General features: G+C 40.2%; 122 protein-coding genes, 1 tRNA gene and 1 other annotated feature (1 of these 124 cut by a window edge). Of the genes, 43 read left to right on the top strand and 80 right to left on the bottom strand.

The annotated features are described in order from the left end of the window. Positions 1-390: the end of a pyridoxal-phosphate-dependent aminotransferase family protein gene (locus V5M37_RS08130; RefSeq protein ID WP_423801527.1), read on the top strand. The gene continues 780 nt to the left of window position 1, outside the view; 390 of the gene's 1,170 nt are visible here — the last part of the coding sequence; the start codon falls outside the window, past its left edge; it ends in the stop codon at positions 388-390. A 111-nt stretch (positions 391-501) separates the two neighbouring features. Here V5M37_RS08130 and V5M37_RS08125 read toward each other — a convergent pair whose 3' ends face one another. Both V5M37_RS08125 and V5M37_RS08120 read right to left on the bottom strand, forming a co-directional pair. After that, a complete protein-coding gene (locus V5M37_RS08125; RefSeq protein ID WP_423801526.1) occupies positions 502-1,428 on the bottom strand; it encodes an aldo/keto reductase in 927 nt (308 codons plus the stop codon). Positions 1,429-1,510: 82 nt separating this feature from the next. After that, a complete protein-coding gene (locus V5M37_RS08120; RefSeq protein WP_423801525.1) occupies positions 1,511-2,704 on the bottom strand; it encodes an iron-containing alcohol dehydrogenase in 1,194 nt (397 codons plus the stop codon). A gap of 254 nt (positions 2,705-2,958) precedes the next feature. On the opposite strand from V5M37_RS08120, the gene V5M37_RS08115 reads away from it, so the two are divergent. Next, a complete protein-coding gene (locus V5M37_RS08115) occupies positions 2,959-3,435 on the top strand; it encodes a hypothetical protein (protein ID WP_423801524.1) in 477 nt (158 codons plus the stop codon). 197 nt (positions 3,436-3,632) lie between these two features. Here V5M37_RS08115 and V5M37_RS08110 read toward each other — a convergent pair. Beyond that, positions 3,633-3,705, bottom strand: a tRNA-Val gene (locus tag V5M37_RS08110). A 162-nt stretch (positions 3,706-3,867) separates the two neighbouring features. Here V5M37_RS08110 and V5M37_RS08105 point away from each other — a divergent pair. The 5 genes from V5M37_RS08105 to V5M37_RS08085 all read left to right on the top strand — a co-directional run bounded on the left by V5M37_RS08105 (position 3,868) and on the right by V5M37_RS08085 (position 8,433). After that, entirely contained in the window at positions 3,868-4,092 is a 225-nt protein-coding gene (locus tag V5M37_RS08105; protein ID WP_423801523.1) for a hypothetical protein, read from the top strand. Positions 4,093-4,196: 104 nt separating this feature from the next. Next, a complete protein-coding gene (locus V5M37_RS08100) occupies positions 4,197-4,922 on the top strand; it encodes an alpha/beta hydrolase (protein WP_423801522.1) in 726 nt (241 codons plus the stop codon). Positions 4,923-5,048: 126 nt separating this feature from the next. Beyond that, on the top strand, positions 5,049-5,561 hold the full coding sequence (locus V5M37_RS08095; protein ID WP_423801521.1) for a YjcG family protein: 513 nt from the start codon (positions 5,049-5,051) through the stop codon (positions 5,559-5,561). A 6-nt stretch (positions 5,562-5,567) separates the two neighbouring features. Further along, the gene (locus tag V5M37_RS08090; RefSeq protein ID WP_423801520.1) at positions 5,568-5,990 is read left to right on the top strand and encodes a GNAT family N-acetyltransferase; all 423 of its coding nucleotides are present in this window, start codon (positions 5,568-5,570) and stop codon (positions 5,988-5,990) included. Between the two features lie 127 nt (positions 5,991-6,117). Beyond that, complete coding sequence (locus tag V5M37_RS08085; protein ID WP_423801519.1) at positions 6,118-8,433, top strand: UvrD-helicase domain-containing protein; 2,316 nt, start codon at positions 6,118-6,120, stop codon at positions 8,431-8,433. Positions 8,434-8,451: 18 nt separating this feature from the next. Here V5M37_RS08085 and V5M37_RS08080 read toward each other — a convergent pair whose 3' ends face one another. From V5M37_RS08080 to V5M37_RS08050, 7 genes are all read right to left on the bottom strand, one after another. Next, positions 8,452-8,706, bottom strand: a complete 255-nt coding sequence (locus tag V5M37_RS08080; protein WP_213140981.1) for a stage VI sporulation protein F — start codon at positions 8,704-8,706, stop codon at positions 8,452-8,454. 116 nt (positions 8,707-8,822) lie between these two features. Further along, positions 8,823-8,942 (bottom strand): YjcZ family sporulation protein, encoded by a 120-nt coding sequence (locus V5M37_RS08075; protein ID WP_213140982.1) that lies wholly within the window; start codon positions 8,940-8,942, stop codon positions 8,823-8,825. 108 nt (positions 8,943-9,050) lie between these two features. Beyond that, on the bottom strand, positions 9,051-9,407 hold the full coding sequence (spoVAE, locus tag V5M37_RS08070; RefSeq protein WP_213116586.1) for a stage V sporulation protein AE: 357 nt from the start codon (positions 9,405-9,407) through the stop codon (positions 9,051-9,053). Positions 9,408-9,420: 13 nt separating this feature from the next. After that, positions 9,421-10,437, bottom strand: coding sequence for a stage V sporulation protein AD (gene spoVAD / locus V5M37_RS08065; protein ID WP_213140983.1), 1,017 nt, complete (start codon positions 10,435-10,437; stop codon positions 9,421-9,423). Then, positions 10,438-10,917, bottom strand: a complete 480-nt coding sequence (gene spoVAC, locus V5M37_RS08060; protein ID WP_213140984.1) for a stage V sporulation protein AC — start codon at positions 10,915-10,917, stop codon at positions 10,438-10,440. It abuts the gene before it with no gap. 13 nt (positions 10,918-10,930) lie between these two features. Continuing rightward, positions 10,931-11,401, bottom strand: coding sequence for a YhcN/YlaJ family sporulation lipoprotein (locus V5M37_RS08055; protein ID WP_423801518.1), 471 nt, complete (start codon positions 11,399-11,401; stop codon positions 10,931-10,933). Positions 11,402-11,715: 314 nt separating this feature from the next. Continuing rightward, positions 11,716-12,072, bottom strand: a complete 357-nt coding sequence (locus V5M37_RS08050; RefSeq protein ID WP_423801517.1) for a DUF1360 domain-containing protein — start codon at positions 12,070-12,072, stop codon at positions 11,716-11,718. A gap of 148 nt (positions 12,073-12,220) precedes the next feature. Between V5M37_RS08050 and V5M37_RS08045 the strand changes: the two genes are divergently transcribed. Continuing rightward, positions 12,221-12,733, top strand: coding sequence for a CotY/CotZ family spore coat protein (locus V5M37_RS08045; RefSeq protein ID WP_423801516.1), 513 nt, complete (start codon positions 12,221-12,223; stop codon positions 12,731-12,733). Between the two features lie 48 nt (positions 12,734-12,781). Here the strand turns inward: V5M37_RS08045 and V5M37_RS08040 are convergent, their stop codons facing one another. From V5M37_RS08040 to V5M37_RS08030, 3 genes are all read right to left on the bottom strand, one after another. Next, the gene (locus V5M37_RS08040; RefSeq protein WP_423801515.1) at positions 12,782-13,273 is read right to left on the bottom strand and encodes a CotO family spore coat protein; all 492 of its coding nucleotides are present in this window, start codon (positions 13,271-13,273) and stop codon (positions 12,782-12,784) included. Between the two features lie 115 nt (positions 13,274-13,388). Beyond that, complete coding sequence (gene fabI / locus V5M37_RS08035; protein WP_423801514.1) at positions 13,389-14,159, bottom strand: enoyl-ACP reductase FabI; 771 nt, start codon at positions 14,157-14,159, stop codon at positions 13,389-13,391. Positions 14,160-14,249: 90 nt separating this feature from the next. Then, positions 14,250-16,121: a monovalent cation:proton antiporter family protein gene (locus V5M37_RS08030; RefSeq protein WP_423801513.1), complete on the bottom strand. Its 1,872-nt coding sequence runs from the start codon at positions 16,119-16,121 to the stop codon at positions 14,250-14,252. A gap of 75 nt (positions 16,122-16,196) precedes the next feature. On the opposite strand from V5M37_RS08030, the gene prpE reads away from it, so the two are divergent. After that, complete coding sequence (gene prpE / locus V5M37_RS08025; RefSeq protein WP_213140989.1) at positions 16,197-16,937, top strand: bis(5'-nucleosyl)-tetraphosphatase PrpE; 741 nt, start codon at positions 16,197-16,199, stop codon at positions 16,935-16,937. Between the two features lie 27 nt (positions 16,938-16,964). Here prpE and V5M37_RS08020 read toward each other — a convergent pair whose 3' ends face one another. The 4 genes from V5M37_RS08020 to V5M37_RS08005 are packed head-to-tail and all read right to left on the bottom strand — an operon-like array spanning position 16,965 to position 19,738. Beyond that, entirely contained in the window at positions 16,965-17,861 is an 897-nt protein-coding gene (locus V5M37_RS08020) for an RluA family pseudouridine synthase (RefSeq protein WP_423801512.1), read from the bottom strand. A gap of 17 nt (positions 17,862-17,878) precedes the next feature. After that, positions 17,879-18,673: an NAD kinase gene (locus V5M37_RS08015; protein WP_213116596.1), complete on the bottom strand. Its 795-nt coding sequence runs from the start codon at positions 18,671-18,673 to the stop codon at positions 17,879-17,881. 43 nt (positions 18,674-18,716) lie between these two features. Next, positions 18,717-19,355, bottom strand: coding sequence for a GTP pyrophosphokinase (locus V5M37_RS08010; RefSeq protein WP_213140991.1), 639 nt, complete (start codon positions 19,353-19,355; stop codon positions 18,717-18,719). Between the two features lie 23 nt (positions 19,356-19,378). Continuing rightward, positions 19,379-19,738 carry a hypothetical protein gene (locus V5M37_RS08005; RefSeq protein ID WP_423801511.1) on the bottom strand — a complete coding sequence of 120 codons (360 nt, stop codon included), beginning with the start codon at positions 19,736-19,738 and terminating at the stop codon, positions 19,379-19,381. Positions 19,739-19,858: 120 nt separating this feature from the next. On the opposite strand from V5M37_RS08005, the gene V5M37_RS08000 reads away from it, so the two are divergent. From V5M37_RS08000 to V5M37_RS07990, 3 genes are all read left to right on the top strand, one after another. After that, positions 19,859-20,437: a CYTH domain-containing protein gene (locus V5M37_RS08000; RefSeq protein ID WP_423801510.1), complete on the top strand. Its 579-nt coding sequence runs from the start codon at positions 19,859-19,861 to the stop codon at positions 20,435-20,437. A 137-nt stretch (positions 20,438-20,574) separates the two neighbouring features. After that, positions 20,575-20,979, top strand: a complete 405-nt coding sequence (locus V5M37_RS07995) for a globin (protein WP_213141321.1) — start codon at positions 20,575-20,577, stop codon at positions 20,977-20,979. Further along, complete coding sequence (locus V5M37_RS07990; protein WP_213140994.1) at positions 20,976-21,842, top strand: ClpXP adapter SpxH family protein; 867 nt, start codon at positions 20,976-20,978, stop codon at positions 21,840-21,842. The genes V5M37_RS07995 and V5M37_RS07990 overlap by 4 nt, the downstream gene beginning before the upstream one ends. A 475-nt stretch (positions 21,843-22,317) precedes the next feature. Here V5M37_RS07990 and pepF read toward each other — a convergent pair whose 3' ends face one another. From pepF to spxA, 5 genes are all read right to left on the bottom strand, one after another. Next, complete coding sequence (gene pepF, locus V5M37_RS07985) at positions 22,318-24,141, bottom strand: oligoendopeptidase F (protein WP_423801509.1); 1,824 nt, start codon at positions 24,139-24,141, stop codon at positions 22,318-22,320. Between the two features lie 126 nt (positions 24,142-24,267). After that, entirely contained in the window at positions 24,268-25,449 is a 1,182-nt protein-coding gene (locus V5M37_RS07980; RefSeq protein WP_423801508.1) for a competence protein CoiA, read from the bottom strand. Between the two features lie 105 nt (positions 25,450-25,554). After that, positions 25,555-27,066, bottom strand: a complete 1,512-nt coding sequence (gene cls, locus V5M37_RS07975) for a cardiolipin synthase (RefSeq protein ID WP_423802589.1) — start codon at positions 27,064-27,066, stop codon at positions 25,555-25,557. 191 nt (positions 27,067-27,257) lie between these two features. Then, positions 27,258-27,929, bottom strand: coding sequence for an adaptor protein MecA (gene mecA / locus V5M37_RS07970; RefSeq protein WP_423801507.1), 672 nt, complete (start codon positions 27,927-27,929; stop codon positions 27,258-27,260). Positions 27,930-28,278: 349 nt separating this feature from the next. After that, positions 28,279-28,674 carry a transcriptional regulator SpxA gene (spxA, locus tag V5M37_RS07965; protein WP_042455300.1) on the bottom strand — a complete coding sequence of 132 codons (396 nt, stop codon included), beginning with the start codon at positions 28,672-28,674 and terminating at the stop codon, positions 28,279-28,281. 566 nt (positions 28,675-29,240) lie between these two features. Here spxA and V5M37_RS07960 point away from each other — a divergent pair. Then, a complete protein-coding gene (locus V5M37_RS07960) occupies positions 29,241-29,426 on the top strand; it encodes a hypothetical protein (protein ID WP_213140998.1) in 186 nt (61 codons plus the stop codon). Positions 29,427-29,470: 44 nt separating this feature from the next. On the opposite strand, the gene V5M37_RS07955 is transcribed toward V5M37_RS07960, so the two are convergent. From V5M37_RS07955 to V5M37_RS07935, 5 genes are all read right to left on the bottom strand, one after another. Continuing rightward, the gene (locus tag V5M37_RS07955) at positions 29,471-30,412 is read right to left on the bottom strand and encodes an ABC transporter ATP-binding protein (protein ID WP_423801506.1); all 942 of its coding nucleotides are present in this window, start codon (positions 30,410-30,412) and stop codon (positions 29,471-29,473) included. Next, positions 30,413-31,456, bottom strand: coding sequence for an ABC transporter ATP-binding protein (locus V5M37_RS07950; RefSeq protein WP_423801505.1), 1,044 nt, complete (start codon positions 31,454-31,456; stop codon positions 30,413-30,415). It abuts the gene before it with no gap. 15 nt (positions 31,457-31,471) lie between these two features. Continuing rightward, a complete protein-coding gene (gene opp3C / locus V5M37_RS07945) occupies positions 31,472-32,494 on the bottom strand; it encodes an oligopeptide ABC transporter permease (RefSeq protein WP_213141001.1) in 1,023 nt (340 codons plus the stop codon). Beyond that, complete coding sequence (opp3b, locus tag V5M37_RS07940; RefSeq protein ID WP_423801504.1) at positions 32,491-33,423, bottom strand: oligopeptide ABC transporter permease; 933 nt, start codon at positions 33,421-33,423, stop codon at positions 32,491-32,493. The genes opp3C and opp3b overlap by 4 nt, the downstream gene beginning before the upstream one ends. A 110-nt stretch (positions 33,424-33,533) precedes the next feature. Beyond that, positions 33,534-35,240 carry a peptide ABC transporter substrate-binding protein gene (locus V5M37_RS07935; protein ID WP_423801503.1) on the bottom strand — a complete coding sequence of 569 codons (1,707 nt, stop codon included), beginning with the start codon at positions 35,238-35,240 and terminating at the stop codon, positions 33,534-33,536. 625 nt (positions 35,241-35,865) lie between these two features. Then, positions 35,866-36,084: a binding site (T-box leader), on the top strand. A gap of 48 nt (positions 36,085-36,132) precedes the next feature. Between V5M37_RS07935 and trpS the strand changes: the two genes are divergently transcribed. Further along, positions 36,133-37,122 (top strand): tryptophan--tRNA ligase, encoded by a 990-nt coding sequence (gene trpS / locus V5M37_RS07930; RefSeq protein WP_423801502.1) that lies wholly within the window; start codon positions 36,133-36,135, stop codon positions 37,120-37,122. Positions 37,123-37,176: 54 nt separating this feature from the next. Here the strand turns inward: trpS and V5M37_RS07925 are convergent, their stop codons facing one another. From V5M37_RS07925 to V5M37_RS07885, 9 genes are all read right to left on the bottom strand, one after another. Beyond that, a complete protein-coding gene (locus tag V5M37_RS07925; protein ID WP_213141006.1) occupies positions 37,177-37,923 on the bottom strand; it encodes a YjbA family protein in 747 nt (248 codons plus the stop codon). Between the two features lie 157 nt (positions 37,924-38,080). After that, positions 38,081-38,992, bottom strand: coding sequence for an oligopeptide ABC transporter permease (opp4C, locus tag V5M37_RS07920; protein WP_213141007.1), 912 nt, complete (start codon positions 38,990-38,992; stop codon positions 38,081-38,083). 13 nt (positions 38,993-39,005) lie between these two features. Further along, the gene (gene opp4B / locus V5M37_RS07915) at positions 39,006-39,971 is read right to left on the bottom strand and encodes an oligopeptide ABC transporter permease (protein WP_378580880.1); all 966 of its coding nucleotides are present in this window, start codon (positions 39,969-39,971) and stop codon (positions 39,006-39,008) included. A 183-nt stretch (positions 39,972-40,154) separates the two neighbouring features. Continuing rightward, the gene (opp4A, locus tag V5M37_RS07910) at positions 40,155-41,870 is read right to left on the bottom strand and encodes an oligopeptide ABC transporter substrate-binding protein (protein WP_423801501.1); all 1,716 of its coding nucleotides are present in this window, start codon (positions 41,868-41,870) and stop codon (positions 40,155-40,157) included. Positions 41,871-41,907: 37 nt separating this feature from the next. After that, positions 41,908-42,918, bottom strand: a complete 1,011-nt coding sequence (locus V5M37_RS07905; RefSeq protein WP_423801500.1) for an ABC transporter ATP-binding protein — start codon at positions 42,916-42,918, stop codon at positions 41,908-41,910. Then, a complete protein-coding gene (locus V5M37_RS07900; protein WP_423801499.1) occupies positions 42,918-43,940 on the bottom strand; it encodes an ABC transporter ATP-binding protein in 1,023 nt (340 codons plus the stop codon). The genes V5M37_RS07905 and V5M37_RS07900 overlap by 1 nt, the downstream gene beginning before the upstream one ends. A gap of 149 nt (positions 43,941-44,089) precedes the next feature. Continuing rightward, positions 44,090-44,884, bottom strand: coding sequence for a DUF2268 domain-containing protein (locus V5M37_RS07895; protein WP_423801498.1), 795 nt, complete (start codon positions 44,882-44,884; stop codon positions 44,090-44,092). A gap of 132 nt (positions 44,885-45,016) precedes the next feature. Then, entirely contained in the window at positions 45,017-46,255 is a 1,239-nt protein-coding gene (gene fabF, locus V5M37_RS07890; RefSeq protein WP_213141013.1) for a beta-ketoacyl-ACP synthase II, read from the bottom strand. Positions 46,256-46,328: 73 nt separating this feature from the next. Next, positions 46,329-47,261, bottom strand: coding sequence for a beta-ketoacyl-ACP synthase III (locus V5M37_RS07885; protein ID WP_213141014.1), 933 nt, complete (start codon positions 47,259-47,261; stop codon positions 46,329-46,331). A 191-nt stretch (positions 47,262-47,452) separates the two neighbouring features. Here V5M37_RS07885 and V5M37_RS07880 point away from each other — a divergent pair, with 191 nt between their 5' ends. Further along, positions 47,453-47,779: a hypothetical protein gene (locus tag V5M37_RS07880; RefSeq protein WP_423801497.1), complete on the top strand. Its 327-nt coding sequence runs from the start codon at positions 47,453-47,455 to the stop codon at positions 47,777-47,779. Positions 47,780-47,812: 33 nt separating this feature from the next. Here the strand turns inward: V5M37_RS07880 and V5M37_RS07875 are convergent, their stop codons facing one another. From V5M37_RS07875 to V5M37_RS07865, 3 genes are all read right to left on the bottom strand, one after another. Then, the gene (locus V5M37_RS07875) at positions 47,813-48,757 is read right to left on the bottom strand and encodes a BMP family ABC transporter substrate-binding protein (protein WP_423801496.1); all 945 of its coding nucleotides are present in this window, start codon (positions 48,755-48,757) and stop codon (positions 47,813-47,815) included. A gap of 141 nt (positions 48,758-48,898) precedes the next feature. Then, positions 48,899-49,756, bottom strand: coding sequence for a hypothetical protein (locus V5M37_RS07870; RefSeq protein ID WP_423801495.1), 858 nt, complete (start codon positions 49,754-49,756; stop codon positions 48,899-48,901). Between the two features lie 77 nt (positions 49,757-49,833). Then, positions 49,834-50,556, bottom strand: coding sequence for an alpha/beta fold hydrolase (locus V5M37_RS07865; protein WP_213141323.1), 723 nt, complete (start codon positions 50,554-50,556; stop codon positions 49,834-49,836). A gap of 161 nt (positions 50,557-50,717) precedes the next feature. On the opposite strand from V5M37_RS07865, the gene V5M37_RS07860 reads away from it, so the two are divergent. Next, a complete protein-coding gene (locus V5M37_RS07860) occupies positions 50,718-50,900 on the top strand; it encodes a YjzD family protein (protein WP_213141324.1) in 183 nt (60 codons plus the stop codon). A gap of 56 nt (positions 50,901-50,956) precedes the next feature. Here the strand turns inward: V5M37_RS07860 and clpB are convergent, their stop codons facing one another. Both clpB and V5M37_RS07850 read right to left on the bottom strand, forming a co-directional pair. Then, positions 50,957-53,554: an ATP-dependent chaperone ClpB gene (gene clpB, locus V5M37_RS07855; protein WP_423801494.1), complete on the bottom strand. Its 2,598-nt coding sequence runs from the start codon at positions 53,552-53,554 to the stop codon at positions 50,957-50,959. 123 nt (positions 53,555-53,677) lie between these two features. Further along, positions 53,678-53,857 carry a YjzC family protein gene (locus V5M37_RS07850; RefSeq protein ID WP_213116628.1) on the bottom strand — a complete coding sequence of 60 codons (180 nt, stop codon included), beginning with the start codon at positions 53,855-53,857 and terminating at the stop codon, positions 53,678-53,680. A 258-nt stretch (positions 53,858-54,115) separates the two neighbouring features. Between V5M37_RS07850 and V5M37_RS07845 the strand changes: the two genes are divergently transcribed. Then, positions 54,116-54,808, top strand: coding sequence for a Crp/Fnr family transcriptional regulator (locus tag V5M37_RS07845; RefSeq protein WP_423801493.1), 693 nt, complete (start codon positions 54,116-54,118; stop codon positions 54,806-54,808). A gap of 19 nt (positions 54,809-54,827) precedes the next feature. Here V5M37_RS07845 and mobB read toward each other — a convergent pair whose 3' ends face one another. Together mobB and glp are read right to left on the bottom strand one after the other, a co-directional pair. Further along, on the bottom strand, positions 54,828-55,382 hold the full coding sequence (mobB, locus tag V5M37_RS07840; protein WP_423801492.1) for a molybdopterin-guanine dinucleotide biosynthesis protein B: 555 nt from the start codon (positions 55,380-55,382) through the stop codon (positions 54,828-54,830). Then, complete coding sequence (glp, locus tag V5M37_RS07835; protein WP_423801491.1) at positions 55,370-56,635, bottom strand: gephyrin-like molybdotransferase Glp; 1,266 nt, start codon at positions 56,633-56,635, stop codon at positions 55,370-55,372. The genes mobB and glp overlap by 13 nt, the downstream gene beginning before the upstream one ends. Positions 56,636-56,859: 224 nt before the next feature. Here glp and ric point away from each other — a divergent pair, with 224 nt between their 5' ends. Next, positions 56,860-57,555, top strand: a complete 696-nt coding sequence (gene ric / locus V5M37_RS07830; RefSeq protein ID WP_423802588.1) for an iron-sulfur cluster repair di-iron protein — start codon at positions 56,860-56,862, stop codon at positions 57,553-57,555. A gap of 53 nt (positions 57,556-57,608) precedes the next feature. Here the strand turns inward: ric and moaA are convergent, their stop codons facing one another. Next, entirely contained in the window at positions 57,609-58,625 is a 1,017-nt protein-coding gene (moaA, locus tag V5M37_RS07825) for a GTP 3',8-cyclase MoaA (RefSeq protein WP_423801490.1), read from the bottom strand. A gap of 223 nt (positions 58,626-58,848) precedes the next feature. Between moaA and V5M37_RS07820 the strand changes: the two genes are divergently transcribed. After that, entirely contained in the window at positions 58,849-59,547 is a 699-nt protein-coding gene (locus tag V5M37_RS07820; protein ID WP_213141023.1) for a Crp/Fnr family transcriptional regulator, read from the top strand. Between the two features lie 41 nt (positions 59,548-59,588). On the opposite strand, the gene V5M37_RS07815 is transcribed toward V5M37_RS07820, so the two are convergent. The 3 genes from V5M37_RS07815 to V5M37_RS07805 all read right to left on the bottom strand — a co-directional run bounded on the left by V5M37_RS07815 (position 59,589) and on the right by V5M37_RS07805 (position 61,540). Then, entirely contained in the window at positions 59,589-60,713 is a 1,125-nt protein-coding gene (locus V5M37_RS07815) for a TIGR04053 family radical SAM/SPASM domain-containing protein (RefSeq protein WP_423801489.1), read from the bottom strand. Positions 60,714-60,877: 164 nt separating this feature from the next. Beyond that, complete coding sequence (locus V5M37_RS07810; protein WP_213141025.1) at positions 60,878-61,216, bottom strand: DsrE family protein; 339 nt, start codon at positions 61,214-61,216, stop codon at positions 60,878-60,880. 15 nt (positions 61,217-61,231) lie between these two features. Beyond that, positions 61,232-61,540 carry a metal-sulfur cluster assembly factor gene (locus V5M37_RS07805; RefSeq protein ID WP_213141026.1) on the bottom strand — a complete coding sequence of 103 codons (309 nt, stop codon included), beginning with the start codon at positions 61,538-61,540 and terminating at the stop codon, positions 61,232-61,234. 167 nt (positions 61,541-61,707) lie between these two features. On the opposite strand from V5M37_RS07805, the gene V5M37_RS07800 reads away from it, so the two are divergent. The 3 genes from V5M37_RS07800 to V5M37_RS07790 all read left to right on the top strand — a co-directional run bounded on the left by V5M37_RS07800 (position 61,708) and on the right by V5M37_RS07790 (position 62,974). After that, positions 61,708-62,520 (top strand): Cof-type HAD-IIB family hydrolase, encoded by an 813-nt coding sequence (locus V5M37_RS07800; RefSeq protein ID WP_423801488.1) that lies wholly within the window; start codon positions 61,708-61,710, stop codon positions 62,518-62,520. 113 nt (positions 62,521-62,633) lie between these two features. Then, positions 62,634-62,786: a hypothetical protein gene (locus tag V5M37_RS07795; protein WP_213116639.1), complete on the top strand. Its 153-nt coding sequence runs from the start codon at positions 62,634-62,636 to the stop codon at positions 62,784-62,786. Between the two features lie 2 nt (positions 62,787-62,788). Next, positions 62,789-62,974 carry a DUF3813 domain-containing protein gene (locus V5M37_RS07790; RefSeq protein ID WP_423801487.1) on the top strand — a complete coding sequence of 62 codons (186 nt, stop codon included), beginning with the start codon at positions 62,789-62,791 and terminating at the stop codon, positions 62,972-62,974. A 173-nt stretch (positions 62,975-63,147) separates the two neighbouring features. Here the strand turns inward: V5M37_RS07790 and V5M37_RS07785 are convergent, their stop codons facing one another. Together V5M37_RS07785 and V5M37_RS07780 are read right to left on the bottom strand one after the other, a co-directional pair. Continuing rightward, positions 63,148-63,837, bottom strand: a complete 690-nt coding sequence (locus V5M37_RS07785; protein ID WP_423801486.1) for a BsuPI-related putative proteinase inhibitor — start codon at positions 63,835-63,837, stop codon at positions 63,148-63,150. 93 nt (positions 63,838-63,930) lie between these two features. Further along, the gene (locus V5M37_RS07780) at positions 63,931-64,773 is read right to left on the bottom strand and encodes a YitT family protein (RefSeq protein WP_423801485.1); all 843 of its coding nucleotides are present in this window, start codon (positions 64,771-64,773) and stop codon (positions 63,931-63,933) included. A 111-nt stretch (positions 64,774-64,884) separates the two neighbouring features. Between V5M37_RS07780 and V5M37_RS07775 the strand changes: the two genes are divergently transcribed. Further along, positions 64,885-65,745: a DegV family protein gene (locus V5M37_RS07775; RefSeq protein ID WP_423801484.1), complete on the top strand. Its 861-nt coding sequence runs from the start codon at positions 64,885-64,887 to the stop codon at positions 65,743-65,745. A gap of 87 nt (positions 65,746-65,832) precedes the next feature. Here V5M37_RS07775 and V5M37_RS07770 read toward each other — a convergent pair whose 3' ends face one another. Further along, entirely contained in the window at positions 65,833-65,964 is a 132-nt protein-coding gene (locus tag V5M37_RS07770; RefSeq protein ID WP_213116644.1) for a DUF3941 domain-containing protein, read from the bottom strand. A 71-nt stretch (positions 65,965-66,035) separates the two neighbouring features. Next, positions 66,036-66,899 carry a CvfB family protein gene (locus tag V5M37_RS07765; protein ID WP_423801483.1) on the bottom strand — a complete coding sequence of 288 codons (864 nt, stop codon included), beginning with the start codon at positions 66,897-66,899 and terminating at the stop codon, positions 66,036-66,038. A gap of 113 nt (positions 66,900-67,012) precedes the next feature. Between V5M37_RS07765 and V5M37_RS07760 the strand changes: the two genes are divergently transcribed. Next, on the top strand, positions 67,013-67,504 hold the full coding sequence (locus V5M37_RS07760; RefSeq protein ID WP_423801482.1) for a YajQ family cyclic di-GMP-binding protein: 492 nt from the start codon (positions 67,013-67,015) through the stop codon (positions 67,502-67,504). A gap of 39 nt (positions 67,505-67,543) precedes the next feature. Here V5M37_RS07760 and V5M37_RS07755 read toward each other — a convergent pair whose 3' ends face one another. Then, positions 67,544-68,917: an alpha-amylase family glycosyl hydrolase gene (locus tag V5M37_RS07755; RefSeq protein WP_423801481.1), complete on the bottom strand. Its 1,374-nt coding sequence runs from the start codon at positions 68,915-68,917 to the stop codon at positions 67,544-67,546. Between the two features lie 81 nt (positions 68,918-68,998). Next, complete coding sequence (gene asnB / locus V5M37_RS07750) at positions 68,999-70,846, bottom strand: asparagine synthase (glutamine-hydrolyzing) (protein WP_423801480.1); 1,848 nt, start codon at positions 70,844-70,846, stop codon at positions 68,999-69,001. A 223-nt stretch (positions 70,847-71,069) separates the two neighbouring features. Here asnB and V5M37_RS07745 point away from each other — a divergent pair, with 223 nt between their 5' ends. Further along, entirely contained in the window at positions 71,070-71,633 is a 564-nt protein-coding gene (locus tag V5M37_RS07745) for a DUF2777 domain-containing protein (protein ID WP_423801479.1), read from the top strand. Between the two features lie 31 nt (positions 71,634-71,664). Here V5M37_RS07745 and V5M37_RS07740 read toward each other — a convergent pair whose 3' ends face one another. After that, positions 71,665-72,693 carry a ThiF family adenylyltransferase gene (locus tag V5M37_RS07740; protein ID WP_423801478.1) on the bottom strand — a complete coding sequence of 343 codons (1,029 nt, stop codon included), beginning with the start codon at positions 72,691-72,693 and terminating at the stop codon, positions 71,665-71,667. Positions 72,694-72,913: 220 nt separating this feature from the next. On the opposite strand from V5M37_RS07740, the gene V5M37_RS07735 reads away from it, so the two are divergent. Then, positions 72,914-74,743, top strand: coding sequence for an aldehyde ferredoxin oxidoreductase family protein (locus V5M37_RS07735; RefSeq protein ID WP_423801477.1), 1,830 nt, complete (start codon positions 72,914-72,916; stop codon positions 74,741-74,743). A gap of 47 nt (positions 74,744-74,790) precedes the next feature. On the opposite strand, the gene V5M37_RS07730 is transcribed toward V5M37_RS07735, so the two are convergent. From V5M37_RS07730 to V5M37_RS07720, 3 genes are all read right to left on the bottom strand, one after another. Continuing rightward, a complete protein-coding gene (locus V5M37_RS07730; protein ID WP_423801476.1) occupies positions 74,791-75,063 on the bottom strand; it encodes a hypothetical protein in 273 nt (90 codons plus the stop codon). A 1-nt stretch (position 75,064) separates the two neighbouring features. Continuing rightward, complete coding sequence (locus tag V5M37_RS07725; protein ID WP_213141040.1) at positions 75,065-75,337, bottom strand: ubiquitin-like small modifier protein 1; 273 nt, start codon at positions 75,335-75,337, stop codon at positions 75,065-75,067. Positions 75,338-75,440: 103 nt separating this feature from the next. Continuing rightward, positions 75,441-75,800 carry a YisL family protein gene (locus V5M37_RS07720; RefSeq protein WP_423801475.1) on the bottom strand — a complete coding sequence of 120 codons (360 nt, stop codon included), beginning with the start codon at positions 75,798-75,800 and terminating at the stop codon, positions 75,441-75,443. Positions 75,801-75,993: 193 nt separating this feature from the next. Between V5M37_RS07720 and V5M37_RS07715 the strand changes: the two genes are divergently transcribed. The 7 genes from V5M37_RS07715 to V5M37_RS07685 all read left to right on the top strand — a co-directional run bounded on the left by V5M37_RS07715 (position 75,994) and on the right by V5M37_RS07685 (position 78,329). Further along, positions 75,994-76,215: a spore germination protein gene (locus V5M37_RS07715; RefSeq protein WP_213116655.1), complete on the top strand. Its 222-nt coding sequence runs from the start codon at positions 75,994-75,996 to the stop codon at positions 76,213-76,215. Positions 76,216-76,232: 17 nt separating this feature from the next. Continuing rightward, on the top strand, positions 76,233-76,472 hold the full coding sequence (locus V5M37_RS07710; RefSeq protein WP_423801474.1) for a spore germination protein GerPB: 240 nt from the start codon (positions 76,233-76,235) through the stop codon (positions 76,470-76,472). Between the two features lie 119 nt (positions 76,473-76,591). Further along, positions 76,592-77,203, top strand: coding sequence for a spore germination protein GerPC (gerPC, locus tag V5M37_RS07705; protein WP_423801473.1), 612 nt, complete (start codon positions 76,592-76,594; stop codon positions 77,201-77,203). After that, positions 77,200-77,394, top strand: a complete 195-nt coding sequence (locus V5M37_RS07700) for a spore gernimation protein GerPD (protein ID WP_213116658.1) — start codon at positions 77,200-77,202, stop codon at positions 77,392-77,394. Before gerPC ends, V5M37_RS07700 begins: the two co-directional genes overlap by 4 nt. After that, the gene (locus tag V5M37_RS07695; protein WP_423801472.1) at positions 77,387-77,776 is read left to right on the top strand and encodes a spore germination protein GerPE; all 390 of its coding nucleotides are present in this window, start codon (positions 77,387-77,389) and stop codon (positions 77,774-77,776) included. Before V5M37_RS07700 ends, V5M37_RS07695 begins: the two co-directional genes overlap by 8 nt. Positions 77,777-77,818: 42 nt before the next feature. Continuing rightward, a complete protein-coding gene (locus V5M37_RS07690; protein WP_213141046.1) occupies positions 77,819-78,037 on the top strand; it encodes a spore germination protein in 219 nt (72 codons plus the stop codon). A 73-nt stretch (positions 78,038-78,110) separates the two neighbouring features. Then, positions 78,111-78,329 (top strand): spore germination protein, encoded by a 219-nt coding sequence (locus V5M37_RS07685; protein WP_213141047.1) that lies wholly within the window; start codon positions 78,111-78,113, stop codon positions 78,327-78,329. A gap of 47 nt (positions 78,330-78,376) precedes the next feature. Here V5M37_RS07685 and addA read toward each other — a convergent pair whose 3' ends face one another. From addA to V5M37_RS07660, 5 genes are all read right to left on the bottom strand, one after another. Next, positions 78,377-82,153, bottom strand: a complete 3,777-nt coding sequence (gene addA / locus V5M37_RS07680) for a helicase-exonuclease AddAB subunit AddA (RefSeq protein WP_423801471.1) — start codon at positions 82,151-82,153, stop codon at positions 78,377-78,379. Beyond that, complete coding sequence (gene addB, locus V5M37_RS07675) at positions 82,146-85,643, bottom strand: helicase-exonuclease AddAB subunit AddB (RefSeq protein WP_423801470.1); 3,498 nt, start codon at positions 85,641-85,643, stop codon at positions 82,146-82,148. Before addB ends, addA begins: the two co-directional genes overlap by 8 nt. A gap of 164 nt (positions 85,644-85,807) precedes the next feature. Next, positions 85,808-86,362, bottom strand: coding sequence for a signal peptidase I (gene lepB / locus V5M37_RS07670; protein ID WP_378580852.1), 555 nt, complete (start codon positions 86,360-86,362; stop codon positions 85,808-85,810). 1 nt (position 86,363) lies between these two features. Beyond that, positions 86,364-87,017 (bottom strand): TVP38/TMEM64 family protein, encoded by a 654-nt coding sequence (locus tag V5M37_RS07665; RefSeq protein WP_423801469.1) that lies wholly within the window; start codon positions 87,015-87,017, stop codon positions 86,364-86,366. Between the two features lie 49 nt (positions 87,018-87,066). Beyond that, positions 87,067-88,008 carry an LCP family protein gene (locus tag V5M37_RS07660; RefSeq protein WP_213141051.1) on the bottom strand — a complete coding sequence of 314 codons (942 nt, stop codon included), beginning with the start codon at positions 88,006-88,008 and terminating at the stop codon, positions 87,067-87,069. 268 nt (positions 88,009-88,276) lie between these two features. Here V5M37_RS07660 and V5M37_RS07655 point away from each other — a divergent pair, with 268 nt between their 5' ends. Next, positions 88,277-88,642: a hypothetical protein gene (locus tag V5M37_RS07655; RefSeq protein WP_213141052.1), complete on the top strand. Its 366-nt coding sequence runs from the start codon at positions 88,277-88,279 to the stop codon at positions 88,640-88,642. Between the two features lie 18 nt (positions 88,643-88,660). Here V5M37_RS07655 and V5M37_RS07650 read toward each other — a convergent pair whose 3' ends face one another. Further along, entirely contained in the window at positions 88,661-89,203 is a 543-nt protein-coding gene (locus V5M37_RS07650) for a competence protein ComK (RefSeq protein WP_423801468.1), read from the bottom strand. Between the two features lie 192 nt (positions 89,204-89,395). On the opposite strand from V5M37_RS07650, the gene V5M37_RS07645 reads away from it, so the two are divergent. Next, positions 89,396-89,632, top strand: coding sequence for an IDEAL domain-containing protein (locus V5M37_RS07645; protein ID WP_378580850.1), 237 nt, complete (start codon positions 89,396-89,398; stop codon positions 89,630-89,632). Positions 89,633-89,725: 93 nt separating this feature from the next. On the opposite strand, the gene V5M37_RS07640 is transcribed toward V5M37_RS07645, so the two are convergent. The 9 genes from V5M37_RS07640 to hemE form a co-directional block, all read right to left on the bottom strand. Next, on the bottom strand, positions 89,726-90,997 hold the full coding sequence (locus V5M37_RS07640) for a M48 family metallopeptidase (RefSeq protein WP_423801467.1): 1,272 nt from the start codon (positions 90,995-90,997) through the stop codon (positions 89,726-89,728). Positions 90,998-91,134: 137 nt separating this feature from the next. After that, entirely contained in the window at positions 91,135-91,911 is a 777-nt protein-coding gene (locus tag V5M37_RS07635) for an enoyl-CoA hydratase-related protein (RefSeq protein ID WP_423801466.1), read from the bottom strand. Between the two features lie 74 nt (positions 91,912-91,985). Beyond that, on the bottom strand, positions 91,986-93,548 hold the full coding sequence (locus tag V5M37_RS07630; protein ID WP_423801465.1) for a fatty acid--CoA ligase family protein: 1,563 nt from the start codon (positions 93,546-93,548) through the stop codon (positions 91,986-91,988). A gap of 166 nt (positions 93,549-93,714) precedes the next feature. Further along, positions 93,715-94,704, bottom strand: a complete 990-nt coding sequence (locus tag V5M37_RS07625) for a lipoate--protein ligase (RefSeq protein ID WP_423802587.1) — start codon at positions 94,702-94,704, stop codon at positions 93,715-93,717. 17 nt (positions 94,705-94,721) lie between these two features. Further along, positions 94,722-95,456 carry an MBL fold metallo-hydrolase gene (locus V5M37_RS07620; RefSeq protein ID WP_423801464.1) on the bottom strand — a complete coding sequence of 245 codons (735 nt, stop codon included), beginning with the start codon at positions 95,454-95,456 and terminating at the stop codon, positions 94,722-94,724. 116 nt (positions 95,457-95,572) lie between these two features. Further along, entirely contained in the window at positions 95,573-97,807 is a 2,235-nt protein-coding gene (locus tag V5M37_RS07615) for a YhgE/Pip family protein (protein WP_423801463.1), read from the bottom strand. A 277-nt stretch (positions 97,808-98,084) separates the two neighbouring features. Further along, a complete protein-coding gene (hemY, locus tag V5M37_RS07610; RefSeq protein ID WP_423801462.1) occupies positions 98,085-99,512 on the bottom strand; it encodes a protoporphyrinogen oxidase in 1,428 nt (475 codons plus the stop codon). Between the two features lie 36 nt (positions 99,513-99,548). Then, positions 99,549-100,481 carry a ferrochelatase gene (gene hemH / locus V5M37_RS07605; RefSeq protein WP_423801461.1) on the bottom strand — a complete coding sequence of 311 codons (933 nt, stop codon included), beginning with the start codon at positions 100,479-100,481 and terminating at the stop codon, positions 99,549-99,551. A gap of 161 nt (positions 100,482-100,642) precedes the next feature. Further along, on the bottom strand, positions 100,643-101,689 hold the full coding sequence (gene hemE, locus V5M37_RS07600; RefSeq protein WP_423801460.1) for a uroporphyrinogen decarboxylase: 1,047 nt from the start codon (positions 101,687-101,689) through the stop codon (positions 100,643-100,645). Between the two features lie 237 nt (positions 101,690-101,926). Between hemE and V5M37_RS07595 the strand changes: the two genes are divergently transcribed. The 3 genes from V5M37_RS07595 to V5M37_RS07585 all read left to right on the top strand — a co-directional run bounded on the left by V5M37_RS07595 (position 101,927) and on the right by V5M37_RS07585 (position 105,362). Next, positions 101,927-102,421 carry an antibiotic biosynthesis monooxygenase family protein gene (locus V5M37_RS07595; RefSeq protein WP_423801459.1) on the top strand — a complete coding sequence of 165 codons (495 nt, stop codon included), beginning with the start codon at positions 101,927-101,929 and terminating at the stop codon, positions 102,419-102,421. Between the two features lie 170 nt (positions 102,422-102,591). Then, on the top strand, positions 102,592-103,986 hold the full coding sequence (locus V5M37_RS07590) for a hypothetical protein (protein ID WP_423801458.1): 1,395 nt from the start codon (positions 102,592-102,594) through the stop codon (positions 103,984-103,986). A 197-nt stretch (positions 103,987-104,183) separates the two neighbouring features. Continuing rightward, positions 104,184-105,362 carry an amidohydrolase gene (locus V5M37_RS07585; protein ID WP_423801457.1) on the top strand — a complete coding sequence of 393 codons (1,179 nt, stop codon included), beginning with the start codon at positions 104,184-104,186 and terminating at the stop codon, positions 105,360-105,362. 18 nt (positions 105,363-105,380) lie between these two features. On the opposite strand, the gene V5M37_RS07580 is transcribed toward V5M37_RS07585, so the two are convergent. The 3 genes from V5M37_RS07580 to V5M37_RS07570 form a co-directional block, all read right to left on the bottom strand. Further along, entirely contained in the window at positions 105,381-106,103 is a 723-nt protein-coding gene (locus V5M37_RS07580; RefSeq protein WP_423801456.1) for an EcsC family protein, read from the bottom strand. A 722-nt stretch (positions 106,104-106,825) separates the two neighbouring features. Continuing rightward, the gene (locus V5M37_RS07575) at positions 106,826-108,052 is read right to left on the bottom strand and encodes an ABC transporter permease (RefSeq protein ID WP_423801455.1); all 1,227 of its coding nucleotides are present in this window, start codon (positions 108,050-108,052) and stop codon (positions 106,826-106,828) included. Then, positions 108,045-108,785, bottom strand: a complete 741-nt coding sequence (locus V5M37_RS07570; protein ID WP_423801454.1) for an ABC transporter ATP-binding protein — start codon at positions 108,783-108,785, stop codon at positions 108,045-108,047. The genes V5M37_RS07575 and V5M37_RS07570 overlap by 8 nt, the downstream gene beginning before the upstream one ends. Before the next feature lie 575 nt (positions 108,786-109,360). Between V5M37_RS07570 and V5M37_RS07565 the strand changes: the two genes are divergently transcribed. After that, a complete protein-coding gene (locus V5M37_RS07565; RefSeq protein ID WP_423802586.1) occupies positions 109,361-109,780 on the top strand; it encodes an HIT family protein in 420 nt (139 codons plus the stop codon). 141 nt (positions 109,781-109,921) lie between these two features. Next, entirely contained in the window at positions 109,922-110,449 is a 528-nt protein-coding gene (locus V5M37_RS07560) for a tryptophan transporter (protein WP_213141069.1), read from the top strand. A gap of 52 nt (positions 110,450-110,501) precedes the next feature. Here the strand turns inward: V5M37_RS07560 and V5M37_RS07555 are convergent, their stop codons facing one another. Beyond that, positions 110,502-110,693, bottom strand: a complete 192-nt coding sequence (locus V5M37_RS07555; protein ID WP_423801453.1) for a hypothetical protein — start codon at positions 110,691-110,693, stop codon at positions 110,502-110,504. A gap of 304 nt (positions 110,694-110,997) precedes the next feature. On the opposite strand from V5M37_RS07555, the gene V5M37_RS07550 reads away from it, so the two are divergent. Then, positions 110,998-111,573: an HTH-type transcriptional regulator Hpr gene (locus tag V5M37_RS07550; RefSeq protein ID WP_423801452.1), complete on the top strand. Its 576-nt coding sequence runs from the start codon at positions 110,998-111,000 to the stop codon at positions 111,571-111,573. 5 nt (positions 111,574-111,578) lie between these two features. Here the strand turns inward: V5M37_RS07550 and V5M37_RS07545 are convergent, their stop codons facing one another. Next, positions 111,579-111,917, bottom strand: coding sequence for a DUF1878 family protein (locus V5M37_RS07545; RefSeq protein ID WP_423801451.1), 339 nt, complete (start codon positions 111,915-111,917; stop codon positions 111,579-111,581). A 171-nt stretch (positions 111,918-112,088) separates the two neighbouring features. On the opposite strand from V5M37_RS07545, the gene V5M37_RS07540 reads away from it, so the two are divergent. Next, on the top strand, positions 112,089-112,268 hold the full coding sequence (locus V5M37_RS07540; protein ID WP_213116688.1) for a hypothetical protein: 180 nt from the start codon (positions 112,089-112,091) through the stop codon (positions 112,266-112,268). Positions 112,269-112,326: 58 nt separating this feature from the next. Here the strand turns inward: V5M37_RS07540 and V5M37_RS07535 are convergent, their stop codons facing one another. Next, positions 112,327-112,419 carry a YjcZ family sporulation protein gene (locus V5M37_RS07535; RefSeq protein WP_423801450.1) on the bottom strand — a complete coding sequence of 31 codons (93 nt, stop codon included), beginning with the start codon at positions 112,417-112,419 and terminating at the stop codon, positions 112,327-112,329. A gap of 213 nt (positions 112,420-112,632) precedes the next feature. On the opposite strand from V5M37_RS07535, the gene V5M37_RS07530 reads away from it, so the two are divergent. Next, positions 112,633-113,493, top strand: a complete 861-nt coding sequence (locus V5M37_RS07530) for a peptidylprolyl isomerase (RefSeq protein WP_213141072.1) — start codon at positions 112,633-112,635, stop codon at positions 113,491-113,493. Positions 113,494-113,536: 43 nt separating this feature from the next. Here V5M37_RS07530 and V5M37_RS07525 read toward each other — a convergent pair whose 3' ends face one another. Continuing rightward, the gene (locus V5M37_RS07525; RefSeq protein WP_378580821.1) at positions 113,537-113,731 is read right to left on the bottom strand and encodes a sporulation YhaL family protein; all 195 of its coding nucleotides are present in this window, start codon (positions 113,729-113,731) and stop codon (positions 113,537-113,539) included. A gap of 102 nt (positions 113,732-113,833) precedes the next feature. Next, positions 113,834-114,778 carry a 3'-5' exoribonuclease YhaM gene (gene yhaM / locus V5M37_RS07520; RefSeq protein ID WP_213141073.1) on the bottom strand — a complete coding sequence of 315 codons (945 nt, stop codon included), beginning with the start codon at positions 114,776-114,778 and terminating at the stop codon, positions 113,834-113,836. Positions 114,779-114,803: the final 25 nt, after the last annotated feature.

Genomic DNA, 114,803 nt, shown 5'->3' with positions numbered 1-114,803 from the left:
TTGGTGCTTGCCGAAGGGATGGAAAATCGCTATAAACGTCACAAAGCTTACGGACGAGCAGTCCGGTCCGCTCTCGCCGAATATGGGATGAAGGCAATAGCCGATGAGGATGTCGCTGCCGCTACTCTTAGCTGTATTCTGTACCCAGAAGGCTTGAACGATGCCGCCTTCCGCGCTGCCCTTGCCGAAAAAGGTGTCATTGTCGCCGGTGCGCTTGCGCATTTAGCAGGAAAGGCGTTCCGAATCGGCCATATGGGCAACACCACAAATGAAATGCTTGAAAAAGCAGTTGTTTTAATCGGGGAAACGATGAAGGAAATGGGCTTTCCAGTAAATCCGGAAAAGGCAGCTGTAGTTTTCCAGCAGTGCCTAACGCCATTGAAAATGTAATGCAGAAAGACCTGTCCCAAAGTAAGGGCAGGTCTTTTTAGCTTAGCTTATTTCCGCTTAATGATATAGCTTTTAAAGGCATTTAAGAAGTTGGATTTATTCTAATATAAATTAAGGCACAATATTCCCTGCTGCTTTATAAATTTGATACCATTCTTCTCTAGTTAATTTGATTTCAGATCCCATGCAGGCATCGTGCATTCGACCTGGATTGGTTGTTCCGAGTACGACCTGGATGTTGGCCGGATGGCGGGTAATCCAAGCAACCGCAATCGCAGTGTTGGTGACACCGTATTTTTCAGCAATTCCGTCAATAGTTTTGTTCAATTCAGGAAAACGTTCCAAATCCCCAAGGAATGAACCTTCAAAAAAGCCGTGCTGAAATGGAGACCATGCTTGAATGGTTAAATCGTTCAAACGGCAGTATTCTAAAATGCTGCTATCACGATTAATAGCCTGATCAATTTTCATATTTAAGGAAATTCCCGAGTCAATCATCGGAGTATGGGCGATGCTAAACTGAAGCTGGTTGATCACCAGTTTAAATGGTATGTATTTTTGCAGCAGTTCAATTTGGGACGGATTGTGGTTCGACACACCAAAATATTTTACCTTTCCGCTTGTATGAAGCTGTTGAAAAGCTTCAGCAACTTCCTCAGGCTCCATTAGCGGGTCAGGGCGGTGCAGAAGGAGAATATCAAGATAGTCCGTTTTTAAACGTGTTAAGATACCTTCAACAGAATTCAGGATATGATCCTTTGAAAAATCAAAAAAGCCTTCCGGCAAACGGATCCCGCATTTGCTCTGCAAAATCATGTTTTCACGAATTTGCGAATTTATTTGAATGGCGTCAGAAAATATTTCTTCGCATTTACCTCTTCCGTAAATATCGGCATGGTCAAAGAAATTGATCCCTTCTTCCAAAGCCGTACGGATTAACTTTTCTGCCTCTGGCACCGATAACGAGGTTAACCGCATATTGCCCATAATCAGGTTAGAAGCTTTTAAATCGGTATTGGCAATGTTTATATATTTCACTCTTAATTCCTTCTTTCTTTGTCATTTCCTTATTACATATTAAAAAAGCCATTGTAAAAATACAATGGCTTTAATGAAGCATTCATACTATTTCTTTAACCGAGAAATCATATTCATAACATATACGGTATAATTGTTCAATTTCCCACTGTGTGGGGACTTTTGGGTTATTGGCTGGACTGCCGCTATCTAATGCATCCTTGGCCATTTTACTGATGGCGCCGGTAAATTTATGTCTGTCGATTCCCCACTCCATTAAATTCGGTATTTTTAAAGCAGAACATAGCTGCTTGACCGATTCTACTGCAAATTTCGCCCTTTCTTCTTTTGAACGATTGGAATGGTTGGGGGCAAAGATATCCCCTAAATCGGATAGCCTGTCAATGCAGGAATCCTTACTAAATTCAAGTACAGCCGGAAGCAGCATGGCATTGGAATACCCATGTGGAACATGAAACAGCGCCCCAATCGGCCTCGACATTCCATGTACCAGACATACAGACGCATTGGAAAACGCCATTCCTGCCTGAAGGGCGCCAAGCGACATGGCTTCCCTTGCTTCAAGGTTTTCTCCATTCGTATAAGCTTGATAAAGATTTTGGACAATGAGTTTCATGGCTGATAATGCCAGCGAATCTGTCATAGGATGCCCTTTTTTGGAAAGATATGCTTCAATGGCATGGCTTAATGCATCCACGCCTGTTGCGGCAGTTACATGCTGCGGTGAGGAAATGGTTAAGAGCGGGTCGACTATAGCTATTGAAGGCATGAACGCCGGTTGTTTGACCATGATTTTTACATTCGTGGAAGGGTCGGTAATGACCGTGACATCAGTTGCTTCTGAACCCGTTCCGGCTGTGGTAGGAATCGCGATATGCGGGATTGGCATCGCTTCAGCAATCTTTCTGCCGCCTGCATAGTCACCAATATCCCCTCCGTTTGTTACTAATACAGCAACTGCTTTGGCGGTATCGATACAACTACCGCCGCCAATGGATATAAGTAAATTACACTTTTCCAAACTGAACTGCTCAAGTGCTTCAGAAACATAGTTGACTGTCGGTTCAGAGTCTACGCCTAGAAATACACGGCTTTGAACACCATGAGCTGCTAATAACTGTTTGCATTTTTCAACAACCCCAAGGTGATTCATGACTTTGTCTGAAATAATTAACGCTCTATCCCCTAATCCTGCGGTTTCCACTCCTACTCGGTTAAATGCCTGTTTTCCATAAACGATACTTTGCGGAGTCCTAAAATAAGCAATATCCCTCATCAAAAAAATCCCCCTTCCTATGTAAACGATTACATAATAACAAAAGGAGAAAAAGAATTGTGTTGAAACTTGTTATATTCATTCAATTTTTTTAAAACCTTTTGAGCCTAAGCACCAATAAAAAATTATTGAACCATACCTAATTGTCTGTCATATTCCATGATAATCCGGGACAAACTGATTAGTACGATATATGTTTACTTTAAAAATGAGCATTTAGTCCTAAAGGTAAATCCTTGGAAGGGGAAGTTGGCTTGTCAAATCCAATTGAAAAGTTATTTTGGAGCATTGCCCTTCCGGGGTTTGGGCAATTATTAAATAAAAAATATCTTAAAGGTTTCTTGTTTGTTTTTTTAGAAATTCTGGTGAATACACAAGCAAATTTCAATACCATCATCATGCTAAGCTTTCATGGAGAGATTGAAAAGGCAATTGCTTTAACTGATTATCAGTGGCTTATGTTTTATCCTTGCTTATATTTCTTTGCGATGTGGGATGCGTTTAAGGATGGAGGCGGAGGCAGTGAAAGATATTCCTTCCTTCCGTTCGTATTTGCCGCTTATTTTGTCACGGTCGGCTGTATTTATTCCCCGAAATTAAAAATCTTTGGTGTCTTGTTTGGACCAGTCTGGCTGCCAATGTTGTTTGTCATACCCGGGGTTGTGGCAGGGTTTATTATAAAAGCAATAATAAAAAAATTCACTGAACAAAAAAAGCAAGCTTTAGATTAAAGTTTGCTTTTTTAAGCTAATAAGAATGTATAAACTTTCTGTCGAAAGCTTTATACTTTCTTAACGCATAAGTTCAACTACGCCTCTGTCTTCGCCCTTAGGGGCTTGCCAATCGGCGAGTTTTCTTTATATTTATTTTCACCATCATTTCCAAGACAAATAAAAATCCTAACATCTGTAGATGTTAGGATTAATGATGACCTGTGAGGGGTTCGAACCCCCGACCTCAACCCTGTCAAGGTTGCGCTCTCCCAGCTGAGCTAACAGATCAATATTTAAGCTACAAATATTATTATAGTAAAAAAAACAAAAAAGTCAATAACAATTTTTCATTAAATACCCCTTTAAAAAATAAGAACACACATTCCTCTTTTTATTGATTAAAGAACTAATGTTCGGTTATAATAATTTATAGAAAGGAGGAGATCTAAAATGGATGGCCTGTTTATTCGTTCCATCGAAGAAAATATTCCTTTGGAGATGATTTATCTTGCCGAAAACCAAGAAATTACCCAGCGAAGATTAATAATTAAAGAGGTAACTGACGAATACATTCTCGCCTACTGCCTGCTGCGGAAACAAATCCGTACCTTTAAACGGGACAATATTCTTTCCATCATGCCTGACCAGCATCATAAAAGCCGTTACCTGCATTAATCCTCAACCTAACCCCCTTATCCTTACACACATTTCTGCATTTCCACTTTCATTATGGTAAAATTCTTTTTGTAAAACAGTTGAACTCGGGGGGATTTTTCAAAATGGATTATCCAAGAGGTACCATTACAGAACAAACATTTTACAGCAATGAACTTGGAGAAGAAATGCAGCTGCTCATTTACCTTCCAGCCAATTTCTCACCGCTATATAAATACTCGCTGCTGATTGCTCAGGATGGCCGTGATTATTTTCAGCTTGGCCGAATTGGTCGAGTGGCAGACGAGTATCTTTCTATAAAAGAAATGGAAAATTTAATTATTGTTGGGGTACCCTATAAGAATGTAAAGGACCGCCGCAGAAAATATCATCCTGCAGGAGACCAAAACCGGCAATACATACGCTTCCTTGCTCATGAATTAGTCCCCTTTTTGGACAGTGAATACCCAACGTACCAAGTTGGGACAACCAGAGCACTTATAGGGGACTCGCTTGGTGCAGCGGTTTCCCTAATGACCGCATTGCAATACCCGCATACATTTGGGAAAGTGCTGCTTCAATCTCCCTATGTGGACGAGATTGTGTTAGAAGCTGCCACGCATTATACAGAGCCGTTATCACTGGAAATTTATCATGTCATAGGAAAACTCGAAACCGAAGTGAAAACAACAGATGGAAAAACCAGCGATTTTCTGACACCCAATCGGGAGCTTTCAAAAGTCCTTTCCAAAAAGCCTTTTAGTTATTTTTATGAAGAATTTAATGGAAATCACACTTGGACCTATTGGCAGCCAGACTTACGACGGGCACTTAAAATGATGTTCTCGTAAGCCATTTGAATTATTTATTATATTTAGAAAATTTGTTATAATAATAAATACCCATTTTTACTCGCTATTTTCCTTGTCATTCCTTGACTTATGATAAAACCTACTACTTAAAACGGAGGGACCGCCATGAAATTTGGAGTTGTTATTTTTCCATCGAAAAAGCTTCAAGACCTTGCAAATTCTTATCGCAAGCGCTATGATTCGCATTATGCTTTAATCACACCGCATTTGACATTAAAAAATGCCTTTGAAGCAACTGAGGAAGATGTGAAAGAATTTGCCGATAAACTGCGGAAAATTGCCGGCAACACACAGCCTTTCACCTTAAAAACTACTAAAGTGAGTTCTTTTCATCCGGTTAACAATGTTATTTACTTTAAAGTTGAGCCGACAGAAGAACTAACTTCCTTACATGCAGAAGTTAATAAAGAATTTAGCGAACAAAATCCGGAATACGCATTTGTTCCCCATATTACGATCGGCCAGAATCTATCTAATGATGAACACTCCGATGTTTACGGGTCGCTGCGTATGAAAAGAATTGACCACGAAGAAACGATTGACCGTTTCCATCTCCTCTACCAACTGGATAACGGCTCTTGGACAGTTTCTGAAACATTTCGGTTTGGAAAGGAATAGTTCTAAGTGACAGTAAAAGTTGTTGAAAACCCAAAAGAACTCGAGGACGCCTACACAGTTCGGAAATTAGTTTTTGTAGATGAACAAAACGTCCCCTTTGAAGAGGAAATTGATCAATTTGAAAATGATGCCACTCATTTTGTGTTGTATCATGAAGGCAGTCCAGTAGGGGCCGGACGATTCCGCAATGTTGAGGGCTATGGAAAGGTTGAACGAATTTGTGTCCTCAAAGAGGCTAGAAACATTGGTGCTGGTAAAGCCATTATGGAGACAATCGAATCCCATGCCCGGGAAAAAGATTTCCGTAAGCTAAAACTTAACGCCCAGACGCATGCCATCCCCTTTTACGAAAAATTGGGCTACGAGGTAGTCTCAGAGGAATTCATGGATGCCGGAATTCCACACAAAACAATGGTAAAGAATTTATAGAAATATGCACTTGCCAATATTAAAGTTGGCAGGTGCTTTTTATTGGTTTTCTTCAAAACTTCTTTCCCGCCATTCGAGGTTTTGATATGATAGAACATGTCTTATTTCAAAATAGAGGGTTATAAAAATGAAAACAGCAGTTTATCGAAATCAGAAGATTGTGATTGACGAGCTCAATCGTGAGGAATTCCAGTCTATTTACATCGCCGGCAAAAGAGGCGAATTATCTTGTCCTACTTGTAAAGAAAAGGTGCAGCTGTATCTGGGAATCCTAAGTGACCCCCATTTTTTCCACCATTCTTTACCGGAAAAGAGATGTCCGCTACCAGGAAGACTTGACACAGGGCTTCAGCCACAAACAGAAAATCACTATATTGAACGAAACGGGTTTAGAATTCCCCAGGGCAGAACCATTACAGAAGAAAATTCTGCTCCTGTAAAATTCAAAACAGCAAAACCTATCGAATATAAAGTTCCGTTTAAGCAAACACAGACAAATTCTCCAGGAAGCCTTCCCCCTTATTTGCAGCAGCTATCAGCAAATGGAGTTATTTTAGATGATAGTCAGACGAAAGCAGTAATAGATACGGAAGGCCCCTTATTAGTGCTTGCCGGGGCCGGAAGCGGCAAAACAAGAGTGCTGACTTGCCGGACCGCGTTCATGCTCGAGGATAGACAAATCGATCCTCGAACCATCATGTTGGTTACATTCACCACCAAAGCAGCAGCTGAAATGAAAAATCGTCTTCTTTCCTATCCAAATATGAAGCGTGAAAAAATCCAGCAGCTCATAACCGGCACCTTCCACAGTATCTTTTACCGGATTCTCATGTTCCATGATGCCGCCAGTTGGTCCTCTGACAAGCTGTTAAAAAAAGAGTGGCAGCGGGATAGAATTTTGAAAGAGGCCGGTAAAGAACTCGATTTGTCCGAAAAGGAATTTGCTTATGATCTAGCACTGCAGCAAATTGGACTATGGAAAAATACGATGCTCCTCCCTGCAGAGGTCAGACCGGTATCAGAATGGGAAGAAAAAACTGCCATTTTATATAAAAAATATGAGGATTACAAAAGCCGTGAAGGTTTGTTTGATTTTGATGACATGCTGATTGGCTGCTATCAGTTGTTGAAAACCACTCCTGCCATATTGGAGTATTATCAAGACCGATTTCAATATTTTTTAATCGATGAGTTCCAGGACATCAACAAAGTTCAATATGAATTGATTAAACTACTATCGAAAAAGCACAAAAATGTTTGTGCTGTTGGTGATGATGACCAGGCCATTTACTCCTTCAGAGGAAGCGACCCAAATTTTCTGCTTGAATTTGAAATGGACTTCCATTCATCAAAGACTGTAACGCTTGAACAAAATTACCGTTCATCTCATGAGATTGTTTCGGCCGCCAATCAAGTAATTTCAGCTAATAAATTGAGAAAAGCAAAAAAAATGCAGGCACAATTTTCTAGCGTTGAAATGCCACTTACTTTTTTCCCTTTTGACGAAGAGGAAGAAGCCACTATGATTGTCACTGATATTTCTGAGCGGATTGCAAACGGAGCAAATCCCGCTGATTTTGCGATTTTGTATCGGACCAATGCTGCTTCAAGGGCCGTGTTTGAACGGCTGGCGGGTTCGAATCTCCCTTTTAAAATCGACATGGACGCTGAAGCCTTTTATGACCGTTATATCATTAGATGCGCCCTAGCCTTTTTAAAGGTCAGCTTAAATGAAGAAGATTCAAACAGCATGACAGAAATTTTGCCATTATTATTTTTAAAACAATCGGCCCTGAAGGACATGAAAGCACTTAGTATCCTTCAGGACTGCAGTCTCCTTGAGGCACTGATGCATTTAAAAACATCCCATGCCTTTCAGGAAAAAAAATTAAAAAAGGCAGTTCCGCTGATTCGCGCCCTTAAAACCTTGACACCGGCAAAAGCGATTGAAAAGATTGAAAAGGAAATAGGCTTTCTGGATTTTCTTAAAAAACGCGGCAACGAGGCAAATCAAATCGAAAAAGGATCAGATGATTTGAAGGATTTAAAAGTGGCGGCAAAAAGCTTTGACACGATCGACGTTTTTTTAGAGCATGCTGAACATATGGCAGCGATGAATAAGGAAATAAAAAATTTAAGCAAACATTTTCGCGATGCTATCACCTTAAGCACCATTCACAGGGCTAAGGGACTTGAGTATAAATATGTATATTTGCTTGGCGCAGTCGACGGCAGCCTCCCGCACGACTACGCATTGGAAACAAGTCGAAACGGGGACTTTTCCGGACTTGAAGAAGAACGAAGGCTGTTTTATGTTGCTATGACCCGGGCTCAAGAAGGTCTATATTTATCTATTCCGGACAATCGAAGAGGAAAAAAAGCCAACCGTTCCAGATTTCTCGGACCACTTTTAAAAATAAGCAAAAAGGCCAAATTCCAATAAGGAAAGCGGCCTTTTTGCTTATTTCTTATTCATCATGTTTGAAATGGTATTGAAATCAAGACTTTTTCCATCTTTAATGATGGTATTGCAAATCTGATCTTCTAATTCCTTACTAATCGGCTTGTTTGCAAGCTGAGATACTTTGCGAATGACTCCACGGACTGTCTTTTCGTCTTTAAAGTTGGCATTCTGAAGAGAATTAGCCAAATCAAAAATATCTTTCATATTTACGCCAGTTTTTTTCTCTATATTTTTAAAGAAACCATTATCCATGATCAAAATTCACACTCCTTCATAAACTACTTTATTGTATGAAGGAATGAAAAAATGGTGAAAAAAGAAAAGGATAGCCAAAAAATGGCCATCCTTTCCTATAGTCCATTCACCTATTAATACCAGCTAGCACCTACAATGATTAATAGAATGAATAGTACGACGATTAGTACGAAGCTGCCGCCGTAGCCAAAACCACCACCGTAGCCGTAGCCGTAACCTCCACAACCCCACATAGATAGATTCACCTCTCTTTAGTAATCTCATTAATACAATATGAAATCACTAAAAAAAGTGTATAGGCACGAATAAGCTATTCATCCATTTAAGCAAAAAATCAGCATTTACCCTTTTGGCTTAAATACGAGTGCTCCAATAAATCCAAAAATAATCGCGGCTGATACTCCAGAACTGGTCACCTGAAACATCCCGGTTAACACGCCTATTAGCCCATGGTTGTTGGCATCATCAAGCGCCCCGTGAACCAATGCATTTCCAAAGCTGGTTATCGGAATGGTCGCACCTGCCCCGGCAAAATTAATAAGTGGCTCATACAACCCAAATCCCGCCAAAATCGCCCCGGCTACAACCAATAGGCTTAATGTATGGCCTGGTGTAAGCTTGGCAACATCAAATAATAGCTGGCCAATGACACAAATCAATCCGCCTATGACAAAGGCCCAAAAAAACATCGCTAACATAATCGTCACCCCTTTAATTGTTCATTTCTATGCCAACTGCATGGGCAATACATGGAATCGATTCATTTTGTTGAAAGGTGAGCGGGGATAACAATGCACCGGTAGCAACAAGCAAAATCCGTCTGTATGTACCCTTCCTCATTTCATTCAGTAAATGTCCATACAATACTGTTGCTGAACATCCTGCTCCGCTTGCTCCGGATTGAACGGGCTGGTCATCCTTATAAATGAGGATCCCGCAATCCTGAAATTGCTTTCTTTCAAGCTTAAGGCCGCTTTTGTTAATTAATTCAAAAGCAGCGTCATGGCCGACTCTCCCCAAGTCTCCAGTAATAATTAGGTCATAATAAGATGGATCAAGGTCAAGATCCCGAAAATGGGCCATAATCGTATCTGCTGCTGCAGGAGCCATTGCACCTCCCATATTGAACGGGTCTGTCAAACCCATATCAATTACCTTTCCAATTGTTGCAGATATTGTGACAGGGTTTTTCTTCCCCGGTTCGTTTGGCTGAATGATTCCAACACCAGCTCCTGTAACCGTCCATTGAGCCGTCGGAGGCTTTTGGCTGCCGTATTCTGTTGGATAGCGAAACTGTTTTTCAACCGCAGCATTGTGGCTAGATGCTCCCGTCACCACATTTTGTGCTCCCTGATAATTGACAATAAATGAGGCTAGCGCTAAGCCTTCCATGGAAGTGGAACAAGCCCCAAATAACCCGAAATAGGGGATCTGCATAGTCCTTGCAGTAAAACTGGTCGGCGTTATTTGATTAATTAAATCACCGGCAATTAAAAATTGAATTTTTTCTTTCTCAATATTTGCTTTATCCAGTGCAATTTTTATCGCTTCTTCAAGCAAGATTCGATGGGCTTTTTCATAGGACTCCTGGCCCATCCATAGGTCTTCATACAATAAATCGAAGTCATTTGCCAAATTTCCGTTAGCCTCAAAGGGGCCTCCTGTTACTCCAGTCGCCGATATCATCGGTTTATTTTGAAAGACCCACGATTGATGTCCTTTTAGCAATTACAAAACCCCCCAAATGCTTAAAACCGTTCTAATCAGCGCTACCACAAAGGCTGCAAATACACCAAACAGAAGAACTGAGCCTGCAAGCTTAAACATATTGCCGCCAACCCCTAACACAAACCCCTCTGTGCGATGTTCAATGGCTGCGGAGATAACGGCGTTGCCAAAGCCAGTGACTGGAACTGCGCTCCCCGCCCCGGCAAACTGTCCCAGCCGGTCATAAACACCGAAGCCGGTCAAGAGCATGGAGAGAAACACCATTGTGGCCACCGTTGGATTCCCGACACTTTGTTCCGTAAAATTAAAAAAGTAAATGTAAAAATAACTGATGGCCTGGCCGATTGCGCATATCAGTCCGCCAACAAAAAAAGCCCTGATACAATTTTTTAAAACTGGCCGTTTCTTTTCGTGCTTTTGTTGAAGCTGCTGGTATTTTTGCTGCTCGGGTGTCATATTTTTCTGTTTGCTTGCCATCATTGCATCCCCTTTCCTACTTGATATCCTCTGTCATTTTAACGATTTCATTAAAACGTTTTTCTGCATCCCGATGGTTAAACTTAGACGAGGACCTCATCTTTTCATCAAGCCGCACGACTTCCAGAAAGATTTTATAATCACTTGAGACGGTAAATTTCTCTTTTGGGTATTTTTTCTCAAGCATTTTGGTAACATTTTTTTCAATCTTTTTCATGTTAAACCGATGCAAATGCTTTACCTTGTAGGCAACTAGGATTGCATCTTTTCCTTTGACGACAGCGACATCATACAATTCTGGAAGAGAACTTACATCTTGTTTAATTTTCTCTACCTGGTCATTTCCTTTATGCCCATCAGTGACAACTGGTGGTGGATTTGTGGTTTTCACGAGCGCGAGCTGGCTGTCTTTTGCTTTTTGATCCTGATTGCAAGAAACCAGTAAGATCACGCTCATCAATATAATGAATCGATATGTATTACGCATAACGGTATTCATCCCTTTTTTATAAATATGACTGTCATTAGTTTTTTCGACATTGACTAAAAATATGACTAAGTTAATGCCGTTTAGAGAAAAAATAAAACTGCCAGGTAAACCCAGCAGTTTTTCACTTCTACTTATATGTCTTCTTCCCACAGCCACAGCCTTGTTTTTTTATAGCATTTGATGGCTGGTAAACCTTTGTTGTTTCAGTTTGTTTCTTTTTCTTTGTCACGTTTTTCCCTCCAATCAAATACAATTCATTAGTTACTAATCATCATATGAAAAAGCGTAAGTCTTGTCTCAGGCAAAAATCCTTATTTCCCAATAAAATATTGAATAATTGTTTCAATGATGGCCGCCATACCAGCAACAGCCAGGATAAGTATAATTGGCTCCGCCCAAACAGGGAAAAGGAAGGATATTCCTACCAAAATGGCAGAAGACCATATACCTGTACACCAATAACAACTTAGCAATTCACCCATAAATCGCCTTATTCCAAACTTTTTTGGAATATAATAAATTTCCACTTCACCTTCTGCATTTACTTCCTCTACCTCATCAAAAAAGGGATTGCGTAAAAATTCGGTAATTTTATCAAAAACAATTAACCTCGTAAACCGAAAGCTGGCCAATGCTAAAAGGAGCAGTTGCATAAAACTTATCTTCATGTTAAAAAACCCTTTCATTTTTGGACTAATGACTGTGTATGAAAATAGCCTAATTTTGGTAAATAAGGCAATTGTCCGTAACCCATAAGGCTCTCGTTAAATATGTTAGTAATGTAAGATATATTACGGATTAAGGAGGAAAAAATAAATGGGTTGTGGGAGCTTTAGAAATAATCACGACAACGGCAATTGCGTATGTCAAGTAGTTCGCGCGATTAAAGATATCCAAGATAATGCTGTTGAAGCAGCGGAATGCCAATCCTGTACCAGCTGCTTTAATGAGCCGCTTGGTTCATTAGTCTCACCGGTTAAAGAAATGGTTGATACGCGCGTATTCGTTTTAAAAACAGCTGATGGTACACCATTCCACGCATTCTTCAATGACGATTACAATGCATGCGTCTCCATCTATTTCCGCGTAGAGGATGTGTTCGATAACTGCTGTGCAACACTTCGCGTATTAGTTCCTGGCAAAAAAGACGGCGGAAACTTTGTTCCAGTCAATTTCGTAAAGGGCGATGACAAATGCTGCATTAACCTTTCTAAACATTGCCAAGTTACTTGCTTCAAGGCGAGCAACGATTGTGTAACGGTTGACTTAAGCTGCTTCTGTGCCATTCAATGTATTGCAGACGTAAACCTTGGAATTTGCAACAGTTAAATAAATTAGCCAGTCGGTGAATCGGCTGGCCTTTTTTTTATTTATTCATTATCGCTTTATTCCGATCATGATGACATTTGTGATATCATCAACTGGGAATGTTCTTTGAGTTTTATTATGGTATTCAATGGTTATTTGATTGTCCTCATAACTAATCAGGTAGCCCAAATGTTTCTCATCATCGATATTAAAGACACATGGAACAGGCGGAAGCACTTTTGGAAAGTTAATTAAATATTCCAGTCTTTCCTTTACCGTCATTTCCTTAAATGGTTTTACTCGATTAAAGGAAGATCGGTTATTCTCCACAGGTATTGAAGATGCTGCTTCTTTTATTTCCGTTCCCATCCCATTTGAATCTTTCTCCATCTTCGCATGAGGGACATTCTTTTTACTTTCATCTGTCCTTATATTCTCTTCCATTGCCGGCTCAGCTTCAAGCTTACTTCTGAAGATTTCCTGCATATGATAGTTTGCGGGATTCCTTGAAAATGGCTGTTTAATAAAGAAAAGTGGTCCCTGATCTTTTGTATTTGACATATAAGCACCTCCCTTACGGCATCCTACACTTTTATATATATGTGAATGGACTATAGGCGTTAACTGTTTTTTTCCATATAAAAAAGCCCGCAGTTCATTTTGCGGGCTTTCTATATTACATAATATGATATCCTGAGTCTACGTGAATATTTTCCCCTGTAATTCCACGGGAAAGATGGCTGAATAGGAAAACGGCAGTATCGCCTACTTCCTCCGGCGTTGTTGTTCTCCGTAATGGTGCTTTTTCTTCAATTTCCTTTAAAATCAAGTTAAATTCACCGATTCCTTTTGCGGATAGTGTTCGGATTGGACCAGCAGAAATGGAATTTACGCGAATATTATCTTTACCTAGGTCCGCAGCTAAATAGCGAACGCTTGCATCAAGGGAAGCTTTTGCAACACCCATAACATTGTAATTTTTGATGGCTCTTTCTCCCCCAAGGTATGTGAGAGTAACGATGCTGCCGCCTTCTGTCATGAGGCCGCGTGCTTCCTTCGCTACTGCCGTTAAGGAATAGGAGCTGATATTATGTGCCAGCAGGAAGCCGTCCCTAGTTGTATTCAAATATTCGCCAGATAATTCTTCCTTATTTGCGAAGGCAATACAATGGGCCACTCCATGAATAGTTCCAACCGCATCTTTTATTTCAGCAAAACACGCAGCAATTGCTTCGTCACTAGTCACATCACATGGCAGCACTAAAGTTCCCTCTGCATTTAAGGACTCCGCTAATTCCCGTACACTGCTCTCCAGTCTTTCCCCGGCAAACGTAAATACTAACCGTGCCCCAGCGTCATGAAGTGAGCGGGCAATCCCCCAAGCGATACTCCGCTTATTAGCAACTCCCATTACGACAAATGTTTTTCCAGTTAAAGATAAATTCATTTTAAAAAAATCCTCCTACATGATAACTGATATTAGTACTTGGTACTAATTCTACACTAATTCTGAATAAATGAAAAGTACTTGCCTTTTCTAATAATAGCTTTTGCCTGTTTCTGAAAATTCAAGCTCTCTTTTCAGTTCATCCACATATTCCTTTGAACCTGTGACAATCAGTCGGTCATGCATTTGCAGCTCCGTGTCACCATGAGGGACGATGGAATCCTTTCCTCTGAAAATCCTGACAAAAATAACATCCCCTGTAAACGGAAATCTTCTTAATGACATACCATCAAATAATTCATTATTCATGACAATTTCATATAACCCAGTTTCCTGATTCGTCAATAGATTTATGACCGCAGGAGACTCAATCATCGCCCGAAGCAGCGCTTTTGTAGACATAAAGGAGGAGAATACCTCTACCCCATGCTCACGAAGCCTCTGCTCCAATTCAGGACTTTCAATTCTGGCAATGACCCTTGGAACTCCTTTTTCTTTCGCAGCTATAGCAAGGTCTGCATTCACATCCTGGTTTCCTGTTAAGATTACTACTATTTCAGACTCGAACACTTTTGTATTTTCAATGGCCTCCTGCGAATAATCCTGGATTTCCTTTATTTCAAATACCGAGTCAGCAAATGTTTTTTCGGCCTTTTCAATTTTTTGATGATACAAAACCGGATTATAGAGTCCGGACTTTAATTCCAGGGAAACAGGCAAAGTAATCTGGTTAGCACCTAAAAAGGCAATGGACACCTTCCTGCCCTCCGCTGCTTCTCGAGGGAACAGCTTTTTAAAAACAATTGGCGTAAAAATTGAGGTAATTACAGCGACAAGAATTAGTGTTCCTTTCATTTGCTCTGATATAACCCCAATCCGTTCTCCGATTGTCGCTGCAGCAATAACAAGTGACAATGTGGAGGTAAGCAGAAATCCCGAGGCAATTACGGTTTTCATATCGTACCAAATTTTCAAAAGGTACACAGGAATTAGCTTCGAAAATAATAGCCCAATCAGTAAAAGTGGTATTAATAACAAAAGCTTCTTTTCACTTAATAACGACCAAATGTCCAGTTCTACACCTACCATTACAAAGAAGATAGGAATTAAAAAACCGTAGCCAAAGGAATCAAGCTTATGAACAAGCTCTTGGTTTGGTGCCAACAAAGAAACAAGGACACCTGCCAAAAATGCTCCCAGAATATTTTCAGCACCGACTGTTTCGGATAATCCTACCAGCACAATAATCAGCATAAATACAGCCCTCGTGCCGATTTGGACTGTCCCTGTTGAGAGTGTTTCAATAAAGCTGCGATTTTTAAATCTTTTACCAATGAAATAAAGGATAATTCCTGCTCCAAACAAAATCAGCAGAAGCCATGTATCCCCCTCTCCCCCTTCATTCAGGGAAACAAAGAGGGCCAGCAGAATCATGGTAGCCAAATCAGCAATAACTGCTACCAGTAAGATAATCTGCCCAATCACCGTTTTCATTAAGTGAGCTTCTTTTAAGGTGGGCACGACTACTCCCAATGAAATCGTCGAAATAATCAATGTCATCAGGAAAGCATTATCGATAAATCCTGCCAGAACAAAGAGATACGATAAACCGAGTGAAAGAATGAAGACACCGGCAAAGATAATGGATGAGACCAGAAAGGAGTTTGGTTCTTTTTTCCCGTTTGGAAGGGTCTCACGTTTTTTCCCACCTGAAAATGCTGTAAAGTCAATCTCAAGTCCGCTTAGGAACATAAGAAAAATAAAGCCAAGTGTAGACAAGGTAGACAGCCACATATCTTCATGAACGATATTGAATCCACTCTTCCCTATAATGAGGCCCATGATAATTTCCGCAACAACAACTGGAATGAAATTTAATTTAAATCGATGCAAAAGAATTGGAGTTAAAAATGCTGTTGTCACAACAATCAATAATGAAATAATGGAGACGTGTTGTTCCATAATACTCCTCCCTTATGTATAGTTATAAATGCTCACAATCCGACAAAAAATAAGAATTGGAAAGGGGCAACTATCATGAAAATAGATATTATCGGAGATATCCATGGATGTTTCACAGAATTCTCGGAGTTAACTGCAAAATTAGGTTACGATTGGAAAAGTGGGATTCCCCTCCATCCGGAAAACAGAATACTCGGGTTTGTCGGTGATTTAACCGACAGAGGTCCAAATTCTCTCAAAGTGATTGAAATCGTTTGGAAGCTGGTCATCGAGCAGGAAAAAGCTTTCTATACACCTGGAAACCATTGCAATAAGTTGTATCGCTTTTTCCTTGGCAACAAAGTCCAAATTTCCCACGGACTTGAAACAACCGTGGCGGAGTATGAAACATTATATAAAAAAGACCAAGATTCCATTCGAAAAAAATTTATGGACCTATATGAAAATGCTCCATTGTACTTAGTATTAGACCAGAAAAAGTTAATAATCGCCCATGCAGGAATTAAACAAGAATTGATTGGAAAGAAAAATAATCAAGTAAAGACATTTGTTCTCTACGGAGATATTACTGGTGAAAAGCACCCGGACGGATCCCCTGTCAGAAGAGACTGGGCTAAACAGTATCACGGGGAAGCTTATATTGTTTATGGACATACGCCTGTGAAAGAGCCAAGAATTATTAATAAAACGTATAATATTGACACAGGGGCTGTTTTTGGCGGCAAACTTACTGCCTTAAGATATCCAGAAATGGAACTGGTCTCTATTCCCTCTACAATGCCATATATCAAAGAAAAATTTAAACAATTTGAATAAAATAAAAATAAAAGAAGGCTGGCCTTGTTAGTCATGACCAGCCTCTATTAATTTCTTCATATCATCCGGCAAAGGTGCCGTAAAGGTCATTTCCTCCCGGGTAAGGGGATGAATAAAGTGGACTTCTTTACAATGTAACGCCTGCCTATCTATTAACGAGGTGTCTCCCCCATACAAGTCATCACCGAGAAGAGGATGACCCAAGTAAGACATATGGACCCTGATTTGATGGGTCCGTCCGGTTTCCAGGTTCAGCTCAACCTGGGTAAATTCCCTATGCCTTGATATGACTCGGTAATGGGTACAGGCATATTGTCCATCCTCACGGACCTCCCTTTCGATTATGCTTTCCGCTTTACGTCCGATTGGGGCGTTTACCGTGCCTCTGTCCGCCGACAACAAACCGCCTGCAAATGCTTCATAGGTTCGTTTCACTTGAGATTTCCGCTGCATTAAACTAAACAAATGATGAATATGACGATGTTTAGCCACTAAAACAATCCCTGAAGTATCCCGATCCAGCCGAGTTACAATGTGGGCTGTAGCAGTTAGTCCTGTTTTCTGATAATATCCTACAAGGGCATTTGCCAGGCTCCCGGCAGGATGCTCCCGTGACGGAATTGTACTCATACCGGCAGGTTTAACGACAACCAGCAAAAATTCATCCTCAAACAGAATCGTCATTGGAAGCTCCTCTCCCGGAAAACTAGGGCTCTCGGAAGGGAATATCAATGTCAGTACATCCCCTTCAACGAGCTTATACCTTACATTTACATCTTCACTGTTGACAAGGATTCTCCCGCCCTTGAATTTAATATCCGTCAAAGCAGTCCGAGAGATTTCTTCCCTCTTTAAAAACTCTTTAATGAGCAATCCGGCACTATTATCATGAATACTCCACTGAAGTTGAAATTTTTTTGTCATTCCATGTTTTCCTTCATTTAGTCTGAAATAAATGAATCATGTACTCTTTTCCAGAAAGGAAACGGGCGGAACCTAGCAAAGCGGATTTTTTCCTCTGGAACCCGGAATTGGATTGACTTTACATCCTTATGAAGCAGGGTTAAATGATCAATTGTAATCTGGAAATCCGTCCGATTTACTGGCTTTAACATACATGTGTGGTGTGCTGGCAGAATAAGCGGAGAACCCACTGTTCTGAAAACCCTGTTGTTAATGGATGCCATTTCCGCCACTTGAAGGGCTTGGATGGACGGGTGAATAATGGCTCCGCCTAGTGCTTTATTATAGGCTGTACTTCCGGAAGGGGTAGAGATACAAAGACCATCACCACGAAATCTTTCAAAATGCTGGCCGCGTATTTCTACATCCATGACCAGCGTTCCCTCCACACCCTTTACGGTAGATTCATTCAATGCTAGGTACCTGGATTCCTTACCCGCATGGGAATAACGAATAATGACCTCCAAAAGTGGATATTCAACAACCTGAAACGGTGTCTTTGCAATGGCAATGACCAGCTTTTCGATTTCCTCAGGGGTCCAATCTGCATAAAAACCGAGGTGCCCAGTATGGATCCCAACAAATGCTGTTTTATCCAAACGGCTGCTGTAACGGTGGAAAGCATACAGGAGCGTCCCGTCTCCTCCTACAGAGATGACGATATCCGGCTGGTCTTCATCGTACTTTAACTCAAAATCCAGCAAATAGGTCCTCATTTTATGCATAAGAATATTTGATTTTTGATCCCCTTTAGATGTTATCGCAAATTTCATCTTTTTTACCCCTTGTATTGGAATAATCTATATAAACAGCGGCTCATTTCTTTTCTTCTTGGGCTGTTTCCTTCTTTCTCGTAAAAAAAGCCTGTGCTTCTTTAATTTCACCCCGGATAAGTGACATTTCCTCATCTAAACGGAAAGCCGCCTCTGCCGCACGCTGGAGTCGCATTTTTATATCAGTGGGAAAGGCACCTTTATACTTATAGTTTAAGGAATGTTCAATTGTTGCCCAAAAATTCATGGCCAATGTCCGAATTTGTATTTCGGCTAGAATTTTCTTTTCACCGTGGATAGTTTGCACCGGGTATTGAATGACAACGTGATAGGAACGGTATCCACTGATTTTTTCATGAGAAATATAATCCCTTTCCTCCACTATTTCAAAATCATTGCGGTTTCGGAGCAGCGAAACGACCCGATAAATATCCTCCACAAACTGGCACATAATCCGAAGGCCGGCAATATCCTGCATTTCTTCTTCAAGTTTATCTAACGGTATTCCTTTTTGGTTTGCTTTATCTAAAATACTGGCAATTGGCTTTACCCTACCGGTAACAAATTCAATCGGTGAATGTGTCGAATCGAGTTCAAATTGACCTCTCATTCCCTTTAATTTTATCTTGAGCTCATTAATTGCCTGCTTATAAGGGGTTAAAAATTGGTCCCAATGCTTCATGACTCCACCTCGACAAGAACAAATTATGGATGAAAAACTGTTTCTGCTTTTTCAACCATTTCTTTACCGTAATTGCTATTTCCTTTTATGTTGTTAATAATAAAATCAAACTCTTCATTAAAACGCTGAAGTTCTATTTTTTCATTTCCGTCGGAAATCCAAACCGGAAGTTCTGCAGCCATTTTCATGTCGGGCCAGATTGGTTCTGGGAGCACGATGTATGTATAGTCATCTGAATCTTCCATTAGATAAATAAAGGAATAATGTTCAGAATCCACAAGGATTTGTTCGGCCGGAACTAAACCAGTTATTGCTTCGGATACTTCTAAAACAAGTGCATTTTCCATTACATTTGCCGCTTGGACTATTAGTTTTTTCCTCATATTTTACCTCCATCTTCCATACCCACTATTTTAACATAATTCCTCATTTCTCCCAAGGATTGCAGTTTCCACTGAAGATGAGATAATGTAAATAATTTTTATCGGAAAGGAAGACAAACGATGCCGCAAAATATTGAAATAGAATTTAAAAACATACTGACAAAAGAAGAATATTTAAGATTATTAAACGATTTTCAAATTGATGAAATAAGCATTTTTTCTCAGGAGAACCATTACTTCGATACGGAGGATTTTGCCTTAAAGGATAGGCATTCAGCTTTAAGAATTCGTTTAAAAAAGAATAGCTGGGAAATGACGTTAAAGCAGCCTGCAGAAATCGGACTTCTTGAAACAAATCAAATACTTAGCGAAATGGAAGCTCTAGAAGCAATTCAATTTGGGAGACTTCCTTCGGGCCAAATAAAGGTAATCATAGAGGAAATGGGTATCCCCTTTGGTAAATTGGTTTATTTCGGATCTTTGGCAACAAGACGCGCTGAAGCAGCGTTTAAGAAAGGCGTGCTCGTTTTCGACCATAGTATTTACCTAAATCAAGAGGATTTTGAACTAGAATATGAGGCTGAAAATTTTCAGGAGGGACAGGAAGTCTTTTTGCAGCTGTTAAAAAATTATCAAATTCCTGTTAGAAAAACCGAAAACAAAATTCGCCGCTTTTACAGGCAGAAATACAACTTATAAATTAGTTTCGTAAGAAAATCCATATTGGACACATTAATAATATCCTTTTTTCTGGAGCAATTCATTTGAGATAAAAATTAGGCATTGTTAAAATGAATGTAAACTTGATAATGACGAGAGGAGGAGTTGTCAACATGATGAATAATCAGCAAACACCATTTGAGGTTATTGGAGAAGAAACGCTCCATCGTCTTGTGGACACTTTTTATGGCCTTGTTGCACAACATCCTGACCTTGCTCCTATATTCCCAAATGATTTTTCTGAAATTGCCCGTAAACAAAAGCAATTTTTAACCCAATATTTAGGCGGTCCTCCACTCTATACTGAGGAACATGGACACCCGATGATGCGCGCCCGCCATCTGCCTTTTCCGGTTACGCCAATACGTGCCAAAGCCTGGCTTTCATGCATGACCAAAGCAATGGATAAAACCGGCTTAGAAGGACCGATTAGGGATGAATTTTATTCCAGGCTTTTTCTAACTGCCCAGCACATGATAAATACACCTGACGATCAAGAAAATTCCGGTGAGCCATCGTGAATAATTTTGATTACTCAAATTCTTTGCAGCCAATCAATAGCAGCGATAAAAAACCGATAGAAATTTATTTATTTATTGATCCGCTTTGTCCCGAATGCTGGTCACTTGAACCTATCATGAAAAAGCTTCAGATTGAGTATGGACGTTACTTTTCTATCAAGCATGTGTTAAGTGGAAAATTAACGGATTTAAATGTAAGCCGTAAAAAAAATGTTGAAAACCTTGCGCAGGTTTGGGAGAAAACAACGAGCAGGTCAGTAATATCTTGTGAAGGAAATCATGGGTTTGAAGACCCTGTTGATGCTCCCTATAATGTATCGATTGCGTTAAAAGCAGCAGAACTTCAAGGGAGACGTGCAGGAATCCGCTTCCTCCGCTCAATCCAAGAGGTATTATTTTTGGAAAAAAGGAATATTTCAGATTTAGGAGTATTAAGAGAGTGTGCGGATAAAGCAGGACTTGAAATTCAAGAATTTCTTCAAGACATGCATTCAGAAAGTGCTGCAAAAGCTTTTCAGTGCGACCTGCAAATTACTTCCGAAATGGAAGTTCGCGAAATTCCTACTCTTGTCTTCTTTAATGAGAACGTTGAAGAAGAAGGAATAAAAATAACAGGAACATATCCATATGAGGTTTATGTTCAAATTCTGGAGGAAATGCTCGCAGAAAAGCCGATTAAATCTCCACTGCCTCCACTAGAAACATTTTTAAAGAATTTTAAGTTTGTCGCCTCAAAGGAAATTGCACTTGTATATAATATGACCATTTCACAAATTGAACGGGAAATGAAAAAATTGCTCCTTAAGCAGGTGGTGCAGCAAATCCCTGCAAAGTTCGGGACCTTTTGGAAGTATATTGAGTAGCTTATGATCATGTATAACAGAAATGCCCTGCAGCCATCAACTGCAGGGCATTTCTCTTAATACGAACAAAGGGGATGGGAGAAATTTTTCACGGTCAAACAAAGGGGTATATGTTTGTTGTGATCAACTTCACGTATTAAATATAGCATGGGCTGAAAGGGGTGACAATAAGTTTGTGCTTTATTTCACATTATTGTCAAAAATCATAAATTCATAGAGTAGACCATAAATATTAAGGAAAGATATTTACTAAAAAAGGATGATTAAGAAATTGAAAAAATTCTCCATTACACTGATGATTCTTTTCTTTATTTTTGCATTTTTTTTACAAGTACTGGCACTCTTAAAAATTTTCCCGATTATCATTAGCATCCCCGTATTGTTTCTTTCCATCTTAATCCCCAGCATCTCCATCAATGACAGAAAAAAATTTAAGGGATTTTAAGGGCTGGTGACTACCACCAGCCCTTTTAACTTACTTTTTAAGCAATAGTTGTTCTAATTCACCTAGTTTTTCTTCAAACACCTTGCAGGCATCCTTGATTGGCTCAGAGCTTGTCATATCCACTCCGGCTTTCTTTAATACTTCAATTGGATAATCGGAGCTTCCCGCACTGAGGAATTCAATATACCGTTTTACGGCTGGCTCGCCTTCCTCTAAAATCTGCTTGCTTAAGGCAGTTGCCGCGCTGAAGCCTGTCGCATATTGGTAAACATAATAGTTGTAATAGAAATGCGGAATGCGGGTCCATTCAAGGCCGATTTCCTCATCGATGACAATATCCTCTTCACCGAAGTACTTTTTATTTAATTCATAGTACGTTTTTGTTAATGATTCTGCCGTTAATGCCTCATTATTCTGCGCCATCTGATGGATTAAATGCTCGAATTCAGCAAACATCGTCTGACGGAATACCGTGCCTCTAAAGCCTTCCAAATAATGATTCAACAGATAAATCCGCTTTTGTTCATCATCAATTGTTTTTAACAAATAGTTGTTCAGCAGCGCCTCATTGCAGGTAGAAGCAACCTCAGCGACAAAAATCGAATAGTCCCCATATGGGAACGGCTGATTCTTCCTTGTGTAGTAGCTGTGAACAGAGTGACCAAATTCATGAGCCAAGGTAAATAAGTTGTTTACGTTATCCTGCCAGTTCATCAGGATATATGGATGCGTTCCGTATGCCCCTGATGAGTAAGCCCCGCTGCGCTTGCCCTTATTCTCATGGACATCGACCCAGCGGTTTTCAAAGCCCTCTTTTAGAATCTGGGCATACTCATCACCTAACGGGGCTAGTCCTTTTATAACAAGATCTTTTGCTTCTTCATACTTAATTTCCATTTTCACATCTTTAACTAGTGGTGTGTACAAATCATACATATGAAGCTCCTGAACCCCTAATACTTGTTTGCGGAGCTTTACATAACGATGCAGCAGATGCAGATTCTCATTAACGGTATTCACTAAGTTATCATAGACCGTTTCAGGAATATTATTAGCAGCAAGGGCAGAGTGTCTTGCTGAGTCATAGTTGCGGACCCGCGCATTAAAATTATCCTTTTTCACATTCCCGCTTAAAGTACTTGCGAATGTATTTTTAAACTGTCCATAGGTTTGATATACAGCTTTAAAAGCGTCATGCCTTACCCTCTGGTCTTCGCTTTCAAGAAAACGGATATAACGGCCATGTGTAATTTCAACCTCGTTGCCATTTTCATCCTTAATGGATGGGAACTCCAAATCGGCATTATTCAGCATACCAAATGTATTACTAGACGCATTCATTACTTCACTCGCTTCAGCAAGCAGAGCTTCCTCTTCCGCACTCAATACATGCGGCCGTTGCAAATTAATTTCTTCAAGAGCATGTTCATATAGCTTTAATTCCGTTTTTTCATTTAAAAAGCCAGTTACTTTACTTTCGTCAATTGCAAGAATTTCTGGAACAATAAAGGCAAATTGGCTCGCCGCTTGAGAATAAAGATTTTTCATTCGATCATCCAAGCCCTGATAAAAAGAGTTTGTCGTATCTTGGTCGTATCTCATATGTGAATATGTATAGAGCTTGCCGATTCTTTCAAAAAGCTGGTCCTGAAATTGAAGGGCTTTATAAAGCGTCTCTGCACTTTCTCCCAATTTTCCTTCGAACTGCTTAATTCCCGGAATTTGTGCCTTCACCTCTTGGAATTCTTTTTCCCATTCCTCATCGCTTGCAAAAATATCCTCCAGCTTCCAAGTATCTTCAACTGGAATTTCACTTCTTGCCGGAAGTGCCTTTACAGCCGTTTCATTTGTCATGATTGATCCTCCATTTCCATTCGATAATCCAATATCACTTTATTATATTCCATTTTTTCTTTATTTTTCCTCCTTTACGCTTATAAGCAGTAAAGCCTCTCCTATATTATGCCCTGTCATCTATTTTCATTTATTATTTTGATAAAATATTGACTTTGCCTCATCCTTTTCTCGGTTTGATTGAGGAATCTTGATTTTTCTGTTTATTTCGCATATCCAATCCCCTTTTCGAATTAAAACGCCCAATTCAATCAGCCTCCGGAAATATTCTATGACCGGTATCATCGGATTAATAGTTTCTAGTAACGGAAAAGTTCGGATCGTAATATCTTTTTTGGAGATTCTTTTCTGCACCTGGTAATGTATATCCTGATACGAGATCAATGCACCGGGATTTTTATCAGCTAGACAATCAAGGAATAAGTAGGTTTGCCATACAACTGGAGGGGTTTGAATGTAAACTGCATGAGGAACTGGCAGGCCTATTTCTGCTGGCAATAAAAAGAGATTTAAATTTCGCTGATAAATTTCATGTAGAAAGGGATTTTTCACGGCACCTGCATGAAGAACCCAACTAATTTGATAATTTTCTGCGGCTTCCTTCCACTTTAATAGGTTAATCTTCCATTTATCGGGCTTAGGATTGAGCAAATCCTCAAGTCGCAAACGGTCAAGGTAATTGAATGATTGCTCCGCAAAAGCATTTTTAATGGAATACGGAGTAATAGAACTAATTAATTGGAAGGCTTTCTTTTCGGGAGAATAGCAGGGTATATACAACTGACCACTGATGCCCGTTCGTAAAAATAAGTAATGAAAATTTGAAAAAGGAATGATGTGGCGGCTTTTTTGATGAATGTGATGGCTGGAGATGATCCATAGAGGTGTATAGTGATGTTCAAGGTAGTTTTTTGTTCTCTTCCAAAATATTTCTTCTGATAGTGTGGAGCACTGAAACTCTAGGGCAAATCTCTGACCATTATGTTCAAACATGATATCAGGACGCTGTTGCATTTTCCGATCATAAAATTCGAGGATACAAGGAATTTTTTGCATGCTTAGCCAATGATATAACTGAAGCTTTCCTTCAATATGATTGACGGACTCTGCTTCGTATAGTTCGCAGCAGGTGCTTCCTTTTTTATGGGCAAAATGGAATATTCGCTGCTCACCAAGCTTTAATGAAACATTTTCCCCACAGACAGGACATTTGAACTCCTCGGTTTTTCTAAGGCTTAAAAGTGCTTCTTTCGAGTAACCATTTCCAAGCGAAATTTGTTTACCTGTTTTCGTCTGGGCTGTTAACAATCGGAATCCTCCCCCTTCTTTTCTTCTCCAATTCGACTAAACGTGCCAAAATCCCTTTACAAAAAAATAAAAACCCGCCGGTATCGACGAGTTTTAACAAAATTTTCACAATAACGGTGAGAGCAGTCTTGCAGTAGATTCTAGCAACCGATACCCCAAATGCCGCTGTTGGAATGTTTTTAAATCTAATTGTATTGCAAATTCCAAATCGTTTAGGTATTCTGCAACAAGCTTTTGGGTACTTTTCGTTCGGAAAAGGAACGCATTTACCTCAAAATTCAAATGAAAGCTTCGCATATCCATGTTAGAGGTTCCTATTGAGGCCAATTCCCCATCAACAATGACGATTTTGCTGTGCATAAACCCTCTTTCGTATTCAAACACCTTTACTCCTGCCTCTAAAAGCTCAGGAAAATAGGATCTTGAAGCATGAAAGACAATCCGCTTATCCGGGCGGTTTGGAACTAGAAGCCGTACATCAATTCCACTTAAGGCGGCTACTTTAATGGCGGAGAAAATATCCTCATCTGGTATAAAGTATGGAGAAGCAATCCAGACTGATTTTCTTGCCGATCCAATCATGGAGAAAAATATATTCTTGATAACACTCCATTCGTTATCCGGACCTCCTGCGATTAACTGAACACCACCGTGGCTTTTGTGGTCAATTTGTGGAGATAAGTATTCTGCCGTCAGAAAACTATGATTCGTCATATAATACCAATCCTGGAGAAAAATCAGCTGCAGCGTCCGCACTGCTTCGCCCCGAAGCATCAAATGGGTATCCCGCCAGAATCCGATATCCTTATTTCGTCCCAGATATTCATCGCCAATATTTAATCCGCCAACAAACCCAATATTCCCGTCTATGACAATTATTTTTCGGTGGTTGCGGAAATTAAACTTATTATTTAAAAAAGGCAATTTTACCGGCCCAAATGGAACAGTTTCTATTCCGGCATTCTTTAAATCATTGATATAAGTTTTTGAAAGCTTCCAGGACCCAACGGCATCAAACATAAAACGAACCTTTACACCTTGATTCGCTTTTTCAATTAAAATATTCTTTATTTCTTGGCCAATCTGATCATGCCTAATAATATAATATTCTAGATGAATATGGTGCCTCGCCCTTTTTAGCTCTTTCATTATGTGACAAAAGGTTTCCTCACCGTTTGTTAAAACCTTGGTTGCTGTATCAAAGGATATTGGACTATTCCCCAGTTTTTGAGCAAGCATAAATAATTTGCCTTGATGCTCCCCCATTAACTGCAGCTTTTCTTCACTCCTTGGGTCATTTTCGCCCTCAACGGTTAAGAATGCCTGTTTATCAAGAAAATACTTTTTTCTAAACATCCGTTCCTTTCGATAATTCCTGCCAAATAGAAGATAAAAAATAAACCCCACTAGCGGAAAGCTTCCAAGAACAACCAACCATGTTATGGTTTGTGTAGGATGTCGGTTTTCCAAAAATATTACAAACCCGATAAAAATGACGGAAAGCGAAATCATTACACTTAGGAACCCTAAAATGCCACTCTCCAACTGATTTTTGAAAGCAAAAAGAAGAATTGAAAGTACCAACAAAAATATGACAACCCGAACCGTATTCTTCAGTGTCCTCACCTGCTTTGAAACACCCATATTTAAAGTTAGATAAATGAAAACTCGCCGATTGGCGAGTCCGATAGGACGATGACAGAGGCGTAGTTGAATTTATGCGTTAGGAAATTATAAATTTTGAAAAAATTTATAATTTCCTATTAGCTAAAATAATACCGATTTCAAATGTGAAATCGGTACTTTTTTTAGCTAAAATGGTTTCGAATAACTTCAAAAACATTCTCAGCAATTATTTCTTTACCGTACTCCTGAATTCGGTGAATCGTTAACTGTGTTTCATATCCATATTCCAGCAATACGCTTAAAACATCATCAATCTCATCTTCCCCGAAAACATCTTCAGGAAATTCAGTATATAAGTAATACTTACCTTCAAAGTGATATAGCGTTGTGACTAAGTTATCAAGACCAGGTCTTTTTGCCAAACTGATCACATCTTCAAAATCTTTAAAAGCAAGAATAAACTCCAAACTATCTTCTTCAAGAAGGACTTCTTCTTCATCTGAATAATTTGGATTAAAATGCTGATCTAAAAGTTCTTCAATCTTATCATCAACAGGCAAATCCTTAATTTTATCATTAGGAATAGGAAGTTCAAATTTCTGGCCATCTTTGGAAAGCTGCGCTTTGGTCACAAGTACCTCTAACCCTTTATCCAAGGCTTGAACCTGAATCCATAACGGACCTTCAACCACAAACTCTTCCTCTCCATGGACTTCATCCATCATTTCCCAAAAGAGTTCTTCACTTCGTTCACGATTGTACCATATCTCTTCCCGATCAAAGCCTCTTTCTTCTATATCACCATAGGAAATATAAAATTTAACCGTATTTTCGTTAATACGTTCAATCTCCATTTTAACCTCTCCCTTCCATTGTTCATATTGAAGGGACTAAATACCCCCAAGCAGATAACTCCCTTAGCATTAACTCTTAAAAAAAGTTTATTCAATGAAACTTTAAATAAAAAAGCAAATACTCTTGTACTTTCATTTTATGATAAAAGAACAAATAAGGGAAATAAAAAAGCGCAATTTCACAAAATCCATAAATCCGCCTAATATCCAATACGAACAGTAGTCCAATCAACATTCAGAGGGAAAATTTCCAATATAGATATTCCTTTAATAATAACAAAATTCAATAAAAATTTCAAACAATAAAAACGAAAAAAAAGACCTTCATAAAAAAGGTCTTTACTCTCATTTAATTTACCATCCGCTGTGCTTCTCGCAATTGATACGTTCTGACCTTTCTAGGCAGAAATCTGCGGATTTCATCTTCATTATATCCAACTTGCAAACGTTTTTCATCAATGATGATTGGGCGGCGAAGCAACCCAGGGTTTTCTTTAATTAATTTGAATAAATCCTGAAGAGGCATTGTATCCAAATTCACATCTAACTTTTGAAAGGTTTTAGATCTCGTTGAAATAATTTCATCCGTTCCATCTTCAGTCATACGTAGAATTTCTTTGATTTCTTCCATAGATAAAGGTTCTGAGAAAATATTTCTTTCCTTATATGGAATCTCATGCTCTTCTAACCATGACTTTGCTTTCCGACATGATGTACAGCTCGGTGAGGTGTATAGTGTTACCATCTGTGTTTCACACTCCTCTAATTATTTGCAAATCTATCATATATCAATCCGGAATTAGGGAAATTAACACAATTCCAATGTATTAACAGTTTATAAAATTAAAATTATTATAAATAAGGAATTTATATCACTCATTATACACTACAATTTTGAAAAAAGGTATCCCTTTTTCAAAAATAATCACTATCAGAATACCCCCTAAATTTAAGATTCCTTATTATATTAGACGAATGATTTCTGAAAAAGTTTCAAAAATTTTTTTATTTTTTTATTTTTTATTACGTTTCATTGTTAATCATACTAGAATGTTCGCATCTTTATTTATGCTTTATGAGGGTAATGCATTGCGAATTAAATCTAGTTTTTAATAACAAATAACCTGCTAGGTTTTTTTCTAAAAAATCCATTCTCAATTAAAATCACAAAATGAAAACGATATCAGTATTTAAATATAGCTTTTCATTAGTTTTTTATTTTTCTCTTTTCTTAAAGGCAAAGTTCACTTACAATAAGTGTAGTGAATAAAATAAAATCAATTCTTTGATTCATCAAATGGAGGGACAATCATGGCTGGATACATAACTGATTTAACAGTTGTTGCACTGTTAGTGATCGGGATTACAGCTTTTATGGGAGTCATCACAAACGGTATTGGTGAAAAGGTATTTGGCGGAAAACGCCGCAGCGAATTTGTCGACCAAAGTGCCAGATTTCAAACTGGCTGGAAAACCGTTGGCGGAAAAAGAAAGTAAAATAATAAAAAAAACGATCTCGATATCTGAGATCGTTTTTTTTATTATTGTTTGGATTGTGCTTGATATTGTTTAAATTCTTTTTCCGAACAAAGGACAAAGTGTCCCGGCGTAACTTCACGGAACTCAACCTGCTCATTGTCCTGATAATTATGGCTTGCTGGATCATATGTTTTACGTTTGCGAGCCCGCTCACTAATCGGATCTGGAGCAGGAATAGCTGATAATAGTGATTGCGTATATGGATGAAGTGGATTTCGGTAAAGTTCATCTGACGGTGCAAGCTCAACCATTTTACCAAAATACATAACACCAATACGGTCACTGATGTATTTAACCATTGACAAGTCATGTGCAATGAACAGATATGTTAACCCTTTTTCATGCTGAAGCTTTTTCATTAGATTTACGACCTGCGCTTGAATCGATACGTCTAATGCTGAAATAGGCTCATCCGCAATAATGAACTCCGGTTGAACTGCCAGTGCACGGGCAATCCCAATTCGTTGCCGCTGACCGCCGGAAAATTCATGAGGATAACGATTGGCATGTTCCTTGTTCAATCCAACAGTTTCGAGCAATTCATATACCTTTTCCATTCGCTCCTGTTTTGATTTTGCCAACCCATGAATATCGATTCCCTCGGCAATAACGTCTGCTATTTTTAAGCGGGGATTTAATGATGCATATGGATCTTGGAAAATCATTTGCATCTTACGGTTGAATTGTTTAAGTTCTTTCTTGGATTTTTTTCCATGAACATTAACACCATCATAAAGGACTTCTCCACCTGTGGCATCGTATAGACGGATAATTGTCCGGCCTGTTGTAGATTTACCGCAGCCTGATTCACCCACAAGCCCCATTACTTCTCCTTGATAAATACTAAAGGAGACATTATCAACTGCTTTTACCTCATTAGGTTTGCCTTCATTAAAATATTGTTTTAAATTCTTTATTTCTAATAATTTTTTTCTTTCACTCATTTATTTTCCCACCTTTATACCAGGGAATTGACCTTGACGCCTTTTTACAGCCTCAGGCGGTTCCACCTTAGGAGCATCCGGATGCAATAGCCAAGTGGCTGCATAATGAGTATCAGACACCTTGAAAAATGGCGGCTCCTGTTCTAGGTCGATTTTCATCACATAAGGGTTACGGGGTGCAAATGCATCACCCTTTGGCGGATCTAATAAATCAGGTGGTGTTCCCGGGATTGAGTATAATTCCTCATCATCTGTTTCCATATCCGGCATGGAGCTGATCAATCCCCATGTATATGGGTGTTTCGGATTATAGAATATCTCATCAGCAGTCCCAATTTCTACGATTTTACCGCCATACATAACAGCGACTCGGTCAGCAACATTGGCTACAACGCCAAGGTCATGGGTAATAAAGATGATTGATGTATCAATCTTTTTTTGCAAATCCTTCATTAATTCCAGAATTTGAGCCTGGATTGTAACATCTAAAGCCGTTGTCGGTTCATCAGCAATTAAAACTTTAGGATTACAAGCCAACGCAATTGCTATAACAACCCTTTGTCTCATCCCGCCCGAAAACTGATGCGGATATTGATCAATACGAATTTCCGGCTTAGGAATTCCAACTAGTCTTAAAAGCTCAACTGCTCTTTCCCTAGCAGCACCTCTAGACATGTTTTGATGCTTAATCAGGGGTTCCATAATTTGATTTCCGATTTTCATTGTAGGATTCAATGATGTCATCGGATCCTGGAAGATCATCGAAATGTCCTTACCACGGATTTTTTGCATTTGCTTATCCGTTAATTTGGTTAAATCTTTGCCTTCAAAAAGAATTTCGCCGCTTTTTATCTCGGAATTATGTTCTGGGAGCAGGCGCATAATCGACTTTGTCGTGACGGATTTTCCCGAGCCCGATTCACCAACAATCGCTAATGTTTCCCCTTTGATTAAATCAAAATTAACGCCGCGAATGGCTTTGACTTCCCCGGAAAATGTATGGAACGATATATTTAAATCTTTAACTTGTAAAATCTTCTCCAATTCGATTCACCTGCCTTAATCACGCATTTTTGGATCTAATGCATCTCGTAATCCATCTGCTACCAAGTTGAAGCAAACCATGATTAAAGCAATCATGATGGATGGAATAATCATTTGATATGGAAATGCAATCATCGATTTAAAGCCATCTTCAACTAATGTACCTAATGATGCATTAGGTTCCTGTAATCCTAATCCGATAAAGCTCAAGAATGCTTCGAAGAAAATGGCATTTGGGATAGAAAACATTGTGTTAATAATAATTACTCCGAACATGTTTGGAATCATATGTTTGAAAACAATTGAAGTATCGGATGCTCCCAATGTTTTGGCAGCTAAGACAAATTCTTGATTTTTAAATTTTAGTACTTGAGCACGTACCACGCGGGCCATACTAGTCCAACCGGTAATCGTTAAAGCTACAATAATCGGAACAATACCCGGTTTTAATACAAGAATCATCAAAACAACAATGATTAGGTTCGGAATACCGACGATAACCTCTATAATCCTCTGCAAAACACTGTCTACTCGTCCGCCTAAATAACCTGATACCGCACCATAAGTTACACCAATCAGCATATCGATTAATGCTGCCATAAAAGCGATAAATAATGAAACTTGCGTCCCTGTCCAAACACGGGCAAACAAATCCCGGCCAAGAGCATCTGTACCAAACCAATAATAATTGTCAACCTTCCGCACCTCGTAGGCGTTATATTCTGTCCCGTTTCTACGAGTCAAGGTTCCATCGAAAGGAAGCCAGTGGACATTTTCAAGCCCTTGAATTCTTGGAGGCAGATTATTGTGTTTTGTATTCTGGGCATCGTATTCATACGGTGTAATCATCGGACCAACAAAAGCCATGATGATTAAAATACCAAGAATAACAATACTAACCACGGCGCCCTTATTTTTTCGTACGCGAAGCCAGGAATCCTGCCAAAAATTCAAGCTAGGTTTAGCAATTTTTTCACTTTTTGATGGGTCAATATGGGCGGGCGCAAACATATCTTTAGAAATTTCTTGATTTATCATTTTGCTTTCCCCCCAGAAATACGAATACGTGGATCAATGACTCCGTAAAGAATATCAACCACAAGTATTACGACAACAAATAATGCCGCAAATAAAAGATTTGTCCCCATAATGACAGGATAATCGTTGGTGGCAATCGATTTGACAAACTGCTCCCCTAGTCCAGGAATCGCAAAAATCTTTTCAATAACCAATGAACCTGTCATCAAGCTAACAGCTAAAGGCCCTAAAACTGTGACAACAGGAATTAAGGCATTTCTTATCGCATGCTTTATACTGATTTGCCAGTAGCTAGCCCCTTTTGCTTTTGCTAAAGTAATATAATCCGATCCTAATACCTCGATCATTTCTGTCCGCATAAACCGAGCTGCAATCGAAATTGGGAACATGGCTAAGGCGATAGTAGGAAGAACCGTATATTCTGGCCCCCGCCACAGCATGACTGGAAACCAGCCCAATTTTACAGCCACGTAATATTGCAGCAAACCCGCAAAAATAAAGGATGGGATTGATTTACCAACTACAGCAATAAATGTTGAACCATAGTCAACCCAAGTATTTTGTTTTAATGCAGCAATGGCACCCAATAGAATGCCCAAAATGGACCCAACAATCATCGCTTGAAAACCTAGTACCGCAGATGGGCCAATACGGTTTGCAAGAAGTTCTGACACAGGGGTATTATTGAATTGGAAGGAGACTCCAAGGTCACCCTCAGCCAAGTTCTTTATATATTGAAAATATTGAACAGGCACGGGGTCATTTAAGTTGTATTTTTCTAACAAGATTTCCTGTTGGACCTGCGAAAGCTTTTGGAAATTGTTAAATGGAGTTCCAGGAATTAATTTCATGAGGAAAAACGTGACCGATGCAACAATGAATAGTGTGATAATCATATAAACGAAACGTTGCACTAAATATTTCGCCATGCCTACACCTCCTAATTGGTGGAATTTTCGTCTTTTTTCGACAATTCTGATACAGGTAAAAAGAGAGTATATTTGAAAATATACTCTCTTTTCTATTTGATTAGTGTTACTTATTTTGTAATTTTAATCCACTGATAGCTATAGTCAGGGCCAAAGGCATGGTGTGCAAAGCCTTTAACTTTTGGATTAATTAATAAGTTAACGGAACGTTGGTACATAGGAGCAAGTGCTGCATCCTTTTCAAGTAATAGCTCTTCAGCTTTTTGAAGTGTTTTCCAGCGTTCTTCAGGCTTAGCAGATAGATCTTCGTTAGCAGCCTTGATTAACTTATCGTATTCTGGGTTGCTATAATCCATTCTGTTGTGTTCGCCGCCAGTTAACCATAGATCCATGAATGTCATTGGGTCAGCATAGTCTGGTCCCCAACCGCCGAATAATAAATCATAGTCTTGTTTGTTTTCACGGTCGATACGAATCTTAAATGGTACAGCATTCATTTCAAGCTTTAATCCAGGAAGGTTTTTCTCTAACTCCCCTTTTACGAACGCGTCAGTTAACTTTGAAGTCTCAGTGTCACCGCCAACGTATACAAAGCTGATTTCTTTAACTCCAAGTTCTTGTAAACCTTTTTCCCAATATTTCTTTGCTTCTTCTTTGTTAGTCTTCAAGTATTCCTTAGTTGTTGCACGGAAATCTTTATTATCTAAGAAAGTAAATTCTTTTGGTACAAGGAAGTTTGCTGCAATAGAACCGTTAGCTAATACATCGTCTACCATTGCTTTTTTATCTACAGATAAAGCAATTGCTTTACGGATGTTTAAGTTTTTCAATGCCGGGTTCTTTTCGTTCATTTTAATCCAGAAAATAGATGGTTCTACGTAACGCACTAATTCGTCAGAACCTTCGAATTGTGAAATGATTGCAGCTTGTGCAAGCTTTGGTGAAATATCAGCTTCGCCAGCAGTAAAGGCGTTTGCAGAAGCCTGCGGATCTTTCGATACGTTAAAGTTAATCTTTGTTAATGTTACATTTTTAGCATTCCAATAACTATCGTTCTTTTCATATACCCATTCAGTAGCAGTTGGGCCATCCCATTTTGTTAACTTGAATGGACCATTGTAAAGGATGTGAGCTGCATCTTTCGCATAGTCAGCGCCTTGTGCCTCAACAAACTTTTGGTTTTGCGGATAGAACATTGGGAATGTTAGATAAGACTCAATATAAGGAACTGGTCTTACTAAGTCAATTTCCAAAGTATTGTCGTCTAAAGCTTTAATTCCTAAAGTATTGATATCTTCAGCAGTAGCTTTGTCTTTCTTGGCTACGATCTCTTCAGCGCCTTTGACTTTCCCAGCCATGAAGTACGGGCCGTATGTAGAAGCTGTTTTTGGATCGATTGCTCTCTGCCATGCATAAACGAAGTCGTTTGCAGTAACAGGGTCACCGTTAGACCATTTTAAATCCTTCTTTAATTTGATTGTTAAAACAGTTTTGTCATCATTATATTTAGGCATTTCCGCAGCAACTGCTGGGATAACCTTTTGATCAGCATCCAGACGGTATAAACCTTCATTTACGTTGCTGATTGTTGTAAAGCTGACAGTATCTTCAGCAAGTACACTATCCATAGACGGAATTTCAGATGATTCAAGAACATTCAGTTCCTGTTTATCAGCAAGCTGCTCTTCTTTAGGAGCATTCTTGGTACCTTCTTTTTCCTTACCAGTGTCTTTATTACCGCCGCCTGAACATGCTGCAAGAAACATGCTAAGTACTAGCGATAATACTAAAAGTAGTGAAAGTTTTGATTTCTTCACTATGTAGACCTCCCTTTTCTATTATTCTGAAAAATTACTACATTCTCTATTATACATATTTTCATTCTCTTGTACATTATTTTTTGAAAATTAATTTACATTTTCGAGACAATTCTTACGTATGAATTACAATTTACTATGTTATAATTTATATTTATAAAGGTTTTTTCTGGTTATAAAACCTTACATTACAACGTTTCGGAGGAATAAAAGTGAAATTTTCCCCTAATAAAAGTGTAATATTGGTAGCGTTTACACAGCTTTCCATTTTCATTTTATCCTTTATTTTTTACGGCGAAATTTCTATTGTTAGCTATATCAATATATCTTTTTATATCTCATTTGCTCTTCTCCTTTCTTTTTTGCTCATTTTTACCATTCAAAGTGGTTTTTATGATGCAATTTTCAAGTCCTTCAACTTTGCACTATCGTTTAGGACTAATAAACGGAGATTCGAGGAGGTTCCCGGTTTATCAGAACTTGTCACGATTAATAAAAACCCCTTCCTTTTTTATGCAATTATAAATGGCCTTTTTATGGTCATTGCCCTTGTTGTTTATTATGTTTTACTGACTTGAAATGAAATATGTAAATCATTTATAATGGGAAATAATTAAATAACAGTAAAAAAGCATTGAAAAAGAGTAGTACGTATCGACCTTTGTTTTAGAGAGTTTGTGGGTGGTGGAAACAAACACAAAGAAATACGGAATGGACTTTGGAGCTTCTTTCTGAGCCTTTATAAGAGGAAAAGTAAGAGTAGACGTTCCCCGCGTTAAAGGGTTTTAAAGTGACTCATTTTTTTGAGTAATTAGGGTGGTACCGCGAGCCATTCGTCCCTATCTTTGGGGATGAATGGCTTTTTTTATCTATTTGTTTAGGAGGATTATATATGAAGACAATATTTTCGGGAATTCAGCCAAGTGGGACAATCACACTTGGTAACTATATTGGTGCACTTAAGCAATTCGTGGAGCTGCAGAATGAATATAATTGCTACTTCTGCATCGTCGACCAGCATGCAATAACTGTCCCGCAAGATCCCGCAACTTTGAGAAAGAACATCCGCAGTTTGGCTGCCTTGTATATTGCAGTAGGAATCGATCCGGAAAAAGCGACATTATTTATCCAATCAGAAGTTCCCGCTCATGCTCAAGCCGGATGGTTAATGCAATGCGTGTCTTATATCGGGGAATTGGAGCGTATGACCCAATTTAAGGATAAATCAGCTGGAAAAGAGGCTGTATCTGCAAGTTTATTAACCTACCCTCCATTAATGGCCGCAGATATTTTATTGTATAATGCTGACCTTGTTCCAGTAGGAGAAGACCAAAAACAACATTTAGAGCTTACACGTGACCTTGCCGAAAGATTTAATAAAAAATATAGAGAAATACTCACGATACCAGAAGTGCGCATTCCGGAGGTCGGTGCCCGTATTATGTCATTGCAGGACCCTACTAAGAAAATGAGCAAATCCGATCCGAACCAAAAAGCATTCCTTGCATTGCTTGATGACCCAAAACAAATTGAAAAGAAAATTAAAAGTGCTGTGACCGATTCAGAAGGAATTGTTAAGTATGACAAAGAAAATAAACCAGGTATTTCAAATCTTTTATCCATATACACAATCTTAGGAAATAAGCCTATTGCTGAACTTGAAGAGATGTACCATGGAAAAGGTTATGGGGACTTTAAGGGTGATTTGGCCAATGTTGTTATTAATGCATTTAAACCAATCCAAGATAAATACTATCAATTAATGGAATCAAATGAATTAGATGAAATATTAGACCTTGGTGCAGAGAAAGCAAATAAAATTGCAAGCCTTACCTTAAAGAAAATGGAAAATGCAATGGGTCTTGGAAGAAAGCGCAAATAGTAAAAAAGCCTGAACCGCAAAAGGAATGAATTATATTCCTTTTGGGTCAGGCTTTTAGTTTACCTTTGGACCGTGTTCCATTTCCCAAAGCTTCTCAAAAAATGGCTGTCCCTTTATTAAATTTTCACAAAAGATTTCGTGTTTTTTAGACCAGCCAAATTTGATTTCTTCATAAAGTTGTTCCCATGCATCAGCAAAATTCAGTTCTTGGATTGTTTGGTAGCGTTCTGGGCACCACTCAGTAAACCAATAACGAATCTCCGCTTCATTATTCGATGAAAACAACTGATCTAAAGCCATAAACAGAAGCTGCTTTATCTGCCGTTCTTTTCTTGTCAAGCCCAGCATTAACGTAGGCTCTGGAGAAAGAATATGGAAGTCCTTTTTACTCGACTGATTATAAAATACAAATTCTTTTGGTTCATGATTGCTGATCATTTCGTACACGAGCTGTTCCTGTCTTGGTATTAACCGGCTTTTTCGAATCGGAATATTATAGCCAATCGTATCAACAGCAAGAATTCCTACCCCATCGGTTACCACAAAGCAGTAATCCAATTGGATCCGTTCATGGTTTTTTCTTAAATACGCTTTTTGAAAAATATCATCTAGAAGCTGTTGTGGCAATTCAGATAAATCATTTTCAATATAGTTAAAAAGAATTGGCTCCACTTTTAGCAGCGGTACTTGGTCAAGTAGTTCAACTCCGTCATCCTTGCGCCATTCGTGGAAGTGGCAGACATTATAACCGTTTTCTTCTCCTTCAAACCAATTCACCCATACATCATGAAGATATAACATTGTATAATCCCTCACTTCAAGAAACTGTTTGTTTGTCAATCAGTATGGGCAGGCGGCAGTTAAATTATTCCTTTATATACATTTTGCTCCGGTTGTTTCCATATTATTGGGTACAAAGACTCACAAAAAAAATCTACCATGTCTTAATGGTAGATTTTTATCTTCTTGATTTAGGGTTGAAAGCGTCTTTTAGGCCTTCACCGATAAAGTTGATGGACAGGATGGTCATGGTGATGATGAGTGCCGGCGGCATCCATATCCAGAGCTTAAATTGAAGCACATCAGGTTCATTTGCTGAATTCAGCATATTTCCCCAACTCGGCGTTTCTTGCGGAACACCAAATCCAAGGTAACTCAATGCTGATTCAATGACAATCATGGAGGCAAATGTAATGGTTGCCTGAACAATGATTGTTGACAAAACATTAGGCAACAGATGTTTAACAATTACCTTTGCCGGTGAGCAGCCGATGGAAACTGCTGCAATGATATATTCGTTTTCTTTTTCGGCAAGAATTTTACTGCGGACAATCCGGGCAATACCTCCCCAATACAGAAGACTGATAACCGCAATTAACACCCATAATCCACTTACCTTACCAAAGAAAATGGCATTAATAACAATAACAAAAACCAAGAACGGAAAGTTTAAGATAAAATCAGTAAATCTCATTAACAGATTATCAACTGCTCCGCCAAAATAACCTGCTACAGAGCCGACCAATGTCCCAATAAAAATTACAAAAAGCGTACAGCTTAATCCAACCAATAGCGAAATCCTTCCGCCATAAAGCAGCCTTGTAAACACATCCCGGCCAGATTTATCTGTTCCAAGCCAGTGTTTACTTGAAGGCTCTAACGACATTTCTCCAATATTTACCCTCGTTATATCCGCCGTCGTGATATAAGGGGCCAAAAAGGAGATAATCGCAACAATAACTAAAAAAATGAAACTAATCATGGCAAGTTTATTCTGAACGAACTTTTTTCTGGCGATTGCCCAAGGAGATAAGCTCTTATTCGGGGGTGGTGCCGATATATTGGTATCCTTTTGTGTAACAATTTGCATCTTTTCTCCCCCTTTAATCTAACCTGATTCTCGGGTCTACAACACCATATAAAACATCAGCAACCAGGTTTCCGATTAGTGTTAAGAATGAGAACAACATGGTCAATGTCATTAAAACTGGATAATCCCTTGTTCCAACTGATTGCAGGAATAGCTGTCCAAGACCCGGATATGTAAATATTGTTTCCGTAATGATGGCACCACTAATAATCGCAACAAGGTCAAATCCCAAAAAGGTAATCAAAGGAATAATCGAATTCCTTAAAATGTGAACATTATAAATTTTTCTTTCAGGCGTCCCTTTAGCGCGTGCCGTACGAACAAAATCCTTACGACTGTTTTCGATAATATCGTTACGTAAAAATTGTGTATAACTTGCTGTACTTAATAAACCTAGTACAATGGCTGGCAACAATACATGATGGAGGCGGCTTAACCAATATTCCAATGTCCCATCGGTAACCCCGATATCAACTGATCCATTGGAAGGAAACCATCCTAAAGTAAAGGAAAATAAGTATATCGCAAATACACCGGCGATAAACGATGGAATGGATAAACCTAAATAGTTTAATCCTCCTATAAAGTTATCTCCAAATGTATACGGTTTTCGACCTGCATATGATCCCATAAAGAAAGCGAGAATATAAGTTATAAGTATGGATGTAATACCTAGCATAAGGGTATTAGGAAGGCGTTCGGATATAACATCTGCCACAGGAATTTTAAAGCGGGTTGACTTGCCAAAATCCCCTTGGACAAAATTTTCGATCCAGCGCAAATATTGCTGAGGCATCGGATCATTATAGCCCAATTTTTCCCTCATCTCAGCGATATATTGAGGATCAGTATTCCGTGGGTCGATTTCTCCACTGATGCCGTCACCCGGCATTAATTTTGCTAAAGTAAAAACGACGATGGAGATGAGGAATAACATTGGAATCATGCCCAAAATTCTTCGAAATGAGTACTTCAGCATGTGCATTCTCCTTGTCTATAACTATGTTAAATACATTGTTGCAATTACCTTTCTATTACTGGGAGAGTCATCGGACGATTCTCTGGCCGTCTTCTGATGACTCACCCCAGTAAAAATCAAAAGGCTTTCGTTTTCAAAAGGTTAAGGCATTTAGCATAGTTTAATGCTGTTAATCTGCTGCTATTATTGCTTAATCCACCATTCATTTGGACGGTTCATACCAGATACATCGAATTTAACGCCATTTACACGCTTGCTGACTGCCATTGTTTCTTCAAGTTCAGCAATCGGTAAAACTGGAAGGTCCTTCATGAATAGCTTTTGCCATTGGACATATAGATCTTTACGTTTGTTGTTATCAGTACCAACAACATTAATGTCAAGAGCTTCATCTAATAGCTTATCGCTTTCTGGATTTACCCAGCGAGGATAGTTCCAAAGAGCCTTAGATCCCCAAAGTGGAGTTGGGTCTGGATCGGCACCAGTTGACCAGCCGCCGAAGAATACTTCCATGGACTTATCCGCTTTTTCAAGCTGATCGTAGTAAAGGTTGAAGTCAACCATAGAAACCTTGGTCTTTAAGCCAACTGCTTCCCAATATTGTGCCATTGCTTTCGCACGTGCTTCAAATGTTGGGTTTTGTGTTGCATAGTGAGAGAAGTTCACAACAAATTCCTTACCATTTGGATCTTCACGGAAGCCATCGCCGTTTACATCCTTATATCCTGCTTCATCTAACAATGATTTTGCTTTCTTCGGATCATATTTGTATTGCTCTAATTGATCATTTGGTGCTGCAATCCAGTGGTTAGTTGGAATTGGCCGGTTAACTGGCTTACCTACGCCGAAGAAGAACGCTTTAACCCACTCTTCACGGTTAATTGCGTAGTACATCGCTTCACGAAGCTTCTTTTCTTGGTATTTCGGTTCGTTCATGACGTTCTTTTCGCCATCCCAAGTACCTAAGCGGAAACCAACATAGTAGAAGCTTACACCTGGGTAAGTGATGGTATTTACATTATCAAGCGCTTTTACTTGATCGATAATGCTTGGGTGGAATGAAGTCATGTCAAGTGTACCGTTTTTAAGTTCGCCGACAGATAGAGATGGGTCAATTACTTTTACAACTAACTTTTCAATATGCGGTTTGCCGCCAAAGTAATCATCGAAGCGTTCCATTTCAACGGACTCACCTGGAACAATTTTTGTTACTTTAAATGGTCCAAGACCTACTGGCTTAGTGCGGACTGTTTCAGCGCTCATCATATCTTTAACAGCTACACCTTTAAAAGCAGTACGGTTCATTGGGTATGTCCAAAGATTATCCAGGTTGTTTACGCGTGCTTTGTCAAAAGTGATTTGGATATGATAATCGTCAGTAACTTTAATACCTTCGATTTTGTCAGTTTTTCCATCATGGAAATCCTGGGCGCCTACGATGTTTCTTACGTTATCGAAACGAGGGCCTTCATAATCTTTGTCAGCGATCGTGTATAGTGCGAATTCCCAGTCCTTCACTGAAAGTTCGTCACCATTGTGCCATTTAACACCTTTTTTGATTTCAAAATCAAATACTTTGTTATCGGAAGTTTTCCAGGAAGCAATATGCGGCTGTGCTTTTAATTGCGCATCATAGTCAATTAAATTTTCGTCAAAAAGATCGATTACTTGAGCATCAACTGCATCGCCATAGAAGGAATAGTTAAATACTCCTTTTGGAGAAGAATCAAGCGCATATACTAATGTACCGCCATCTTGAGGTTTATCTGCAGTTTCGCCAGATTTCCCTCCGTTTTCTTCTTTCTTAGTACCAGCTTTTTCGCCGCCGGAGCATGCTGCTAAAAATGCTGATAATACGAGCATTAAAGCTGCAAGCCAGAGCATACTTCTCTTCTTCATTTGTTTCCCCCCTAAATAAATTTAAATTTTGTTTTATTTAATAAAGGTGGCAAGCTACTCGGTGAGAAGGCTTCACCTCCTTTAAAACAGGTTTGCTTTTAGAACATTCCTCCATTGCCATTGGGCAGCGAGGATGGAATGGACAGCCTGCAGGAGGATTGATTGGGCTTGGCACATCTCCGGTTAAAATGATCCGCTCCTTCTTATGCCGTGGATCTGGATTTGGTATCGCGGAAATTAATGCCTGGGTATAAGGGTGCAAGGGTTCGGCATAAAGGCTATTTTTATCGGAAATCTCTACCATATTCCCTAAATACATAACCCCAATGCGATCACTCATATGTTTGACAACACTTAAATCGTGAGCAATAAAAAGAAAAGTCAGGTCAAATTCTTCCTGTAAATCCTTTAATAGATTTAATACTTGAGATTGCACGGATACGTCTAAAGCAGACACCGGTTCATCAGCTATTATCAATTTCGGCCGCAGCGCAAGGGCTCGGGCAATTCCAATCCGCTGGCGCTGCCCGCCAGAAAATTCATGCGCATATTTATAATAGGCATCTGGCGGCAAGCCTACCTTTTCTAACAAATCCATTACTTCATTTTTTAATGCAGATTTGCTTTTTTTGTGAAAGTTATAGATTGGTTCGGCAATAATATCCCCTACCATTTGCATCGGGTTCAAAGAAGCATAGGGATCCTGGAATACCATCTGCATATCTTGACGGATTTCCCGTAAATGTTTTCCGGAAATCTTCGTAATGTCTTTTCCGTCAAACAGAATACTGCCTTCAGTTGGTTTTAGCAGTCTTAAAATGGTCCTCCCCGCCGTGGATTTTCCGCAGCCGGATTCCCCTACAAGCCCTAGCGTTTCCCCCTTTTTAATCTCAAAGGATATATTATCAACCGCTTTGACATGGCCGACAGTACGCTTAAAAAAGCCACCTTTAACAGGATAATAGGTTTTTAGATTTTGAATTTGTAATAGTGTTTCAGATTGAGAGGAAATTGCTTCTTGGTTGTTATGTACAGAAGTAGTTCTCATTACCTCACCCCTTCTCTTGGTTTACTTGTTTCATAGAGCAGGCAGGCAACTTCGTGGCCAAAATCGGTTTCAGCGAGAATTGGGGATGTTGTCAGACATTCTGGCATCGCCTTTGGACAGCGGTTCGCAAACCGGCAGCCGACCATAGGCATATTCGTTAAAGATGGTACTATTCCTTGAATGGAGCTAAGTCTTTCTTCCTCTTGTTCCATTTTTGGAACCGCTCCCAAAAGTAAAGTCGTATAAGGATGCTTCGGATTATAGAACAATGTTTCAACATCAGTTCGTTCAACGATTTTGCCGGCATACATAACGATGACTTCGTCACACATCTCGGCAACCACACCCAAATCGTGGGTAATTAAAATGACGGACATATCATTTACTTCCTGAATGCTTTTCAATAATTCAAGAATTTGTGCCTGAACCGTCACATCAAGGGCTGTAGTCGGCTCATCAGCAATTAACAATTTTGGCTGACAAGCAATCGCGATTGCAATCATAACCCGTTGTCTCATACCGCCTGAAAGCTGATGCGGATACTCATCAACGATTTTTTCTGGGCGGGAGATTCCTACGCTTTTCAACAAAGCAATAGATTTCTGCCTAGCTTCTTTTTTTGATATTTTCGTATGGTTAAAAAGAACCTCTTCAAGCTGATATCCTATTGTAAAAACAGGATTTAGAGAGGTCATTGGTTCTTGGAAGATCATTGAAATATCTTTTCCGCGAATTTTATTGATTTGTGCTTCAGTCATTTTTTCAAGATTAATGCCATCAAAAACGATTTCACCGGCATTGATTTTCCCGATCCCTTTAGGAAGCAGCTGCATGACCGACAAACTCATGACAGATTTACCGCAGCCTGATTCACCGACAACTCCGACAATTTGCCTCGGTTTAACCTTAAATGAAACATTATCGACAGCATTATAGAAAGTCCCGTCAATATCGAAGGCTGTTTCTAAATTTTTTACTTCTAGCAATGGTGCCTCTTTGAGTGATGATTTATTTGCGCTCATGCTACACCTTCTTACTTTTTTGTATTATTCTGTTAATTAGTTATATTTAAATAGAATTTTATTACAGAATTATTGCAATTGCAAGACTTTTTTGTTTAATTAGTCAATTCTAAATTAACTGAAATAGAAAAAGCCTGAAAAATCAGGCTCTACCTGGAAAAATCAATGTTTTCTTTTAAATATTTTGAAGCAGGCTGAGTAAAACTTAGTTTTGTAGAATAATTTTGTTTCTCGTAGAATTTTCGGATAATATTATATCCTGCAGCATATCCGAGCAGCAGCGGAAATCTTCCCCCGCCATATAGAAGTTCATCATGGAGTTTTTGATTTTTACTAATATCTAGCTGTTTTTTTATATAACGATCCCAAAAATAAGAGATTTCCCTATCTGTATACATACGGCACCAGTTTGCTAAATATTCCTTGCCACAATGTTTATAGACAGCATATTCCGCAAGGCCCTCAATGATAAGGGAGTCCAAAAGGGTGTATTCTTTAAAATCTTTATTAAGTGCACGAAGCCGGCAGACATGATGATATTCATGTACAAATAGAGCTTCAACTTCTTTTAAATCTTCGTAGCCGGAAAGAAACAGGAACATCTTATCAGGGAAAGATACCCCTGCCTTCCTCCTCTCTTCTCTCCTAATAAATAACCCTCCCCTTTCATTTAACGGGAAAAGGAAAATGGGTATATTCGGTCCTGACCATTTCTTTACATAGATATTGAACAATTCTTCCACCCTGTCCCAGGCGTTGTATTCCTTCATTTCACTTAAATTATTTCGGGATTTCCAGGATGGCCGGTACATTCCAAAGTTTTGCAGCTGGTTATATATTTCATTGGCTTTTTGCCCCTTAAAATATGGGAGCAGCCGTTCACAGATTTTTATTGGACGATCAAAATCTTTTTCAAGCCATTGATCGGTTCTGATGATCCCCATTATTGCACCCCATTTAAGTGTTCATTCTAATTTATAGTTTATGATGGCTTTTTAGGGGTGGTTCTCGGTTGTCAAGGCGCTGTAACATAAAAAGAAAAGAGACCAAGATATATTCTCGGTCCCGATTTTTTATTATTGATATTTTTTAAAGACAATGGTTGCGTTGTGACCGCCGAATCCTAATGAGTTGCTCATGGCAGCGTTGATTTCTTTCGGTCGTGCTGCATTGGCAACATAATCTAAGTCACATTCCGGATCTGGTGTCTCATAATTCATTGTTGGCGGAAGAATGCTCTCCTGAATAGCCCTAACGGTAATAATGGCTTCTACCGCCCCTGCAGCGCCAAGTAAATGTCCCGTCATCGATTTTGTTGAACTCATGGCTACCTTATAGGCATGTTCTCCAAAAACATCTTTAACAGCCATTGTTTCAAACTTATCGTTATATTCAGTACTTGTTCCGTGAGCGTTGATATAGTCGATATCCTCCGGTCTCAACCCGGCATCTTCGATTGCCATTTTCATTGCCCGGGCACCGCCTTCTCCTCCTGGCGCCGGTGCAGTGATATGATAGGCATCTCCGGTTGCTCCGTAACCGACAATCTCTGCATATATTTTTGCTCCGCGGGAGAGCGCATGCTCTAACTCTTCCAGAATAACGATTCCGGCACCCTCACCAATAACGAAGCCATCACGGTTTTTATCAAATGGACGGCTGGCCGTTTTTGGATCCGGGTTTGTTGATAAAGCTGTATTCGCACAGAAGCCTGCTACCGCCATTCTCGTAATCGGAGCCTCTGCACCGCCTGTTACCATGACATCGGCATCCCCGCGTTGAATGACTTTAAATGCATCCCCAATGGAATTTGTCCCTGTCGCACAAGCGGTAACGGTACACGAATTAAAACCTCTGGCGCCAAGTGTGATGGAGACCTGGCCTGTGGCCATGTCAGGAATCATCATCGGCACAAAGAACGGGCTGACCCGCTTGTAGCCTCTTTTTTGGAACATCTCAAATTGATTTTCAAAAGTTTCCATGCCGCCGATACCGGAACCAATCCAGACGCCGACACGGTGAGAGTTTTCTTCATTTATTGTTAAGTTTGCATCCTTTACAGCCATTAATGCACTGGCTACTGCATAATGCGTAAAACGATCCATTTTTCTTGCATCTTTTTTGTCAATAAAAGTTTCCGCATTAAAATCCTTGACCTCTGCCGCCACCTTGGCCGGATATTCATCAGCATTTAAGCGGGTAAGCGGCCCGACCCCTGATTTGCCTTCAATTATGCCTTTCCAAGTTGTTTCAGCATCATTCCCGAGTGGTGTTACCGCTCCAATGCCAGTCACAACTACCCTGCGTCTATTCATTTTTACAGCTCCTTTTTTAGGATTTCATTTTCCCTATAAATAAACCTTGTTATATTATTAGCTAAACTTACGATTATTTGCCCCAGCGGATGGCAATGGCTCCCCATGTTAGGCCGCCGCCAAATCCAACCATCACGATTAGATCATCGTCTTTTAATTTTCCTGCTTCCAACTCTTCAACTATCGAAATTGGAATCGAAGCCGCTGATGTATTTCCATATTTATGAACCGTTTTGGACATTTTTTCAACAGGCAGCTCCAATCTTTGTCTTGAGGCTTCCATAATCCTGATGTTCGCTTGGTGTGGAATCAGAAAATCTACGTCTTCTTTGCTTAAACCTGCTTTTTCAAGGACATTTATACAGCTTTCTCCCATTTGCCTTACCGCAAATTTAAATACTTCACGGCCATTCATAATGATATATTCGTCCTGGTACAAGTGCTTCGCTCCTGTACCATCTGCTCCAAGCTCAAAAGAAAGGATTCCCCTGTTTTCTGATACTGGTCCAATGATTGCAGCACCGGCCCCATCTCCAAAAAGAACTGCCGTATTACGGTCATTCCAGTCGGTAATTTTTGAAAGCTTTTCGACTCCTACAACAAGGACATTTTTATAAACTTCAGACTCAATAAATTGTTTGGCTGTCACAATTCCATACATAAAACCTGCACATGCAGCGCTGACATCCATTGCAGCGGCTTTATGAGCACCTAATCTTTCTTGGATTTTACATGCGACTGACGGGAAAGGTGTATCCGGAGTTACTGTTGCTACTAAAATTAAATCTAGATCCTCCGCACGTATTCCTGCATCACTAATCGCTTTTTCAGCTGCAAAAAAGGCCATATCAGACGTATTTACATCATCTGCTGCGATTCTCCGCTCTTCAATACCTGTTCTTGTACGAATCCATTCATCAGAGGTATCCATCATTTTCTCTAAATCAAAGTTGGTAACCACTTTTTCCGGTAAATATCTTCCAATACCAACAATGCCTGCTCGCATAATTCCATCTCCTTTGGATTATCCAAATACACTTAATATCAATTATTATGACTTGGTACTAATTTTATCAAATTAGAGCTTTGTTTAGCAATAGTTTCTTCCGGGATCTCTCCGCTAATGTACATTCCATTTATTGGCTTATTCATAAGGTAATACTAAACGAATTATTTTTGAAGGGAGTCAAATATGCTGTGGGCGATCAGGAACTTAATGAACTGAGGGATTTTAGTAATGAAGAGGCGGAAGACTTTGACGGTTTAGCCAACGATGATGGAACAGAGGAGAAGTGGGAGGAGGATCCATTCACGGCATTAATGTTTGGACATGGACGGGGGCGTCAGGGCCAGGGGACGGTCCAACATGATCCTCTTTTTGGGCACCCGCAATATCAGCGCCCGAATATTGATTACACGGAGATTATGGGGCATGTTGATACTTTAATGGAATCTGCCCGGGGATTAAAGCCCCTGTTTCAGAAAATTTATCCGTTTGTCGAACAGCTTTTGAAAAAAAAATAAAGCTGCCTTCCAAAAGGGCAGCTTTATCCATAATTAAGGCAGATTCCCGGAATTTTTATAGGTCTCGATATAACTATCCATTTTATGGATAAAGCCCTTGTCTACTAAAGGGCTGTATTTGCCTAATGAAATGACATCATCTTGAAAATCAAAGGAAAGATTCCCCGACTTTAGTTTCTGGTTATTAAACTGGTCGGCCACCTTAACGTACAATTTATCTACCTGTTGAATCGTGCTGGTTAAGACCGTTGATTCTCCAAAATCCGATTGTTCAGAAACATAACCAATCACATATTGCCCTCGGTCTTTTACTCTTTCTATCACGGGTACGTTAAACCCATCCCCGGCAGGATAAACGACATCCACACCGGTATCAAGCATTCGATCAACTAATTGGATGGCTTTATTATCATCATCCCAATTGCCGACATACTCAATACTTACATGGGTATTTTTATCCTCCGCCATAGCTCCTTGGTAAAACCCCTCAATTTCCGGCTGCCATTCATAGGCGGCCAGGACACCGACTTTATGCTGCTTTGACATATGTGCTGCAACCATCCCCCCAAAAAAGCCCATCGCATGCCCCTTGAAGTTCAGGCTGGTGGAGTTGGGTGTTTTGGCATCACCATTAAAACTGACAAAGTGAATATTAGGATAATCCTTTGAAATTTTATTAAAATATTCGGCGTATTCCGACCCGTGCCCGAAAATAAGATTGACCCCTTTTTGATCAAACTCTTTTACGGCCTTTTCCACTTTGTTCTCAGAATTCATACCCTCTTTATAAAATACATCGATATTAAATTTGGATTGAATTTTTAACAGTCCATTAAATCCTTTCGTGGCCCACACTTGATCATTTACGGTATCGGGCACTAATAAGCCAGCCTTTTGCAGGTGGCCTTGTGCTTTTGTTTCCCCGCAAGCACTTAGTAAAAAAAGGCATAAAAAAATGATGCCGAAGCGGCTAAGCATTGAATGCAACTCCTTCGTACGGCGGCCTAGCTCTCAAACCTAAACTAAACTAACCTTTTAGTAAATCTTGTTAATTATTATTCTACCTGTTCAATAAATAATTGAAAAGTAAATTTCTTCGCTTCCCCCGTACAAAGGAGCCTATCGGCCATCATTTTCAAAATAATCGAGATGCAGCATCCGAGTATGCTGCTTTTGTCTGTTCAGTGATTCAGTTAAATCAGTTATCTTTTTAACCGGCACTCTTACGGCATTATGGTCAGAGAGATGCGGCACTATCCGACTTTTGAGCTGTTCCCACTGTTCCGTAATATTTAAATATGTGACACATTTATCCCAATAATTCTCCTGACCGCTTTCCACAATAAATGAGCCTGATTCCTCTCCTTCAATCAGTTCAAGTATAGATTCAGCAGCATCTTCAACATATACTGCATCTTCAGTCCATTCCCTATCATTAATTGAAATGGCTTTATCTGTAATGGCCGCAACAATGGCTTGTTGTATAAAAAAAGCGTTTGGCTGCCAAGGTCCGTAAGCAGATGGCAGGTATATAGTTTTGAAGTCTTCCACCAGGTTTTTTATCTGCCTTTGAAAATCTAAAACAGCAGTTTCCTCGTTCGTTTCCAACATTTGCATGGGCAAAATAAAAAGTACCTCTATATTCCCATTATATTTTTTTAGATAATCCAATATTGTTTCTCTAACTTGCACATTTAATAAGAGATGTTCTTGACGGAGCATGTAAAGATCATAAATAGAAAAAATAAACAGTTGGTTTTCAGCTGATCGGTTCTGTATTTTTTTTCTCCATTGTGAGAAGGAGTACTCGGCAAAATTAGCATTTCTTCCCACTTCAAGCCTTTTTTCATCTAAATAAGGGATTTTACTTGTATCCTCTAAATGGATACCGTCAACCTCAATGCCTTTATTTAATAACGTTTTACAGACGTGAAAATTGACAAAGTTGAAAACGCCCCAAATGACAGCCTTGTCCATTTCATCACCCTCCCCAAACTACCCTTACTGAATCCTATGCTCTTCAATAAGGAATTATTTCACTTGAGGAGGAATGGTCACAAGACCGATTCGTGGCTGCTTAGAAATTTAACACATATTTTACCTAGCTGTTGCTTTTTTTCCAGAAGAATAAACGTTGGATTTATATTTGAGGGTCCGAGGATCTGTTGATATTGTTTCGATTGGTTATAGGATCTGCCGCCTGCCAAAATGTGGATGATTTGAATAGGGCAGTCGTAATTAAGATTTACCGTATCGTCCATTTTAGAAATGGCGCTTTCAAGGTCCTGCTGATTTGTTTGATAGGCTGCAACTAATTCCCTGATTAACTTTTTATAAAAAAATTTATGTTCCTTTTCTTGCTGGAGATGATGTTTTAACGAAAGCACAGGATTTAGGAGGATAACCGATCTGATGTTGTCTTTCATTTTCTCCATTAATTTTAGAGCAACTAGCGCGCCCATGCCCTCTGCCAAAATATGAATTTTTTGATTAAGAATTTCACTTCGAATGACATGCTGATACAAGCTTTGTGCAAGCTCAACCGCATGATCACTGCCCCAGTTCCGCCCATAAAGATTTGAGGAAAAAATGGTGTACCCTTTTTCTTTTAAATCGTTGATTATGATTTGTTTTCCTTCATTTTGAGTCCAAAAGCTTTTACTCTCGTCCACAAAATGCCGTTCATCTCCGATTACTAAGACCCCAAACCCGGTTGGCTTTTCAGGATAATAAATAATATTCCATTGGGAATCCATTTGAAAACACCGACATTCCATAGATAAAACTCCTTTTTCCATATTTCCTCATGATAATGTATGTCATTTCACAAAAGATGAATGGGGCATTGCCTATAATTTATTTGTAAAAGAAACCCTTTCATTAATTTCATATCATGTGGTAATATAAGATAGGATTTAAAATAGGCAGGTGAAAAAATATGCGTTTCTTTTGGACTTTTTTCTGGGCTTTTCTTTTAACAGAAATGCTTACATATGTAGTCAGCTCGATGTCCGGTGCGGCATTTGATTTCAAGCTTGGTGCCATTTTATCTGTAGGAATTACCATTTTAATTTTCGTTATTTCGACAGTTATTCCAAATGAGCCTGTTGAAAAACACTAAGGCTTTTTAAAAAAGGTCCTCCCCCAATTGGAGGACCTTTTTTAATTCGATGGCTTTTATGAAAATATTTTTAAAGCCACTGCCCCGTCTTCAACTGTAATCTCGACGTTTGTCCCATCATGAATTTTTCCTGCAATAATATCACGGGCAAGCTTTGTTTCAAGATTTCGCTGAATATAACGTTTCAGCGGTCTTGCCCCGTATACAGGATCAAAGCCATGTGCGGCAATGAATTCCTTCGCTTGTTCATCAATCGTAATATCGATTTGTTTCTCTTTTAACCTTGCCTTAAGCTCTTTTAAAAGCTTGACGACAATATTCTTAATATCGGCCATAGACAACGGCTTAAAGAGAATCGTTTCGTCTATACGATTTAAAAATTCCGGCCGGAAGTGTGCTCTCAGAAGATTCAACACTTTTTCTCTCGTTCCTTCTGAGATTTCTTGTTCATTTTCATTTCGTTCGAGTAAAAAGTGTGACCCAATATTGGATGTCATAATAATGACTGTATTTTTAAAGTCAACAACCCGGCCCTGGGAATCTGTAATTCGTCCATCATCAAGTGCCTGCAGGAGGATATTGAATACTTCAGGATGCGCCTTTTCAATTTCATCCATCAATATAACCGAATACGGTTTTCGACGGACTGCTTCCGTTAATTGGCCGCCTTCCTCGTAACCTACGTAGCCGGGAGGTGCACCAATAAGACGTGAAACAGCATGCTTCTCCATATACTCCGACATATCAATTCTGATCATATGTTCTTCACTGTCAAATAAGCTTTCTGCCAGCGCCTTCGCAAGTTCTGTTTTACCAACTCCAGTCGGGCCTAAAAACAAAAATGAACCAATTGGTCTGTTCGGGTCTTTAATCCCCGCGCGTGCCCTTAAAACAGCGTCAGCAGTTAAACCTACTGCTTCATCCTGTCCGATGACCCTTTCGTGCAGGATTGATTCAAGTCTTAAAAGCTTTTCCCGCTCACCTTCGACAAGCTTGGAAAGCGGAATCCCTGTCCATCTTGAAACAATATTGGAAATCTCTTCTGCAGTTACTTCTTCACGTAGAAGCCGGTCGTCACTTTCAGCTTTTTCTTCAAGTGCCAATAGCTCTTTCTCCGCAGCTGGGATGAGACCGTGACGTAGCTCTGCTGCCTTGTTTAAATCATATTTATCTTCTGCCTGCTCCAGTTCGCGGCGAAGTTTTTCAATTTGCTCCCGTTTTTCCTGTAATTTATTAATGGTTTGTTTTTCCTCAAGCCACTTCGCCTTCATAGCATTTGTCTGTTCCTTCAAATCTGCCAACTCTTTTTGCAAGGCGCGGAGTCTTTGTTTACTAACCTCATCCTGCTCTTTTGTTAACGCCGCTTCTTCTATTTCCAATTGCATTACCCGACGGGTTACTTCATCCAGCTCAGTTGGCATGGAGTCAATTTCGGTCCGAATCATTGCACACGCTTCATCGACAAGGTCGATTGCTTTATCAGGCAAAAAGCGGTCCGTAATATAGCGGTCAGAAAGGACAGTAGCAGCGACCAAGGCCTGGTCGTGAATTTTGACCCCATGATGGACTTCGAACCGTTCCTTTAATCCTCGCAAGATGGAGATTGTGTCTTCGACATCCGGTTCTTGAACAAGGACCTGCTGAAATCTCCGTTCAAGTGCAGGGTCTTTTTCGATATATTTACGGTGCTCATCAAGTGTGGTTGCCCCGATACAATGCAGCTCACCCCGGGCCAGCATTGGTTTTAACATATTTCCGGCATCCATCGCTCCATCAGTTCTTCCCGCACCTACAATCGTGTGGATTTCATCGATAAATAGCAATATTTGCCCTTCACTTTTTTTAATTTCATTCAAAACTGCCTTTAATCTTTCTTCGAATTCACCTCTAAATTTCGCACCAGCAATCAGTGAACTCATATCCAAGGCAAAAATAGTCTTATCCTTCAAGCCTTCTGGAACATCTTTTCTAACAATCCTTTGGGCCAATCCTTCAACAATGGCGGTTTTCCCTACACCAGGCTCACCAATTAGAACGGGATTATTTTTGGTTTTCCTTGAAAGAATGCGGATAACATTTCTTATTTCTGTATCTCTGCCAATGACAGGGTCCATTTTCCCAGCTCTTACTTCTGCTACAAGATCCCGCCCGTATTTTTTTAAAGCATCATATCCCGCTTCAGGATGTTGTGTTGTCACCCTTTGATTCCCCCTTATTTCTTTTATAACCTTTAAAAGATCTTCCGAGGTGCGGCCAAATGAATGAATAATTGTTTTCAATTCCGTATCGTTCGCGTTTGCTGCAGCAAGCAGAATATGCTCAATGGATAGATATTCATCAGCGAATTTTGCCGCGTATTCTTCAGCACTTACCAATAATTTTTGCAGTTTGGCTGTGATATAAAGCTTTCCCTGTTCAATTCCACTGCCGGTTACCTGCGGTTTCTTGGCAAGAGCCTTAAGCAAACTGTCTTCAGCTTTTTTAGCGGAAATCCCGGTCCTTTCCAAAACGGATGCAGCAAGACTGTCATCTTGGTTTAAAAGCGCTAATAACAAATGGGGCTCGTCTATTTCTTGGTGACTATATTTAATGGCGATACTTTGAGCATCCATTAAACCATTCTGCATCCGCTCCGTCATTCGGTTTAAATCCATGAGTTTTCACACCCTTTGACCTTTTTTGACCTATTACTTATATTATAATTCATCCTTCATTTAAAAGTAAAATTTGAAAGAGCCATCCGGTTCCGGACAGCTCTTTCAACAAATTTATATTAATCATGGCTTTCTCTGGTAAGTCCATACACGGTCATCATTTGAGTTCTCCGGAAATCTGTCGCCGGCTTTCAACTTTATTTTTTTTGGATTGACTACGTTATCGCCTGTATCCCCAACTTCAATATAAACACCATTATTCGGTGCTTTTTTTCCTGGCCCGAATTGACGGCTTTGTCCCATGTTTTTCCCTCCTTATCTATTTCGATTTTATTATTCCCTTTAAGCATTTGTTCATTAAAGGAAGTTCCTTCAATTTTACAAGGTTCGACAATATTTCCTAAGAAATATTGCTTTGTACCCAAATTTTGACGATTATATGAACTTATCCATCCATTTATTGCGATTGATTCATTATTAACAATATAATTACAGTAATATCTAGTAAATTTTCACTAAGCGATTCATCGCTTTTAAGTTCCCATAAAAGGGGGTATCGGCATGCAGTCCATTAAAGAAATGCCTGTCACATTGTCTCGTCTTTTCGAAACAGTACAACATACAAAGAAAATGGAGAAAGGCTCCTTTCTGTTTCAAGAGGGAATGCCAGCAAATGAGCTATATATTGTTAAAAGCGGGATTCTTCATGTTAGTAAGATTATTCCTGATGGTAGAGAGCTTACCTTAAGGATGTGTTCAAGCGGAGATTTTGTGGGGGAATTACATTTATTCTCCCCTCAGCCAAAATATCTGTTAAGCGGACGAATTATTGAAAGCGGTGAAGCGGCGGTAATAAAGAGAGAGTTTCTGGAGGAAAAATTATCGCAAAATCTTCCTCTTTCATTTGAATTCATCCAATGGATGAGCCTTCAATACCGTAAAACCCAAACAAAATTTCGCGACTTGGTTTTACATGGAAAAAAAGGCGCCTTATATTCAACCTTAATTCGAATCAGCAACAGTTTTGGTGTCAAAACGAACAAGGGCAGCCTGATTGAATTGCCTTTAACCAATCAGGAACTGGCTAATTTCTGTGGAACCTCCAGGGAGGTTGTCAATCGACTATTGGCTGACTTAAGGAAGACAGGGATTATTTCCATAAATAAAGGAACGATCACCATTCATGACATTGATTATTTAAAAAATGAAATTGATTGCGAAGATTGCCCTGAGGATATTTGCAGGGTAGATTGAAATCAAATTAGCGGCTGACTCAGTTTTTCGAGTCAGCCGTTTCCTTATCATGCATCTGTTTTAATAATCGAACAATCTGTTGCTCAGCTTTTGCATCGCCAATATGAAAGCATGGAACTTCCAAAACCTCACTTATTGCCCCCTCCAGCCCTTCCTCCCAATAAACAACCGCTGCAATATTTTTTAGCTTTCTTATTAGCGAAAGGTCACGCTTATCCCGCAGGAGGACCATCTTTGGAAAACTTTCTTGTTTATGGCCTTCAACCAAGATAATATCCAAATTAAATAAACCAAGCAGGTTTATTTGTTTATCCAATTTGAACTCTAACTGTTCGGTTTGCAGGAGCAGCCTTCCCTCTCCTTCGACAATCGAAGCAATCGCACCCGCTGCAAGATGTCTGGTTGAGTCCTTTTGAGGCAAAACATCTGGTTTACCGCCATGACCATGGTGTTTAATAACAGCCGTCATTAATCCCTCTGCCTTCAATCCATGAAGAAGCTTTTCAATAAATGTTGTTTTCCCGCTATCCTGGTAACCGGTAACTTGAAATATGACCGGTCTTACCAAGGCCATTCACTGCCAAACTGATCTTCAAGCAAAAGAACATCTACCTCAGTTCCGGCAGCGAACCCACGTGTGCCACCCGGGAGGATGGTTAATGAGTTTGCACCGGCAAGACTCATGATAATGTTGGATTTATCCAGACCGCTTGGCGTCACCTTTAACCGGCCGTTCTCGATAAAAACAGAGCTGCGCACAAATCTTGTAAATGGATTAGCTTTTAGAAAATCCACCTCAAGGATTGCTTGCTCCTTCCTTAAATGAGGTTTTTCAGAAAAAAGCATTCTGCGTAAAATTGGCCTTGCAAACAATTCAAATCCAACATAGCAAGCAGACGGATTACCGGATAAACCAAAAAGGAGCTTTCCGTTATGGCTGGCCACTGTTGTAACACTTCCAGGCCGCATTGCCACTTTATTAAATAAAACCTCGGCACCAAGCTTTTCGTAAATCTCTGGCAGATAATCAAAATCACCAACTGAAACCCCGCCAGTCGTAATCAACAAATCAACCTTGTTTACGGCATTTTTCACAGCCTCGAAGCAGGTATCAAATTCATCTGGAAGCTTTCCAAAATAGTGAACGATACCACCAACCCTCTCAATCTGGGCGGCAATCATATGAGAATTGCTATTGCGGATTTTGCCAGGAACTAAAGGGTCGCCAACATCCAATAATTCCGTACCAGTTGCAAACAGGCCAACAATCGGTTTTTTGGCTGCGGGAACATCCTTATAGCCAAAAGTGGCAAGCATTGCTTGAATTCCAGGGTTAATTAGTGTACCTTTTTTAACTAATACCTCGCCCTCTTTCGCATCCTCCCCACGAAAGGAAACGTTATCCCCCTTTTTAAAACTGCGCTTAATGACCATAAACGGCTTCCCATCTTTTTCGTAGGTTTTCGCTACTTCGAACATAACAACAGCATCAGTTCCTTCAGGCATAATCGCACCAGTCATAATTCTGACTGCCTGATTTTCTGTTACGGTCATGTTGGAAACCATCCCCGCCCCAATATGGTCAATTACCTCAAATTCCACCGGATTAGCTTGGGATGCATCTTGTGTATCTATTGCTCTAACAGCAAAACCATCATAGGGTGCCCTGTCAAAGTGAGGGACATCGCAGGTGGCAACTAAATCCTTAGATAAAAATCGGCCAAAGCTTTCTTCAATGTTGATATATTCCGTCTCACCGGACAATTGGTATTGCATTATTTTTTGAACTGCTTCTCCGATTGGAATGGGTTGTCGTCTTTCAAACAAAATTCATCGGCTCCTATCATTTTTGAACGTTATGTATTTTAACTGTATCCATTATAAGCTTACAAAAAACTAATAGACATATCAAAAGTCACAAATTCGAAACTTTCTCACGGAAGAATATAAAAATTCACGCTTGCAGTGTGATTTTAGTCACCTAGTTAAATTTGATTTTCCATTATGCTTAGTTTAGAAACCAAACCTTTTATCAAGGAGGAAGATTCATGTTGACATTCCCATTTTCCGCAAATTCTTTAGTTAAAGATATTGTAAACGAATTACCAAAAACGAGTGATGTATTTAAATCTTATCGAATCGATTTCTGCTGCGGCGGTAATATCCCGCTTTCCGAAGCTGCAATTCAAGGCAATCTAAATATCAATTCTATTTTAGAGGATTTAAAAGCGGTTTATGAAAAAAATGAGTCCAAAGAGACCGATTTAGAAGTTTGGACTAACTCTGATTCCAACACCATCATTGACCATGTGATCGCTAACTATCACCGGGCAACGGAAGAAGAATTTAAAATGCTTAGTCCTTATGTGACAAAGGTGTCCCGCGTCCATGGGGATAATCATCCGGAATTACTAAAGGTTTATGAGCTTTATCATGAATTTAAAAAGGAAATGTTAGAACATATGGCAAAGGAAGAAGAAATTGTCTTCCCAATCATTAGAAAACTAGCAGACGGGACAATTGAAAACCGCGACGAAGCGATTAACATGATTGTGGAACTCGAAAAAGAACATGACCATGCCGGCGCCATATTGAAAGAGCTTCGGATGATTACCGGCGACTTTACACCGCCGCTTGATGCCTGTGGTACGTACCGGCTAGTCTATAGCCGTTTAGAAGAACTCGAAGGACTAACCTTTATGCATGTTCATTTGGAAAATAACATTCTGTTCCCTAGATATATCTAAGAAGAACAAAACAGCCTGTGATTGCAGGCTGTTTTCTTTCGTTTGCGGTTTGTTTACCCGCCGATATAGGACATTTCGATTTTTTTACGATTTTTGTTTGTTTCGGCCGTTCTTTCATCCGAATATCTATCATTTCGACCGTTCCAAATCTCCGCAATTCTTCCAAAAAGTTGTTCATCAGATGCGCCGTTTCTCATGAAATTACGAAGATCATGGCCGTTACCGTTAAATAAACAAGTAAAAATCTGGCCATTCGCAGAAAGACGTGCACGGGTACAGCTGGAACAGAACGATTCCGAGACGGAGGTAATAAAACCAACATTGACATCGGTACCTTTATAGCGATAATGCTTAGCAACTTCACCAAAGTAAGCAGGGTCAACTGGTTCCAATTCAAATTCCGCCTTTAGCATTTCGTAAATTTCCTTTTTCGTCACAACATCATCCATTTTCCAGCCATTGGTGGAGCCAACATCCATATATTCAATATACCGGAGCTCCAGCCCTTTTTCTTTACAGAATTTAGCCATTGGAATAATGTCTTGGTCGTTTAAACCCTTTTTGACAACCATATTTAATTTAACGCCTAATCCTGCATCTTTAGCGGCTTGAATTCCTTCTAGAACAGGACCGGTCCCAATTCCCCTGCCATTAATTTTGCCAAATAATTCATCTTCAAGACTATCCAGGCTGATATTCACTCGCTTCAAGCCTGCTTCCTTCAATTTCGCAGCCAATTTAGGAAGAAGAACGCCATTTGTTGTTAAGCCAATATCACTAAGGCCTTCAATGGCGGCTAGCTTTTCAATGAGAATCGGTAAATCCCTTCTTAACAGCGGCTCACCGCCTGTCAAGCGGATCTTTTTCACGCCTAACTGCACGAAGATTTTTCCTAACCGTTCAATTTCCTCATAGGTCAGGAGGGCACTCCTTGGCAGAAATTCAAAATCCGGCCCAAATTGATCGGCTGGCATACAGTATTGACAACGAAAATTACATCTATCAATAACGGAAATTCTTAAATCCCTTAATGGTCTATTAAATTTATCTGTAATGATTGTTTTTTCCATTTAATCAACTCCAATAAATAAAGAAGCTCATTTTATACCATTGTAACAGATGAATTTAAAAAATACTGTTACTTTCTTCACTATCCATATTTCCCTGAAAAAAATTGTCCAGTTTTCACTATATTGTCATTGTTTACTACTTCTACGTGGCTAATCTTGATATAAAATGTTACTAACGAATCCAAGTTATTTATATAGAAATATAGTATAGGGGTGGAGAAAAATGATTACGACAATGAAACCAACTCATTCAATTGAAATAAAAGAACTGCTTAAATTTGCTGATCGGAAGTTTAAAAGCGAACGGGGAAGATTTCTATTTCAGGAAGGGATGCTCGCTGATGAATTATATGTCATCATTTCCGGTAAAATTCAAATCAGCAAAATTACAGCAGACGGGCGGGAGCTGTCATTAAGAATTTGCGGAGAAAACGATATTTGCGGAGAATTAACCCTTTTCACTGATAGTCCAAAATATTTATTAAGTGCCAAGGTTCTTGAAGAAGGTGAAATCGCGGCAATAAAAAAAGAAGTACTTGAAAGTGAAATTTTCCAAAACAGTAAGCTAGCCTTTGAATTTATGAAGTGGATGAGCGATCACTTCCGCAAAACGCAGACAAAATTCCGCGATCTTGTCCTAAACGGAAAGCGCGGCGCCTTATTTTCAACCTTAATCCGGATGACCAATAGCTATGGGGTACCAAAAAGTGATGGAATATTAATCGACCTGCCGTTGACCAATCAAGAGCTGGCAAATTTCTGCGGCACTTCACGGGAAAGTACAAACCGTATCTTAAGTGAACTGAAGCGTGATAACATCATTTCCATTAAACGAGGTAAAATTACCGTCCTGGATTTGCAATACTTAAAAGATGAAATTGGCTGTGAAAATTGTTCCACTGTTTATTGCAGCATTGAATAGTTATTGAGAGAGGCAATCGAAAATCGATTGCCTCTATAAATTTATTGTGTCTGTTTTTCTCTTAAAGCCTTAGGAATATAAACACAGAATGGTTCACTTTCTAAATAATCCCCAGTCATGGCGTATGCCCTTGATCTTGAGCCGCCGCAAACATGTCGGAATTCGCAGACACCGCATTTCCCTTTAAATCCATCTGGGTTTCTAAGTGCCTTAAAGATTGGCGACTCGCGGTAAATTTCCGCCAGAGGGGTTTCCCTAATATTTCCGGCCTTAACCGGAAGCAGGCCGCTCGGATAGACATCCCCAATATGGGATATAAACACAAAACCATTGCCGTCGTTTACACCCTTTGGTGCACGGCCCAGACCATCAATTGAGCCCGTTAAGCCTTTTTCTGTCAACGCAGATAAATAGCTGATTTCCTCTGTCTTTTCTTTGGCTTCACGCATTTTTTGCTGGATTACCACACGGCGGTAATGCATCGCCTCCGTGGTTTTAATATCAAAAGGAACCCGCTTGCTTAGATCATAGAGCCATCTTAGCACCTTTTCATGCTCCACAGGCGATATCATATCAGATGCCTGTCCCCTTCCGGTCGGAACAAGGAAAAAGACACTCCACAGAACACATTTTAATTCTTCAACCAATTTCGCCATTTCATCAAGATGTTCATAATTATATCTGGATACTACGGTATTAATCTGAATCGGCATTTCTAGTTCATGTAAATATTTAATTCGTTCCATTGTTAAGTCAAAAGAGCCCGCTGTCCCGCGAAAATGGTCATGAATCTCAGCAGTAGGACCATCAAGGCTGAACGCCCAACGAGAAAGTCCGACTTCTTTAGCCTTACGCATCGCATCAATTGTTACGTTAGGAGTAGCGCTTGGTGTCATCGAAACACGTACCCCTTTTGAGACTGCGTATTTGGTAATTTCAAAAATATCCTCTCTCATAAGCGGATCTCCGCCGGTAAATACAAGAAGCGGATTATTCATTTCATATATCTGATCAATCAAATGCTTGCCTTCTTCAAGCGTAAGTTCTCGAGGGTCCCTCGTATACTGGGCATCTGCGCGGCAGTGCAAACATTTTAATTGACAAGCTCGAGTTAATTCCCATATCACAATAAACGGATCTTTATTAAAGTCTCGGCTAAAATCCATCTTGAAACACCTCCTATAAAACGGCTAGTTCAAACTAAATAGCCCTATTACTTCGTATTATAATGGTGTTTATGTTTGAAAAAAGTGAACTTCCTCACAAACCTTTTTCATTATATGGACGATTTGTGAATGAAAAAAACAGCAGAGCGAAAAGCTCTGCTGTTTTATGAGATGGTTAAAACTTCGTATTTGGAGGCAAGCTCAACAAAGTCAGCCATTCCGCTTATTTTGCCAACTGTCAATTTTTCACTAACACCGTAGTGGTCGGCACAGGTTTTACACGCAAAAATGTTAACACCCTTATCCTCCAACTCTTTTAAATGAACGGATACAAAGGAATCCTCAGTCAACGTGAATACCCCACTGTTCATGCAAAAAACAGCTGCTGGGAGTTCCTCTCTTTGTTTTAAAACAGTAAAGAAAGTCTCTAAAACATTCTCTCCTAAAACCTGGTCGCCTTTGCCCAACTGATTTGAACTAACTAAAATGACTTTATTTTTCATCCTGCGGATGGTCCCTTAACGAATTCCCAGTGCAATTTTTGCATAACGGGACATCATGTCCTTATTCCAAGGAGGATTCCAGACGATATTGACATCGACATCCTTGACTTCCGGAATATCAGACAATGCTCTTTTCACCTGATCAACAATTGTTCCGGCTAGTGGGCAGCCCATTGCTGTTAATGTCATTGTAACCGTCAGTTTTCCCTCGTCGTCCATTTCAGTATTATATATTAAACCTAAATTGACGATATCGACGCCAAGCTCAGGGTCAATAACAAGCTCAAGGGCGCCCATTATATTTTCTTTTAAATCTTCATTCATTTTATCTTCACTCCTGTTCAGTTTTATTGTAACCATTATAACAAAAGGTATTTCGAAAACCAGTATAGCGCGTTTCAGAAACATTTGAAGTGAATTTTTTTACAGTTTAAATATAAATTGATAACATATTGATAATAGAAACAAATACTGCCAAAGAGAGGTTTCAAATGACAGAAAGACATTTAATCGCATTGGACTTAGACGGAACTTTATTAAAAGATGATAAAACGATTTCGGAAAAAACGAAGAAAGTTTTAAAAAAAGCAAGAGAAGATGGCCATATCGTGATGATCGCCACTGGGAGGCCATATCGTTCCAGCGAAATGTATTATCGAGAGTTGGATTTAGATACCCCGATCGTTAATTTCAATGGGGCTTTCATGCATCATCCCCGGAACCCGAAATGGGGCTTTTTCCATGAGCCGCTTGATATCCATGTTGCAAAAGATATTGTCGAGGCGTGCCGCAGCTTTCATTTTCATAATATCATCGCTGAAGTAATGGATGATGTCTATTTTCATTATCATGACCAAAAGCTGATTGAAATTTTTAATTTTGGCCATCCCAATATTACTACGGGCGATTTAAGTAATTATTTGAAGGATTCACCAACTAGCCTGCTCATTCATACAGAGGAAGACCAATTAAAGAAGATCCGCGACCATCTATCTGATGCACATGCCGAAGTCATCGATCACCGCAGCTGGGCTGCCCCATGGCATGTTATCGAAATCATTAAGTCCGGCTTAAATAAGGCAGTAGGGTTAAAAAAAGCGGCAGATTATTATGGTATCTCCAAGCAAAGAGTGATTGCCTTTGGCGATGAAGATAATGACTTGGAAATGCTTGAATACGCCGGTTATGGAATTGCAATGGGAAATGGCATTGACCAAGTAAAAAATATCGCCAATGATGTTACTCTTACCAATGAGGAAGATGGAGTCGCAGAATATTTGACGGATTTGTTACGGTTAAAATAATTACACCTATTCACCATTGTTTACCTATATGAACCCCTTAATGTTGGAGCATACTATAGATGAAGCAGCGAAGCTGTTTCAATCCGAGCTTTTAGCATATTGGAGGGATTCGAATGGGTAGATCAAACAAATCAAAACGCTTTGTCCAGCAAGGAAAGGATTCGGTCAACAAGCATTCAGAACGGATTCCTTATCACATGACCTACGCTGAAGCAGAAGCTCAGAAAATGGCCAATGTGCAAGAATCCTCGCTTGGAGGAATTTAACGATGGGTAACCGTTTATTCCAGGAAGCACGTAGATTTGTTGAATCGGCAAAAACTGCCGGCCCAGGTGAACGCGACACGGCAATGGCCAAAGCCAAGAATGCCTTAAGTTCTGCTTATGCCAACTCGACGGTCGCTGAGCAAAGACAGCTCCAAGAAATGCAACAAGAGCTTGACCAGATCCAATGATAAAAAAAGCGGAAGCGCCTTGAACAGGGGCGACAGGCATAAGACGAGCCGGCTAGAAGGCTGCCTTTTAGCCTTCTTGACGGATTGGCTGTAGACCTGCGAGCCCCTAGGCGCTGAAGCTGGACAGTAAATGAGGAAAGCGGAAGTACCTTGGGAGGCGACTTCCGCTTTTTTCATTCAAATCTTTCTAATAATGCAGGGTAAGGATTACTCCTGCCGCCCTTAGCATTTTTTTCGTAAAAATTCAGAAAGACACCGCCATGGTTTGGAAGCTTTTCAGCTGGAATTTGAATATCTACTTTAAAAGGTCTCCACTGGTCACCTTTTCCAGCAACATCAAGCTTTTGCTCCCTCATGAATTCTCTATGCCCATCCTCCACCGAATAATAAACCACCCTGCTTGGTGACTTTACTTCTCCGCTGACTCGGTAGTTTCCTTTTGCTCCTGATACCCTTATATTTCGGAAAACAGCATTTTCCTCAGGTACATATATTTTATGCGTTAGGGTCAGTTTCGAGCGGTCAGTTATCGGTTTGCCGTTTAAGTTTGCTGCCCTTAAAACCGCTTGGATAGTATATTCCCCCGCTGGAACTCTTTTTCCCATAAAATGATAGTCCCACGTCTCAAGCCACTTCTTGCTGCCATGGGCTTTAAGACTGATAGTTTGAAACGCCTGAAGGAAAAACCGTCCTTTTGAGTAGTCATATACTTCACGGCCTGCAGTATCGAAAATTTTAATTTCATAAAATTGTGAAGTGGGAAATTCAAAATGGAGCGGGAAATCCTCCTCATTTTTTAAAAACATTTCGATCGTTAATTGCTCAGGCATGCTTGTTGGGATTACATAAAATTTGTATGCCAATTGGTCCACCCCATTTGCATCTGCTTTTATTACCATCGGAAAGAAAAGTAACATGATACAACATAATATACGCATATTGAGCTCCTTTTTCCTTTAATCTCTGCGAAAAAAACCGTAAACTCCGGTTGTTTGAATTATATTTGTAAACGCATGGGGGTCCACTTCTTTAATTACTCTCTCTAAATCAAATAATTCATAGCGCGTAATGACGATCATTAACATTTCTTTTGTTTCGTTAGAAAAAGCACCCTTCGCCGGAAGCATGGTGATTCCTCTGACCAGTTTCTTATGAATCGCTTTCTTAAGCTCATCCGCATTTTTCGTAATAATAAACGCGGTAAGCTTAGCATGCCTCGTATGAATCGCATCGATCACCCTTGTTGAAGTGTATAAAAAAACAAGCGTGTACAAAGCTTTTTCCCAGCCATACAGGAAACCTGCTGTAATAATAATAATGCCATTTAAGAGAAGCATATATGGACCAATCGGTTTATCCTTCATTCTTGAAAGCACCATCGCAATAATATCAAGCCCTCCAGTAGAGGCGCCCCATTTTAAGGTGATCCCGACGCCCGACGCAATAATGACGCCGCCAAAGACAGCATTAAGCAAAATATCATGAGACATCCGATGGATTGGAATAAGCTCCAGAAATAATGATGAAAGAACAACACTAAGAAAACTATAAATGGTAAAGGACTTCCCTACCTTTTTCCATCCCAGAAACGCAACTGGAATATTTAATAACAACAGCAAGACCCCCATTGAAATATTCAACGGAGTATATTCGGTCAATACTTTAGAAAGCAGCTGAGCAATTCCTGTAAAACCGCTTGAATAGACATTTGCGGGAATAAGAAATAAATTCATTCCAAGAGCAGTCAAAAAAGCACCCACAATGACGACGACGATTTTTTTTGTTTCCTGCCAAACCATTGATAAATCCCCCTTTATTTTTACTTCAACCTTAACAATTTAATTGTTTTTTCCATATGAAACCGATACACTTAAAACGAGTATGATATGATTTTGAATGAGGTGAGCTTCATGCAGGTAAAAATACTAGCTGACAGCGCATGCGATTTACCTAAAAGTTTTTATGAAGAAAACAACGTCACATTACTTCCCTTAAAGGTCCTCATTAACGGTGAAGAATATGAAGATGTCAAAAGCATAGACCCGAAAGCGGTTTATAATTCTATCCGGAATGGATCAGTACCGAAAACTTCTCAGGTTTCACCACTTCTGTTTGAGGAAGTATTCACAAAAATGGCGGAAAATAATGAAGACGGAATATACATAGCCTTTTCATCCGAACTATCCGGAACATATTCAACCGCTGTTATGATTCTTGACCAAGTCAAGGAAAAATATCCAAATTTCAATTTAACCATTGTCGATACCAAATGTGCCTCTCTCGGCCAAGGCATCATTGTGATGGAAGCAGCGAAACTTGCAGCACAAAACGCAGCAAAAGATGAAATCTTAAGGGATGTTCAGTTTAGAGCAAACCATATGGAGCATCTTTTTACGGTTGAAGATTTGGATTATTTAGCTAAAGGCGGCCGTGTCTCAAAAGCTTCGGCATTTCTTGGGGGCTTATTAAATATTAAGCCGGTTTTAAATGTGGAAGACGGCAAACTGGTTCCAATTGAAAAGATCCGTGGTAAGAAAAAGGTTCTCCGGCGCCTAATTGAACTGGCATATGAACGTGGCGAGAACCTGTCAAACCAGATTATTGGCATCAGCCATGCGGATAATGAAGAGACGGCACTAGAAGTAAAAGCAATGCTTGAGGAGGAATTCCAGCCAAGAGAAGTTTATATTTCCTCCATCGGCTCAGCAATTGGGGCCCATACTGGAGCAGGGACCATCTCCATTTTCTTCTTGAATAAAATTCCTTCATAATAAAAAACAGAGCTCTGGGCTCTGTTTTTTATTTTGCTAATTGCATAAATTCAACTACGCCTCATGAACCGTCCTATCGGCAAGTTTTCATTTATGATCTGTTTTCTTTGAGTACTGATTTTTTCCTGCTTGGCGATTTTTTTCTCGCATCATATTTTTTTCATGGTGCAGTGCATTATTGTCTTGTGCCTTTTTATCATTATCGGATGTGTGTGGCATTTCCTTACCCCTTTCCATCTGCTTTCGCTTAATAGTGTCTGTCAATTTGGAAAAGAGTATGTACGCCAAATCTACTCCTTCTTGACGTAGGTCCAAAAGTCTTCCTGGTATACCTTTCCTTCTTTGATGAGCTTACCCAGAGCTCGTTTAAAGGCGGCTTTGCTTAAGCCAAAACGCTCTTGAATGTCTTCTGGCATGCTTTTGTCACTGTACGGCATGGCACCATTTCTCTTCATCAGATATTCATATAGTTTGGCTGCATCAGAATCCTGGGACTCCTGTTTTCTGGCAAGTAAGGAAACGTTTATCGTTCCGTCCTCCTTAATATCAATGACTCGCCCCTCAACCTTCTCACCCAGGCGCGGCTCAATCCGACGCTGCGACTCATGAATGAACCCTTTGAATCCTTCAATAGTGTAAAGCCAACTGCCGACTTTGGCCGTTCGGTAAATATACCCTTGCACATTTTTATTAAATTCTTGTCTCGATGCTTTCACCGCAATAGATTGGATAACCTGGTCACTGGCAAGCTTGGCGTATAAAAGATTATTCCGGTTGACCCTCAGGGTTATATAAACCATATCCCCTTCCTTGGGCCAAACCGATTTATGCACTGGTAAATCTTCGGCACCAAGGAGAATGTCTTTCTTTAACCCGATATTTAAAAAGACACCAATCTCCTCTTTTACATCTGTCACCTTTATCCAGGCGTAGCGGCCGACGGCCACTTCAGGTATCGTCGTGGAGGCCGCAGGACGTCCCTGAGAATCCACATAGATAAACACTTCTATCTCGTCGCCTTCCGCAACCTCTCGATTCACTTCATTATTATGAAGCAATACATCTTCTTCGCCATCTGTTAAAAAATAGCCGAATTCAGCTTGACGGGCTACCGTTAAAGTTGTTGTTTGTCCTATAAGTTCTTTTATTGCCATTATCTTATACTCCCCTTTTCCATCTTGGAGTTTTCCTTTAGGTTGTTTGAACTGCTATATTTTACTATAATGTAGACATAAAGGGAAACTTTAGCAAATTCGGAGGTTTTGTTATGTCTAAAGATAGCTCATTTGATATTGTATCCAAAGTTGAATTTACAGAAGTCACTAATGCCATTACTCAGACGATGAAGGAAATTGGTACTCGCTACGATTTTAAAGGAAGTAAAAGTGAGGTCTCATTAGATAAAGAAGAACTGGTCCTTATTTCTGATGATGAATATAAAATGGACCAGCTTAAAGATGTTTTGCTCAGCAAATTAATTAAACGGGGCGTACCGATTAAGAATCTTGATTACAGCAAAATCGAGAAAGCCTCTGGCGGTACCGTCCGTCAAAGAGCAAAGCTAGTTCAAGGGATTGATAAGGAAAACGCGAAAAAAATTAACACGGTCATTAAAAATAGCGGTCTAAAGGTGAAAAGCCAGGTCCAGGATGACCAAGTCCGTGTCAGCGCCAAAAGCCGTGATGATCTGCAAAAAATCATCTCTCTTGTTCGTGAAGCAGATCTCACCATTGATGTTCAATTTATTAATTATCGGTAATGTTAAAAGAGGCTGCCTTTGGGCCGCCTCTTTGTCTCTTTATTCTACTGTTTTCGTTTTGCTTCGTCTAAAAATTAACAGAAGAAACCATATCGCTAGTATTATCGGTACTATTGCCGCAGCGATAAATTTTAGGTTTAGGCCTGTTTTTTCTGCAAGGACATATATTTCAGAATTGTCCCTGTCAACGATCAGAATATATTGATTATCACTGCTGCGGACAAGGTCACCGCCAAGGAGGCCGCGGAGCTCTTTACCTCCTTCTATTTGGTCGCCCTTTAAGGTAACTTTTTGCGATTTGTTTGTATTATTGACTGCAACAATCGCTGTTTCCCCTTTATAAACACGCTTATAAACAGCCATCCCGGATTTTTCATAGAGCGTTTGTATCGTTCCTCTAGTTAAGGAAGGCAGTTGATTTCTTAATTCACCGAGCTTTGTCATATAGTCGATTAGATCTTTTTCTGCTCGGAAATTCATCAATCTTCGATTATCCGGGATATCCCCGCCCGTCAAGGCAATTTCCGTCCCATAATAGACAACGGGAATCCCTGGAGTCGTATAAAGATAGGTCAAGGCAGTCTTCCATCTGGCTCCAGGGAATTGTCTTTCATCTACTATATCTGTGGTAAATCTTTTGGTATATTCATTATCAAAAAAATGAGCATCTAAATTTTGTTTGTCCGCTGCTGGATGAATTGATTGAAAGGAGCGGTCTGTAGTGGCAAACACCTGTCGCATTTGTTCACTCACGTTATAATCAAATAAGCTATCAATTCCTGCTTCATGATAAACTTTTAAGTCATCGGCTGTGTTTCCCGATGAGACTCCCATCAATAAAAAGTCTTTCTTCTGCTGCTTAACAGCAGCCGAAAACTCCCGCCAAAAGCTAATTGGAACTTTATTGACTTCAGGGAGGCTGTATCCATCAATATTCGTTTTCTTGATCCACCATGTGGCGGCATCAATTAAATTTTCGCCCTTTACCTCTGTATTTGCAGGAAAATCAATTATTACCCGCAATTTCCTTTTATGTGCTTCTTTGACAAGCTTCTCGAAATCTTTCATTGTTCCAAAATGCTCGTCCACTTTATAGTAATCCTTCACCCAATAACCGTGATAACCATTTTCCCTGTTATCAAAAATTGGAGTCAGGCGAATTGCCGTGAATTCCATGTCTTTTATGTAATCAAGCTTATCGATAATTCCTTGAAAATCCCCGCCATTGTACTTTTCGAGATTATTTGTATCCACATCGAAATCATTTTGGGTATTCCCGTTATTAAACCGGTCAATCATGATAGAATAAATGGTTTCATCCTGCCACTGTCGATTTTCTTTTGTTACATTTGCATAGGCCGGTGACGAAACCCCAAGTAAAATGGCGATTAAAATGAGTATAATCCTTTTCATCTAGCTTCCTCCTCATAAAAAGAGAAGAGGATTCCCTCTTCCCTACATCCATTTTAATCTAATTAAGTTTTTATTCCAAATTTAATTTACGATATTGATATTGTAATCCTTGAACCATGTATGAAGCTGAACAAAGTAGGCTAATAACTGCGGTCCTGTCATCAACTGGCCAAACCAAGGCTCTTTGAACGAGTTTCCTCCAGATTGAGTCAGTTTTTCCAATTGCTCTTTGTCAAAAAATTCATGAATAGCTGAAGACTTATCTTGTAAAATAGCCAGCATCTGATTTTGAACGGCCTTCGTATATTCAGGATTATGTGTTTTTGGATAAGGGCTTTTTTTACGGTACAATACTTCCTCAGGCAAAATGCCTTCGAAGGCCTTACGCAGAAGTCCTTTTTCCCTGTTGCGGTACATTTTCATCTCCCACGGGATATTCCAAACGTATTCTACTACACGGTGGTCTGCAAATGGGACTCTGACTTCGAGGCTTGCACCCATGCTCATTCGGTCTTTCCGATCCAACAAAGTGGTCATAAACCATATCATATTGATATAGAATAACTCTCTTCGCTTTGATTCCTGCAAGCTTTCTCCTTCTAATTTAGGCGTTTCGGAAATGGCCTGACGGTATTGTTCCAAGCTATATTCACGTAAATTTAACCGGTCCTTCCAAAACGGCTTTAATAAATTTTCCCTTGACTCAACTGAACGCATCCATGGAAAGCCTGGGCGCTCTAAATCTTCCTTGCGATGAAACCATGGGTAGCCGCCAAAAATTTCATCCGCACATTCACCTGACAGACTAACAACAAAATCCTTTTTTATTTGTCTACAAAACCATAATAAGGAAGAGTCTATATCGGCCATACCTGGTAAATCCCGAACGTGAACGGCTTCCACTAATGCATCAACTAATTGCTGCTGTGAAATAATTTCACTATGGTGTTTCGTTTGAAACGTATCTGTCATGAGATTAATATATTTTTCGTCGGAATCTGGCTGAAATTCATTCGCAGTAAAGTATTGCTGATTTCCCTCATAATCAATCGAATACGTTTGAAGCTGCCCTTTCCCCTGCTCTTCTAAGCCTTTCGCGGCAATGGCTGTAATGATACTCGAATCCAGTCCTCCTGACAATAAGGTACATAAGGGTACATCCGAAACAAGCTGTCTTGTGATGGCATCGCTGACTAAGAAACGTACTTTTTCCGCTGTTTCCTCCACATTATCCTTATGCTCCTCGCTTTTTACATTCCAATAACGCCAAATTTTCAAGCCGTTTTTGGAAAAGGTGAGGGCATGTGCCGGCCTTAATTCGTTAATCCCTTTAAAAACACCAGATCCTGGCGACCTCGATGGCCCAACACCCAAAACCTCTGCCAGACCCTCATGAGTAATCTCTGTTTTCACCTCTGGGTGGGCAAGAATAGCTTTTAACTCTGATGCAAACAACACCCCATCCTGATGTTCTTTGTAAAATAACGGTTTTACCCCCAATCGGTCGCGTCCGATAAAGAGCTGCTCTTTTTTGCTATCCCAAACCGCAAAGGCATAGATTCCATTTAAATAGTTCACACACTCTTCCGCCCATTCTATATAGGCAGTTAACAGTACTTCTGTATCAGAATGACCATTAAAAGAATATCCTTTAGTAAGGAGAATTTTGCGCAAATCTTCGGTGTTGTATAATTCTCCATTGTAGCAAATTGTATATGTTGAGCCATCCTTTTGTTTGGACATGGGCTGACGTCCCCCAGCAGGGTCAACGACGATCAGCCGCTTATGACCGAAACCTACATGTGTATCTGTCCATAGATTTGTTTCATCAGGACCTCTTTTTGCCAATGTTTGCGTCATCGTTTCAATTGCATGTTGTTCTTTTCCAACCCATTTTTTAAAATCAATCCATCCTGATATGCCACACATGTAATTTTGTACTCCTCTCTGTTATTGCAGTTAATTCACTGCTTAGATGGTGATTATTCTATTCAGCCCAAATGAATTGGTTAATTGTCCATAACAGAAATGGTATCGATCAGTTTGTCTATATACTTACGTTAAATAGATTTTTTTTAAAATAGTTGAGGTTATAAAATCCCTTTAAGATGTCAAAAAAGGAAAATGAAAGCATCTGGCATGGAGGTTAACAATGAATCGACAACAACGAATCCATCTATACGATATTCAGGAGCGGTCTTATACAGAAGGGACCGTTGAACAAATAAATGGTCAATGGATATTTTTTGATGAGGAAACAGAGGAAGCTTCTATGTTGGAGGAATTTCTTCACCAGGAAATCGAAATTCTTCGGATGAACCGCTGGAAAAAGGGAATATTGTATGAACCAGGGAACATCCGAATTGGTAACGAAGTAACGATGCTGCGGGATCATGATACTGTAAGAATTAGGAAGCATTTAATCTACTCTCTCGAACGACTTTTAGATGGAATTAATGATGATGCCTTTTTCCAATTTGTAACGACCTTGAATTCTTTAGATTTTTCCATTTATGACTGTATTTACTGTTATAATCATTTGTCCTTTCTTTCGGATGAGAATCGTAAAGATGGGGTCAATTTTATGGTTTTTGATAATCAAGAGCTCATTTGCAATGTGCAGCATCATTTTTGTTATTATGAAAAGGTCAATGACCGGTTTGAGTTTACAATTAACACTGGCAAGCGATTAATCATTGAAAAAATGATTTCATAAAATAAAAGAGGCTAAAGGGAGCCTCTTTTATTTATTCTCCAATGTATTTTGCATAAAGTGATTTTGCTCTGACAATGTTATTGGTTCCATGGATCAGGACCCTGGCATCTTTGAATATGACAATGGAGATCCCTTCTTCGGGAGAAAACCGGACGAGAAAGTCATTTCCGGCTGCTTGAGTGCTGTTTACAAGCCTTGCACGAACTTTTTTTAAATCTAGCTCCCGTTTCCTTCTGGGATTGACCTGCACTGTGTTCCGCCCGCATAGAGATATATAGGATGCCTGATGCTCCGAGGAGCGGTCCAGAAAGTCAAATCTTCTTTCCACGCAGGCCGGACAATTAGGATTTTGCCCCTGTGAAATATCCATTTGCATCGTTGTCATATCCCAGATGTCGATTTGTTCAAGATTAGGAGTCGTCTTTGCATCAACAAGATATTTGATGGTTTCCATTGCCTGAAAGGAACCGATAATATCTGTTAAAGGAGAAAGAACGCCAACTGTATCACAGGTTTCCCCCAATCCTTCCGGAACATCTGGAAATAGACAGCGGTAGCATGGAGTAATCCCTGGTTTGATGACGGCAAACATTCCTCTTGAACTGACAGCGGCCCCATGAATCCAAGGAATGCCATACTTAATAGCCACATCATTGATCAAGAAACGGGTCATAAAATTGTCCGTTCCATCTACAATTATATCCATGCCATTTATCAGCTCTTCAGCATTATCCAAATTAACATCGGCAATAACCGCATCAACCTTGATGGACGAGTTAATTTTATTCAGCCTTTTTTGCGCGGCAATCGCTTTTGGAAGATTTAATTCTGCATCCTCTTCATCAAATAGCGTCTGCCGCTGGAGATTAGACAGCTCCACCACATCCCGGTCAATCAGCCTAAGATAACCGACACCTGAGCGGACTAAATGATTCGCAATAACCGTCCCAAGCGCACCTGCTCCAATCACAACCACTCGGGCTTTCAGCAATTTCTTTTGTCCCTCTTCCCCAATGGCCCGAAACAGAATTTGTCTCGAATACCGCTCCAAGTTACTCATCCAACCGCCCCATTTCTACAAATTAATGAATCGCAATTATTTCTATTTTATCAAATTAATAATCTCCTACTATCACATAAATTTTAATTTTAAAAATATTGTAAAAATGATACAATAAATATTGGATTTAAAGATAATTTTTGGGAGAAATCTCTTATTAAAAAAATATATAAAAATAAGAGATGTTGCTATACATTTTAATAGGAAGAGGGGAATTAGCTTGAATTTAGGTGGTTTTAAAAACAAAGAAGTAGTCGTCGATTTATCATCTCGCACCATTGATTACAGAACTATCAACGAAGCAGATGCAAAAAAGTATATTGGCGGACGGGGTCTTGGCGTTAAATACGTTTTAGATAACGGCCCTGATGTGGAACCGCTTTCACCTGAGAATTTATTGTGCATCATGACCGGACCTGTAACAGGCTCCCGTTCATCCATGAGCGGACGCCTGTGTGTTGTCACAAAATCCCCGCTTACAGGAACCGTAACAGATTCTCACATGGGGGGATGGACAGCAGCACGCCTTAAATGGGCAGGTGTCGATAATATTCTCATCAAAGGGAAAAGTGACCAGCCTGTTTACCTCTACATCGAAGAAGGCAAAGCCGAGCTTCGCGACGCCTCAAGCCTGTGGGGAACAAGCGCCAGAGAATTTGTTAAAGCGATGAAGGATCAATATGGCGAGAAGGACCTGAGTGTCATGACCATTGGCCAGGCCGGTGAAAATACCGTCCGCTTCTCATGCTTCATCAACGAGCATGACCGGGCTGCAGGACGCGGCGGAACAGGAGCGGTTGCTGGTTATAAAAAATTAAAAGCGATTGTCATTAAAGCGGTCCAAAAAGGCAATATGCCTGCGCCAAAGCTTGAAAACGAATATAAAGAAGCCAACAAAAAGGCGGTTAAAGCGATCTTAGATGGCGGGTTGACCGCTCCAAATAAAGGCGGATTATCTGTATACGGTACCAACGTATTAACCAATATCATCAATGAGGTTGGCGCGCTTCCAACGAAAAACTCCCAATTCTCTCATTGGGAGGAAGCCGAAAAGCACAGTGGTGAGTATGTAAATACACATCTCCGTGTTTCCAATAACACCTGCCACGCCTGTCCGGTCGGCTGTAAAATTGAAGTCGAGGTAAAGGATGGCAAGTACAAGACACGGGTTGAAAGTATCGAGTTTGAATCGGCTTGGTCACTTGGCTCCAACTGTTTGTTAAGTGATGCAGAAGCTATTTCCTATATGATTGACCAATGCAATGAATACGGTCTGGATACCATTGAGCTTGGCCATGCGTTTTCAGTGACTATGGAGGCATACGAGAAAGGGATTATTAGCGAAAAGCTTAACTGGGGCGATGCAGACGCGATGATTGAGTTGACTAGAAAGATTGCTCTGCGTGAAGGTTTGGGAGGCATTCTTGCCGAAGGACCTGCCCGCGCTGCTGCCCATTTTGGAGCACCTGAATTATCCATGTCCGTTAAAGGACAGTCCATCCCTGCCTATGACCCTCGCGGTATTCAAGGTATTGGTCTTGGATATGCAACAAGTAATCGCGGTGCCTGCCACCTGCGCGGTTATACCGTGGCAAGTGAAATTGCCGGAATTCCGGAACCAACCGACCGCTTAAAGCCAGAAGGCAAGGGCGAATTATTAAAGGTATTCCAGGATATGCTAGCCTTCGGTGATTCAATGAATATTTGTAAGTTCTCCTCCTTCTCTGAAAATGCTGAGCATTATGCCGAGCAATATAGTGCGATGACTGGTATTTCGCTAACAGCTGAAGATGTCATGAAGGCAGGAGAAAGAATTTACAATCTTGAACGCTATTATAATAACCTTGCCGGTCTTAACAAGCGAGAAGACGATTTCCTTCCAAAACGCTTTACGGAGGAACCAGCATCAGGTAATAGTGCCGGGTTTGTCAGCCGCATGGATATTATGCTTGAAGAATACTATCAAGTACGTGGATGGAAAGACGGAGTTGTAACCGAAGAAAAACTTCGTGAATTAGGGATTATTGACCATGAAGGACAATTAGTTTAATAGTTAATTTGAAAGAGGCTGACTCCTAGATGAGACAGCCTCTTTTCTTAGCCTCCAGCCCTGGAGGTTTTATATCGATATTTTTTTATTAGTTCTTCAAGGGCGCTCTCACTTTCTGCACAAAAACGAACAAAGACAGCATTCACCTTAAAAGTTGATGTAATAGTTATGATTTCCTCTGATAGGATCTGACCTGACCAGTATTCTGCCGAATATGTATATGGGAAGGAATCCGTCACCTTTTCTGCGCCAAGTTCCTCGAAATACATTCCAAGATGTTCTTTACGGATGCCGCGAAACTCTAACTCTTTTACCAGCATATTATCCACCAGCAACGGGCGGAAATAAGGCGAACTGGTCGGTATCCACTACTTTTGTCTCCAGGTCGTCAAGATGGATGATATTTCTGCCGTTGATGAACACATGGACAAATTGCCGCAATTTTTTTTCCTCTGTAAAAATTTCCTCCCTTAGTGCAGGAAACATTTCCACCAATTTATCAAGAACGTCAATAACCCGATCTCCCTCAGGCAATACATTTACAGATACACCCCCGCAAATTTCTCTTAGGTTAGCAAATACCTTCACAATCACCGGCGCCACTCCTCTCTATTTATTAAAATATTAAAAGAAAAACTCCTGGTTGTCATCCTATTATCAAAAAAAGCCATCGGAACAATCCGACAGCTTAAAAATTTTAAGGGTTTAGAATGGACATTGGCAGTTCGACAAAACCCAAATATAAAACAAGGGCCCATGCAATCACAAACTGAATCCAAAATACTGAAGTTTTTCGCTTAGCTGCTGCGCGGCTGAGAATCATTTCAAAAAGGCCGATAATCCAAAGTCCGACAACTGCTTTTAAAATATACAACACGCTGATATTTGACAGCATGAATAGTAGACCAACACCAGTTGCGATGATAACAAGATAAAGCACCCTTAAAATCATTTGCAAAATTTTTGCCCCTTTTGCCTTCCCGCTCGAATGCAAGGAAAGGGCCACAAAAAACAAAATGAGAGCTAACGCCCAAGCGGTAACGTGACCGTGAATCATATAATAACTGCCTCCTATGTATTGTTATCCTGTCTATCATACCATAGGGAAATGAAAAAAACGAAGAAAAGGAATGGTAAGAGCCTTATTTGAATAAAAATCACGATAATAAGATTATTTGGGCTTTTTTATCACATTATATGAGCCCAAACATAAAATGGTAAAGACCAAATAAAACATAAGGGTGTTGTTTATGCCAGCCATCGTTGGAGTTGCGCAAGTCATTACACTGGGTAACAGCTCTGTTTTTCACATTGGCGATGTTTATAAGATTATGCCATTCGCAGCTGCGAAAACATTCTCTGGGGCTGGATCCTTTAATACCGGTGAAAGATTGGATGTTAATAACAGAATGAGTTCCACAAATACGTACGATCCAGAGCTGATTGATCAAGCAAATGCCTTTAATATGTAATGAATGGGTGGGGTATAATGAATTTTTTTATTCAACAATCCATTCACATTAATTTTATCAAAATTGGCGGAATCACCAATTCCTCAATCCTGCAAATTGGAAGTGCCGGAATCATTAAATCAGCAGCCTATTTAAGCAATACCGGCGGATTTACACAGCCGGCGCCAACCGCGATTAAACCAGGTGAAGTCGTGAGCCCGACTATATCCCCACTATCACTGGCCCCTGCTGTTCCGCTGCAAGCTCCAGTCCAGTAGCAGAAAATGACTGAAATTCTTTAAAGATAAGCATTCTTGTAAAATAACAACCAGATTAGCATTGCTGCTGCATATATTTACTTAACAGGAAAAAGTAATTTTCTAGTGAGGTGAGATATATGTATCAGGATATGAACCAATATATTCAATGGCTGGTTCGGAGTGTTCAGGAGCAGGAAAATCGAATTGCTTCATTAGAAAGGGCTATTCAACAAATGAAGGATGAAATCAAAAAGTTAAATGAAAAGCCGCCTATCAATGTGGAGAGAATTGAATACAAATTTGACCAGTTAAAGGTGGAAACACTTGAAGGAACATTAACGATTGGGTTAAATCCGAATGACCTTTCCGGGATTGAGGATTTTGCGGTTCAAAATCAATCTCCCAAGGCTCCAAGTCCACCCCAGGATCTCATGCAAAGAACAATGAAAATAGAAGAGGCTATTTATCAATATTTAGAAACAGATTTGCCGCAAATTATTGAAAATGCCCAAAATCAGCTGGCTATCCCACCAAATGAATCCTATCTTAGTTTCATTCGGGATGATATTTTGAAACAGCTTCCGAACAGGATTGATTTTCATTTTAAGGCATTAAGCCAAGCCCGTACAATTGATGTAAATACAATTGAGGAACAAATTATTGAACTAATAAAAAAGGAAATTCAAAATGGCGTATTCGTTTTTCTGCAAAATATACCTGATAATATGAAAGGGATGAACAAGGAATGATTTTTGAAGTCTATAACCGGGATATTTGTGTAGGGAATATTAAAATCACCGGGGTTGCAAGCTCTTCATTGGTCATGGTGGGCGATACTCAAACCATCCAGTTGGCAAGTGCTTTTGATACTCCTCCGGAATCCTTAATCATCGGACCCTTCGTTCCGCTTGCACCGGATGTGACTCCAGGTTATGCTTGAACGAATATCTAAAGTTGATTTTTTAGGTGCAAAGGTTGTCTCTTTCTCCTCCATTATTCAGGTGGGTGATTCCTGCATTTTAGATGCATTCTCTCGGGCTCTTGCCGTTCAAAGAGAAGCGGAAATTTTTTATGGCCAAGAAGGGAATACTCCTTCATTTCCGGTAACGACAAAACCGATTCCGTTTCTGCCGATTAATGAAAACATATCCATCAGGTCGCATCATTCCAATCCTGTTATAAAGGTTCAGAAAATAGATATCATAGGAATTTCCAACGCCTCCGTACTGAATGTCGGTAATACGAGGAATGTTTCAATGGAAGCACGCGTAAAACATATTCGGCAGCTCCTTCCGCATGGACATGAAGAGGAACTGCCGTAAGAGATACGTGATCAACAAGTTTTATTGCAAAGGATGTTATAAATGCCTGCAATTATAGGACCAGTTCAGATTGTTAATGTTTCCGGCGGAATCGTGCAATTTGGAGATACCGTTTATATTTCGCCAAAATCCGGCTCGAAAACTGCTGCAGGTTCTGGCGGGTTTAATACTGGTGGAGTTGTGATTGCCAATAATGGCCTTAGCGGGACCAATGTGGTTGACACAAAGCTGCTTGACCAGCCAATTGTTGGGAACAATTAAAAATGACAAATTTGCGTTAAAACCTTATGCTGACTTTAAGTCAATTTAGTCAATTTACAAAGGATGTTTTAAGATGCCGGCAATTATAGGACCAGTTAGTATTATAAATGTTAGCGACGGAATCGTGCAATTTGGAGATACCGTATATATTTCGCCAAAAGCTGTCTCAAAAACAGCCGCGGGTTCTGGCGGGTTTAATACTGGGGGAATTGTGATAGCCAATAATGGCCTTAGCGGGACCAATGTGGTTGATACAAAGCTGCTTGACCAGCCGATTGTCGGGAACAACTAAAAATGACATAAACCTTCAAATTAGGTTTATGTCATTTTTTATTTTTATTAAAGCCTTAAAATATGGGCACCATCAAAGAAAAATAAATATCTCTCGCTTACATTTCTTTTCCAAATTTGTTCGATTGCTTTTGTATATAAATTAATTTGCACTTTGTATCTTTCTTCAAGAATTGGTTTTGCCTGTTCAAACCCGCCTTTAAACCTATCGGTAATTCCATCTGATTTATAATCGATTAGGACAAGACCCCTTTCATCCTCGAGAATGCAGTCGATGATTCCTTGGACAAAGACGGATTCTTCTTCATTCTTCCAATCAGGGTAAACCTCCTCTGCCGGCAAGGCAAGCGTAAAGGGAACTTCTCGATGGATCGCAGCTGCTTGAAAATATCTTCTTCCCAATTCCGTTTGAAAGAATTGAACAATTAACTCAACTGGAATTACTTCTGCCTGTTCAAGTGTTAATAATTCATTATTTACCATCCAGTAAATCTTTTCAGTAATATTTTCCGCTTGAACAGGTTTAGTCAAATCAAGATGCTGCATGACCATGTGCATGGCTGTCCCGCGTTCCGCAGGTGTAATCGATTTTTCCTGCATAAACCTCGGCCGCTTCAGAATCGGTTTCTTCATTCGGCGGACAAGGTCTGTACCGCTTTGCTCATCCTTTAGTTCCGAGAAGCGTTTAATCTCCGAAACTGATTGCTTTGAGCGATGAACAGAAGCTTCTGGATACGGATATACCCATGAAAGTCTAGCTGCTATCTCATCAGAGAGTGCAGAGGACTGGGGAACTTTTTTCCCTGACATGACTAGATCTAAATAGTGGTTTTCTTCTTTCTCCTGAGCGATTACTTGGTTTTGAATTTCATCTGCAGGCACAATGGCTATTTTCCAGGAGGAAGGATGCTGGGTAATTTCCTCAGGAACCAGGTCATTTGCCGCACCTACAGCCTTTAATACTCCACTGTCCTGGTGACGGACAATTGCCGGCCCGATCCAGTCTATATAACTTGAGGCAGAAGCCCGTTCAAAGTCCTTCAGCAGCCAATCCAGATGATTAGCGGAGTCGTTCCACTGATCGATTTTCTTGCTGGCATCTTTTAGTGTGGCTGTCAAATACAGCTTTTCCTTTGCCCTTGTCATGGCCACATATAATACACGCATTTCTTCAGCCAGCATCTCCATTTTCTTTTTACGCTTAAAGGCAATTTGCGGCAGAGACGGATAGGAGATTCGCTTTTCCGGATTAACATATTTAGATGCAAACCCATATTCTTTATCAAGTAAATATGGATTGCGTATATCTGCCATGTTAAAGCTTCGGGCCATTCCCGCCATGAAAACTACTGGAAATTCCAGCCCTTTACTGCTGTGGATGGTCATGACCCTGACAACATCCTCCTGCTCCCCAAGTGCTCTTGCAGCCCCAAGATCATCGCCTCGCTCCATCATGCGCTCAATAAAGCGTAAAAAGCGGAATAGACCGCGAAAGGATGTTTTTTCATAGGCCCGTGCCCTGTCATATAAAGCTCTAAGGTTAGCCTGACGCTGCTTTCCTCCCGGCAGGCCGCCGACAAAGTCATAAAAATGGGTATCGCGGTATAGTTGCCAAATAAGCTCTGAAAGCGAGCCCTGCCGCGCCACAGGGCGCCATTCCTTCAATAAATCATAGAAGTGCCGAACTTTTTCATAAAAGGATACAGAGTGTTCAGCGGGTTTACTCTTACAAAAAGAATGAACAGCCTCCCAAAATGATCCGGTTTTCCTGCATAATCGGATTTGCGCCAGCTCTTCCTCGTTCAAACCCACAATCGGCGACCGCAACACTGACGCTAATGGAATATCTTGAAACGGGTTATCAATGATTCGCAGCAGTGACATCATAATGGCCACTTCTGAAGCCTCGAAATAACCAGTTGACAGGTTAGCATAAATTGGTATCCCTTGTTGCTTGAATTCCTCCATTATCTGTGGAGCCCATGTCATGGAACGGAGAAGAATGACGATATCCCGATACATAATCGGCCGGCCTGACTTCGTTTTTGGATTATACACTTGAGCCCTATTTTCCACTAATTCCTTTATTTTGGCCGCGATCGTCCGGGCTTCCAGCTGTGATTGTTCAAGATCGCTCTGATCGAATTCAGCAGGCTGAGCATCATCATCAATCCCCCCTGCCGATTCTGGTCCATCAGTACCGCGATTTTGGTCAATCAGAATCAGCTCAGCAGGAAATGGCTCTTCCTCAGGATAGGGAGCTCCTTTTTTCAATTCAGCAGCTTCATCGTATTCAATTTCCCCAACCTTTACACCCATGATTTGTTTGAAAATATAGTTTGTCGCATCAAGGACTTCCTTACGGCTGCGGAAATTGCGGGCTAAATCAATTCTTAATCCCGAAGCTTCCCCATCGAGCCGAAATCGATTATATTTTGAAAGAAATAGGTTGGGTTCTGCTAACCGAAAGCGATAGATGGATTGCTTTACATCCCCGACCATAAATAAATTGCCTTCGGCCTCGTCCTCTTTAGCGATAAGCTTTAAAATCGTTTCTTGAACCATGTTGGTGTCTTGATACTCATCCACATACACCTCTTTAAAATGACGCCGGTAGGCAAGTCCTGCCTCTGAAGGATGAAAAACCCCTTCTACTGTAATTTCACCTGTCAATATATCAAGGCAATAGTGCTCCAAATCCGCATAATCGACAAGCCCTTTATCCTTTTTTACACTTTCAAAGCGAACAGAAAATTCTTTTACAAGACTGACGATCGTTTGAATAAGCGGCTTCATTTCATCCATATCCCGTAAAAAGCTATCAGGCTTTCGCGAAAAAAGTTCATCCTTCAAATCTTGAAGCTTTTTCTTCGCTTTATCCCGAAGCTTTTGAGCCTTTTCCGTCAATTCTTTATCAAAAGAGTCCCCTTTGACTTGTTTCGCTCTTGAAAATGACCATGCTTGCATAGCGTCATAGAGAACAGTCCAGGATTCCTGTTTTGCCAGCATCAAAGAGTCAATTAGCTGCAGGTCCTCGAGAAAATTTTCCGCTCTGGGAGCCGGACCGCCCGGCAACTTGGCAATCTCTAAAGCTTTTAAAATCATATCCCTGGCAGCCTCTAATTGAAGCTCAATATCAAAGAGAAGTAACTCCACGAAGGGCAGCTCCTCGATATTTTTTACAGCAGAAACGTCATACATATCCACAAGTGACTGCAAATAACCTTGCGGTGAAGGATTTGCCCGGGCAAAATCGTAAATGGACAGCACAATTTCCATTAAGGCGGCATCACTGCGGTCGCTCGTAAAGGAGTCTACTAATCTAAAAAATGCCTCATTATTCTCTTTCCCATATTCCTCTTCAAACAATTCATCCAACACTTCATCCCGGAGCAGCTGAGCTTCTGTGACATCCGCAATTCGGAAACCAGGGTCGACATCGATCAGATAATAATATTTGCGGATGACCTCCATACAAAAAGAATGCAGTGTTGATATGGATGCTTTATTCAACAGGCTGAGCTGCTTTCTTAAATGCCTTGAAGCCGGGTCATTGTCAATTGCCTTTTCCAATGCCTCTCCGATTCGATGACGCATTTCCGCCGCGGAGGCATTCGTAAATGTAACCACGAGTAATTCATCGACATTGATGGGGGCTTCTTCAGCTAGGATTTTTTGGATCATTCTCTCAACCAGCACTGCCGTCTTACCCGAACCCGCTGCAGCCGCAACAAGAATGTCCTTATCACGCGCCTGAATGGCTTTCCATTGGTCATCCGTCCAGGTTACGCCTTCAGGCTTTTTAGGAATAACGATTTTACTCATTCTCATGCAGCTCCTTCCTGATTAACTCGAGTACCTCATCCTTGGCACGTGGGAAAAGAATACGATAATGATTATTTTCAATCGATTCATCAAAATGACAGACAGATTTAAAGGCGCAGAAAGTACATGGTGTTTTGTCCTTTAACTTATATGGCGCAATATCGGTACGGCCTTCCATTATGTCATTTCCTGTTTTCTGATATAAATTGCGAACATAAACCTTTAGATCCTCAAAATCTTGTAAACTCGCAACCTTTGATTTTTTTGATAATTGTCCATCCTTCTTGATTCCGGCGGCGATAATCTGCGAGTCACCTGATTCAAGCGTTTGATCCATGAGCTGGATGACCTGCTGATCGCCAAGCATTAATCCATTCATTTTAAACTTTTTCATGATTTCCTTTTCAATCTCGTCAATGGTCAGCATTTTCGTCGACTGGACAAACGGGTTATGCACGTGGAAATAGAGCACACCTGCCGGGCTTGCCTTCATCTCGACTAATTCATTTGAATGGGTCATAACAATATCAAGATAGGTTAGCATCTGAAGGGCAAGTCCATAATAGACTTCAGTTAAATTGACATCCTTTTCGCTCGACTTATAATCAATGACCCGCAAAAAGATGCTGTTGTCTTCGGCTTTAGCCTGATCAACCCGATCAATTCTTCCTGCAAGCTCCATCCGTTTGCCATTTTTTAATGTGAACGATAAAGGAGGAAGCTTCTCATTCCGGCCAAAGCCGAGTTCCAAGCCAATTGGCGAAAAGCCGCTTACCTTCGCATGCTCGCTCAAAACCACGGAAGCCCGGGTAATAATCTGCTCCAGCTTTCGTTTAATATAATGATGGCGCTCCGAGCTTAATAAGATTTGGTTTTGCAGCTTAGGTGCCAGGCTTTTAACCGCATCTTTCGAAAGCTCCTCACATTGTTTTCTCGATAAGCTTGCCCATGATAAATTTTGTTCAGTAACTGTGTCTGCAATTTGCTTTAAGGCCGCATGAAACAGCTCCCCAATATCCGGAGCTTCAAGACGGAAAATTTGCCGTTCCTTTAGCTTCAGCCCATGTTGAGCAAAATGGGAAAAGGCGCACGAGTTGTAAAGCTCCATTCTTGAAACGCTGGCCTGAATCGTTTCCCCATACAGATTATCAGCTGTTTCACTAGCTAATTTTACAGTTTGATTGGCATAAAAAAGACTGGAAAATACCTTTTGCGCCCTGTCTTTCCACTGGCCATCCATATAAAAGTTATAAACATCCCACCAAAGGTCGGGAATCCCATAATGCCGCTTTTTCAATTGAAGCTGGGCATTTAGGTATGAAAGAGTAGCACCAGTATTAGACACAAAGTTCAGCTGCTCTTCTTCTGAAACCTGTGAAGGGTCAACAAGCAGCAGCCGTTCAATAACCTCTGGAAACATATCTTTTATTCTCTTAATATACGAAGAAGGAATTAGCGCTTTTCCTTCATCATTTGCAAGCGGATAACTGATATAAAGCATATCTGTTGGGGCGGTAAAGGCTTTATAGGCAATAAAGTTTTCATCCAGCAAGCGTATTCTGCTGCTTGGCGCAACTGTTATGCCGCCGGCTGCAAGCAGCTCCCGATCCTCGTCTGAAAGAATCCCCTCGTCAGCGATTTTCGCCGGCAGAACACCTTCATTCACGCCAACAACGAAGACAATTTTGATATCATTCAGCCGCGATTTCTCCAAATCACCGACTAAAACCTGGTCAAGGGCCGGCGGAATTAGGGAGAAATGCATGGATTCAAAACCTGCCTCCAAAATAGCTGCAAATGATTTTAAGGAAACAGGCTCCTCACCCAAAATTTCCACATACTGGTCAAGGAGATCGATGACGGCATTCCAAACCTGCTCATGCTCGCGTGCCTTTACCAGATTCCCCTTTTCTTCCGCAGCTATCTTCCATTTCTCAAGCTTAGCCGGAACATCTAATTCTTCTAAAAACAAATAAATAGCCTCAGAAAACTTTTTGCCTGAATCTGACTTTTTCAATCTTCTTGACAGCCGAAGAATAGGAGCTGTTATCATAAGCTTCAGCTCATTCAGTTCTTGTTCCATCTTTCTTTCAGCATCTGTTTGAACATTTCGCTCTACATCTAGTCCTTGGTAACGTCGATAAGTCCAGCGATCCTTTTTCGTCCAGCTGCTTCCATTTATTCCGTAAGCTAAACAATAGTTTTCCAGCCGATCCATTTGTTCACGCATTTTCACGGGGTTTTCCTGAAGCGGATAGATTAGCTCTGTTTTTATTACCCTAAAGACCGGGTCATAGCGCCAATAAGAATTGATGACTTCAAGCGTAGAACGAATCAATTCAACAAGCGGATGGCTTTGCATCGTCCGTTTTTGATCAATAAAAAAGGGAATTTGATGGTCGGTAAACACGGGTTCCACTAGTTCATGATATTCCCCGCCGTTTCGAACCAATAGAGCAATATCACGCCAGCGATATCCTTTTAATCGGACTAAATCACGAATCTCACGGGCAATTCCTTCAATTTCAGACCTTCTGTTAGCCGCTTGGAATAGGTTTAAATTTGCTTTTTCATGATATGGCGCAGCAGGCCTGGCATCGAAATGTTCCTCCAGGTAACTTAAGACGCTCCCAGACCATTTTTTTGATCCTTTAAGAATAACAGGCTGCTCGATTGTTATCCCTTCGATTTTTGCTATCTCATTGATTGTAAAACAAGCCTCGCTCGAAGCACGAAACAGGTCTAGTTCATCCGGTCCGGAATCAACCTTAATGAAATCAGTTGTCAATGCAACCGAAACTCTCCTGCATCGCTTCATTAACTCCGCTATCACTTGATATTCCTGGGGAGAAAAGCTGTAAAAACCATCAATATAAATTTCCGCATCTCTTAAATAGTGGGAGGAGGAAATTTTCTCGGAAAGCAGCCGAAAATAATCCTCGGAATCTAAATATTTACCGAAGATTTCATCCTCAACCCTTTGATAAATCAGTTCCACATCACTCAATTTATCCTGCAGGGATTTTGAAGCCGAAGAACCTTCCGCTTCCATCCGGAATGAACCTAGGGCAAGATCCTGAGGGCTGACACAATACCGCCTAAGCTCCGTAATCATTTGCTCTACCTGCTGAATAAAACCGTTTTTATCTGCTGCCCGATTGAACAGTTTCAGCTGTTCCTTCTTTTCATCGATGATTTTACGGATTAGCATACTCATGCCGACCGTGCTTAAATGCATCCGGCTGATTCCGCCTGTTTCCTGCAGGATTCTCCATGCCAAGCGCGGAAAACTATATACCTGGGCCCGAATCATCCCGCCAATATTAGGGTCTGTTGCTAAACGATATTCAGACATGAAGGTCATTTGCTCAGGAACAATATATATAATCGGCTTTCCTTCAGGGTTCTCCGAAAGGCTGCTGGTAATTTCATTAAAAAACATGGCCGTTTTGCCGGTTCCTGACCGCCCGATTACCATTCTTAATGACATGTATTCCCCTCCATCCTCTCCAACTTTACGTATCCTCCATTTTATCATAAAAGAAGCACAAACGTTTGCAATAGCCAGTGATAGATTAAAGCCAAAAATGGTAAAACTAAGCTTTAAAAGACAAAAAACACGATAGTTTACTATCGTGTTCAGAAACGCAAATATTAAAAATGAACGCCTACTTCATCCAACGGCCAGTACCGCAGGTCAACTTTACCGACCACCTGGCTTTCTGAAATGAATCCAAAGTGTCTGCTGTCCCAGCTTCCCAAACGATTATCGCCAAGGACAAATAATTTCCCCTCAGGGACCTTATCTTCACCGGTAATCTCTTTTAAACTGAAATCACCAGTCAATTTCATACCAAGTGCTTCTTGTTTATACTTCTTTAAAAAAGGTTCTTCATATTTATGGCCATTAATAAATAATTGGTCATCCCGATATTCAATTTTGTCGCCGGGAAGGCCGATAATCCGTTTGACAAAATCCTCTTTTTCATTAGCATGAAAAACAATAACATCGAATCTTTCCAGTTCGCCTGTTTGAAAGCCCAGCTTGTTAACAACAAGTTTATTCCCATCCTGGAGCGTGGGCATCATCGATTCACCTTCAACTACGTAATTCGAGAAAAAAAATGTTCGAATAAAAACGAAAATAATAATACCGATTGCAAAAGCCTTAACCCATTCGATTCCTTCCTGTCTCCATTCACTCCTCACTTTATCCCCTCCGTTTTTTTAGTCCCTTCCCCTGGTGCTTCTCCTCCACATGTCCATTTTTTTCATGTTTGTTTAGTCTTGCTTCAATTCTTCTTCCAGCAAACCAAAGAATAAAAATGATAATAAAAACAATAATCGTCCGAAACGGCTGAGTAACCAAGGAGCGAATATCATATCCAATGAAACTAATGGTAAAAATCATCACCATTTTTCCAATGCATACCGCAAGCATATACTGGGCAAAACTTAGCTTCGAAAGCCCAGCCACAATATTAACCACTGCAGATGGTGTAAAGGGAAAACAAAGCAGCAAAAACAACGGGCCAAACCCATGCCGTTCCACCCAGTCCATCAGCCTTCGGACTTTCTGGTGCCTCGGCAAAAAGGCAAGCAATCGTTTTTGCCCATATTTTCTGATGAACGAAAAGACTAGCAGCGCGCCAATGCAGGCACCCAGCCAGGAATACAGAAATCCCAGCCAGAGTCCAAAAGCACTAGCATTGGCCATTACAAATAAAAATAATGGGAGAAACGGCAGGAAGGCTTCAAGTATCGTCAACAAAATTCCAGGCAAAGGCCCAAGGGCTTTATAGTCCTGAATAAGGTTCATGATATTTTCGAGTGTAAACCAAGCTTTAAATGTTTCAAAATCCATCCGTGTTCTCCTACCCGCTTCTAATTCTATTTTATATCCTAGACAAGTATTATTTTGTAATAAATTGGTGAAGCGCCTCTTTATTTTTTGCAAGATTTATATCCAAAATGGCGCCCTCCCCTTTAACCCGCGTCTCTTCAAAACTGTTATCAACAGGGATCCTTAATGTTTCGACACTTCCCCTTTTATCGGCGAAGAAGTCTTTCCCCATAAAGAGGATATCCGATGTTTTCATATTTGTATTAACGTAAGGAGCCACCACACCTATTAGCTTTGGCAGCTTTGGAAGGGTTTGAATCGCACTTAATTGGTCACCAATGGCCTGTACTGCCTTCTGCTGCCGCTCGACCCGCCCAAAATCACCAATGGCATCATGACGGAAGCGGACATAACTTAACATCTGCTGGCCATTCAACTTTTGCAGCCCGGGCTGCAGCGGTGGATCAACATATGCCGACATTTTCTTCTCCACATCGATTTCTACCCCATGTGGGAACGCTTCATCAATCAGTTGGACAAACCCTTGGAAATCAACAATCGCATAATACTGCAAATCAATATCAAAATTCTGCTTAATCGTTTGCCTTATTAACTCCGGGCCGCCAATGGCGAAAGCAGAATTTATTTTATGCTTGCCATGCCCAGGGATGGCCACATAGCTGTCGCGCATAATCGAGGTAAGTTTAAAAGTCCCTTTGTCCTCGTTGTAATGGGCAATCATGATGGTATCTGAGCGAGCTTTTTCTTCCCCTCGCGAATCGCTTCCGAGCATCAGAACATTCGTGTCGCCATACTGATCCTTCTGTCCATCAAATTTATACACTACCTTTTGCTCTTTCGTTTCATTATCAATTTTTTTTAATGATTGATTGACACCCTGTTTATATTGAAAATAGGAGTAAGCCGCTCCGGCCCCAATTAAAAGTAATAACACCAATAATACGGATTTCCATCTTCTCCTTTTCTTATTTCGATGTTTATCAGCTCGCATGTTTATCACCTTAATCTATGTATTTTTGCGTTTCACCATTATATATGACTGTTTTTTTCTATCCTTCGTTTCTTCTTTAATTCATTTTCCCCTATCAGATATCCTTCTATTAATAAAAACTTTCTCATGAATTTGTCGAATATTTCAATTAAAAAGCTCACTTAAAGCAAAGCTAGAAGCGTGGCAGCAGTATTGCATTTATGTTTTCTTTTTTGTAAAATAAAAACAAGAACGTAAGTTCGTATAAAATGAAGGGTGAGATCTTATTATGACGCGAATTCCAGAGAATGACCGTGATATTATGGAAAAAGCCATTTATTTACCAATGGTTTTAACGATCTTAAATAGGGATTTGAATGTGGTGGAGAAGAGTCCATTTAAATTGAAAAAGCCATATTTGGAGTTAATCGAAGTAACGATGAAGGCTATTCAGGGGGAATTAGCCGAGGTAAAGCAATATATGAAAAAGAATAAGCTTCAGGTTAGTGAAACCAAACGGGACGATGCCTTTACCATGTACATGTTTATCTATAAAGGTTATGAAGAGCATCATAATTATTTTAATCCGCGCATCCGCAATAAGGTCCAAGAATTAATGGAAACCTACTTATTAAAAAAACACCTGTCCCGTTAACCCGCCACAAAGTCATTTTTATTTATAATCATGTGAATGTTCAGAGGCCTTAATAGGCTTTGGAGCATTAAATAGGTAAGTCATTTTTTTATTACCTTCGATTCTTTGGAGGAGCTTTGTTTTTAATAAGGCCGTTCTTAACATTTGTCCTTCAATAGTCCCAAATGAAACTGAAAAAAGATGCGTTTGTTTGTTTTGGAAAGTAACTTGAGTTTGATGAGGCCCTAGACGACGGTAATTCTCAACGTGCTCATGTGAAATCCAAATACATTCGGGGCGGCTCGGTGATGTGGTTGGAAAAAAGAATATATGGTTTGCAGGCTCAATGGCAATAGGAATCTTACGGGAATATCCAATTAGTTGTCTAGTCCCCTTCTTTCTGCTTTCATAATCGACGCCAAAATAGTCGCAGCTTTTTTTGATGATGTCTAATGGTTTAAAAGGTGAAATAAATTCATCATCCACCTCAATAATCTTTGTGTATACTTTACTTCCGTATTCCATTGGTGCCAAATACATGGTACATGAATTAATCTCATACTCTTCTATTTGTTTTTTCAAACTCGTCAACTCCTATTCATATGACTTCCACCATATCTTAACACTTTTATTTCCCAAAGCATTTACTTTTCTGAATTGTTACTAAATTATTCACAAATCCTGTCAAGGAAAAAGTTTTACGAAAATTATAAATATTATTGATAATATTCTAAAAACTCCATATAATAAAAAAAAGCATCAGAGGTGATTTTCTTGAATGAAAAATCCTACACGGACTTAATGAAAGTTGCTGCCATGAAACGGAACCAAAGGAAAGAGAATTTCGTCCAGGACCTCTACATCGACATGCTTTTATCGGAAATCCAGCTTACGGTTGAAAAGGAAAAATTGCTGCGGAAAATTGACTCGGCTATTGATCGGCGGGACAAAAAGTTGTTCATCCAGTTATCGGGCCAGCTTAGGGAAATCAATAAGAAGTTTGGAACTTGAATATTTTCACATTAAACCGTCAATGACGGTTTTTCTTTTTGGCAAGCGAAAAAAGCTGAAGATCAATGATCCTCAGCTTTTTTTAATAAAATTTTATTCTGTTCGATGCTTGACCTCATATTCTTCCAGTTTGGAAATTCGGTCCAGCATTGGCGGGTGGGTGTAGCGGAAAATTTTCACCAGCATTGGCGGATTGACTTGACTTAAGCCATTGCGTGTCAACTCTTGAAATGATGTGATGGCGGCATCCGGATTTTTCGTCATCTCAATTGCATAGGTGTCAGCCCTTGTTTCCTGATAGCGGGAGACGAGATTTGACAGCGGGCTTGACGCAAATAGCAGCATTGAGATAATCATGTAAAATAACGGGAGCGACCGTATATCCTTTGTGTCGGAAATTTTCAGTTCTTTTCCAAAGCGGGCAACCGCCCAATTCATCATCCGGTAGGTTACATACAACCCGAGAAGCGATAGCAGCAGGTAGCCAGCAATTCCCCAATATATATGCTTCTCCACATAATGCCCCATCTCGTGAGCCATGATAAATAAAATTTGCTCATCTGAGAGTTTATTTAAGGTAGTATCCCAGAGGACAATTCGGGCATTGGAGCCAATCCCAGCGACGTAGGCATTCATGGCATTTGTTTTTTCCGCCATATTCACCTCAAATACATGCTCCGCAGGGATATGGGCCTTATCAGCCAATGTCAGGATTTTGGTTTCTAATGCTTTGTCTTTCAAAGGGTAAAAGTCATTATATAACGGATCGATAATGACAGGCTGAATAAACATCATAAATAGAGTGAACGGAACCGATAACAGCCAGCCGTAAAGCCACCATCGTTTTTGGCTTTTTCTCATAAGCCAGTATAAAACAGGAACAATAATGAGCCATGTTGCATAATTAAGCCAAAAATCAATCAGTTCGTCTTTCATCCAAGAAGGAAAGGATTGCGTTGAAATATGATACGTTTTTGATAAGGAAAAGCTGATATAGCTTAATGGCAGTACCGCAATAAAGGCAAACAAGGATAACCAGAATAGGTAGACTGGGGTGTGCAGCAGTTTATGTTTCACCGAGTCCTCAGCCCAGCGTTTGAATGCCTTCGACAAGCCAAATAATAAAATCAGAAAGTAAATCAGCCATTCCAGCGGAGTAGATAGGAAAAACAGTAGATTTCTAATTTTCGAATATTCCTCACTCAAGCTAAGTTCTCTTCCATTTAAAAAAGTAGCCGGATCCGCCTTTGTTCCTTCATATTCAAACGGAAGCTTCGGGTCGGCAAACTGGAATAAGTACCAGTAAAAAAATAAGCCATATAAAACAAAGGCCAAAACTGCATAGACCCCCATTTTTCTCGCCATGATTTGTCCCCCTTTGTGTACAACCCTCTATATTTAGTTTAGTTTAAAATGCGGGAAATAGAACTTCGTGTTTTTTTTCTTCTAAAATAGTTTCGGTCACGCAGAAACATCTACGTGACCGAATTTGAAAAACTAGCTTATTTCCCCTTAAAAACCGGTTTTCTTTTCTCTCCAAATGCCTGAAGTGCCTCAATTCTGTCTTCTGTCGGGAGTGTCACCTCATATGCCTTGCGCTCAATTTGCAGCCCGGTGTTCAAATCAGTATTCATCCCTTGTTTAATCGCAAATTTCGCCTGCTGTAAGGCCACTGGACCATTAGCAAGGATTTGTGAGCAGAATGCACGACTTTCATCCAATAGCCCATTACCTTCTACCACTCTTGTTAAAATGCCATAGCTAAAGGCTTCATCTGCAGTTAGCCTTCTAGCAGTTAAAATAAGCTCCAATGCCTTCGCCTGCCCAATCAAGCGCGGCAGCCGCTGTGTTCCCCCTGCCCCCGGAATGATGGCAAGACTCGTTTCTGTCAGCCCCATCAAGGCACCGCTTGCGGCAAACCGAAAATCGCAAGCCAAAGCAAGCTCCATCCCTCCGCCAAAGGCAAATCCATTGATCGCTGCAATCGTCGGCTGCGGCAGCTGGTCAATCGCATTAAAACATTCGTTGATTTTAAACAGATTACGCTTCACCTGTTCATCCGTCAGGCTTTTGCGCTCTTTTAAATCGGCACCGACACTGAATGCCTTCCCCCCTGCACCAGTAAAAATAACAGCACGTATATCCGGATTGACGCGTATTTCCTCAACCGTATTCTGCAATTCCATTAAAGTTTCATGGTTAAAGGCATTCAGCGCATCAGTGCGATTGATCGTAACAACCGCTATGTGGCTGGCAACCTCAAGTAAAATGGCCTTCATTTATCTTGCACCCCTTTCGCCTTTATAAATTCGAAAAAGGCAAGCTAAAAGCCTGCCTTTTTCATTAAAAAGTTTTAGTTCCCAACAGTCTGCGCTACCTGTGTCTTTAAAGCGCGTCTTAAGATTTTACCGGTCGTATTCTTTGGAAGTTCCTCTAGAAAGACAACTGAAGAAGGAACTTTATACTTGGCAAGATGCTCCTTGCAGTAGCTAATCATCTCTTCTTCCGTAAGATCTGCCCTCTTACTTACGACATATGCCTGTACCGCTTCTCCTTGGTTCAGGTCTGGAACACCAAGCACCGCAACTTCAACAACATCAGAATGATTATAGATGACTTCTTCTACTTCACGTGGGTATACATTGTAGCCGCCAACGATAATCATATCTTTTTTGCGGTCAACAATATAAAAATAGCCCTCTTCATCCATTCTTGCCATATCTCCCGTATGAAGCCAGTCGTCCTTAATGCTCGCTGCCGTTTCCTCCGGCATTTTATAATAGCCCTTCATTACGTTTGGACCACGGACAATCAGTTCGCCAACCTCGCCGACAGGAACCTCTTCGCCAAGTTCATTCACGACTTTGTTTTCCACATTAACGATGGAAGGTCCGATCGAACCTGCCTTGCGTGGACGATCAAGCGGATTAAAGCAGGTAACCGGAGAGGCCTCCGAAAGACCATAGCCTTCAGAAATGAGCACATCAAATTTCTTTTCGAAGTTTTCTAATAGGGCAACAGGCATCGCGGCACCGCCGGAAATGCAAAGACGTAATGAACTTAAGTCCTCAGGGCTTCCTTCCGGATATTGATATAAGAAATTATACATGGTTGGCACACCTGCAAAAACCGTCGCCTGATATTCTTTCGCAAGATGAAAAATATCCTTCGGGCTAAATTTCGGGGCAATCAATAGAGTTGCTCCTTTTAACAGCGGTGCATTCAAAGCAACCGTTAAGCAAAAGACGTGGAACATTGGCAAGGTTGTAATCACACGGTCAGCATCATTCATTTTCAAATAAGTGCCGACATCACTGGCATTGCTATACAGATTTTTATGTGTCAGCATCGCGCCTTTTGGCTTACCCGTTGTACCTGAAGTATAAAGGATAATGGCGGTATCATCGTCATGTAGTTTAGGACCCTGGAAACTTAATTCACCGGATGCCACCACATCTGTAAACGATTTCATTTTAGGATACACGGAAAATCCCTCAACACCAGGCTGTGCCAATCCCTTTTGCTCTGTTTCGCAAATAATATAGTGGCTCACTTTCGGAAGCATGGTATGAACCTTTTCTGCTAATGGAATCATCAGATCAAGGCCGACAACCACTTTTACATCGCCATTATTCAGGATATAACCGATCTCATCAGCGGTATAAATCGGATTGACCGGAATAACTGTTGCCCCTAGGCGGAGTGCCCCATACAAACCAATGACAAAATGCGGGGAATTCCCCAGCAATAGTGCTATATGGTCCCCTTGTTTTACCCCCAATTTCTCGAGGCCTGAAGCAAACTTGGTAATCGCCCCATCCAGTTCGGCATATGTACTGGATTTGCCCATAAAGTGGTAAGCAATTTTCGTGGCTGAAGCCTTGGCTGTTTCATGAAGCTGTGTTGATAGATTCATATTCTCTCTCCCCTCAAATGAATGAATGCTCATTCACAAATTCGTAACAATTTTCTAAATATATTATATTGCTAGAAATTTATCTATACAAGTATAATACTTAAAAATTTCAGAAAAAAATAAAAATAGGAAGCGTTTTAATTCGAACGCTTCCTATATCCAAAAATTAGTATATTAAGTTAATAAAATCTTCTTTGGAAACATTTCCAAAATAATACGTTGTATCCACATCTTCCAGCGCACTTTCCATTTCGCTTTTTTCATAACGAATCCCACTAAGCCGCTGTTCTATTTCACTGACATCGCCCACACCAAAAAAGTCACCATAAATTTTGCAATTCTCGATGATTCCTTTATTCACTTCAAGCCGGACATCAATGGAACCAACCGGGAACCTGTGCGAGTGCTGTAAATTGAATTTTGGAGACTTTCCGTAATTCCAATCCCAGTTTTGATATCTTTCTTCGGAAAGCTGATTGATGTTTTGCCAATCTTCTTCCGTTAACACATACTCAGGAACATCTTCCTGTCCTTCAAAAATATATTTAAGGAGCAGGGAGCGGAATTCCTCAATGCTTATTTTTTCCGATAAAAATTCAGAAATGTTAGCAACCCGGCCGCGGACTGATTTGATTCCTTTTGATTCAATCTTATCTTTCTTCACCTTTAAGGCAGACGCAACGTTTTCCATTTCCGAATTCAAAAGCAGCGTTCCATGGCTGAACATTCTCCCCTTAGTGGAAAATTGTGCATTCCCAGAGATCTTCCGTCCTTCTACTTCAATATCATTACGGCCGCTTAGCTCGGCATTTACTCCTAACTTTCTTAAGGCCTCAATCACCGGTTCAGTAAATTTACGGAAATTATGAAAACTTTCACCGTCATCCTTCGTGATGAAACTAAAGTTTAAATTCCCCAAATCATGATAAACCGCCCCTCCGCCTGATAATCGGCGGACAACATGGATGCCGTTCTTCTCCACATATTCAGTATTAATTTCTTCAATCGTATTTTGATTTTTTCCAATGATGATGGATGGCTCATTTATGTAAAATAATAAATACGTCTCATTAATATCAAGATTCTTTAATGCATACTCTTCAATCGCCAGGTTAATGCGCGGATCAGTAATCCCTTTATTATCAATAAACAGCATACTCACCAAATCCCCCTTTAAAGTTGAATAGTCTGAAATTCTTCTGCAAGTTTTATTATACCAGCAAATTCACCTGATGCCTCATGAACTAAATCACTTACATTCCCGTAATGCGGCAGGTGAGTGAGAATTAATTGCTTTACGCCTGCCTCACGGGCAAACCGGCCAGCCTCTACACTGTTCATATGTCCCGCTGATTTGCCGTTTTGATGCCCGTAAAAGTTGCACTCGCATAACAACAAATCTGCATTGCTGCTAAACTGAATAAACTCCTCTTTAAACGCGCTATCCCCTGTATAAACCAATGACATGCCGCCCGCCTCAAACCTCATCGCATAGCAAGGCACAGGATGGTCTGTTTTAAAAAAGCTTACTTGAAACGGACCGATAGACAGGGACTGATTTGGTTCATAGGCAATCCCTTTCGTAATCGTTTTATAGGTTAATTTAGCAAATTCATGCTGATTAAAATGGTGCCCATAAATCGGCAGGGTCGGAAATTGTTTTCCCAAAAAGCCTTGGATTAGACGTGCATGCTGCAGGACACCGATATCGGCAATATGATCAGGATGGTAATGGGAAAGAATAACCGCATCAAGCTCCTCAGGCTCAACGATATTTGGCAGTTTTGCAAGAACTCCGCTGCCGCAATCGACTAGCAGCCGAAACCCATCATGTTCAAGTAAATAGCCTGAGCTTGCTGCATCCTTTTTCGGATAGCCGCCCCAAAACCCGATGACCGTCAATTTCATGATAAATCCCTCCAAAATTCCAGTTCATTTTTAATATGTACATTATCAGCAGCTCTTTACTATATTCATACACGAAAAGACCAGCCGTATCAATGTTGAAGGCTGGTCTTTCAAGTTTATTCATGTGCTGCTTTAAATTGATGCTTCATCCTCATCGCATAGTTGGCAATTGACAATACGCTGAAGCCAACAATAAAGCCAAATAAAATGATGGCATTTTCCCACATAAAGCTGAAATCACCGCTTGAAATAACCGCTTTAAAGCCCTGCACCGAATAGGTCATCGGCAGGAAGGCATTAAAATGCTGCAAGAAATTAGGAATCAATTCAAGCGGGAATGTTCCTGCACTTGTTGTTAACTGGAAAATCAAAATGATAATCGCGATAAACCGCCCGGCATCTGCAAGTACTGATACAAGCAATTGGATTAACGCAATAAAAGTTAAGCTTGTGATGATGGAAAACAAAATAAACTTTGGCATGCTTTGAACTTCAAGGTTTAATCCAAACAGAAGGATTGCATCAGCAATCAATGCCTGGATTATTCCGATACCTGCCATAATGGCAAATTTGCTGGCAAACCAATTAAAACCGTTTGCCGGTCGGATGGCAGCATCTCTAATTGGGAAGACAATCGATAATAATAGGGCACCAACAAATAATCCTAATGATAGGAAGTATGGCGCAAACCCTGTTCCATAGTTTGGTACAGTATTTAAACTTTCCTTATCCAGTTTGACCGGTTTTGCCATCATATCATAGGTTTTGTTGTCTGTGTGAACCTTTGCAGCCTCATCGGAACCCTCTTTCAATTTATCCGCCAACTCCTTGGCACCATCAGACAGTTTTCCTGCTCCATCTTTTAACTGCTCCGAGCCATCTGCCAGCTGTCCGGCACCAGTAGTGATGGCATCGGCACCTACGGTTAATTGCTTCATCCCGGTTGAGAGACTGCCCGCACCGCCGTTTAACTCATTAGAGCCTAAATATAATTGATGGACCCCTGCCTGTAGGGCCTGCTGCCCTTGGTTGATCGTTCCGATACCTGATAACAATTGATCAAAGTATGGGTTTGTCTGGCTGGCGATTTTTTCTTCAAGGCCTGACGTTGCTCCTGATAGCTTACCAGTCAACTCTGTTTTAAACGTATCAAACCCTGCACCCAAATTGGAGGTCAGCTTGGCAGATACAATCGGCTTTACGATAGCCTTGATTTGTTCCTTTGATTCCGCTTGAATAATCTGCTGTGCATACTGTTCTGGGATACCGCTGGCAACAAGCGCCTTTGTTTGATTTTCAATGATTGGCCCCATCATGCTTTGCACTTCAGCCGGAGTAAATTTCCCACTTGAGAGTAGGCTTTGAGCTATTTGATTCATGGCTTGCTTTTGTTGATAAATTTGTCCAGCAGTCTGGTCAGCCATTTGTTCAATTAATGACGTGGATAACTGGGATTCAAAATTGTTTATCCCATTATTTAATTCCACAACACTGCCGCTCAATTGGTTATTGATTTCTTTCGCAATTCCAGCAGGGAGCTCCTGTTTCAATTGCGCAGCACCCGCATAGGCCTCCTTTGTTCCGGCAACAAGCTTTGGAAGATTGGAATCCACCTCAGACAAACCGGCGCTAAGCTTAGATGAGCCATATGCAAGCTTATCCGATCCTGCATCTGCCGTTTTCATGCCGTTATCAAATTCAATCGATTTTTCAGCAAGCGTTGCCAGCCCAGCGTAAAGGTCTTTCGAGCCTTGAGTTAATTCTTCAGAACCGTCACTCAACTGGCCCGCACCATTACTTGCTTTTTCAACTCCGCCAGCAAGATCGGTTATTTTAGAAAAAATAGTCTCAGCATACGTTTCTGTTACCTTTTCAGAAACTGCGGTTTTTATTTTTTCCGCGGCCGTTCCGCCAATTTGGGCTGATAAGAAGTTATAGCCTTCGTTTGGGACATAGGTTAATGTTAGTTTTTTCGGTTGGTCGTCCATTAATGTGGTAGCATTTTCCGAAAAATCGTTCGGAATTTCAATCAGCATATAATATTTTTGTTCCTTGAGCTTTTTATAACCCTCACTTTTGCCAACCGATTCAAAGCCAAACTCCTTGCTTTTCTCTAGTTTTCGCACTAGGTCATTGCCAAGCTTCAGCTTTTCTCCGTCAAGTGTCGCCCCTTTATCTTCATTAACTATGGCAACAGGCAAATGGTCCAGTTTGGCGTATGGATCCCAAAATGCCCAAAGGAACATGCCAGCATATAACACCGGGACCAGCATGACCGCAATGATCGGGATTAAGATTTTTCTATTTTTAAGAATAGTTGATAGTTCAGCCTTTAATAGGTTTGGTTTCAACCTTATCCTCCTCTCTATTATTGACTAATTTGTTCATTTGGTCATTTGTGTTCTAAAAAGAAGGACTATCCAGCAGACAATCCTAAATAAATCACTCATAAAATGACCATATGAACATTTCAGTCATTAATTACTTAATGAGTATACTCCCATTTTAATTTGTTGACAAGAAAAATTAAATGAAAACTCGTCGATTGGCGAGTCCGATAGGACGAAGACAGAGATGTAGTTGAATTTATACTTTCATATTAGCTAAAAAAAGAAGCTGGTTTTAAGTTCAGCTTCCTTTGTTGTTTAAATATTCTAGTACATTTTTAACGGCAGCTTCACCTTGGTCGATACAATCCGGGACGCCGACACCGCCGTAGGATGCTCCAGCTAAAAATACGCCAGGCAGTTCTTGTTTCATAGCCTCCAGAATGGAAGTGAGCCGCTGTTTATGCCCGACCGTATATTGAGGCATCGAGTTTTTCCAGCGGGAAATGACGGCAAAATCAGGACTCATATTAATTTGCATGATTTTGTTTAAGTCATCAAGTACGATTTTAACAATTTGGTCATCGGATAAGTCAACGACCGTTTCATCCCCAGCCCTGCCTACATAACAGCGAAGCAAAACTTTTCCCTCCGGCGTAGAATGCTCCCATTTTTTATGTGTCCAGGTACAGGCCGTTATGGTATAATCACTGTTTCTAGAAACGACAAAGCCAGTCCCATCTATGTCCTCATTTATGGCCTCTTCCGGGAAGGCCAAGGCAACTGTGGCAACGGAAGTCGAGGGAACATATTTCAAAGGTTCAAAAAAACGATAATCCGAAAACATCGCCTGCGTTATTTTGTGAGGGGTAGCAGCAATAATACTATCAGCTGTCAGGCATTCCCCATTGTTCAGATAAACCTCATATTTATTATTTACCCGAGCGATGTTCTCCACCCGATGCCCTTTTAAAACCGAGCTGGCATCTAATTTTGCTTCAATCGTTTCAGCAAACGATTGCAAGCCTGTTCTAAAGGTGAGGAATCCTCCTTTTTTTGATTTCCCTTTATCACCCTGCTGTTTTGGCTGTGCCGGAGTTGATTTTTTCATCCCCAATATCAGGCTGCGGTGCTTCTGTTCCACCTCATAAAATTGCGGAAAGGTGGCCATCAAACTCATTTGATCGATATCGCCTGCGTAAATTCCTGAAAGCAGCGGTTCAATTAAGTTCTCGACCACTTCATCGCCCAACCGCCTTCTAAAAAAATGACCTAATGCTTGGTCTTTTCCACTTTCAGAGCGGGGCAATATTAAATCGGCCGCTGCTCTCAGCTTCCCTGGAATGGAAAATAGGCCCGTTGTCATAAATGGCCCCACTTCGGTCGGGATTCCCATGATCGAGCCGCCCGGCATGGAATGGAGCTTTTCATTCACCAAAACATAGGATTTCCCAGTTGAGTTTGGTACTAATTGATCGTCCATCCCAACTTCCTTCGCCAGCCGGATGATACTCGTTTTTCTGGCCAAGAAGGAATCCGGACCTCTTTCAATGGTGAAACCGTCTCTTACAACAGTCTGCATTTTTCCGCCGAGTCGGTGCGAGGCTTCAATAAGTTGGATCTCGAGCGGGAGATTTTTCTCCTTAACTTCTTTTTGAAGATAATAGGCTGCGGTCAAACCGGCAGCTCCCCCACCAATAATAATTACCTTCTGTTTTTCTTCTGCCACCTGACGTCACCTTCTTCAAATTGAATTTTCAAGTTCCTAATCCGCTAACTTCTTTAAGATGACGGTTGACAATGTATCAATGAATTCTTCCTTTGCATTAGGCATTTCCGGTCGATAGTAGCTCACGCCCAATTCACGGGTAACAGCCTTACATTCATAATCATTATCATATAGAACCTCAAGATGGTCCGAAACAAATCCAACTGGTGCATAGACGAATGCCTTATAGTGATGGTTATGATATAAATCTCTCGTTAAATCTTGAACATCAGGTCCTAACCATGGCTCCGGCGTATTTCCTGCACTTTGCCAGCCAATCACATAATTCTTTACTCCCGCTTCAGCAGCAATTAAATCCGCAGTTTCTTGCAGCTGTTTTGGATATGGATCCCCAAACTGAAGAATTTTTTCCGGCAGACTGTGAGCGGAAACGATCAGCACCGCATGATCCTTTTCTTCTTCAGGCATTTGTTCAAAGGTTTGTTTGAGCTTATCCGCCCAGTAAGAAATAAACTTTGGTTCCTGATACCAGCTTTCAATTGTTTTTATCGTAAGTCCTCCTAATTTTTCTGCCTCTTCAACCGCTCTGCCATTATAGGATTTTACGCTGAAAGTTGAAAAATGCGGGGCAAGGACGATACTTACTGCCTCTTTTATGCCGTCCTCATGCATCTGTTTAACGGCATCTTCAATAAACGGCTCAATATGCTTTAAGCCATGATACATTTTAAATTCGACTTCATCTTGAATTTTATTTAAATATGCTTCTAGCTTTTCACCTTGTTCAAGGGTGATTTTTGCCAAAGGTGAAATCCCGCCAATCGCTTCATAGCGGTTACGTAGGTCCTCAATCATTTCCGGAGTTGGTTTTCTCCCATGCCGGATATGGGTATAGTATCTTTCCAGGTCGTCTGCATTGTAGGGGGTACCGTATGCCATCACCAGCAAGCCCATTTTCTTTTTCGTCATCGTTTGCACCTCATATGTAATTTTCCGTATTCCTTTAATTAGGGATAGGGCCACAAGGCTTGTGCGGTCTCAACCTGACATCCCTCATGGCCCTTTTTAATAGCTCTTTTATTTTGCCAAAAATCTGCTCTTAATACCAATAAAAAGCTTAATGCAACAGGTTATCTGCCGTTGTTCGCTGCTGAATATTCATGAATAAAAGCCGTAAGTTTTTTTAGGTTTTCCGGATTAACAGACGGGAATACCCCGTGGCCTAAATTAAAGATATATCCGCCTTGTTCCATTCCCTGATCTAAAATGGCTTTTGCCCTCTCTTCAATTACTTCCCATGGAGCCAAAAGGATCGCTGGGTCAAGATTTCCCTGGACTGTTTTCTGAATCCCCATTTCCCGTGCTTGGCGGATTGGCAGACGCCAATCAAGACCGACAACATCCAGCGGCAGGTCATTCCATTCCAATGCCAGGTGGCTTGCGCCGACACCGAACATGATTAATGGAACATTCTCTTCTCTTAATGAAGAAAAAATCCGGTTCATGACTGGTTTAATAAAATAACGGTAATCCTCCACATTTACAGCGCCAACCCATGAATCAAAAATTTGAATAGCGCGTGCTCCGGCTTTGATTTGCGCTTTTACGTATGTAATGACCATATCGCCTAGTTTATTCATCAACGCGAACCAGGCCTTTGGCTCAGCGTACATAAACGCTTTTGTCTTATTATAATTTTTCGAAGGACCGCCCTCAATCATATAACTGGCCAGCGTAAATGGAGCACCGGAAAATCCGATTAACGGCACGGATAATTGTTCCTCTGTCAATAATTTAATCGTATCGATGACATAAGGAATATCTTCTTCAGGATTCAATTCCCCTAGTTTTTCCACATCCCCAAGCGAACGAATGGGATTGTCAATGACCGGACCGATGCCGCCTTTGATTTCCACATTCATCCCGATGGCCGGAAGAGGTGTCATGATATCCTTGTACAAAATCGCGGCATCAACATTATATTGGTCAACAGGCAGACGGGTGACATATGCACACAATTCCGGCTGATGAGTGATTTCAAATAGAGAGTATTTTTCTTTAATTTCCCGGTATTCCGGCTGTGAACGTCCTGCCTGGCGCATGTACCAAACTGGAACATAATCCGTCTTCTCTCCCCGAGCTGCTTTTAAAAATGTTTCATTAATAGGCTTTGCCATAAAAATAAGTCCACCTTTCAAGACATTCTGTTTACCATTTTAATATACAGAACAAGATTTTAAAAACTTTCTTTCATACACAGTTGTCTTCACTATATCGATAATTTCCTCCTCTGCATAGCAAACGATTACTTTTGTCAAAAAAAAGTCGATTTTTACGTTTGAAAATGAGTTTAAATAAGAAAATAGTTTTTGCATAAGCTATTACTTAAGATGAGCTTAAGGAGGATTTGAAAAATGACCGTATATATTACCAGCGGAACGCTCGATTTTTTAAAAACGATTAAAGCGAAATATCCCGCTGAAAAAATTATGATGATGAGCAGTGCAAATGGAGCATTATTATTCCATGAAACTGCCGGAAAAACCGTTTTTAATGAACCAAGGAAATATGAAGTCTTTGAATCAATCGGGGAAATGAGTGGCGAAGGGTTTGTTGTGATGAAAAATATTCCCGTTACACCTGAAGGACACCCCATATTTGAACATCACCTAAAAAATCAGAGCAGGAAACTGGAAGGCACACCTGGTTTTATCGCCCTTCGCGGGCTCCGCCCCTTGGCTTCAAATACATATATAATTATGATTGTGTGGACCGATGAAAAATCTTTTGAAGATTGGCATGTCACGAATTCATTTCTTGAAGGGGATAAAAACAATCCCGAGAATGACGATCTTCCAAACATATTCGAAAGTGCACCCTATATCAGCAGCTACACAATTGAAGATTAATTTTTCAAAAGGAATGGAGAATCTAGCCATTCCTTTTTCCTTTCCACGGTTTAAAAATTTTGTTTTTCCTCCCGCTCACCTCTTTTAAGCAAATTCATATTCTGTATTACATCCAGCCGGGCAGATACCTATTACAAAAGTCCATGGATGAAAGAAAGGAGGTTAATTTTATGCTCGTGGAGCTTACTGCTCTTCATTGGATATATGTCGTCTTTATTGCACTGATTATTGGTTTTATGGTCATGAGACGAGACACGACAATTGTCTGCATTGCCGGTATTTTCTTAATTGGTCTTATCGCCACAGGCAGTTTAAGCCATGCGATAAGCAGCATTTTTAATAGTTTTGCATATGCGATAACAGAATTATTGTCCACGATCCTTGTCATCTCCATCATTGTGGCGATGAGCCATACGTTAACCACAACAGGGATCAATGATGTGATGATTTCGCCTTTCCGGAAGCTGATTCGCAACCCGGCATTAGCATACTGGACAATCGGAATTTTAATGATGGTCATCTCCTGGTTCTTTTGGCCTTCACCCGCGGTAGCTTTGCTCGGTGCCGTCCTTCTTCCTGTTGCCATTAGGGCTGGGCTCCCTGCTTTGGGCGTTGCCATGGCCATGAACCTATTCGGGCACGGAATTGCTTTATCGGGTGATTTTGTCATTCAGGCTGCACCGAAACTAACATCTGATGCCGCCGGGATACCCATCCAAGATGTCATTGATGCCAGCATTCCTTTAGTATTTATCATGGGTATTGTGACAACGATTGCGGCCTTTTACTTCCTGCGCCGTGACATGAAGCGGGGAATTCTGAAGGCCGATACATCGATTATCTCCGCTTCTGAAGCTGAAACCACACAGCAGGGGCTGCTTTCTCTCTCCCAGAAACGATTCTTTGCCATAATAGTTCCTTTATTATTTGCCGCTGACGTTGCTGCAATGACAATCCTTGATTTAACCGGTGGAGATGCAACAGCCTTAATTGGCGGAACCTCGATTTTAATTCTTCTGTTAATCTCATTGACAAGTTTCAAAAATGAAGGTCTTGAAAAAACAACAAGTTACTTGATTGAAGGCTTCCAATTTGGTTTTAAAGTCTTTGGTCCAGTCATTCCAATTGCCGCTTTCTTCTACTTGGGAGATGCCGGCTTTACGAAAATCATCGGAGAATATCTGCCGAAAGCATCTCAAGGCATTGTCAACGACCTAGGTCTGGCACTTGCTAACATCGTTCCGTTAAGCAAGGCGGTTGGAGCCGTTACTCTGACTGCTGTTGGTGCCATTACCGGACTTGACGGCTCAGGATTTTCCGGTATCTCACTAGCAGGTTCAGTTGCTGCTCTTTTTGCCGTCGCGATTGGAAAAGGGGCGGCTACCCTGACAGCGCTAGGTCAAATCGCCGCCATCTGGGTTGGCGGTGGAACCCTTGTCCCTTGGGCCCTCATCCCGGCGGCGGCAATTTGTAATGTTGACCCCTTCGAACTTGCTCGGCGAAATCTCGTTCCGGTCGTGATCGGCCTTGTGGTGACCACGATAGCGGCAATGTTTCTAATCTAACTATCTAAATGGGGCTGAAAATCTTCAGCCTCTTCTATTTGTTCCATATCTTATATAAATGTTAAAATAGTATGAAAAAGAGGCTATTTATTTCTAAAGAAAACTCGCCGATTGGCGAGCCCTAAGGGCGGTTCATAAGGCGTAGTTGCACTTATGCTTTCTTATTAGCTAGTAAAGACTAAGAGGGGGATTTACATATGTTAGATGAATTGTTTGCTAAATTAGAAAATTCCTATGAAGAAATGGTCTCCATCCGCCGACATCTTCACCAGCATCCGGAACTATCCTATCAAGAATACGAAACGGCCAAATTTATTGTTTCCTTTTATGAAAAACTTGGAATTGAAGTGAACAGCAATGTCGGCGGGAACGGTGTAGTGGCAAAGGTTTATGGTAAAAAGCCGGGTAAAACCGTGGCATTACGAGCCGATTTTGATGCCCTGCCGATTCAGGATGAAAAGGATGATGTCCCATATAAATCAACAGTGCCAGGAGTTATGCACGCTTGCGGACATGACGGGCACACCGCCACCCTCCTGCTCCTTGCCAAAGCATTGAATGAACTTAAGGACAATCTCGAAGGAACCTATGTGTTTATTCACCAGCATGCCGAAGAATATGCCCCAGGTGGTGCCATTTCGATGATCGAGGATGGCTGCCTAGAAGGTGTGGATGTGATCTTTGGCACCCACTTATGGGCAAGCGTGCCAACTGGTACGATTCAATATCGAACTGGCCCTTTCATGGCGGCGCCAGACCGATTTGAAATCAAAATCCAAGGAAAAGGCGGTCATGGCGCACAGCCGCATACAACAAAAGATGCAATCGTGATAGCCTCACAGTTGGTTTTAAATCTGCAGCAAATCGTCAGTCGCAAGGTCAATCCGATTGATTCGGCCGTTGTTACCATCGGTTCCTTTACCGCGCAAAATGCCTTTAACGTCATTGCCGATAAAGCACATCTAGTCGGAACGGTCCGTACTTTCAAAGAAGAGCTTAGAAGCTTTATTGAGGAAGAAATTGAACGAATCATTCACGGCACATGCTATATGTCAGGCAGCACTTACGACTATAAATATTATCGAGGTTATCCTCCAGTAGTGAATCATGAAAAGGAAACCGCGTTTTTGGCTGAATGTGCCAAGGATGTTGCCGAGGTAAAATTCATTGAAGAGACCGAACCGGATATGGGAGGAGAAGATTTTGCCTATTATTTGCAAAAGGTTCCTGGGACCTTCTTCTTTACTGGTGCGAAACCGGAAAGCGATGACGATGCCTACCCGCATCACCATCCACGATTTGATATCGATGAAAAAGCAATGCTGATTGCTGCCAAGACATTGGGAACAGCAGCAATCACCGTTCACAGAGACTAAAGCGAAACCCCTGAACTTTTAAAGCTCAGGGGCTTTTTGCAAAATTCTTAACCGATAAGCGTTCATCGCCGTTTCGCCTAATGTTTTCATTAGGTTGTTATTGGCGTATGCCCCAACAAAGGCGCCGATCCCCGGAACAAGCTGAAGCATTTTGACAAAATCAATATAATCCCGGTATTCCTGCTGGAACTTCCTCCAGTCCATTTCCACAAGTACCTGCTTTCGCTCCTCCCAGTTTTCAATCTCAGATAACGTGTTTCTGCGGATTTCATCGCTTGAAAAAGCAAGCTGAAAGACATGAAGAATAAATAACCTTTCCTCATATTCCTTCGTATTGAAGCCGTAAACGGAGGCTGCATCAAATAAGAACTTCATCTTGATGGTTAACAGCAAAGGGAAGTCTGCCAGCCCCAGCAAAATCCCACCCGCACCAGTGCCGGCCCCTTCCACCATCGCTGTTTTTTGGTAGGTGGAAATTTTTTTGCGGACTAATTCATCTCTTTCTTCAAGAGTTAACCCTTCTGCAGCATTTCGGTTGGTGGTCATTTGTGAACCAAATAGAGTTGCCTTTACCATCGTTTTTATGCTGTCCGTCATGACTTCATGAACTTTTTCGGGGATGATTTCATTGATTTTCCCTTGCGCCTTTTTCGAGATCCTATTCATCATTCCCGACCGTCTTATCAATTTTCGTTTCCAGTCTTGAACTTCATCATATACCTTTAATTCATAATCGTTCATCAAACCTCACCTCGCCATACTAATTTTATGCGTAAATACGTAAGAATCAGCCGTTTGGTTTCAAAAAAAACCCCCTTGCCAAAGATTTAACGAGTTTACTTTAGAAACCACACAGCAAAACACACTTGAATTCACAATATGATTTACAGTGCGATTTTTATTGATTTATCACCATTTTAGAAAGTTTTAATTGCTTATCAGCTTCTAATTCACATAGTAAATCACAAGATATGAAATAATTATTGGAGGGTGTGTGAATTTTTTAAACTCACCCAATGCATCTGAATGAGGTTCACTTGATTTTTTTGAAACATTAGAAGTCTTATTCTTAATTGAGTAACTAGTGATAATAAAATAAGCGAAGATTTTTCCGCTAAATGGAGAATAGGGCTCATTCCGGCGTAAATAAAGGAAGGTTTTCCGCTTAAACAAAGCAAAATCCCCAATACTGAAGTTTTTTGAGTCAATAGGGGAAATTTCTCCGCCTATTTAAGTTATTCTTAATCTTATTTGCTATTTAAGGGAAATTTTTCCCCTTATTTATCAAACTCTGTCTAATGAACTTGTACAACTTACGGTTGTTTTAGTCAGATAAAGAAAATAAGGCTTAGAGATATTTTCATCTCAAAGCCTTATGGACTGTGCAATATACTGTGATTTGCTATGTGGTTAGTGTTGTGCTTAACCTATTTGCACCTCACAAGTAAAACTGCTAGCCAAACTCAAAGGGGGGGCATTTTATCCTTCATTCTATTTTTACTGTAAAAATAAACAAATAAGAAGTTAAACAATAGGCCTGCGGCAAGTTCCAATAATGCCAGGGATATTTCTCCCTTCAGAAAAATAAACAGAGCAAAAACAATGTTTTCGATTGTTAAAATGACCATCAGCAATAAATGAAAATCATCATGCTTGTGTTTTTCAGCAACCGGATAAAGGTCGACCCACAGCTTGTTTTGGTGGTGATGGATAAGCGGAAGCAGTTGAAATCCAGTTAAATATAAAAACAAAATACTGATGAGAATTTGTCCCAATCCAAACGAAATAAAATAAATCCCTAGTATACCAATAACCGTTAAGCGGACAAATAGTCCGAGATAATCCGATGACCGCAAAAAAGTCCGTGCATACAAATAGAGATACGTTTTTTCTTGTAAAAAGCGAATCCCCCTCAGGAGGAAATCCAGCCATTTTCTTCTTTTCACCGTATCCTTTAGTTTCGGCACATCTGTAAACATATTTGCAAGCCGATAAAAGGAAGCCATTCTTTTTTCTTCCTGATCAATTAATAAATCCCATTTTAACCCTAGGGCTTTTGTTCTGTTATGGAAAAAGAAATAATACAAGACCATAATCAAAGCAATGACCAAAAGGACTACAAAATTTGCCTGTTTAAACAGTAAATAGGTTAGCGAGAGATTAATGAAATATCTGACGGTCAGATCCCATCTATGTACTGATGTCTGAACAAAGTAAGAAATCCGCCAGCTGACTAATAGATTCCATCCCTTGATGACAAAAAGAACAATAAGAAACGGGAAAAATAAGCGAAAGCCAGTGCTGCTTATATGGGCATACATTGGCATAAGAACTGCAAAAATGAGTAAGAGTATGTAACCTTGAAAAATAAAGCTTACGAATCCGGAACGAAGAAAATACCCCTTTAATTTATCTTCTAACGGAAGCAAAAATACCTTATCCGCTTCCAATAAAAAGCTATAAACTGGGCTGTATGTTAAGAAAAAACTGATAAACAGGGCTAGAATAATTTCCGCCGGAAAATCAGTTGATAAAGTTTTAATCCACTCCTGATAATAATAAGCACCGCTGCCAATCAGAAACAATAAAACAATGACAAGATGGCCATTAAAAATATAGCGAAGATACGTGCTCAAATCCTTAACACGCCGGCCTGCCCGTTCCTTCCAAAGTTTCACCGCATTAAACATAATGTTCTTCCTTTGTTAACTGAATATAGATGTCATCTAATGACGCGGCCGGCATCGAAAATTGCTCCCTAAGCTCTGTAAGTGTCCCTTTTGCCCGAATTTTCCCTTCATGCAAAATAACAAACCGGTCGCAATATTTTTCCGCAGTGGCTAGAATATGGGTCGACATTAAGATTCCCGCCCCATTTTCTTTCATTTTCTTCATTAAATCGAGCAATGATTGGATACCGAGCGGGTCGAGGCCGACAAACGGCTCGTCTACGATGTAGAGCGATGGCTGCACAAGGAATGCGCACATAATCATCACCTTTTGCTTCATCCCTTTAGAAAAATGAGCTGGAAACCACTTTAGGCGCTTCTCCATCCGAAATTCAGTGAGCAATGGAGAAACGCGGGCTTTATAGTCCGTTTCAGAAAGTCCATAAGCCATCGCCGTTAAGCGTAAATGCTCCTCCAATGTTAATTCTTCATATAAAATTGGTGTTTCCGGAACAAACGTAAACATTTTACGATATGCCTCTTTATGATCTGTGATGGTTTGTCCATTTATTTTTATGACACCTTGATGTGGTTCCATTAATCCGATGATATGCTTAATGGTTGTGCTCTTTCCTGCGCCATTCAAGCCAATTAGGCCAACCATTTCTTTTTCGTTCACCTCAAAAGAAACGTCTTTTAAGACCGGATTCTTTGTGTAACCGCCAACTAGATTTTCAATCGTTAATAAAGACATTTTTTTAAGTCCTTCCCTTAATGATTTCCTTTATTTTATCAAATCGTTTTAAATAAAAATAGAAATTCAATTTTATTTGTATATTTCCTTTTCAATCGGACATCATAATATTCGAAGGGGAGTTCAATTGATGAAGTGATTCATCAACCACTTGAAATGAGGTGTCTACAAAAGACAATATCCGTTTCAAACCCAGAAGCTTCTAAAAACGTTTCAAAACAAGGGGATGGTTGTATTGTACAATGTGCATGGTAACCATTTTGAGTTCAAATAACACCAGGTTTTTGGATAAAAAACTGAAAATGAGGTGTTTGTCGCAGACATCGTCCGTTTTTAAAGGTAAGAAAACCGATAAAAACAAATAGGGGATGGTCAGCTTGAACAATGATGTTTCTTTATAACAACACTCTACTGTAAAATGAGGTGTTTATCAAAGAACACTCCTATTGAACGTCAAATTTGAAGCAATTTCCCCTTCGAGAGGGCGGGATTCTAAGCGAATCCTGCTCTTTTCTTTTTTGCGAAAGAATTCTATGGTAAAATATACAAAATATAATGAAAGGCTGGTCCCAAAAATGAACGATTGTATTTTCTGTAAAATTGTTAATGGTGAAATTCCTTCCGCAAAAGTATTTGAAAATGAACATGTCCTAGCCTTTATGGACATCAGTCAGGTGACAAAAGGTCATACACTGGTCATCCCAAAGATACATAAAGAAAATGTCTTTGAACTGACGCCCGAAATCGCCAGAAACCTATTCGAAGTGGTCCCTGTCATTGCCAACGCTTTAAAACAGGAATTTGAACCGGCCGGTTTAAATACCATTAACAATAATGGCGAGTTAGCTGGACAGACTGTTTTCCATTACCACATGCATTTAATTCCTCGTTATGGCAAAGGAGATGGCCTTGGTGTAGTCTGGAAAAATAATCAAAGTGACTATACACCACAACTGCTCCAGGAAATGGCAGCCAATATTGCCAAGAAATTATAGGCCCGTACAGTAAGTTATCTGAAAATTATTTCTTTATTATTATTATCGTAATATGCTATAATGTGTATAAATTCTTCGCTGCAGGCAATGAGTGCACTGCAGGAGGAAAAAAGCTTTAGAAGAGCAGAGGAGAGATGAGAAATGAAAACAAAAAACCTTGTCATTTTAGCACTTTTAGCGGCGATTGGATTTGTGCTGCACGCGGTAATGCCGGCGTTCCTGACGATTAAACCAGATATGATGCTGGCGATGATGTTCTTAGGAATTATTCTTATTCCGGAAATCAAAAGCGTTATGCTTTTGGCGATTGTAACAGGAGTATTATCTGCAATCACCACTCAGTTCCCTGGTGGGCAGTTTCCAAATATCATTGATAAGCCCGTCACTGCATTAGTTTTCTTCGGATTATTTTTAGCATTAAAAAAATACCGCAGCTCTATTGTAAGTGTTGGTGTTTTGACAGCGATAGGAACGATCGTATCCGGAACAGTCTTTTTAACATCTGCCTATTTCTTGGTTGGTCTGCCTGGCCCATTTGCCGCGCTGTTTGGCGTAGCTGTTTTACCTGCTGCTGCCATCAATACCGTTACAATGGTTATCCTTTACCCAATCGCGCAATCGATTGCTAAAAGAACTAAATCATCAACTGTTTCCGTCATTGAAAAGTAATGACAGGTACGTTAAGAAAAGAACCCTTAAGGGTTCTTTTCTTAAATTCACTTTAGAAAAAATAGGTAAACAATAAGGCTAACAATAAAAAGATTCCCCCGCCGCTAGCGCAGACAGCTGCCCTTTTCTTTATTATTTGTTTAGGCGGATATACACCTGGTCTCGTTAAATCAATGACAAACTTACCAGTACCCATGAAAAAAATGGCACTTAGAACAAAAAACATGATAGCTGCACTTTTCATAGCAAGATCCCCCTGCAGGATTCCAATTTTCAATTGATGTTGTAACTATTTATATGTTTTTCTGTCCATACCTATGAAAAATTTAGTAACACTATATAAGTAAATTAAATTTTTAACAAAAATATTCAAAAAGTTTCCATTTTTCTTATAAATCAATTATAATAAAATAGAAATCTTTTAAACAATCTTAATTTCAATATAAAATTATCGTAATTTCTAAAAATTTTGTGAATTTTTTCTTTATTAATTTTTATTTTATTGGCATAATGAAAATAGAGTAATAATAAAGTAGGTGAAAATGGAGATGACGGAGAAACAATATTCGGCCAAGGAAGCAATGATTTTTAGTCAAAGAATTGCGCAATTAAGCAAGGCGTTATGGAAATCGATTGAAAAAGACTGGCAGCAATGGATAAAACCGTATGATTTAAATATCAATGAACACCACATTCTTTGGATTGCCTACCATTTGAACGGTGCATCTATATCCGATGTAGCCAAATTTGGTGTCATGCATGTCTCAACAGCTTTTAACTTTTCAAAAAAATTAGAAGAACGAGGCTTGCTGAAATTTTCTAAAAAGGAAAATGACAAACGGAATACGTATATTCAATTGACACCAGAGGGTGAAAACATTCTCCTGCAGTTAATGGAAACCTATGATCCAAATGCCTACTCAGCATTTACCGGCGCACTGCCTTTAAGGGAATTATACGGGAAATTTCCGGACATCATTGAAATGATGGCGATTATCCGGAATATTTATGGACAGGACTTCATGGAGATTTTTGAACGTTCCTTCCATAATCTTGAAAGTAGGTTTGTGGAAGAAGACGGGAAGCTAAAAAAATCAGAGGAAAAAGAACAAGAACTTGCCTAACCAGGCTAAATAAATTTTTCAAATTCCTGAAAAAGTGATTTGTATAAATTCTGTGATAGACATGCTTTGATGGTTTGTCCGATATCCAGTTTGTCGGGCATTGAGATCGAAAGCTCATCAAAAAGCGGATGAAAGTATACGTACCCTTCCGCTTTTTGTTCTTCCAATTTTTTGCTCAGTTTATCACATATGGAATAAAAATGATTCACTTCTGATTCCTTAAGACCGGATTCAATGATCAGTCGATTGAACTTCTTGGACGGATGATCCACTACCTCTAACAACAGCTTTTGATGAAATTCAAGCATATTTATTTTTTCTGCCAGTATTTCATATTTATCCATGAAAAGCCCCCCTTTTCCATATTATTCACCTTTTTGGGACTTGGATAAACGTATTTCAGTATTTACTTATTTGGCATAAAAATCTGAAAACCTTCCATTCTTTTTGACTATCTTTTTAATAAATTATTTGGTAAGGTAAAATGGAACAGTATCTGGGGGGAGGGATTTCTTATGATCTCCATTTTTATCGTCTTTGCCATTTTTATTTTGTTTTATGTAAATAAAATGACCAGTTCATTATGTATTCAAAAAGAAATTCCGGAAGAACGTCAGCACAAGGTGTTTCGTACGATTAATGTTCTTGTTACCATTTTATTAATTTCTTCCTATTTGGAAATTTTGTATACATAGTGTATAAGTAAAAAAACAAGCGATGAGGTGTCTCTCATCGCTTTTTACTTATGCTGCATTACCAAACCCAAGCAGCACCAACGATAATCAATAAAATGAAAAGAACAACGATTAACGCAAAGCCTGCACCGTAACCTGCTCCACCAGACATATTTTTGCCTCCTTTCCGTTTCTACGATATACTATTCAACCTCCCTCTAATTCGACTAGGCTCTTATCTTATTTTTTTGGAAAAGACATGAATGGGCTTGTAAATTTTTGAAATGATAATCCTTTTAATTTTTTGCAGGAGTTGCCATTTATGTTATAGTTAAGGATGTGGACAAAAACCCATAAGAATTTAACTATTTAGGAGAGATTCATCATGAAAAAATGGATAATGGCCCTAACGCTTGCAAGCTCAATCCTTGCCTTAAGTGCATGTAATCAAAATGGTTCGGAAACGGTTGCAGAGAGCAAAGCTGGGGATGTAACACAAGAGGATCTTTACAAGGCAATGAAGGATAAATTCGGCAATCAGGCATTACAGCAGCTTGTCTATGAAAAGGTTCTTTCTAAAAAGTACAAAGTAACCGACAAAGAATTAGATGACAAAATTAAACAAATCAAAGAGGACCTTGGCTCAAACTTTGAAATGACCTTGGCTCAATATGGTTATAAAAGTGAAGCCGACCTAAAGAAAACAATGAAGCTTGGCATGCTGCAGGAAAAAGCGGCGATGAAAGACATTAAAATAACCGATAAAGAATTAAAGGATTACTATGATAATTATCAACCTGAAATTAAGGCACGCCATATTCTCGTTGCCGATGAAGCAACTGCTAACACTGTAAAGCAAAAGCTTGATGGCGGAGCAAAATTCGAAGATGTGGCAAAAGAATACTCAACTGATAAAGCTTCTGCCCAAAATGGCGGCGACTTAGGCTGGTTTGGTACTGGAAAGATGGACCCTGATTTTGAAAAGGCTGCCTATGCCCTGAAAGTTAATGAAATCAGTGCTCCAGTAAAAACTCAATTCGGTTACCATATTATTCAGGTTACTGATAAAAAAGAGAAAAAATCCTATGATGAAATGAAAAAAGATATTGAATATCAAGTAAAATCTCAAAAGTTAACTACCGATGTGATTAATAAAGCCATGGAACGTGAATTAAAAGACGCTAATGTAAAGATTAATGACAAAGACTTAAAAGATGCCCTAACACCACAGACTGCAGCCCAATAAAAATCGGAAAAACGGAAGCGCCTCATTTTGCGCTTCCGTTTTTTTATTCGCTTGTAGCATGTTCACCTTTTCGGGCTTCCTTTTCTTTTTCAAGCCGCATCATATAGATTTCGCCCTCACGTTCTATATCTTCTTGTTCAAGCTGACGCTCTTCCCGCCCTGTTTTAATGGCCATTAACGCGCTAATGATAATCCCAACCACAACTGCATAAACCCAAATAGGTATAGTCAACTTCACTTGCCCCCTTCAAAATGGTTGTCCAATTTTCTAATAAATAATATTCACGGATTAAAAAATTATGCTAAAAAAAAAGATAACCTCCTAGAGAGGCTACCCTTCCTATTTATGAAATGCAGGCTTGTAAAATGATCGATTATCCAGCGCAAAAACCCGTTCAGTAAACTCCCCTGGCTTAACTCTTTCCAAAGCCCGGTCAAGCATGTTCATTTTTGCATCGAGATTATCAATGTAATGAAGGATTTCTGCTTCTTTCACTAACGGCGGTTTTGGGCTTCCCCACTCCGCTTTTCCGTGATGGCTTAGAACGAGGTGCTGGAGGATTAACACTTCCTCCCCGTTAATACCAAGTTCTTCAGCTGCTTTGCCAATTTCATTGATCATAATCGTAATATGCCCAAGTAGATTGCCTTCGAGCGTATAAACAGTTGAAATTGGTCCGGATAATTCCATGACTTTGCCCATATCATGCAGGATGATGCCTGCATACAGCAGGTCCCTGTCAAGACTTGGGTATAGGCCGGAGATTGCTTTGGCGAGGTCAAGCATGCTGACCACATGATAGGCAAGCCCGGAAACAAATTCATGATGATTTTTGGTCGCCGCCGGATACTCCAAAAATGCCTTCTGGTGCTTCTTTATTAAATGGCGGGTAATTCTCTGGATATTTGGGTTTTTCATATCAAAAATATACTGGGTTAGTTTACTCACCATTTCATCCTGACTTAATGGTGCGGTTTCAAGGAAGTCTTCCAATTTCACCGCATCCGCTGGTCCGGTTCTTCGAATCTGGCGGATTTTCAACTGGCTTTTGCCCCGGTAATTTTGCACGTCCCCATGAATTTTGACAATCGTTTGGGCGGCATACATTTTTTCATCCTCTTCATTGGCATCCCAAAGCTTGGCTTCAATATCTCCGCTTTGGTCTTGCAGGATTAACGTTAAAAACGGCTTTCCGTTGCTCGCAATTCCTTTTGTGGACGTTTTAATTAATAAATATAACTCAATCTGTTCCCCAACATCATAATGTAAAATACCTTTCGCCAACCTAGACACGCTCCCTTCCGATAGT

It is taken from the genome of Neobacillus sp. SAB-20_R2A, assembly GCF_049568635.1.
GTDB lineage: Bacteria > Bacillota > Bacilli > Bacillales > Cytobacillaceae > Neobacillus > Neobacillus citreus.
Note: the sequence above shows the minus strand (reverse complement) of the source record. Positions and strands in the feature narration are given on the sequence as shown.

Excerpts from the sequence above, each read along its gene's own strand:
- pepF (WP_423801509.1), bottom strand. The coding sequence starts at position 24,141 with ATGACAAATGAAACGGCTGTAAAGGCACTTCCGGCAAGAAGTGAAATT.
- V5M37_RS07560 (WP_213141069.1), top strand. The coding sequence starts at position 109,922 with ATGAAAACAAAAAACCTTGTCATTTTAGCACTTTTAGCGGCGATTGGA.
- V5M37_RS07590 (WP_423801458.1), top strand. The coding sequence starts at position 102,592 with ATGCTCGTGGAGCTTACTGCTCTTCATTGGATATATGTCGTCTTTATT.
- V5M37_RS07730 (WP_423801476.1), bottom strand. The coding sequence starts at position 75,063 with ATGCTGGTAAAAGAGTTAGAGTTTCGCGGCATCCGTAAAGAACATCTT.
- V5M37_RS08040 (WP_423801515.1), bottom strand. The coding sequence starts at position 13,273 with ATGTCAAATACAAAAGATCAGGGACCACTTTTCTTTATTAAACAGCCA.
- V5M37_RS08020 (WP_423801512.1), bottom strand. The coding sequence starts at position 17,861 with ATGACAAAAAAATTTCAACTTCAGTGGAGTATTCATGATAATAGTGCC.
- opp4B (WP_378580880.1), bottom strand. The coding sequence starts at position 39,971 with ATGCTGAAGTACTCATTTCGAAGAATTTTGGGCATGATTCCAATGTTA.
- fabI (WP_423801514.1), bottom strand. The coding sequence starts at position 14,159 with ATGAATTTATCTTTAACTGGAAAAACATTTGTCGTAATGGGAGTTGCT.
- V5M37_RS07585 (WP_423801457.1), top strand. The coding sequence starts at position 104,184 with ATGTTAGATGAATTGTTTGCTAAATTAGAAAATTCCTATGAAGAAATG.
- V5M37_RS08010 (WP_213140991.1), bottom strand. The coding sequence starts at position 19,355 with ATGAAGCATTGGGACCAATTTTTAACCCCTTATAAGCAGGCAATTAAT.
- V5M37_RS08100 (WP_423801522.1), top strand. The coding sequence starts at position 4,197 with ATGGATTATCCAAGAGGTACCATTACAGAACAAACATTTTACAGCAAT.
- fabF (WP_213141013.1), bottom strand. The coding sequence starts at position 46,255 with ATGAATAGACGCAGGGTAGTTGTGACTGGCATTGGAGCGGTAACACCA.
- V5M37_RS07665 (WP_423801469.1), bottom strand. The coding sequence starts at position 87,017 with ATGGATTTTGAAACATTTAAAGCTTGGTTTACACTCGAAAATATCATG.
- asnB (WP_423801480.1), bottom strand. The coding sequence starts at position 70,846 with ATGTGTGGCATATCAGGATGGATTGATTTTAAAAAATGGGTTGGAAAA.
- V5M37_RS07660 (WP_213141051.1), bottom strand. The coding sequence starts at position 88,008 with ATGCGAGCTGATAAACATCGAAATAAGAAAAGGAGAAGATGGAAATCC.
- V5M37_RS07580 (WP_423801456.1), bottom strand. The coding sequence starts at position 106,103 with ATGAACGATTATGAATTAAAGGTATATGATGAAGTTCAAGACTGGAAA.
- V5M37_RS07850 (WP_213116628.1), bottom strand. The coding sequence starts at position 53,857 with ATGGGACAAAGCCGTCAATTCGGGCCAGGAAAAAAAGCACCGAATAAT.
- V5M37_RS07635 (WP_423801466.1), bottom strand. The coding sequence starts at position 91,911 with ATGAAGGCCATTTTACTTGAGGTTGCCAGCCACATAGCGGTTGTTACG.
- spxA (WP_042455300.1), bottom strand. The coding sequence starts at position 28,674 with ATGGTAACACTATACACCTCACCGAGCTGTACATCATGTCGGAAAGCA.
- opp4A (WP_423801501.1), bottom strand. The coding sequence starts at position 41,870 with ATGAAGAAGAGAAGTATGCTCTGGCTTGCAGCTTTAATGCTCGTATTA.
- V5M37_RS07925 (WP_213141006.1), bottom strand. The coding sequence starts at position 37,923 with ATGTTATATCTTCATGATGTATGGGTGAATTGGTTTGAAGGAGAAGAA.
- V5M37_RS08120 (WP_423801525.1), bottom strand. The coding sequence starts at position 2,704 with ATGAGGGATATTGCTTATTTTAGGACTCCGCAAAGTATCGTTTATGGA.
- V5M37_RS07955 (WP_423801506.1), bottom strand. The coding sequence starts at position 30,412 with ATGAGTGAAAGAAAAAAATTATTAGAAATAAAGAATTTAAAACAATAT.
- V5M37_RS07800 (WP_423801488.1), top strand. The coding sequence starts at position 61,708 with ATGACAGAAAGACATTTAATCGCATTGGACTTAGACGGAACTTTATTA.
- V5M37_RS07565 (WP_423802586.1), top strand. The coding sequence starts at position 109,361 with ATGAACGATTGTATTTTCTGTAAAATTGTTAATGGTGAAATTCCTTCC.
- V5M37_RS07695 (WP_423801472.1), top strand. The coding sequence starts at position 77,387 with ATGCTTGAACGAATATCTAAAGTTGATTTTTTAGGTGCAAAGGTTGTC.
- V5M37_RS07755 (WP_423801481.1), bottom strand. The coding sequence starts at position 68,917 with ATGAAAAGGATTATACTCATTTTAATCGCCATTTTACTTGGGGTTTCG.
- V5M37_RS07900 (WP_423801499.1), bottom strand. The coding sequence starts at position 43,940 with ATGAGCGCAAATAAATCATCACTCAAAGAGGCACCATTGCTAGAAGTA.
- V5M37_RS07655 (WP_213141052.1), top strand. The coding sequence starts at position 88,277 with ATGACGCGAATTCCAGAGAATGACCGTGATATTATGGAAAAAGCCATT.
- V5M37_RS07640 (WP_423801467.1), bottom strand. The coding sequence starts at position 90,997 with ATGGCGAGAAAAATGGGGGTCTATGCAGTTTTGGCCTTTGTTTTATAT.
- V5M37_RS07795 (WP_213116639.1), top strand. The coding sequence starts at position 62,634 with ATGGGTAGATCAAACAAATCAAAACGCTTTGTCCAGCAAGGAAAGGAT.
- V5M37_RS07810 (WP_213141025.1), bottom strand. The coding sequence starts at position 61,216 with ATGAAAAATAAAGTCATTTTAGTTAGTTCAAATCAGTTGGGCAAAGGC.
- V5M37_RS07540 (WP_213116688.1), top strand. The coding sequence starts at position 112,089 with ATGATCTCCATTTTTATCGTCTTTGCCATTTTTATTTTGTTTTATGTA.
- V5M37_RS07620 (WP_423801464.1), bottom strand. The coding sequence starts at position 95,456 with ATGAAATTGACGGTCATCGGGTTTTGGGGCGGCTATCCGAAAAAGGAT.
- V5M37_RS07710 (WP_423801474.1), top strand. The coding sequence starts at position 76,233 with ATGAATTTTTTTATTCAACAATCCATTCACATTAATTTTATCAAAATT.
- V5M37_RS07530 (WP_213141072.1), top strand. The coding sequence starts at position 112,633 with ATGAAAAAATGGATAATGGCCCTAACGCTTGCAAGCTCAATCCTTGCC.
- V5M37_RS08055 (WP_423801518.1), bottom strand. The coding sequence starts at position 11,401 with ATGCGTAATACATATCGATTCATTATATTGATGAGCGTGATCTTACTG.
- trpS (WP_423801502.1), top strand. The coding sequence starts at position 36,133 with ATGAAGACAATATTTTCGGGAATTCAGCCAAGTGGGACAATCACACTT.
- V5M37_RS07960 (WP_213140998.1), top strand. The coding sequence starts at position 29,241 with ATGGCTGGATACATAACTGATTTAACAGTTGTTGCACTGTTAGTGATC.
- V5M37_RS07595 (WP_423801459.1), top strand. The coding sequence starts at position 101,927 with ATGACCGTATATATTACCAGCGGAACGCTCGATTTTTTAAAAACGATT.
- V5M37_RS07775 (WP_423801484.1), top strand. The coding sequence starts at position 64,885 with ATGCAGGTAAAAATACTAGCTGACAGCGCATGCGATTTACCTAAAAGT.
- addA (WP_423801471.1), bottom strand. The coding sequence starts at position 82,153 with ATGAGTAAAATCGTTATTCCTAAAAAGCCTGAAGGCGTAACCTGGACG.
- V5M37_RS07815 (WP_423801489.1), bottom strand. The coding sequence starts at position 60,713 with ATGGATTTTAGCCGAGACTTTAATAAAGATCCGTTTATTGTGATATGG.
- V5M37_RS08085 (WP_423801519.1), top strand. The coding sequence starts at position 6,118 with ATGAAAACAGCAGTTTATCGAAATCAGAAGATTGTGATTGACGAGCTC.
- V5M37_RS07685 (WP_213141047.1), top strand. The coding sequence starts at position 78,111 with ATGCCGGCAATTATAGGACCAGTTAGTATTATAAATGTTAGCGACGGA.
- gerPC (WP_423801473.1), top strand. The coding sequence starts at position 76,592 with ATGTATCAGGATATGAACCAATATATTCAATGGCTGGTTCGGAGTGTT.
- V5M37_RS08045 (WP_423801516.1), top strand. The coding sequence starts at position 12,221 with ATGGGTTGTGGGAGCTTTAGAAATAATCACGACAACGGCAATTGCGTA.
- V5M37_RS07765 (WP_423801483.1), bottom strand. The coding sequence starts at position 66,899 with ATGGCAATAAAAGAACTTATAGGACAAACAACAACTTTAACGGTAGCC.
- V5M37_RS08015 (WP_213116596.1), bottom strand. The coding sequence starts at position 18,673 with ATGAAATTTGCGATAACATCTAAAGGGGATCAAAAATCAAATATTCTT.
- V5M37_RS07745 (WP_423801479.1), top strand. The coding sequence starts at position 71,070 with ATGAATCGACAACAACGAATCCATCTATACGATATTCAGGAGCGGTCT.
- hemH (WP_423801461.1), bottom strand. The coding sequence starts at position 100,481 with ATGACGAAAAAGAAAATGGGCTTGCTGGTGATGGCATACGGTACCCCC.
- V5M37_RS07740 (WP_423801478.1), bottom strand. The coding sequence starts at position 72,693 with ATGAGTAACTTGGAGCGGTATTCGAGACAAATTCTGTTTCGGGCCATT.
- V5M37_RS07995 (WP_213141321.1), top strand. The coding sequence starts at position 20,575 with ATGAATAATCAGCAAACACCATTTGAGGTTATTGGAGAAGAAACGCTC.
- V5M37_RS07535 (WP_423801450.1), bottom strand. The coding sequence starts at position 112,419 with ATGTCTGGTGGAGCAGGTTACGGTGCAGGCTTTGCGTTAATCGTTGTT.
- hemE (WP_423801460.1), bottom strand. The coding sequence starts at position 101,689 with ATGGCAAAGCCTATTAATGAAACATTTTTAAAAGCAGCTCGGGGAGAG.
- V5M37_RS07770 (WP_213116644.1), bottom strand. The coding sequence starts at position 65,964 with ATGCCACACACATCCGATAATGATAAAAAGGCACAAGACAATAATGCA.
- clpB (WP_423801494.1), bottom strand. The coding sequence starts at position 53,554 with ATGGATTTAAACCGAATGACGGAGCGGATGCAGAATGGTTTAATGGAT.
- V5M37_RS07905 (WP_423801500.1), bottom strand. The coding sequence starts at position 42,918 with ATGAGAACTACTTCTGTACATAACAACCAAGAAGCAATTTCCTCTCAA.
- mobB (WP_423801492.1), bottom strand. The coding sequence starts at position 55,382 with ATGGCCTTGGTAAGACCGGTCATATTTCAAGTTACCGGTTACCAGGAT.
- V5M37_RS08075 (WP_213140982.1), bottom strand. The coding sequence starts at position 8,942 with ATGTGGGGTTGTGGAGGTTACGGCTACGGCTACGGTGGTGGTTTTGGC.
- V5M37_RS08030 (WP_423801513.1), bottom strand. The coding sequence starts at position 16,121 with ATGGAACAACACGTCTCCATTATTTCATTATTGATTGTTGTGACAACA.
- V5M37_RS08005 (WP_423801511.1), bottom strand. The coding sequence starts at position 19,738 with ATGAGGAAAAAACTAATAGTCCAAGCGGCAAATGTAATGGAAAATGCA.
- V5M37_RS07555 (WP_423801453.1), bottom strand. The coding sequence starts at position 110,693 with ATGAAAAGTGCAGCTATCATGTTTTTTGTTCTAAGTGCCATTTTTTTC.
- V5M37_RS08095 (WP_423801521.1), top strand. The coding sequence starts at position 5,049 with ATGAAATTTGGAGTTGTTATTTTTCCATCGAAAAAGCTTCAAGACCTT.
- V5M37_RS07790 (WP_423801487.1), top strand. The coding sequence starts at position 62,789 with ATGGGTAACCGTTTATTCCAGGAAGCACGTAGATTTGTTGAATCGGCA.
- opp3C (WP_213141001.1), bottom strand. The coding sequence starts at position 32,494 with ATGATAAATCAAGAAATTTCTAAAGATATGTTTGCGCCCGCCCATATT.
- spoVAC (WP_213140984.1), bottom strand. The coding sequence starts at position 10,917 with ATGATGGCAAGCAAACAGAAAAATATGACACCCGAGCAGCAAAAATAC.
- V5M37_RS07700 (WP_213116658.1), top strand. The coding sequence starts at position 77,200 with ATGATTTTTGAAGTCTATAACCGGGATATTTGTGTAGGGAATATTAAA.
- V5M37_RS07805 (WP_213141026.1), bottom strand. The coding sequence starts at position 61,540 with ATGAATGAAGATTTAAAAGAAAATATAATGGGCGCCCTTGAGCTTGTT.
- V5M37_RS07875 (WP_423801496.1), bottom strand. The coding sequence starts at position 48,757 with ATGCTTAGCCGCTTCGGCATCATTTTTTTATGCCTTTTTTTACTAAGT.
- moaA (WP_423801490.1), bottom strand. The coding sequence starts at position 58,625 with ATGGAAAAAACAATCATTACAGATAAATTTAATAGACCATTAAGGGAT.
- V5M37_RS07895 (WP_423801498.1), bottom strand. The coding sequence starts at position 44,884 with ATGGGGATCATCAGAACCGATCAATGGCTTGAAAAAGATTTTGATCGT.
- V5M37_RS07760 (WP_423801482.1), top strand. The coding sequence starts at position 67,013 with ATGTCTAAAGATAGCTCATTTGATATTGTATCCAAAGTTGAATTTACA.
- V5M37_RS07865 (WP_213141323.1), bottom strand. The coding sequence starts at position 50,556 with ATGGAATGTCGGTGTTTTCAAATGGATTCCCAATGGAATATTATTTAT.
- V5M37_RS07690 (WP_213141046.1), top strand. The coding sequence starts at position 77,819 with ATGCCTGCAATTATAGGACCAGTTCAGATTGTTAATGTTTCCGGCGGA.
- V5M37_RS07780 (WP_423801485.1), bottom strand. The coding sequence starts at position 64,773 with ATGGTTTGGCAGGAAACAAAAAAAATCGTCGTCGTCATTGTGGGTGCT.
- opp3b (WP_423801504.1), bottom strand. The coding sequence starts at position 33,423 with ATGGCGAAATATTTAGTGCAACGTTTCGTTTATATGATTATCACACTA.
- V5M37_RS07885 (WP_213141014.1), bottom strand. The coding sequence starts at position 47,261 with ATGCGAGCAGGCATTGTTGGTATTGGAAGATATTTACCGGAAAAAGTG.
- V5M37_RS08105 (WP_423801523.1), top strand. The coding sequence starts at position 3,868 with ATGGATGGCCTGTTTATTCGTTCCATCGAAGAAAATATTCCTTTGGAG.
- V5M37_RS08000 (WP_423801510.1), top strand. The coding sequence starts at position 19,859 with ATGCCGCAAAATATTGAAATAGAATTTAAAAACATACTGACAAAAGAA.
- opp4C (WP_213141007.1), bottom strand. The coding sequence starts at position 38,992 with ATGCAAATTGTTACACAAAAGGATACCAATATATCGGCACCACCCCCG.
- V5M37_RS07860 (WP_213141324.1), top strand. The coding sequence starts at position 50,718 with ATGCGTTTCTTTTGGACTTTTTTCTGGGCTTTTCTTTTAACAGAAATG.
- V5M37_RS07870 (WP_423801495.1), bottom strand. The coding sequence starts at position 49,756 with ATGGACAAGGCTGTCATTTGGGGCGTTTTCAACTTTGTCAATTTTCAC.
- V5M37_RS07845 (WP_423801493.1), top strand. The coding sequence starts at position 54,116 with ATGCAGTCCATTAAAGAAATGCCTGTCACATTGTCTCGTCTTTTCGAA.
- spoVAE (WP_213116586.1), bottom strand. The coding sequence starts at position 9,407 with ATGTTAGCGATGTTTTTTTGGGCCTTTGTCATAGGCGGATTGATTTGT.
- addB (WP_423801470.1), bottom strand. The coding sequence starts at position 85,643 with ATGTCATTAAGAATGGTAATCGGGCGGTCAGGAACCGGCAAAACGGCC.
- V5M37_RS07715 (WP_213116655.1), top strand. The coding sequence starts at position 75,994 with ATGCCAGCCATCGTTGGAGTTGCGCAAGTCATTACACTGGGTAACAGC.
- V5M37_RS07625 (WP_423802587.1), bottom strand. The coding sequence starts at position 94,704 with ATGCTGTTTATTGATAATAAAGGGATTACTGATCCGCGCATTAACCTG.
- V5M37_RS08050 (WP_423801517.1), bottom strand. The coding sequence starts at position 12,072 with ATGAAGATAAGTTTTATGCAACTGCTCCTTTTAGCATTGGCCAGCTTT.
- V5M37_RS07550 (WP_423801452.1), top strand. The coding sequence starts at position 110,998 with ATGACGGAGAAACAATATTCGGCCAAGGAAGCAATGATTTTTAGTCAA.
- mecA (WP_423801507.1), bottom strand. The coding sequence starts at position 27,929 with ATGGAGATTGAACGTATTAACGAAAATACGGTTAAATTTTATATTTCC.
- V5M37_RS07630 (WP_423801465.1), bottom strand. The coding sequence starts at position 93,548 with ATGAATCTATCAACACAGCTTCATGAAACAGCCAAGGCTTCAGCCACG.
- V5M37_RS07820 (WP_213141023.1), top strand. The coding sequence starts at position 58,849 with ATGATTACGACAATGAAACCAACTCATTCAATTGAAATAAAAGAACTG.
- prpE (WP_213140989.1), top strand. The coding sequence starts at position 16,197 with ATGAAAATAGATATTATCGGAGATATCCATGGATGTTTCACAGAATTC.
- V5M37_RS07720 (WP_423801475.1), bottom strand. The coding sequence starts at position 75,800 with ATGATTCACGGTCACGTTACCGCTTGGGCGTTAGCTCTCATTTTGTTT.
- V5M37_RS07575 (WP_423801455.1), bottom strand. The coding sequence starts at position 108,052 with ATGTTTAATGCGGTGAAACTTTGGAAGGAACGGGCAGGCCGGCGTGTT.
- V5M37_RS08080 (WP_213140981.1), bottom strand. The coding sequence starts at position 8,706 with ATGGATAATGGTTTCTTTAAAAATATAGAGAAAAAAACTGGCGTAAAT.
- V5M37_RS07545 (WP_423801451.1), bottom strand. The coding sequence starts at position 111,917 with ATGGATAAATATGAAATACTGGCAGAAAAAATAAATATGCTTGAATTT.
- V5M37_RS07570 (WP_423801454.1), bottom strand. The coding sequence starts at position 108,785 with ATGTCTTTATTAACGATTGAAAATCTAGTTGGCGGTTACACAAAGAAT.